The 115,038-nt window shown below is 58.3% G+C and carries 102 protein-coding genes (2 of these 102 only partly in view); 58 read left to right on the top strand and 44 right to left on the bottom strand.

The features are described 5' to 3' along the window. From SLH47_RS12150 to SLH47_RS12140, 3 genes are all read right to left on the bottom strand, one after another. On the bottom strand, positions 1-13 hold the beginning of the coding sequence (locus SLH47_RS12150) for a polysaccharide biosynthesis/export family protein (RefSeq protein WP_320239783.1). Its footprint begins 566 nt before the window's first position; only the first 13 of its 579 coding nucleotides appear in the window; it begins with the start codon at positions 11-13; its stop codon lies off the left edge, out of view. A 125-nt stretch (positions 14-138) separates the two neighbouring features. Further along, a complete protein-coding gene (locus SLH47_RS12145) occupies positions 139-2,526 on the bottom strand; it encodes a tetratricopeptide repeat protein (RefSeq protein ID WP_320239782.1) in 2,388 nt (795 codons plus the stop codon). 83 nt (positions 2,527-2,609) lie between these two features. Beyond that, positions 2,610-3,287 (bottom strand): sugar transferase, encoded by a 678-nt coding sequence (locus SLH47_RS12140; RefSeq protein ID WP_320239781.1) that lies wholly within the window; start codon positions 3,285-3,287, stop codon positions 2,610-2,612. Positions 3,288-3,694: 407 nt separating this feature from the next. On the opposite strand from SLH47_RS12140, the gene SLH47_RS12135 reads away from it, so the two are divergent. The 3 genes from SLH47_RS12135 (at position 3,695) to SLH47_RS12125 (ending at position 7,037) form a co-directional block, all read left to right on the top strand. Beyond that, complete coding sequence (locus SLH47_RS12135; protein WP_320239780.1) at positions 3,695-4,579, top strand: ExeA family protein; 885 nt, start codon at positions 3,695-3,697, stop codon at positions 4,577-4,579. Between the two features lie 7 nt (positions 4,580-4,586). After that, a complete protein-coding gene (locus SLH47_RS12130) occupies positions 4,587-6,146 on the top strand; it encodes a lipopolysaccharide biosynthesis protein (RefSeq protein ID WP_320239779.1) in 1,560 nt (519 codons plus the stop codon). 216 nt (positions 6,147-6,362) lie between these two features. Then, positions 6,363-7,037, top strand: a complete 675-nt coding sequence (locus tag SLH47_RS12125) for a CpsD/CapB family tyrosine-protein kinase (protein ID WP_320239777.1) — start codon at positions 6,363-6,365, stop codon at positions 7,035-7,037. A gap of 69 nt (positions 7,038-7,106) precedes the next feature. On the opposite strand, the gene SLH47_RS12120 is transcribed toward SLH47_RS12125, so the two are convergent. The 4 genes from SLH47_RS12120 to xrtD all read right to left on the bottom strand — a co-directional run bounded on the left by SLH47_RS12120 (position 7,107) and on the right by xrtD (position 11,833). Then, positions 7,107-7,748, bottom strand: coding sequence for a VPLPA-CTERM sorting domain-containing protein (locus SLH47_RS12120; RefSeq protein WP_320239776.1), 642 nt, complete (start codon positions 7,746-7,748; stop codon positions 7,107-7,109). A gap of 261 nt (positions 7,749-8,009) precedes the next feature. Then, entirely contained in the window at positions 8,010-8,942 is a 933-nt protein-coding gene (locus SLH47_RS12115; protein ID WP_320239775.1) for a sulfotransferase, read from the bottom strand. Between the two features lie 57 nt (positions 8,943-8,999). Then, positions 9,000-10,232 carry a glycosyltransferase gene (locus SLH47_RS12110; RefSeq protein WP_320239774.1) on the bottom strand — a complete coding sequence of 411 codons (1,233 nt, stop codon included), beginning with the start codon at positions 10,230-10,232 and terminating at the stop codon, positions 9,000-9,002. Next, positions 10,229-11,833 carry a VPLPA-CTERM-specific exosortase XrtD gene (gene xrtD, locus SLH47_RS12105; RefSeq protein WP_320239773.1) on the bottom strand — a complete coding sequence of 535 codons (1,605 nt, stop codon included), beginning with the start codon at positions 11,831-11,833 and terminating at the stop codon, positions 10,229-10,231. The genes SLH47_RS12110 and xrtD overlap by 4 nt, the downstream gene beginning before the upstream one ends. Before the next feature lie 213 nt (positions 11,834-12,046). On the opposite strand from xrtD, the gene SLH47_RS12100 reads away from it, so the two are divergent. Then, positions 12,047-13,171 (top strand): acyltransferase, encoded by a 1,125-nt coding sequence (locus SLH47_RS12100; RefSeq protein ID WP_320239772.1) that lies wholly within the window; start codon positions 12,047-12,049, stop codon positions 13,169-13,171. Here the strand turns inward: SLH47_RS12100 and SLH47_RS12095 are convergent. Continuing rightward, positions 13,161-14,711, bottom strand: coding sequence for a hypothetical protein (locus tag SLH47_RS12095; RefSeq protein ID WP_320239771.1), 1,551 nt, complete (start codon positions 14,709-14,711; stop codon positions 13,161-13,163). The two genes, SLH47_RS12100 and SLH47_RS12095, sit on opposite strands and share 11 nt — an antisense overlap. 293 nt (positions 14,712-15,004) lie before the next feature. On the opposite strand from SLH47_RS12095, the gene SLH47_RS12090 reads away from it, so the two are divergent. The 8 genes from SLH47_RS12090 to SLH47_RS12055 all read left to right on the top strand — a co-directional run bounded on the left by SLH47_RS12090 (position 15,005) and on the right by SLH47_RS12055 (position 21,620). Beyond that, positions 15,005-15,985: a glycosyltransferase gene (locus SLH47_RS12090; protein ID WP_320239769.1), complete on the top strand. Its 981-nt coding sequence runs from the start codon at positions 15,005-15,007 to the stop codon at positions 15,983-15,985. Further along, positions 15,982-17,346: an oligosaccharide flippase family protein gene (locus SLH47_RS12085; protein ID WP_320239768.1), complete on the top strand. Its 1,365-nt coding sequence runs from the start codon at positions 15,982-15,984 to the stop codon at positions 17,344-17,346. The genes SLH47_RS12090 and SLH47_RS12085 overlap by 4 nt, the downstream gene beginning before the upstream one ends. Positions 17,347-17,467: 121 nt before the next feature. Then, positions 17,468-18,094 (top strand): hypothetical protein, encoded by a 627-nt coding sequence (locus SLH47_RS12080; protein WP_320239766.1) that lies wholly within the window; start codon positions 17,468-17,470, stop codon positions 18,092-18,094. Then, entirely contained in the window at positions 18,091-18,723 is a 633-nt protein-coding gene (locus SLH47_RS12075; RefSeq protein WP_320239765.1) for an HAD family phosphatase, read from the top strand. Before SLH47_RS12080 ends, SLH47_RS12075 begins: the two co-directional genes overlap by 4 nt. Further along, positions 18,720-19,466, top strand: coding sequence for a glycosyltransferase family 2 protein (locus tag SLH47_RS12070; RefSeq protein WP_320239764.1), 747 nt, complete (start codon positions 18,720-18,722; stop codon positions 19,464-19,466). The genes SLH47_RS12075 and SLH47_RS12070 overlap by 4 nt, the downstream gene beginning before the upstream one ends. Then, a complete protein-coding gene (locus SLH47_RS12065) occupies positions 19,463-19,783 on the top strand; it encodes a hypothetical protein (protein WP_320239763.1) in 321 nt (106 codons plus the stop codon). The genes SLH47_RS12070 and SLH47_RS12065 overlap by 4 nt, the downstream gene beginning before the upstream one ends. Continuing rightward, complete coding sequence (locus SLH47_RS12060) at positions 19,777-20,541, top strand: glycosyltransferase family 2 protein (protein ID WP_320239762.1); 765 nt, start codon at positions 19,777-19,779, stop codon at positions 20,539-20,541. The genes SLH47_RS12065 and SLH47_RS12060 overlap by 7 nt, the downstream gene beginning before the upstream one ends. Beyond that, entirely contained in the window at positions 20,538-21,620 is a 1,083-nt protein-coding gene (locus tag SLH47_RS12055) for a WavE lipopolysaccharide synthesis family protein (protein ID WP_320239761.1), read from the top strand. Before SLH47_RS12060 ends, SLH47_RS12055 begins: the two co-directional genes overlap by 4 nt. Before the next feature lie 3 nt (positions 21,621-21,623). Here the strand turns inward: SLH47_RS12055 and SLH47_RS12050 are convergent, their stop codons facing one another. Then, positions 21,624-22,472, bottom strand: coding sequence for a hypothetical protein (locus tag SLH47_RS12050; protein WP_320239760.1), 849 nt, complete (start codon positions 22,470-22,472; stop codon positions 21,624-21,626). A gap of 225 nt (positions 22,473-22,697) precedes the next feature. On the opposite strand from SLH47_RS12050, the gene SLH47_RS12045 reads away from it, so the two are divergent. The 6 genes from SLH47_RS12045 (at position 22,698) to SLH47_RS12020 (ending at position 28,153) form a co-directional block, all read left to right on the top strand. Beyond that, on the top strand, positions 22,698-23,534 hold the full coding sequence (locus SLH47_RS12045; protein ID WP_320239758.1) for a 2OG-Fe(II) oxygenase: 837 nt from the start codon (positions 22,698-22,700) through the stop codon (positions 23,532-23,534). Between the two features lie 93 nt (positions 23,535-23,627). Next, complete coding sequence (gene rfbC / locus SLH47_RS12040) at positions 23,628-24,197, top strand: dTDP-4-dehydrorhamnose 3,5-epimerase (RefSeq protein ID WP_320239757.1); 570 nt, start codon at positions 23,628-23,630, stop codon at positions 24,195-24,197. Continuing rightward, entirely contained in the window at positions 24,194-25,231 is a 1,038-nt protein-coding gene (gene rfbB, locus SLH47_RS12035; protein WP_320239756.1) for a dTDP-glucose 4,6-dehydratase, read from the top strand. The genes rfbC and rfbB overlap by 4 nt, the downstream gene beginning before the upstream one ends. Beyond that, positions 25,228-26,091, top strand: coding sequence for a dTDP-4-dehydrorhamnose reductase (gene rfbD / locus SLH47_RS12030; RefSeq protein ID WP_320239755.1), 864 nt, complete (start codon positions 25,228-25,230; stop codon positions 26,089-26,091). The genes rfbB and rfbD overlap by 4 nt, the downstream gene beginning before the upstream one ends. After that, positions 26,088-26,957, top strand: a complete 870-nt coding sequence (gene rfbA, locus SLH47_RS12025) for a glucose-1-phosphate thymidylyltransferase RfbA (protein ID WP_320239754.1) — start codon at positions 26,088-26,090, stop codon at positions 26,955-26,957. Before rfbD ends, rfbA begins: the two co-directional genes overlap by 4 nt. Before the next feature lie 17 nt (positions 26,958-26,974). After that, positions 26,975-28,153, top strand: a complete 1,179-nt coding sequence (locus tag SLH47_RS12020) for a glycosyltransferase family 4 protein (RefSeq protein ID WP_320239753.1) — start codon at positions 26,975-26,977, stop codon at positions 28,151-28,153. 27 nt (positions 28,154-28,180) lie between these two features. Here SLH47_RS12020 and SLH47_RS12015 read toward each other — a convergent pair whose 3' ends face one another. Next, entirely contained in the window at positions 28,181-28,462 is a 282-nt protein-coding gene (locus SLH47_RS12015; RefSeq protein WP_320239752.1) for a DUF1330 domain-containing protein, read from the bottom strand. Between the two features lie 96 nt (positions 28,463-28,558). On the opposite strand from SLH47_RS12015, the gene SLH47_RS12010 reads away from it, so the two are divergent. Then, a complete protein-coding gene (locus tag SLH47_RS12010) occupies positions 28,559-29,431 on the top strand; it encodes a LysR family transcriptional regulator (protein WP_320239751.1) in 873 nt (290 codons plus the stop codon). Positions 29,432-29,481: 50 nt separating this feature from the next. Here the strand turns inward: SLH47_RS12010 and SLH47_RS12005 are convergent, their stop codons facing one another. The 5 genes from SLH47_RS12005 to SLH47_RS11985 are packed head-to-tail and all read right to left on the bottom strand — an operon-like array spanning position 29,482 to position 43,065. Then, on the bottom strand, positions 29,482-30,417 hold the full coding sequence (locus SLH47_RS12005; RefSeq protein ID WP_320239750.1) for a hypothetical protein: 936 nt from the start codon (positions 30,415-30,417) through the stop codon (positions 29,482-29,484). Beyond that, positions 30,410-31,039, bottom strand: coding sequence for a 4'-phosphopantetheinyl transferase family protein (locus tag SLH47_RS12000; RefSeq protein ID WP_320239749.1), 630 nt, complete (start codon positions 31,037-31,039; stop codon positions 30,410-30,412). Before SLH47_RS12000 ends, SLH47_RS12005 begins: the two co-directional genes overlap by 8 nt. After that, positions 31,039-35,628, bottom strand: coding sequence for a MupA/Atu3671 family FMN-dependent luciferase-like monooxygenase (locus tag SLH47_RS11995; RefSeq protein WP_320239748.1), 4,590 nt, complete (start codon positions 35,626-35,628; stop codon positions 31,039-31,041). Before SLH47_RS11995 ends, SLH47_RS12000 begins: the two co-directional genes overlap by 1 nt. A 3-nt stretch (positions 35,629-35,631) precedes the next feature. Next, the gene (locus SLH47_RS11990; RefSeq protein ID WP_320239747.1) at positions 35,632-36,621 is read right to left on the bottom strand and encodes a glycosyltransferase family 2 protein; all 990 of its coding nucleotides are present in this window, start codon (positions 36,619-36,621) and stop codon (positions 35,632-35,634) included. Continuing rightward, the gene (locus SLH47_RS11985; RefSeq protein WP_320239746.1) at positions 36,622-43,065 is read right to left on the bottom strand and encodes a type I polyketide synthase; all 6,444 of its coding nucleotides are present in this window, start codon (positions 43,063-43,065) and stop codon (positions 36,622-36,624) included. Positions 43,066-43,349: 284 nt separating this feature from the next. Here SLH47_RS11985 and SLH47_RS11980 point away from each other — a divergent pair, with 284 nt between their 5' ends. Then, a complete protein-coding gene (locus SLH47_RS11980; protein ID WP_320239745.1) occupies positions 43,350-44,150 on the top strand; it encodes a YdcF family protein in 801 nt (266 codons plus the stop codon). Here SLH47_RS11980 and SLH47_RS11975 read toward each other — a convergent pair. The 3 genes from SLH47_RS11975 to SLH47_RS11965 are packed head-to-tail and all read right to left on the bottom strand — an operon-like array spanning position 44,140 to position 47,512. After that, entirely contained in the window at positions 44,140-45,345 is a 1,206-nt protein-coding gene (locus SLH47_RS11975) for a glycosyltransferase family 4 protein (RefSeq protein ID WP_320239744.1), read from the bottom strand. The two genes, SLH47_RS11980 and SLH47_RS11975, sit on opposite strands and share 11 nt — an antisense overlap. Further along, on the bottom strand, positions 45,342-46,403 hold the full coding sequence (locus SLH47_RS11970) for a glycosyltransferase family 61 protein (RefSeq protein ID WP_320239743.1): 1,062 nt from the start codon (positions 46,401-46,403) through the stop codon (positions 45,342-45,344). The genes SLH47_RS11975 and SLH47_RS11970 overlap by 4 nt, the downstream gene beginning before the upstream one ends. After that, complete coding sequence (locus SLH47_RS11965; RefSeq protein WP_320239742.1) at positions 46,400-47,512, bottom strand: DegT/DnrJ/EryC1/StrS family aminotransferase; 1,113 nt, start codon at positions 47,510-47,512, stop codon at positions 46,400-46,402. Before SLH47_RS11965 ends, SLH47_RS11970 begins: the two co-directional genes overlap by 4 nt. Before the next feature lie 384 nt (positions 47,513-47,896). On the opposite strand from SLH47_RS11965, the gene SLH47_RS11960 reads away from it, so the two are divergent. Then, positions 47,897-48,742, top strand: a complete 846-nt coding sequence (locus tag SLH47_RS11960; RefSeq protein ID WP_320239741.1) for a glycosyltransferase family 2 protein — start codon at positions 47,897-47,899, stop codon at positions 48,740-48,742. On the opposite strand, the gene SLH47_RS11955 is transcribed toward SLH47_RS11960, so the two are convergent. Further along, positions 48,739-49,179 (bottom strand): NUDIX hydrolase, encoded by a 441-nt coding sequence (locus tag SLH47_RS11955; protein ID WP_320239740.1) that lies wholly within the window; start codon positions 49,177-49,179, stop codon positions 48,739-48,741. The two genes, SLH47_RS11960 and SLH47_RS11955, sit on opposite strands and share 4 nt — an antisense overlap. A 77-nt stretch (positions 49,180-49,256) precedes the next feature. Here SLH47_RS11955 and SLH47_RS11950 point away from each other — a divergent pair, with 77 nt between their 5' ends. From SLH47_RS11950 to SLH47_RS11915, 8 genes are all read left to right on the top strand, one after another. Further along, positions 49,257-50,249: an Hsp33 family molecular chaperone HslO gene (locus SLH47_RS11950; protein ID WP_320239739.1), complete on the top strand. Its 993-nt coding sequence runs from the start codon at positions 49,257-49,259 to the stop codon at positions 50,247-50,249. Beyond that, positions 50,242-50,826 carry a CoA pyrophosphatase gene (locus tag SLH47_RS11945; protein WP_320239738.1) on the top strand — a complete coding sequence of 195 codons (585 nt, stop codon included), beginning with the start codon at positions 50,242-50,244 and terminating at the stop codon, positions 50,824-50,826. The genes SLH47_RS11950 and SLH47_RS11945 overlap by 8 nt, the downstream gene beginning before the upstream one ends. Continuing rightward, complete coding sequence (locus tag SLH47_RS11940) at positions 50,823-51,953, top strand: CCA tRNA nucleotidyltransferase (RefSeq protein ID WP_320239737.1); 1,131 nt, start codon at positions 50,823-50,825, stop codon at positions 51,951-51,953. Before SLH47_RS11945 ends, SLH47_RS11940 begins: the two co-directional genes overlap by 4 nt. Further along, positions 51,946-52,527 (top strand): LysE family translocator, encoded by a 582-nt coding sequence (locus SLH47_RS11935; protein WP_320239736.1) that lies wholly within the window; start codon positions 51,946-51,948, stop codon positions 52,525-52,527. The genes SLH47_RS11940 and SLH47_RS11935 overlap by 8 nt, the downstream gene beginning before the upstream one ends. Before the next feature lie 45 nt (positions 52,528-52,572). Next, positions 52,573-54,417: an ABC transporter ATP-binding protein gene (locus SLH47_RS11930; protein WP_320239734.1), complete on the top strand. Its 1,845-nt coding sequence runs from the start codon at positions 52,573-52,575 to the stop codon at positions 54,415-54,417. Next, entirely contained in the window at positions 54,414-56,246 is a 1,833-nt protein-coding gene (locus SLH47_RS11925; protein ID WP_320239733.1) for an ABC transporter ATP-binding protein, read from the top strand. The genes SLH47_RS11930 and SLH47_RS11925 overlap by 4 nt, the downstream gene beginning before the upstream one ends. Then, positions 56,247-57,446 carry a class I SAM-dependent RNA methyltransferase gene (locus SLH47_RS11920; RefSeq protein ID WP_320239732.1) on the top strand — a complete coding sequence of 400 codons (1,200 nt, stop codon included), beginning with the start codon at positions 56,247-56,249 and terminating at the stop codon, positions 57,444-57,446. A gap of 87 nt (positions 57,447-57,533) precedes the next feature. Continuing rightward, on the top strand, positions 57,534-58,022 hold the full coding sequence (locus tag SLH47_RS11915; RefSeq protein ID WP_320239731.1) for a L,D-transpeptidase family protein: 489 nt from the start codon (positions 57,534-57,536) through the stop codon (positions 58,020-58,022). Here SLH47_RS11915 and SLH47_RS11910 read toward each other — a convergent pair. Beyond that, the gene (locus tag SLH47_RS11910) at positions 58,019-58,570 is read right to left on the bottom strand and encodes a CAP domain-containing protein (protein ID WP_320239730.1); all 552 of its coding nucleotides are present in this window, start codon (positions 58,568-58,570) and stop codon (positions 58,019-58,021) included. The two genes, SLH47_RS11915 and SLH47_RS11910, sit on opposite strands and share 4 nt — an antisense overlap. A 175-nt stretch (positions 58,571-58,745) precedes the next feature. On the opposite strand from SLH47_RS11910, the gene SLH47_RS11905 reads away from it, so the two are divergent. After that, positions 58,746-59,327: a L,D-transpeptidase gene (locus tag SLH47_RS11905; protein WP_320239729.1), complete on the top strand. Its 582-nt coding sequence runs from the start codon at positions 58,746-58,748 to the stop codon at positions 59,325-59,327. 59 nt (positions 59,328-59,386) lie between these two features. Here SLH47_RS11905 and SLH47_RS11900 read toward each other — a convergent pair whose 3' ends face one another. From SLH47_RS11900 to SLH47_RS11885, 4 genes are all read right to left on the bottom strand, one after another. Then, the gene (locus SLH47_RS11900) at positions 59,387-60,700 is read right to left on the bottom strand and encodes a serine/threonine protein kinase (RefSeq protein WP_320239728.1); all 1,314 of its coding nucleotides are present in this window, start codon (positions 60,698-60,700) and stop codon (positions 59,387-59,389) included. A gap of 306 nt (positions 60,701-61,006) precedes the next feature. Then, positions 61,007-62,725: a hypothetical protein gene (locus SLH47_RS11895; RefSeq protein ID WP_320239727.1), complete on the bottom strand. Its 1,719-nt coding sequence runs from the start codon at positions 62,723-62,725 to the stop codon at positions 61,007-61,009. 110 nt (positions 62,726-62,835) lie between these two features. After that, positions 62,836-63,921 (bottom strand): ferrochelatase, encoded by a 1,086-nt coding sequence (hemH, locus tag SLH47_RS11890; protein ID WP_320239726.1) that lies wholly within the window; start codon positions 63,919-63,921, stop codon positions 62,836-62,838. Between the two features lie 53 nt (positions 63,922-63,974). Beyond that, a complete protein-coding gene (locus SLH47_RS11885) occupies positions 63,975-64,799 on the bottom strand; it encodes a methyltransferase domain-containing protein (RefSeq protein WP_413785638.1) in 825 nt (274 codons plus the stop codon). Positions 64,800-64,821: 22 nt separating this feature from the next. Between SLH47_RS11885 and SLH47_RS11880 the strand changes: the two genes are divergently transcribed. From SLH47_RS11880 to urtE, 9 genes are all read left to right on the top strand, one after another. Next, positions 64,822-65,544 carry a double zinc ribbon domain-containing protein gene (locus tag SLH47_RS11880; RefSeq protein WP_320239724.1) on the top strand — a complete coding sequence of 241 codons (723 nt, stop codon included), beginning with the start codon at positions 64,822-64,824 and terminating at the stop codon, positions 65,542-65,544. A 32-nt stretch (positions 65,545-65,576) separates the two neighbouring features. Further along, a complete protein-coding gene (gene grxC, locus SLH47_RS11875) occupies positions 65,577-65,834 on the top strand; it encodes a glutaredoxin 3 (protein WP_320239723.1) in 258 nt (85 codons plus the stop codon). After that, positions 65,831-66,661, top strand: a complete 831-nt coding sequence (locus SLH47_RS11870) for a carbon-nitrogen hydrolase family protein (protein WP_320239722.1) — start codon at positions 65,831-65,833, stop codon at positions 66,659-66,661. The genes grxC and SLH47_RS11870 overlap by 4 nt, the downstream gene beginning before the upstream one ends. Further along, positions 66,661-67,104 (top strand): MarR family winged helix-turn-helix transcriptional regulator, encoded by a 444-nt coding sequence (locus SLH47_RS11865; protein WP_320239721.1) that lies wholly within the window; start codon positions 66,661-66,663, stop codon positions 67,102-67,104. The genes SLH47_RS11870 and SLH47_RS11865 overlap by 1 nt, the downstream gene beginning before the upstream one ends. 356 nt (positions 67,105-67,460) lie before the next feature. After that, entirely contained in the window at positions 67,461-68,741 is a 1,281-nt protein-coding gene (gene urtA / locus SLH47_RS11860) for an urea ABC transporter substrate-binding protein (RefSeq protein WP_320239720.1), read from the top strand. Positions 68,742-68,809: 68 nt separating this feature from the next. Further along, positions 68,810-70,750, top strand: coding sequence for an urea ABC transporter permease subunit UrtB (gene urtB / locus SLH47_RS11855; RefSeq protein WP_320239719.1), 1,941 nt, complete (start codon positions 68,810-68,812; stop codon positions 70,748-70,750). Positions 70,751-70,839: 89 nt separating this feature from the next. Beyond that, positions 70,840-72,006: an urea ABC transporter permease subunit UrtC gene (gene urtC, locus SLH47_RS11850; protein ID WP_320239718.1), complete on the top strand. Its 1,167-nt coding sequence runs from the start codon at positions 70,840-70,842 to the stop codon at positions 72,004-72,006. Next, positions 72,003-72,752 carry an urea ABC transporter ATP-binding protein UrtD gene (gene urtD, locus SLH47_RS11845; RefSeq protein ID WP_320239717.1) on the top strand — a complete coding sequence of 250 codons (750 nt, stop codon included), beginning with the start codon at positions 72,003-72,005 and terminating at the stop codon, positions 72,750-72,752. Before urtC ends, urtD begins: the two co-directional genes overlap by 4 nt. Further along, positions 72,745-73,440, top strand: a complete 696-nt coding sequence (gene urtE, locus SLH47_RS11840; RefSeq protein WP_320239944.1) for an urea ABC transporter ATP-binding subunit UrtE — start codon at positions 72,745-72,747, stop codon at positions 73,438-73,440. The genes urtD and urtE overlap by 8 nt, the downstream gene beginning before the upstream one ends. A gap of 46 nt (positions 73,441-73,486) precedes the next feature. On the opposite strand, the gene SLH47_RS11835 is transcribed toward urtE, so the two are convergent. Next, complete coding sequence (locus SLH47_RS11835) at positions 73,487-73,882, bottom strand: RidA family protein (protein WP_320239716.1); 396 nt, start codon at positions 73,880-73,882, stop codon at positions 73,487-73,489. 88 nt (positions 73,883-73,970) lie between these two features. Between SLH47_RS11835 and SLH47_RS11830 the strand changes: the two genes are divergently transcribed. After that, on the top strand, positions 73,971-74,690 hold the full coding sequence (locus tag SLH47_RS11830; RefSeq protein WP_320239715.1) for a helix-turn-helix transcriptional regulator: 720 nt from the start codon (positions 73,971-73,973) through the stop codon (positions 74,688-74,690). Between the two features lie 76 nt (positions 74,691-74,766). Here SLH47_RS11830 and SLH47_RS11825 read toward each other — a convergent pair whose 3' ends face one another. From SLH47_RS11825 to ubiG, 3 genes are all read right to left on the bottom strand, one after another. After that, a complete protein-coding gene (locus SLH47_RS11825) occupies positions 74,767-75,747 on the bottom strand; it encodes an NAD-dependent epimerase/dehydratase family protein (RefSeq protein WP_320239714.1) in 981 nt (326 codons plus the stop codon). After that, the gene (locus tag SLH47_RS11820; RefSeq protein WP_320239713.1) at positions 75,744-76,775 is read right to left on the bottom strand and encodes a glycosyl transferase family 90; all 1,032 of its coding nucleotides are present in this window, start codon (positions 76,773-76,775) and stop codon (positions 75,744-75,746) included. Before SLH47_RS11820 ends, SLH47_RS11825 begins: the two co-directional genes overlap by 4 nt. A gap of 89 nt (positions 76,776-76,864) precedes the next feature. Next, positions 76,865-77,605 carry a bifunctional 2-polyprenyl-6-hydroxyphenol methylase/3-demethylubiquinol 3-O-methyltransferase UbiG gene (gene ubiG / locus SLH47_RS11815; protein ID WP_320239712.1) on the bottom strand — a complete coding sequence of 247 codons (741 nt, stop codon included), beginning with the start codon at positions 77,603-77,605 and terminating at the stop codon, positions 76,865-76,867. Between the two features lie 63 nt (positions 77,606-77,668). On the opposite strand from ubiG, the gene pip reads away from it, so the two are divergent. From pip to infB, 9 genes are all read left to right on the top strand, one after another. Then, complete coding sequence (gene pip / locus SLH47_RS11810) at positions 77,669-78,664, top strand: prolyl aminopeptidase (RefSeq protein ID WP_320239711.1); 996 nt, start codon at positions 77,669-77,671, stop codon at positions 78,662-78,664. Between the two features lie 57 nt (positions 78,665-78,721). Further along, positions 78,722-79,714 carry an ABC transporter permease gene (locus tag SLH47_RS11805; protein WP_320239710.1) on the top strand — a complete coding sequence of 331 codons (993 nt, stop codon included), beginning with the start codon at positions 78,722-78,724 and terminating at the stop codon, positions 79,712-79,714. Next, the gene (locus SLH47_RS11800; protein WP_320239709.1) at positions 79,711-80,907 is read left to right on the top strand and encodes an ABC transporter permease; all 1,197 of its coding nucleotides are present in this window, start codon (positions 79,711-79,713) and stop codon (positions 80,905-80,907) included. The genes SLH47_RS11805 and SLH47_RS11800 overlap by 4 nt, the downstream gene beginning before the upstream one ends. After that, complete coding sequence (locus SLH47_RS11795) at positions 80,904-82,553, top strand: ABC transporter ATP-binding protein (protein WP_320239708.1); 1,650 nt, start codon at positions 80,904-80,906, stop codon at positions 82,551-82,553. The genes SLH47_RS11800 and SLH47_RS11795 overlap by 4 nt, the downstream gene beginning before the upstream one ends. Before the next feature lie 74 nt (positions 82,554-82,627). After that, the gene (locus SLH47_RS11790) at positions 82,628-84,178 is read left to right on the top strand and encodes an ABC transporter substrate-binding protein (RefSeq protein ID WP_320239707.1); all 1,551 of its coding nucleotides are present in this window, start codon (positions 82,628-82,630) and stop codon (positions 84,176-84,178) included. A gap of 511 nt (positions 84,179-84,689) precedes the next feature. Beyond that, a complete protein-coding gene (gene rimP, locus SLH47_RS11785) occupies positions 84,690-85,265 on the top strand; it encodes a ribosome maturation factor RimP (protein ID WP_320239943.1) in 576 nt (191 codons plus the stop codon). Beyond that, a complete protein-coding gene (gene nusA, locus SLH47_RS11780; protein WP_320239706.1) occupies positions 85,265-86,887 on the top strand; it encodes a transcription termination factor NusA in 1,623 nt (540 codons plus the stop codon). The genes rimP and nusA overlap by 1 nt, the downstream gene beginning before the upstream one ends. 25 nt (positions 86,888-86,912) lie before the next feature. Then, positions 86,913-87,545 carry an RNA-binding protein gene (locus tag SLH47_RS11775; protein WP_320239705.1) on the top strand — a complete coding sequence of 211 codons (633 nt, stop codon included), beginning with the start codon at positions 86,913-86,915 and terminating at the stop codon, positions 87,543-87,545. Further along, positions 87,542-90,025 carry a translation initiation factor IF-2 gene (gene infB, locus SLH47_RS11770; protein ID WP_320239704.1) on the top strand — a complete coding sequence of 828 codons (2,484 nt, stop codon included), beginning with the start codon at positions 87,542-87,544 and terminating at the stop codon, positions 90,023-90,025. Before SLH47_RS11775 ends, infB begins: the two co-directional genes overlap by 4 nt. Before the next feature lie 139 nt (positions 90,026-90,164). On the opposite strand, the gene SLH47_RS11765 is transcribed toward infB, so the two are convergent. The 4 genes from SLH47_RS11765 to SLH47_RS11750 all read right to left on the bottom strand — a co-directional run bounded on the left by SLH47_RS11765 (position 90,165) and on the right by SLH47_RS11750 (position 93,206). Continuing rightward, positions 90,165-90,650: a GNAT family N-acetyltransferase gene (locus SLH47_RS11765; RefSeq protein ID WP_320239703.1), complete on the bottom strand. Its 486-nt coding sequence runs from the start codon at positions 90,648-90,650 to the stop codon at positions 90,165-90,167. Between the two features lie 97 nt (positions 90,651-90,747). Then, positions 90,748-91,146 (bottom strand): 8-oxo-dGTP diphosphatase MutT, encoded by a 399-nt coding sequence (gene mutT, locus SLH47_RS11760; protein ID WP_320239702.1) that lies wholly within the window; start codon positions 91,144-91,146, stop codon positions 90,748-90,750. Further along, positions 91,143-92,357: a bifunctional glutamate N-acetyltransferase/amino-acid acetyltransferase ArgJ gene (gene argJ, locus SLH47_RS11755; protein ID WP_320239701.1), complete on the bottom strand. Its 1,215-nt coding sequence runs from the start codon at positions 92,355-92,357 to the stop codon at positions 91,143-91,145. The genes mutT and argJ overlap by 4 nt, the downstream gene beginning before the upstream one ends. Before the next feature lie 6 nt (positions 92,358-92,363). Then, entirely contained in the window at positions 92,364-93,206 is an 843-nt protein-coding gene (locus SLH47_RS11750) for a peptidylprolyl isomerase (protein ID WP_320239700.1), read from the bottom strand. Between the two features lie 196 nt (positions 93,207-93,402). Here SLH47_RS11750 and secA point away from each other — a divergent pair, with 196 nt between their 5' ends. After that, a complete protein-coding gene (gene secA / locus SLH47_RS11745; protein WP_320239699.1) occupies positions 93,403-96,111 on the top strand; it encodes a preprotein translocase subunit SecA in 2,709 nt (902 codons plus the stop codon). 133 nt (positions 96,112-96,244) lie between these two features. Beyond that, positions 96,245-97,204: a hypothetical protein gene (locus SLH47_RS11740; protein ID WP_320239698.1), complete on the top strand. Its 960-nt coding sequence runs from the start codon at positions 96,245-96,247 to the stop codon at positions 97,202-97,204. A 38-nt stretch (positions 97,205-97,242) separates the two neighbouring features. Here the strand turns inward: SLH47_RS11740 and radC are convergent, their stop codons facing one another. The 4 genes from radC to SLH47_RS11720 all read right to left on the bottom strand — a co-directional run bounded on the left by radC (position 97,243) and on the right by SLH47_RS11720 (position 102,273). Further along, entirely contained in the window at positions 97,243-98,004 is a 762-nt protein-coding gene (gene radC, locus SLH47_RS11735; protein WP_320239697.1) for a RadC family protein, read from the bottom strand. 35 nt (positions 98,005-98,039) lie between these two features. After that, positions 98,040-99,179 (bottom strand): molecular chaperone DnaJ, encoded by a 1,140-nt coding sequence (gene dnaJ, locus SLH47_RS11730; protein WP_320239696.1) that lies wholly within the window; start codon positions 99,177-99,179, stop codon positions 98,040-98,042. Between the two features lie 76 nt (positions 99,180-99,255). Continuing rightward, on the bottom strand, positions 99,256-101,166 hold the full coding sequence (dnaK, locus tag SLH47_RS11725; RefSeq protein ID WP_320239695.1) for a molecular chaperone DnaK: 1,911 nt from the start codon (positions 101,164-101,166) through the stop codon (positions 99,256-99,258). 204 nt (positions 101,167-101,370) lie between these two features. Beyond that, positions 101,371-102,273 carry an ABC transporter permease gene (locus SLH47_RS11720; RefSeq protein WP_320239694.1) on the bottom strand — a complete coding sequence of 301 codons (903 nt, stop codon included), beginning with the start codon at positions 102,271-102,273 and terminating at the stop codon, positions 101,371-101,373. Between the two features lie 43 nt (positions 102,274-102,316). On the opposite strand from SLH47_RS11720, the gene cysQ reads away from it, so the two are divergent. The 7 genes from cysQ (at position 102,317) to SLH47_RS11685 (ending at position 110,152) form a co-directional block, all read left to right on the top strand. Beyond that, positions 102,317-103,114: a 3'(2'),5'-bisphosphate nucleotidase CysQ gene (gene cysQ / locus SLH47_RS11715; RefSeq protein ID WP_320239942.1), complete on the top strand. Its 798-nt coding sequence runs from the start codon at positions 102,317-102,319 to the stop codon at positions 103,112-103,114. After that, positions 103,114-103,914, top strand: a complete 801-nt coding sequence (gene kdsB, locus SLH47_RS11710) for a 3-deoxy-manno-octulosonate cytidylyltransferase (protein ID WP_320239693.1) — start codon at positions 103,114-103,116, stop codon at positions 103,912-103,914. The genes cysQ and kdsB overlap by 1 nt, the downstream gene beginning before the upstream one ends. Positions 103,915-104,036: 122 nt before the next feature. Beyond that, a complete protein-coding gene (locus tag SLH47_RS11705; protein ID WP_320239692.1) occupies positions 104,037-104,930 on the top strand; it encodes a UTP--glucose-1-phosphate uridylyltransferase in 894 nt (297 codons plus the stop codon). Between the two features lie 8 nt (positions 104,931-104,938). Continuing rightward, positions 104,939-105,976 carry a glycosyltransferase family 2 protein gene (locus SLH47_RS11700; RefSeq protein ID WP_320239691.1) on the top strand — a complete coding sequence of 346 codons (1,038 nt, stop codon included), beginning with the start codon at positions 104,939-104,941 and terminating at the stop codon, positions 105,974-105,976. Between the two features lie 86 nt (positions 105,977-106,062). After that, positions 106,063-107,022 carry a glycosyltransferase family 2 protein gene (locus SLH47_RS11695; protein ID WP_320239690.1) on the top strand — a complete coding sequence of 320 codons (960 nt, stop codon included), beginning with the start codon at positions 106,063-106,065 and terminating at the stop codon, positions 107,020-107,022. After that, positions 107,019-108,722: a beta-1,6-N-acetylglucosaminyltransferase gene (locus tag SLH47_RS11690; protein WP_320239689.1), complete on the top strand. Its 1,704-nt coding sequence runs from the start codon at positions 107,019-107,021 to the stop codon at positions 108,720-108,722. Before SLH47_RS11695 ends, SLH47_RS11690 begins: the two co-directional genes overlap by 4 nt. Then, entirely contained in the window at positions 108,719-110,152 is a 1,434-nt protein-coding gene (locus SLH47_RS11685) for a sulfotransferase family 2 domain-containing protein (protein WP_320239688.1), read from the top strand. Before SLH47_RS11690 ends, SLH47_RS11685 begins: the two co-directional genes overlap by 4 nt. Positions 110,153-110,158: 6 nt before the next feature. Here the strand turns inward: SLH47_RS11685 and SLH47_RS11680 are convergent, their stop codons facing one another. The 8 genes from SLH47_RS11680 to SLH47_RS11645 form a co-directional block, all read right to left on the bottom strand. Beyond that, positions 110,159-110,623, bottom strand: a complete 465-nt coding sequence (locus SLH47_RS11680; protein ID WP_320239941.1) for a PTS sugar transporter subunit IIA — start codon at positions 110,621-110,623, stop codon at positions 110,159-110,161. A gap of 29 nt (positions 110,624-110,652) precedes the next feature. Next, entirely contained in the window at positions 110,653-111,237 is a 585-nt protein-coding gene (hpf, locus tag SLH47_RS11675) for a ribosome hibernation-promoting factor, HPF/YfiA family (protein WP_320239687.1), read from the bottom strand. Between the two features lie 233 nt (positions 111,238-111,470). Continuing rightward, on the bottom strand, positions 111,471-112,232 hold the full coding sequence (gene lptB / locus SLH47_RS11670; protein WP_320239686.1) for an LPS export ABC transporter ATP-binding protein: 762 nt from the start codon (positions 112,230-112,232) through the stop codon (positions 111,471-111,473). Beyond that, positions 112,232-112,717, bottom strand: coding sequence for an LptA/OstA family protein (locus SLH47_RS11665; RefSeq protein WP_320239685.1), 486 nt, complete (start codon positions 112,715-112,717; stop codon positions 112,232-112,234). Before SLH47_RS11665 ends, lptB begins: the two co-directional genes overlap by 1 nt. A 30-nt stretch (positions 112,718-112,747) precedes the next feature. Further along, positions 112,748-113,347 (bottom strand): hypothetical protein, encoded by a 600-nt coding sequence (locus SLH47_RS11660; protein WP_320239684.1) that lies wholly within the window; start codon positions 113,345-113,347, stop codon positions 112,748-112,750. A 2-nt stretch (positions 113,348-113,349) separates the two neighbouring features. Continuing rightward, entirely contained in the window at positions 113,350-114,318 is a 969-nt protein-coding gene (locus tag SLH47_RS11655) for a KpsF/GutQ family sugar-phosphate isomerase (protein WP_320239683.1), read from the bottom strand. After that, a complete protein-coding gene (locus SLH47_RS11650) occupies positions 114,318-114,929 on the bottom strand; it encodes a ribonuclease D (RefSeq protein WP_320239682.1) in 612 nt (203 codons plus the stop codon). Before SLH47_RS11650 ends, SLH47_RS11655 begins: the two co-directional genes overlap by 1 nt. Before the next feature lie 57 nt (positions 114,930-114,986). After that, positions 114,987-115,038, bottom strand: partial view of a bifunctional diguanylate cyclase/phosphodiesterase gene (locus SLH47_RS11645; RefSeq protein WP_320239681.1) — the final stretch only. 2,000 nt of this gene lie beyond the right edge of the window; only the last 52 of its 2,052 coding nucleotides appear in the window; the start codon falls outside the window, past its right edge; it ends in the stop codon at positions 114,987-114,989.

Here is a 115,038-nt window from a genome sequence, read left to right as displayed (position 1 = left end):
CAAAACGGGTCATAGCACAGCCTCTTTCCATTAGTTTACATGGGATCTGCGCCCCACTTAGGCCCAGACTTACCCGGATTTCGGGTTTCACCAAACGAAAAACGCAACAAAAACTGTATGTTGTTGCGAAGTGGCACCTTATTGACTCAATTCTTGCAGCTTCGCCCGCGCCTCATCGAACTGCGGCAAGGTGCTGGAACCGGCAAGAACGAGCGCGTTGTGGAGTTGCGCAATCGCCTTTTCCTGTTCGCCAAGCGCGGCATAAGTCATGCCAAGATGGTATTGGACCAGCGGGTCATCAGGCAGTCCTTCTGCCGCGGGTTTCAGATAGGTCAGCGCCTCGTCAAACTGGTTTTGGCGGTAGGCGATCCAGCCGTAAGTGTCCTGAAAAGGTGGCAAATCCAGCTCTCGCAACCGCTTGGCAATCGTCGCGGCGCGGGCAATGCTTTCGTCATCGTTTCTATGCGTTGCGATCAGCGAGGCGAGATTGTTGGCAATCGTCACAGCGCTTGAGTTCACAGAGTACATTTCTTCGTATAGGGCGATGGCCCCGTCGATATTGCCTTGCGCCTCAAGTTCGCCCGCGCGGATCCAGCGTAGATTAAGCGAGTTTGGTTGCGCCACCAGCGCCTCATCAATCAAGGCGCTCGCAGTTTCGGCCTGATCCGTCGCGATCAAAAGGTTGTAAAGCCGCAAAACCGGCGCCTCGGCAGTCGGGGTCGCTGCAATCATGTCGCGGAAAAGGACCTCTGCCCGATCAAAGGCGCCAGCCATGGCATGAAGGCTGGCATCCAGCATCAGGAGCGTGCGGTCATCGGGGTAATCAGCAAGTGCCTGGTCCAGATAAGCCCGCGCACTGTCCACATTTCCAGAGCGCAGGTGAATCTGCACCACCTGGGTAATCGCCGTGATGTCGGCGTTCCCCTGATCAATCTCACCCTGCAGAAACGCCAAACTGTCATCGACACGGTTTTGTCCCAGCAAAAGGGCCGCTTGCAGGGATGTTGCTGCCTCTTGCGCGGACTGGGATTCAATGCTGCGCAAGGTGTTGACGATGCTCTGCGCCTCGACCCACGCGCCCTTGCTGAGCAGGATGCGTGCAAGTGCGGCCATAACTGGGACGTTGCCCGGATTTGCGGCGCGGGCGTCGGTCAGGACATTGCGCGCTGCAACACTACGCCCCTCTCGCATAAGAAAATTGGCGTAGCGGAGTGCTGTGTCAGGTGCGGCACCACTGATGTCAAATGCCAGCGACAGGCGTTCACCGGCCAGCGCAAGGCTGCCTTCGCGCTCATGGGCGTCGGCCATGAGTGTCAGGATTTCAGCGTCGCGCGGTTGTTGACCAAGCGCCATGCGCAGATCAAGGATCGCCTGATCCGCGCGATCATCCTCAATGGCCCATGCGGCGCGCAGTTTCAGCGCATCGACGTTTGACTGGTCTTGGTCAAGGATCGTGTCGACCTGATTTCGGGCGCCATCAATGTCTTCCAGTGCAATCAGAAGACGGGCATAGGTGTTGCGGATGCGCCGGGTCTGGTCAGAGGCAGGGGCGGTTTCCAGAATATCGGCAAAGGTCGCAATCGCGTCGTCCTGAGCGCCCTCATCAAAGCGAATGACCGCGGCAAGCGAACGGTAGATATCTGCGTTCGGCGTGCCAGTATTGGCGGTGGCGAGACGATCCAGCTCTTCCTTCGCGGCGCCTGATCCCTTCGCGCCCTGGATCAATTGAACAACAGCGATATGACCTTCCGCGGGGCCGGTGACATCGCCCGCCAGTTCGCGCAGATAGATCTCTGCCCCGTCAAAATCCTCTTGCGACAAAAGCCAGCTGACCAGCGTATTGGTAAGGTCGTCATCCTCGGGGTAGAGCGTGACCATCCGCTCAAGCTGCTGACGAATGCCCGGCGTATCACCGACCTGCATCAGCAGACGGAGCCTTATCGTGTGATACGCGTAGCTTTCAGGGTCGATTTGCAGCGCCCGGTCGATTTCAGGCATTGCGTCAAGCGGTGTTTCGCTGCGCAGCAGATCGTCGATCACGACGCGGCGTGCGACCTCGTTGTTCTGATCAGCAGCCAGCAAGGCATATGCACGCTGGGCAGCGTTCTTTTGCGTTGCCGCATCATTGGCAAATGTCGCGTCGCGATAGGTCAGGGCGGTTTGCAGCGCTTGGGCGGTTGGATCGTCAGGTACCAACCTGAATGCCGCATCACCGTGGCGGCGGACCTCATCCCAATTGTTAATGTCGATTGCGGTGCGGGCCAGGATCAACCTGACATCCGGCGTGTCAGGATATTGTTCGATCAGGCGCAGATATTGCCCATAGGCCGCCCCGATCTCGCCTTGTGCCATGCGGATATCGGCCAGCTGACGCCGCGCATCCTGGTGAAAACCGTCATGTTGAAAGACGTTCAGGAACTCAATTGCCGCGCGATCAAGGTCGCCAGCTTCCAAAAGCGTCAGGCCAGACTGATAGAAGTCATCCGCCTTCTCTTCAGATGTCTTGCACGCGACTGTGCCGCACAAGGCGACACACAAAAACCCCAACCGAAGAAAGCGTCTGGTCGCAGGGGGCACCATATTCATACCGGTTAACACGGGTTACTTGCTTAGTAACCCGTGCCTTTCAAAACAACGCGGACGGTCGCCAACAAGATCTTGATATCATTTACAAATGACAGGTTGGCGACATATTCGGTGTCAAAGCGGGCACGATCAGCGAATGTGCTTTCGTTCCGCTTTGAGACTTGCCACGTGCCCGTTATGCCAGGGCGTTGCGTATAATATGCCCGGCCGGGATACATATCACGCTGTTCCGGCATCATTGGTCGTGGGCCAACAAGGCTCATCTCCCCGACAAGCACGTTCCATAGTTGCGGCAACTCATCAATAGAGCTTTTGCGCAAGGCATGGCCAATGCTTGTGATCCGTGGATCACGCTTCAGCTTTTGCGTCAGTTCCCATTCGGCGGCCGCATCCGGGTTATTTGCCAAATAATCCTTCAACATGGCGTCGGCATTGGCCACCATGCTGCGCAGCTTCCAGATCTGGTAAATCTGTCCCCCGCGCCCGACACGCTCTTGCCGATAAAACGGAGAGTGACCGTCAAGCGCGACCAAAATGGCCAGCATTCCAATCAATGGCAGCACGATTGGTGCGGCCAGGATCACGCATGCAATATCAAATATACGTTTCAACCCAAGTTCATATGGGCGTTCGTGAAGCAGCGACAGCACAAGTGCCCGCGACTTCTCCCTTTTGGGGACTTCTGAATAATTTGTGTTCATCAATCTCAACTCGTTTTCCAAAAACATGTGCCCAAAAATTACGACACAAAGCCAATCGATCAGCACCATCGCACTGTTTACTTCACCAGTTTTCAGCAATCCGACTCGTGGAGCAACTCACGGTCCCTACAACGGAGACTTTAACGGATCGTTAGCCACAAAAATAGCCCATTTTCGGCATAATGCTGAATTTATTGTCTAATTAAGTGTTTGATAATGAGCATTTTTCCCTATTGTTGCAACCCACGAACCAGTGTGTCGTTTTTTTGGCCTGACCTTAAGTCAGTTTTTCCTTACCACGGTGCCCTGACTGGCCTGAAAAGCGCTTATCAGATAGAAATCACGAGATATCGAATCGCGTCTGTGTCCCGTGTCACAGAGCGCTGCCGACTTTGGCTGGGAAACGCATGAATCACGCGATCAATATTTACCTTGATCACTTTGGCCTGCATGAACGCCCGTTCAGTTTGGTACCCGATCCGGACTTCATTTTCTGGTCGCCGGTCCATGAACGGGCCTATGCGATGTTTGAATACGGTATCGTCACGCGCGCGCCGATCACCCTGATCACGGGTGATGTTGGTGCAGGCAAGACCACGCTTTTGCATCATCTTTTGAAATCCATGGGCGAAGAGCTGACAATCGGGTTGATCTCAAACGCGCATGGCACTCGGGATGAACTTCTGCGTTGGGTTCTACAGGCCCTTGATCAACCCGTCCCGGCTGATGCGGATTATGTCCGTCTGTTTGGTCAGTTCGAGGAATATCTGATCGCCCAATATGGCGAAGGGCGCCGGGTGATTCTGATCTTTGACGAGGCGCAGAATCTCAGCCGCGAGTCGCTCGAAGAGTTACGGATGTTCACCAACATCAACTCGAACAAGGACGAGCTGTTGCAACTGGTCCTGGTTGGACAGCCGGAGCTGCGCGACAAGGTGCGCCATCCCGACTTCACCCAGTTTGCGCAGCGCGTCGCCTCAAGTTTTCACTTGCCCGCGTTGGATGCCTCAGCTGTGCGCGACTATATTGAGCACCGATTGGAGGTTGCCGGTGCGCAAGTGCCGATCTTTACGCCCGCCGCATGTGATATGGTTTTTGCCCAGACCCGCGGCGTGCCGCGATTGATCAATCAGCTTTGCGACTTGTCGCTGCTTTACGCCTACACAAGCGATGAACAAAAAGTAACGGCCACAACGGTTGAACAAGTGCTGGGCGACGGGGTATTTTTTGCTGGGGGCGTTGCGACTGACAAACCAGAGCAACCGGTTCTGCAGTCAGGCAGTACGAAGTGATTTGTAGATGATTGATTTCAGATTCTATCTTGCGGTGTTTTGGCGCCGCTTTCCGTACTTCTTTGTTCTGTTGTGCCTCGGCACGGCCGTTGGCCTTGCCGTCGCGTTGACGCAAGAGCGGATTTATGTCGCCGAAGCGCGGCTGGTGGTTGAATCCGAGCAGATCCCCGGTGATCTTGCCGCGTCAACCGTTCGCACAGATGCGACCGAGCAATTGCAGATCATTCGGCAGCGTATTCTGGCGCGGGACAATCTGCTAGAGATGGCCAACCGGTTAGGCGTTTATCGCGGCGTGTCCGCTCCAGAAGATCAGTTGACACCTGATGAACGCGTGATGGACATGCGGAACCGGATCAGGATTCAAACCAGCGGCACCGGGCGCGGCTCATCCGCATCCTTCGTCACCGTCAGCTTTGATGCGCCCGAACCGCAGATGGCGGCGGCTGTCACGAATGAGGTTGTGACGCTTATCCTGCAGGAAAACATCGAGATGCGGACGACGGTTTCCGGTCAGACGCTGGAGTTCTTTTCGCAGGAAACCGAACGACTGGAACAGGAACTGTCGCAGATGAGTGCCCGGATTCTGGAGTTTCAAGAGGCCAATCTGGAGGCCCTGCCCGACAGTCTGGAATTTCGCAGATCACAACAGGCGGCTGAACAGGAACGGCTGCTGGAACTCGAACGTGAGAAAAGCCAGTTGCGCGACAGGCGGGAACGTCTGGTCGAGCTTTTCGAACAGACGGGTGAGGTCGGGCTTGTCGGGACTGTCGCGCGCACGCCTGAAGAGGCTGAATTGCAGGAATTGCAAGACGAACTGACCCGCGCTTCGGCCGTTTTGTCATCGGACAACCCGCGGATCGCTGTGATACGAGCACAGATTTCGGCCCTTGAACAGATTGTGTCAGAACAACAGGCCGCCGGGGCGATCGGGCTGAACGCAGAAGGTACGCAATTGACGCCGTTTGAATTGCAGCTTGCCGATCTTGACGGTCAGATCGCGTTTATTGACGAACAAAAGACGGTGATTACGGCCAATCTCGAACGGCTTGCCGCCTCAATTGCTGCAACGCCCGGGAACGCGATCACCCTTGGTACGCTGGAGCGGAATTTCGATAACCTGCGCGCGCAATACGATCAGGCTGTGCGCAACCGCTCGGCCGCAGAAGTTGGTGACACAATCGAGGCATTGTCGAAAGGGCAACGTATCTCGGTAATTGAACAGGCCAGCGTGCCGACAAGCCCGACACACCCGAACCGGCGTCGGATTGTTGCGATGGGGATCGCCGCTGGTCTGGGCATGGGGCTTGGGTTGATCGCGCTGCTCGAATTGATCAACACGGCGGTCCGGCGTCCGATTGATATCGTGAACGGTTTGCAGATCACCCCGATCATGACGATGCCTTACATTCGGACAAGGGGCGAGATTTGGCGTAAACGGCTGATTATCTCTGCCGTTGTTGTCATGGTTCTGGTGGGTCTGCCAGCGGCGATCTGGTACATTGATGCTTACATTCGTCCGCTGCAGCCGATCCTTGATGAGATCATGAGCCGGGTTGGGCTGGTCTAAGAATGGCGGGATATTATGGATAAAATTCAAGCCGCAATTGCAAAAGCTCGCGCCGCCCGAGAGGGCCACGTTCCTGCGCCAACTGTCGCGGTCGCGCCAAAGACCACGCCGGTTGCCGGTCGGCCAATGTCAAAACGGTCGCAACTTATCCGCCCGGCCACAGATCGCGCGTCAATCTGGTTGCCCCTGCAGAATTTTGCACCGTCTCCCAAAAAGATGGCGCGTCAGCGCATCGTGACATTCAATAATTCCGCGACCAAGCCCGAAGGGGCGGCGGCGTTCGACATGTTGCGCACCAAAATTCTGCAGCAGATGCGTGCGCAAGGATGGAAACGGCTCGCCATCACGTCGCCGGGCAAGGATTGTGGCAAATCAACGGTTGCGCTGAACCTGGCCTTTTCGCTTTCGAAGCAGGCAGAGGTGCACACCATTGTTGGTGAAATGGACATGCGCCGCCCGACTTTGGCCAAGGCCTTGGGCTTGTCTGGGGGCGGTAGTTTTGCCGCCGTCCTTGAAGGCAAAGCCAACTTTGCCGACGTGGCGATGCGGGCGCGGCCAAACCTGGCTTTTGCCGTGAATTACGGGCAGGTGCGCAATCCATCAGAGCTTTTGCAAAGCTCAACGATTGAGCCTGCGCTGGATGAAATCGAAGCGCGTTACCAGCCGGATCTGACGATCTTTGACATGCCGCCCATGCTGCAGACCGATGATACGCTTGCTTTCATGGATGTGGTCGATTGCGTCTTGCTGGTGGCTGCTGCCGAAAGTACTTCATTGGCCGAGATCGATGTTTGCGAACGTGATCTGGCGGCACAGACCAATGTGATCGGCGTGCTTTTGAACAAGTGCCGCTACATGGACAATGAAACCGGTCAAATGGGATACGACTGATTTTCACCAAAAACAAATAAGGGGCCGATCAGCGATCAGCCCCGACGTCTAAAAATGTTTTGTGATGAATTAGGCGATGTTTGATTTCCGCCGCAGCACGAGCGCCCCGGCAAGAGCAGACAGCAACAGCAATCCGCCAGCAGGGATGGGTACCGCAGCGACGTCAATACGAATTGCCATATCGTCAAAGTCACGGTCGCCACGCGCGATGTCGTCGAAGAGCACATAGAACGAGTTCACGTCGATCTGGATGAAGCCCATCGCGAAGTTGGAAGAGCCTGGATAGGCAAGACCGTCATTGAAAAAGACGCCAATCGCGCGGAGCGGAGAGTAAGTGCCAAAGGCGAAATCCAGCAATCCGCTTGTTTCCTGCCGAACCGTGATCTGGTCGCCAGGTGTTGAAGCGGCACCTCCACGGTTAAAGAATGTCCCGCCACCGAAGATGGCAGAGAAGTTGCTGTTGCCCGCCTCGGCGCCCAGGAATGTGTATGTCACATCTGCAGGACCCGCGCTGGCATCCATGAACAAACCGTTGCCATAGGTCTTTTGATCGCCCGTGATGATATCAATCTCAGTGTTGAACGCAGGATTAATGTCGTTGCGCGTCACTTCGTGAGTCTGACCAGTGCCGATGAAGTTCAGTGTTGCCGCCGCTGCGTTCACCGAAGACAGCATCAAAATGGCAACCAAACCCACCAAAAATCGTTTCATATTTATGACCCCACGCGCCTCGGCTTCAGACAAATATTAACATCTGGTTAAAGCCAATGACATCAAATGGCCGCAATCTGAGGCGGTCTGCAAGCATAAAACGAGATTTTTTGCCTGAAAGTACAGTATTTGGCCTTACCTAGGGTCATGTTGTTGCGGGCTTTGATTCGAATGATGCGAATCAGAGGGATTGTTCACTTTGCGGAAACACCTCCTCAATTACGAATCAGGGAATCAGAGACTTCGCGACTCAGTTGATGGTCAGTCGGTACCGGTTAGGGTTGGATAACCCAGTGCGGCGAGGTCGATATCCAAGAGCTTGGAAAGTCGTGTGTTGGACGCGGCGAAGTGATCGCCAATGTATCCTGCTGCCTCCCGCTTGATCTTGTCCTCAAAGGACTGTCCCAGATTGGTGTATCGCGTGGCAAACTGATCGATGTTTCTCATCAGGCGGTTCCGGGCACGGACCCAAAGCGGGTAGTCTTTGTAGTCTTTCGGAAGGTCCGGTGGCATTGGGAACATCTTGTTAAAGAACCGCTCCACTTGCGCCGCACTACCGCTACGCTTGGCATTGACCGTCTCCGTCGCGAGCGAGGATGGGAGGGATGTGCCAAGCAGCGTGTTGAGCTTCGCGAAATAAGTCTCAGGATCGCGGCGCAGTAGTTCGTGTGGCAGCATCAAAATCCTGTCTGCGTCAAAGTACCTGCGCAACAGGTTGTACATCAGATCATATTCAAAGTGTTCTTTGCGAATGACGGGCCGGAAACCGACCTTGCTGTCGTTGTCTTCAAGCATGCTCAGAAGCGACCGGCTTCCACCTTGTCGGACAAACTGAAAATACTGCGAGACGATCATCGATTTCTGCTCACGCACACACACCAGAATGCGGGCATCGGGAAATGCTTCCTTGACCCGTTGGGCAACCGTTTCAGCATGATAGAAGGCATAGACAGGAATGCCGGACAGATCCTCTTGCGAAATCACTGGGATCTGATCTTCGAACTGCCCAAATACGGCGCGGACTTTCGCAGGGTCAAAGTGCTCTGGATGCTCAAGAACGAAGTGCTCAATCGCTTGTGCTGCATGCCGACCCCAGGGTCTGACAAACACGGCTTCGTCAGAGAAGACCCGTCTTTGCAGAAACGTTGACGCCGTCTTTTGGTAACCGATGTGAACGAGTGGTGCTTTGGGCATGTCAGCGACTTTCTTGAGATGCCAGATCTGGTGGTTCTTGTGCGCTTGTTTCGGGTGTCATCGCCGTTGCCCCAGATAGCGTTTGATCAGGTCCGAACGATGCGCAAAGACGCTTTCATCGTCGAAGGGCACGCCGTCCTTACGGGCGTTCTGAATGAGGTTCGCAAGATTACTGCGGTCTTGTGCAAGCTTGAACAGCACATCGCCCAGCGCATCAGTGTCACCAATCGGGACAAGATGACCGCCTTGGTTTTTGCCAATCAGATCAGCGGCGTAAGAGCCTTCATAGCCCACAATCGGGGTGGCCGCGATAAGGCTTTCAATCAGGCAACGTGGAGATTCAGGTGTCTTGTGACAGAAGAGGAAGACATGCGCCGCCTGCATTTGCGCGGCGACCTGAGCCGGATCATTGACGAAACCATGCAAGGTCACACGATCTGACAGCCCATCAGCTTGAAGCTGTTTTCTGAGGTCATCGAGTTGTGGGCCGTCGCCGAGCCAATGTGCTTCGAAATTAACCCCCTTTTGTGCCAGCTTCTGCAAGGCGGACGCCCAATCAAGTGGACCCTTCATCGCATTCGCGCGCCCGGCATAAACGATTTTCAGTGGGTCAGAAGCTGCGCTTTTCAGTTTGGCTTTAAAGGCCGTGTTAGAGATATGCGCATCACGCGAAACGTGGATATCATGCACGATCTGTGGGTTCCGGCAGTATCGCGCATAAGCGTCGAACGTCTGCTGGCCATGGAACAGCCCAACAGTCGCACGCTTGATCACCCATCGTTCAAGCATTGCCATGGGGCGGTGGATGACACGTTTCTTGATCCGGCTTTTGAACGGCCCGCTGCGCGCATCCGAGCGCGTGACTTGCGATTCCACCCGGTCCGTCCATACGCCATAAGGCCGCCCCATTTTGTGGGCTTGCAGACAGGCGACAGCGCCCCAATCGCCGATCAGGCCGCCAATGGCGAATGACAGATATTCAGCCTGAGCTATCTCGGCCCGGATGACATTACGGGTCGGGCGGTAGACCCTTGCAAACTTGGGCAGAACCCAGGCTGTCGGCAACGCCACGACCTTGACCCGCGCCATGTTCGGGCCGACCTCGTCTGCAGGTATCCAGCCTGTGGGTGCGGGGCCGTCGAGATGGGGCATCATGATCGTGACGCGATCAAAGTTTTCCGCCCACAGGCGCAATCCGTTTGCGGCCTGCGCCTCGATCATCCAGTTGTCGGGCGTGCCATAAAGCGGCACCGGCGCGTAAATCAGCAGCCGGCCCTTTTCCACATTCATACATCAAGTCCCGGTACGAAGCGGGGCAGAACCCGTGTTGTCTCGACGAACATGTCCTGCAGGCGGCGTTCGGCATTCGCCTCACTCTCACCCGACAGGATCGGCGTTGTCAGGCGCACCAATGCACCGTCAGAGCGGCCGAGCACCAGACTATCCCACAAAAGATACATCTTGGCAGCGAAATCCCATGCGGTGTGCCGCCCATGCTGTTCGAACCAGTAATAGACCAGCATGCGTGTTTGCCCCTTCTGGATGACCGCGCGGTTGAGGTTGTAGGGCGCGTCAAACCCGACCTGGGGCGCGATGTCGATCCGGTCGAGCTTGGCAATTTCCCAGCCTGCACCGGGCAGACAAATCTCCGGCGAATGGATGCCGCCACCCGTTTGATCGTAATACCAGGCCACGAACAGACCGACATCAGCGGCTTCCGTCGGCTCTGCAAACCAGACGGAGTGATAATCGTCGGCGCCTAGTGTCTGCTGAACTTCGGGTGACAACGCCTGTGGAATGCCAGCCTGCCACGTATCGAGCGATGTGGGGAACAATACGAAAGGTTCACGCGGCACGGTGACGCGTTCAGCCGGGCCACGTGCCTCCCACGCTGCGGCACCTGCACCAAGGATGATTGCAGACAGCACCAGCGCGCGTGAGGGTGCGACAAACCGCAACCGCGCCATCTGGCTGCCCCATCCGCTTGTGTCGAGGTCGAGCGCGTCGATCATCCCCATGCCGGAGCCGCCAAGCCGCAGCATCAGCCATGCCAAGAGGAACAGGAGGACGACGCAGATCATGAAAATGATCCAGCCTTCGAAGAAATGTGTGAACCCTTCGAGGTATTCCAAGCCGACATAGTTCACGAGCCAGCCAGCAAAGGCGATGCGGACGGAGTTCATGACAATCGTGATCGGCACCGCTGCCAGCAGCAGGATCGCCTTGTGCCAGACCGTTCCGCGAAACAGGACAGCAAAGACGTAAGAGAACGACATGATCGGGAAAAGGTAGCGTAGGCCTGAACAGGCCTCGGCCACGTGCAGCTTATACACTCCCAGATCGATGATGTTGCCCTCAAGGAAGACCGGCACATTGATGAGTTGCAGCATCCAAACGCCGAGTTCGGATGACACCATCTGCAGATAGGTCGAGACCTTGTAGTAAAGGACGCCGGGCAGTGGCAGCATGTAGACCAGATGCACAACCGGCGGCCAGAACTGCCGCCCATCGCGCCAGCCCCACAAGATCAGCAGGACCGCCCCGACCCACAGGATGATGGCATAGGCGACAATCTGGTCGATCTGGCTCAGCTTGCCGAGCAGGCCCAGAATGGCGGCAAAGATCAAAAGGGCGATACCCGGGCCCCGGTCGGTGACGGGGCCATGATCGACTGGCACCGTCTTCAACTGACGTAGAAACAGCAGCAGCGACAGGAGGGGAATCAGCGGCCCGTGGCTGTATTCCGGCAATTGCCATGCGGTGAAGAGCGTTTGCAGGCCTTCAAAAAAGAAGGCGAGCGCTGCCAGTGTCGCCAAAAACAGCCAGAAAACCCCTGCATGCAAGTAGCCTGAGGCAAACCAAGAGGCGTGGGGTTCAGGGCGAGCAGTCATCTAAATCACAATGCAAATTGGTTAACATCACGGCGCTGATAATCAATGTAGGCACAAAATATGGCCCAAGGTCTATACGATGATGACGGCGACTGACAGGTCAAACGCGGGAAAAACAGTGTGTGTTGGCGCCATACAACGGCGAGTTTGGCTTTGCCGTCGCATAAAACCGTGACATGGATAGGCGATATCAAAAGGTTCTGGATTTCAATCGTGATCAGTATTGCCATGCCAGCGGCCAATGCGCCGTCATTTTCAGACTATCAGGCCACCCGGCATTTCGGCTCTTTGAATGGCCTGCGGTTTTTGTGCATCGCGGCAGTGCTTTGGCATCACGGACCTGTCTGGACCAGCCTTGAAAACGCACCCCGGATCGCGACACGTGGCTTTGTCGGTGTTGATTTCTTCTTTGTTCTCAGTGGTTTTCTGATCACCACGTTGTTGATGCGCGAGGCGTCGGAACGCGGACGGTTCTCGCTGCGCGGCTTTTACTGGCGGCGTTTTTTGCGCATCATTCCCGTCTACTTTCTGGTCGTGACAGCGGTGGCAGCGTACTACATCGGTGTGAAGGGCGAGATCCAGTATCTGAGCCAGCTTCCCTTTTACTATCTGTTTCTGGCCAATTTCTTGACGTCTGACATCCCGCTTTTGTCACCCATGTGGTCACTTGCTGTGGAAGAGCAGTATTATCTGGTGTGGCCACTCTTGCTAATGATCTTGCCGCCCCGCTGGTTGATCCCGGTCCTTGGATTTTTGGTTTTGTTGAATGTGGTCGCGGTGATCGGGTGGCTGACGCCGTTGGGGATCACAGCATTTGAAGCTGGGCCTTTGCGCTTTGCGATGTTCAACACGACATTCGCGCCCATCCTCCTTGGCTCTGTCGTGGCGATACTTCTGCACCGGCCAGCAAGCTTTGCCGTTCTCGCGCGCTTTTTGTCATCTGCGCCTGCTTGTCTGCTATCGTTCGCTGCCATCCTGGGGCTTCTGCAATGGTTGCCCGCGGATTTGCGGGGTTGGCCCAATCTGGCGCTGCATATCGCGATGGCAATTGCCTTGGTCACGATTGTGATCCGCGAGGACAATCCCCTGCGCCCCGCCCTTGTCTTGCGGCCCATCGCGAGGGTCGGGGAAATCAGCTATGGCATCTATCTTTACCACCTGATCGGGCTGCATATTGCAAATGTGGGTCTGGGTGCAGCTGGCCTTGCGACACAAACCTGGGCAGTGCTGCTGGTCTATACCGGCATTTCCATCGTGATCGCCGATATCAGTTTCCGTACGTTCGAGCGGTTCTTCCTGAATATGAAGACCAAGGGTTGGGGCCGCGTCAGGCCGTAGGTCGACGTCTGGCCTGACGCGGGGATGCGACGGCCAGGTTGGTTCTGCGGCGTACACCAGGTCGTGGGTTCTCTGTGTGTTGAGTCTCGCTCTGATCACGCCGTTCGAACCGGCCCAGCAACGCACCTGCAACCATCCATGTCACTGGTGTCAAACCGGAATTCGGCATCAGATCGACGAGATTGGTCGCTAAAATCAAACACAAGCCTTGACTGGCAATCGCGTATCGAAGCTGTCCTTTGGCAAAGAAATACGCAAACGCGGGCAGCGTCAGAAGTCCGAATAGCGCGATGTAACCGACCCAACCCGACACACCGAACACAATCACCCAGATGCCATCGGCAACGGTGATATCTGCACCGGTGACGGGGTCATAAACGCGGCTACGCCCCCAGCCGCCCCACCCCAGAATTGGCTTTTGCGCGGCCCGTTCCAGCATGGCTTCCTCATTGTTGAGGCGAAATCGAAAGGAACCGGCGCGGTCTTCGCTGATGATCGAGGCAAGGTTGTAGACGCGTTCGACTGGCACCACACCGGCAGATCGCGCCATGGGATAAAGCAGGACGAGCAGCGCTGTGACAGCGGCAAGGAAGCGCCATTGGCTGGGCTTGGTCATCATCAGAAATGGCACAAAGATCATCGCGATCATGAACGCGCCAACCACCTTCGAGATCAACAGGATTGCCAGAAAGTAGATGCCGACAAAAAGCGGCAGCCCCTTGTCTTTTGGTGCTTCAGTTGCTGACTGTCCGGCTCGCCCAAGAGGTGGACGGTTGGAAGCGCGAATTTTGTAAAGCGTAAAGGCCGCGATCACGACCATCAGCATGAACACCCCGACCCGCAAACCGTGTTGGATGAACACCATGGGGCGAAAGCCCCCAAATCGGATCTGCTGGACAAAATCATGTGCGTGAAACCCATAGAACCAGCGGTGCAATTGCGGGCTGAGACGAACCTCAATGAGGATCAGCAAGGAGTAGACAAATCCGACCTTCACGAAGGTCCAGAGCATGGCCACATGCGCCTCATGCGTGCCCAGATGCCGCCGGGCGAGCAAGAAGGGCAAGAGCATCACGCCCGCGCTCAGCATCATCGAAAATGCATCATAAAGACGAATACCGGGAAGCACGCGTGGGCCGAACACAACCCAATCCGTGTTTGTCAGCATGACCCCGATCGGTGCGATAAACAGGGTCGCGATGCAGAGATTTGCGATCACGCTGGGCTGATGCCGTACTGCAACGGCAGCGGTGGCAACCGGGGCCTGACCGCGGCGCGTGTTCGCACCCCTGACGTCCATATTACGGCGCATCGGTGGTTTTGGGGTCAGCAGCAGCATGATGGCTGCCGTCAGGCTCGGGATGAGGTCTTTGTCCAACTCTGGCAAAAGCGGCAAATCAATGCCCGTCCGCTCTGGCAGAAACAGATATCCGCCCATGATCGACCAGATCAGCGCATTCGACACCGGCATCCGCCGAAACAGGACAATCACGACCAGCGGATAGGTAAAGAGGACGAAAGTGGCAAAAAGATTTGGCATATACGATCAGGTGCAAGGCGACCACGATGTCTGTTCGTGGACGGTTAGACCGCTTCTTACCATACTTGTGTGAAAAGCAAGGGGAAGCGAACGTTATCGTGATGCATTACTGCGACGTCTATTCATGCTCTGGCTGTCTGTAGGCTGTACAATGGTGTCAAACCACGCTTAGTGGACAGCAGATTTTGTTCTTGGTTGATGATATTGTTGAAACTGGATTTGAGCCAATCTGATTGCGTGGTGTTCCCGCGCTGCCTGTTGTTGACCGGCGAAAAACGTCCGAGGGCGCGTGCATGACACAGTCTTCGCCAACCATCCACGCCGTGGCTATTGGACGGAATGAGGGGCAGCGTCTGATCGCTTGTTTGGAGTCTTTGCAGGGTCAGACAGAGCGTATCGTTTACGTGGATAGCGGTTCAAACGATGGATCGGTGGCAGCGGCAAAAGATCGCGGTGTTGATGTCGTCGCGCTCAATATGGACAGCCCATTTACCGCGGCGCGCGCGCGCAATGCTGGTATTGCCGCTCTGGCGGAGGGCTCGCCACCAGATTTTGTACAATTCATCGATGGTGATTGCGTGCTTGACCCCGCTTGGCTGGATGCCGCATCGGCGTTTCTGCAAGAAAACCCGGATGTGGCCGTCGTCTGCGGGCGACGGCGCGAGCGGTTTCCTGAGAAGACCGTCTATAACCGCATGTGTGACGCTGAATGGGACACGCCGATTGGTGAGGCGAGCGCCTGTGGTGGTGATGCCCTGATGCGCTGGGATGCGTTGCAGGCCGTGGATGGCTACAACCCAGGCCTCATCGCAGGGGAAGAGCCAGAGATGTGTTTGCGGATGCGCAGGCTGGGCTGGAAGATCTGGCGGCTCGATGCAGAGATGACGCTGCATGACGCGGATATGAGCCGCTTTGGCCAGTTCTGGAAACGTGCCAGCCGGGCTGGGCATGCGGCGGCAGAGGGGCAGGCAATGCATGGGCGTGGTCCTGAAAAGCACGGTGTTGCCGCAACACGCCGCGCATTGCTTTGGGGTATCGCGATTCCGCTCGTCGTGATCTGCCTGATCGTGCTTGTTGGACCATTAGCGCTCTGGCTCTTGCTTGTCTATCCGCTGCAAGTGGTGCGTCTGGCATTGCGGGACGGCAACAGCCGCTTCGCCTGGGAGCAGGCCATTCTGCTGACCTTGGGCAAATTTGCGGAAAGTCAGGGAATTCTCACCTATTACTGGCGCCGATGGCGCGGCCATCAGGCACAATTGATCGAGTACAAATGACAAACGCATCATCCACCCAAGGCAGCGAAGGGCCATCACTGTCCCGCCGCGTGGCGAAGGCGGGCAGTTGGGGCATCATTCAGGTAATGGGCGGCAACATCCTGCGGCTGTGCAGCAACCTGATCATGACGCGCCTGCTTGTCCCTGAGGCTTTCGGTCTGATGGCCTTGATTGGCGTGCTGCTGGCAGGCTTCAACCTGTTTACCGATATCGGCATCAATCGGTCGGTGATGCGTGAAAAGGATGGCGATCAGCCACATTTTCTGCACGTTGCATGGGTTGTGAAGATCGGCCGGGGGGCCATGATTTCGGTCGCTGTTCTGATGCTGGCCGTTCTGGTCTGGTTTCTGGCCCCGATCTATGCACCGGAGGGTACGGTCTATGCGGACCCGAACCTTCCGTATCTGATGATCATGGCGGCATTTGTGCCGCTCATTCAGGGCTTTGAGGCAACCACAAAGGAACTCTGCCAGCGGCGCCTGCTCATGCAGTATCCGGCGATTTTTGATAACCTCAATCACGCACTGACGATTGTGTTCATGGTGATCTTTGCGTCGATCAGCCCGACAGTCTGGGCGCTGATGACCGGGATGCTGGTCGGTGCGGTTCTGAAGGTTGTATTTACCTCTGCATTCTATCCTGGGCCATCCATGGCCTTTGTCTGGGACAGAGAGGTTGCCGACCGTCTGTGGCACTACGGCAAGTGGCTGCTGGGATCGTCCGTTTTCACCTTCTTTGCGGTCAACGCGGAAAAGCTGATCCTTGGCGTGTTTCTCGACGCCGCCACGTTCGGCATCTTTGTAATTGCGATGTTCTGGATCGAGGCCGGTGTTATGCTGGTCGTGCGGCTGGGTGATGGTGTGGGTTTCCCCGTGATCAGTGAGGTTCTGCGCACCCGACCTCACGACGCGCCGCGCCTTTATCGCAAACTGCAGACCGGGATCGACGTTATTTGCCTCTGCGCGTTTCTGGTGTTGTTCTTTGGCGGCCAGCTTTTGATTGATACGCTCTATACCGAGACCTATCAGGTCGCCGGGCTGTATCTGACAGTTCTTTCGTTGCGCTTTCTGGCAGTCAGGTTCGATACGGTGAATGGTCTGATCATGAACCACGGCAATAGCCGCGCCATGATGGTGATCTCTGGTGCGCGCGCCACATGGATCTGCATCGCGCTACCGCTTGTGTTTCAGTACATAGGTTTCAACGCAGCGCTCGTTATCATCGCTCTCATCCCGCTGGTGACTGTACCTTATTCGCTGTGGCTGGTGCGGCCTTATCTGGGCATGAAGCAGATCAGTTTTGACATCCTGTGGCTGGTGCTGACCCTTATCATCGCCGGTGTTGTCTATACGTCACTCTAGGCATCGCTGACGAAACAATCATCCGGCCTGCAGCGCTTTGTGGCATGGATAAAGGCTTGATACAGAAGGTTAACGCGACTAGACCACTGGTGTATTTGTTATTGATATTTTTGGATCATCCATGATCATCATTTCACACCGCGGATATTGGAAAACGGCGGATGAAAAGAACACGGTCACGGCTTTCGACCGGTCGTTTTCGCTAGGCTACGGGACAGAGACGGATTTGCGCGACCTTGATGGCCGCCTTGTGGTGGCGCATGATCCACCCCTGGCTGGCGCGATGATGGCCGATGACATGTTCGCGCGGGTCGCTTCGTATGACCGTGATCTTCCCATGGCGCTGAACATCAAAGCGGACGGTTTGCAACCGATGGTCACGGCTCAGGTGGCGCATCACGGGCTTACGGGATGTTTTGTTTTCGACATGGCGGTGCCCGATGCCATAGGCTGGCTGAAAACGGATATCGCGGTGTTCACACGCCATTCTGACGTAGAAGAAGTGCCCGCGTTTTATGATGAGGCTGCTGGCGTCTGGCTTGATGCTTTTCGCAATGAATGGTGGGATATGGATGTGATTGGTGCGCATCTTGCGGCGGGCAAGAAGGTGGCTGTCGTGTCATCGGAGCTGCATGGGCGCGATCACCATGCGCTTTGGTCGATGATGAAATCCTCTGACCTATGCCAAAGTGATGACGTTATTCTTTGTACAGATATCCCCGAAACAGCGAGTGAGTTTTTCGGATGACGAAAATTGAAGCCGTTATTTTTGACATGGATGGCGTGCTGATCGATGCCAAGGACTGGCATTATCACGCGCTGAACCGGGCGCTGGAGCTCTTTGGTTACACGATCTCGCGTGCGGACCATCTATCGACCTTTGATGGTCTGCCGACCCGCAAAAAGCTGGAGATGCTGAGCGCCGAACGCGGCTTGCCGCGCGGCTTGCACGGGTTTCTGAATGATCTCAAACAGCAATACACGACCGATCAGGTACATACCGATTGCCACCCGGTCTTTGTGCACGAATACGCGCTTTCCAGCCTCAAGGCGCGTGGCTATAAGCTGGGGCTCGCGTCAAATTCGGTGCGCAACTCCATCGAGTTGATGATGGAGAAAAGTGCGCTCAAATCCTATTTCGACGTGATGCTGTCAAACGAGGATGTCAAAAAGCCCAAGCCCGACCCGGACATGTATCTGACAGCCACTCGGATGGTCGGTGTGCCGCCGGAAAAGACACTGGTGGTTGAGGACAACGTGAACGGTATCAAGGCAGCAGAGGGCGCGGGTTGTCACCTTTTGGTGGTTCAGAGCATTTACGACGTGCAGCTGGACCGCATCCTGGATGCGATCGCACGGGTGGAGGGCCAATCATGAATATCGTTATCCCAATGGCTGGCAAGGATGAGCGGTTCCAGCAATACGGCTTTCCCTTCCCCAAACCAGTGGTCGAGATCGATGGCCGCCCGCTGATCGAACACGCCTTTGATTGCCTGCGCATGACGCCGCAAGCCAATTTCACCTTTGTCATCCGCAAGGAAGACGACATGCGGTTCTATCTGCGCGATGTTCTGCGTCTGCTTGATCCGGAATGCGACATCATCCCGATTGACGGTGAAACGGCGGGTGCGGCCTGCACAGTGATGCTGGCTGTCGAGCAGATCGACAATGATGACGAACTGGTCATCGCCAACGGGGACCAGCTTCTCCATTTTGATCTGAATGCGGTGATTGAGGATTTCCGCGCGCGTGATCTTGATGCCGGTACGGTCGTTTTCGATAGTGTGCACCCCCGATGGTCATTTGTGAAAACGGATGACGATGGGATCGTGATTGAGGCCGCTGAAAAGCGCCCGATTAGTCGCAACGCGACGGCGGGTGTCTATTACTTCCGCAAGGGGTCGGACTTCGTGGCCGCCGCGAAGGCGATGATCATGAAAAAGGCCAGCGTGAATGGCGGCTACTTCGTTTGCCCAACCTTTAACGAATTGATCCTGAACCAGAAAAAGATCGGCATTCATCAGATCGAACGCGAGGATTATACATCGCTCGCAACGCCGCAGGCGGTTGAGGAATACGATCAAAAGCTGCTGGCCGAGAAACGCGGGGCTGCATCATGAAGACCTTTCGCCTTGATGACATGACCAGAGGCTGGTTCGTCGGTGATTTTGAGCCAGCCGTGCTAAAGACCGAAGCGGCCGAAGTGGGCGTCAAATCCTACGAGGCCGGCACGAAAGAGGCGAAGCATTATCACAAGGTGGCCCCTGAGGTGACGCTGATCATCAGTGGCGAGGCGCGGATGAATGACGTGCCGTACAGTCCGGGAGACATCATCCTGATCGAACCGGGCGAGGCGACTGACTTTGAGGCGGTAACGGACGTGACCACGGTCGTTGTGAAACTACCGAGTGTGGCGGGGGACAAGTATCTATGCTGAATATCGTGGTGCCCATGGCGGGGCGCGGCAGTCGCTTTGCCAAGGAAGGCTATACCCTGCCCAAGCCGCTGATCCCGGTTGAGGGCTATCCGATGATCCAGGTGGTCATCGAAAATCTACGGCCCGCGACCCCGCACCAGTTCCATTTCCTGATCCTGCGCGAGCATGATGAGACCTATGATCTGGCGGCAAAACTGAAGGGCTGGGCGCCCGGTTGCTCCATCATTTATGTGGACGAAGTGACCGAGGGCGCGGCCTGCACTGTGCTGTTAGCGCGCGAAGCGATTGACAACGACGACCCGCTGATGATCGCCAATTGTGACCAGTATATCGATGCGTCGATTGACGCATATCTGGCTGATATGGAGGGCGCGGACGGGCTGATCATGACCATGTGGGCCGATGACGACAAATGGTCGTTTATCCGCCGGGATGAGGCCGGTCGGGTCGTTGAAGTGGTCGAAAAGGTGGTTGTGTCGGATGAAGCAACGGTCGGCATCTACAACTTTGCGCGTGGTGCGGATTTCGTGCGCGGCGCCGATGCGATGATTGCGGCGGATGCGCGGGTGAATGGCGAATTCTACGTGGCCCCGGTCTACAGCACGCTGGCCGATGAAGGAGCTGACATCCGCTGTCATTCCATTGGGAAGGTGGGCGCGGGGATGCATGGGATCGGTGTGCCCGCCGACCTCAAGGCGTTTGAGGGCAGTGCTGTTGCCCAAAAAGCCGTCGCCAACTTGCCAAGCCTTGTTTCATGACCAAAGAGACTGCGAAGAAGGATTTGGTCACGCGGATTGGCAATAAGGTTGCGCAGCGGCTCCTTGATGGCTCTGTCCGGTGGCTGAACAAGCGCTCTGACACCTATTCAACCTATCGCCAGCGCCCGAAATTCGCGGCGCAACTGGGCACGCAGCGGGATCGCCCGCTGAATGTGGAAAAGATGGCGATCGTCATGCAGGGGCCGCTGCCTGTCCCAGACAACTTCGCCTATGAGACCATGGCGATCTATCGCCGCCACATGCCTGGTGTGCAGCTGATCCTGTCGACCTGGGCTGACACTCCGGAAGAGCATCTTGCCCCGATGCGCGATCTGGGCGTCGAAGTTGTGCCGTGTGAGAAGCCGGACGTCGCCGGGCTTTTCAACATCAACATGCAGCTTGTCAGCGCTGGCGCGGGCATCAAGAAGGCCGTAGAAGACGGTGCCACCTGGGTGATGAAAACCCGGGTCGATCAGCGCCTTTACAACCCCAATATCATGGCAGAGCTGGCTTCCATGGCGAAGAGCTTCCCTGTCATGGGTGGGTTCGATCAAAAGCACCGGATCTTCGGGATCGGCTACGGTTCGCTGAAATACGCACCCTATCACGTGACCGATCAGACCGTTTTCGGACATGCCGATGACATGCTGAAATACTGGACACCCCCTTTGCGCGAAAACGAACCACCCGCGCATTTTCCAAAGACGGCCAAGGAAATCTACACCCAAATCCCAATTGGCGAGGAATGCAGGCTGGCTGCGCCCGAAAGTTATATCGCCTCACAATTCCTTGCCCGGATCGGGCGTGAACTCGATTGGAGCGTACAGGATACCTGGGCCGCCTATCGCGACAGTTTCTGCTTTGTGGATTACCAGACAACCGACTTTTTCTGGCAAAAGACACAAACCTGGAGCCGCCTTGAGCTGATGCATGCCTATGACAAGGTCTGGACGCGGCACGAGGTGACCTTTGCCCATTGGATGTTGCTTTATTCAGGGACACTCGCGCCGGAAGCCGCGGCCCGGTACGAAGGCGCCCTTGATCAGCTGTTCATGAGCGCCATCGATATCGCGGATTGATGATCAGCTTGGCGTCGTCTGCTCTGACAGAATGCGCCACACCAAATCCTGCATGTACACCGCCTGTTCGGGTGTCACACTGCCGATATTCTGCAATCCACGCGGATCGCGGTCGTAGATGACAGCATAATGGGCCAGTGCGATAAAGTAGCCGCCCACCTCGTTCAGGTGGATCGTATCTTGAAACAGGTCGGAGATATCTGTGAACCCCGGTGCCCGTCCGGCAGCGATGTCATCATAGATCGCAGCCATCAACAGCGGGCCAGGGATCATTTTCATCGGCGGCGCGCCAGCCGGGCGGTTAGCATTCACGTAATCCTGAATCTCTTCCCAGCCCGCCATCTCACGCGGCAGCCGTTCACGGAAAGGGATATGTCCATCGGGGTCTTTGTAAGGGTTTCTGAAGTCAGGGCCGCTATTTGTGTTGACCCAGGTGGCGTAAAGCACCGTTTCTGCGCCCTCGCCCCCATTGCCATTTTCCCAGGCATGCGTGAACCAGTTCAATGCTTCACCGGTTGAGTTGTGCCAGCGCATCGTCCCGGATAGTGAGACACGCTCGGTCAACACAAGCATCTCGTAGCGGTCGATGTTGTAGCGCGCGTCGGTCTGAATGGAATCGTTCGAATGCTCCCAACGGAAATCCATACCGCTGCCCGGTATGGTGGATTTGTCGATAACCGCACCTCGTGCCCCCTCAGACGCCACGATCTGGCGGAGAGGTCCCAAGATCACATCAGTCAGGCTGTGGCCGGACTGGACCACGCGCAGGGTCAGCGGCCGCTCTTGCGCGGTCACCGATGTGGCCATATTCAGTGACGCAGCCAGCGCCGTAATCGCAAACAACTTTGTCAAATTGCTCAATCGCATCTTTATCCAACTCCCTTCAAATACCCTGAGTCTGGCATCAAACATGTCTTCATAGCTAGCCCGCTACAGCAAGATGTTACTCATTTGGCAGTCGTCAATTTTACTGCCCAGAAGTGCAACAATTGGCCGGATTTGGCTGGCCTCAACTTGACCCGAGCACCCATCTTAAATATCTTAACAGCCGATGAGTACGTTATTTAAGTGAATGATATGAAACCATTTTTTCCATTTGATCCCGATACATTAAGCATTGAGTCGAAGCGTGCCAAGGAACTTGGCGTGTCACTGGCTGCCGATTACCAATCCAAGAAACCTTATCACTACACCTCGGTTGACAACTTTCTGCCGGAAGAGGTGATTACGCGCGTCCGTGAAGAAGCACTGCAGATGGGCGACAAGCCCGCCGAGAATATGAGCGCGAACGAAAACCTCAAGACCTCGTTCAACCCTGACCGGATGCCAAAGTACTCCAAGGCGGTGTTTCACGCACTGAACTCGCGCCCCTTCATCCAGTTTCTGGAACAGATGTCTGGCATCAAGGGCCTGATCCCCGATCCTTACTATGGCGGCGGCGGGATTCACCGCACGAATACAACCGGTTATCTGGATATCCATGCCGACTTTAACCACCACCAGATCATGAATCTGGAGCGTCGGTTGAACGTACTCATCTACCTCAATCCTGATTGGAAAGAGGAATATGGCGGCTCGTTCGAAATCTGGACGGATGACATGAGCGAGAAGGTCGACTCTTTCGTGCCGATCATGAACCGGATGTGCTGTTTCTCGACGGGGGCCAATACGATGCATGGCAACCCCGAACCGGTAAACCACCCTGACGGCGAACCGCGTCTGTCCATCGCGCTTTATTACTACACCGCGACTTGGGAAGAAGGGCGCGTGGCACAATCGACCGTGTTCAAACAGCGCCCGGGGTCGAGCGATGCGCGCAGTCACGAGGCCACGTTGCGTGTCGTGCGTGAGTTTGTGCCGCCGATTGTGTATCGTAAGACGCGGAATTTGCTCGGGCGGTTGCGTCGGCGATAATGGCCCTATCGTGCGGGCTTGTATGGATTGTTCCTTTCAATAGCCCAAAGCGAGAGCCATGATTGACAACACTTACTGTGCTGGGATCTTGCCGTGATGATAGAGGAAACCGATCTGCCGGGGGTCGTTGAGATCACGCCGCGCCGTTTTTCCGACAGCCGCGGCCATTTCAGCGAGACCTATAATGCCGAGACGCTTGCGGCGTCCGGTATCAACACGACCTTTGTGCAGGATAATCAGTCCTTCAGCGCCGACAAGGGAACTGTGCGCGGGCTGCATTTTCAGGCACCGCCTGCCGCACAGGCCAAGCTGATCCGCGTGTTGCAAGGAGTGATCTTTGATGTCGCGGTGGATATCCGCGTCGGCTCTCCAACCTTTGGACAATGGGTTGGCGTGGAATTGTCGGATGAGAAGGGCAATCAATTGCTGATCCCCGCAGGGTTCCTGCATGGCTTCGTGACCCGGGCGGCAGATTGCGTTGTGGCCTACAAGTGCTCTGCGACTTATGCGCCCGCAACCGAAGGTGCGGTGCGGTTTGATGACCCTGATCTTGGGATCGACTGGGGCATAGCCAATGATGCGGCGGTTCTGTCGGACAAGGACGCGGTAGCGCCCGCGTTCAGCGACCTGCAATCGCCATTCCGGTACGAGCCTGCCTCATGAAGATCCTTGTCACAGGCGGGGCGGGTTTTATCGGGTCTGCGGTGGTGCGGCAGGCGGTCGCGCAAGGTCATGCGGTCGTGAACCTCGACAAGCTGACCTATGCGTCCTGCCTTGCCAATGTGGCGAGCGTGGCCGATGACCCCAACTACGCGTTCGAGCAGGCCGATATCTGTGATCGCGCGGCTCTTGATCGGATTTTCTCGGCACATCAACCCGATGCCGTCATGCATTTGGCCGCAGAGTCCCATGTGGATCGCTCAATCGACGGCCCCGGCGCGTTTATTGAGACGAATGTGACCGGCACCTACACTTTGCTGGAGGCCGCCCGCGCTTATTGGCAGGCGCGAGGCAAACCTGATCCTTTCCGGTTCCACCACATCTCAACCGATGAGGTTTATGGATCGCTTGGTGCTGTGGGTCAGTTCACCGAAGAGACCCCATACGACCCACGCAGCCCCTATTCTGCCTCAAAGGCGGCAAGCGATCATCTGGTCCGCGCCTGGGGTGAAACCTACGGCTTGCCTGTCGTACTGACCAATTGTTCGAACAATTACGGGCCTTACCACTTCCCCGAAAAACTGATCCCAGTCGTCATCCTGAACGCGCTGCACGGCAAACCGATTCCTGTTTACGGCAAGGGCGAGAATGTGCGCGATTGGCTTTATGTCGAGGACCATGCCGATGCGCTGCTGACCGTGCTCGCGAAGGGTCAGGTTGGGCGCAGCTACAATATCGGTGGCGAGAACGAGGCGCGAAACATTGATCTCGTCACCAAGATCTGTGCGCTTTTGGACGCGCGCCGCCCAACAAACGCGCCGCATGCGGACCTGATCACCTATGTCACCGACCGCCCCGGCCACGATCTGCGCTATGCGATTGACCCCAGCCGGATGCGGGATGGGCTGGGCTGGCGGCCATCGCTGACGCTGGATGAAGGTCTTGCCAAAACGGTGGATTGGTATCTGGCGAACGAAAGCTGGTGGCGTCCACTGCTCGACCGGGATGGCGTCGGGCAGCGCTTGGGCACGGCATGAAGGTTCTGGTTTTCGGCAAGACCGGCCAGGTGGCGCGGGCTTTGATTGCCGCTGGTTCGGAGCACGGCCTCACCATCGCCGCGCTGGGCCGCGACGAAGCTGACTTGAGCGACCCACAGGCCTGCGCTGACCGGATCGCCGCAAGCCACGCGGATGCTGTGATCAACGCCGCGGCCTGGACCGCTGTCGATGCGGCAGAGGAAGAGGAAGATGCGGCCTTTGTGATTAATGCCGAAGCGCCCGGAGCCATGGCTCGCGCCTGCGCGGCCAAGGACATCCCCTTCGTCCATATCTCAACCGATTATGTCTTTGACGGCAGCGAAGGTGCGGCATGGCTTCCCACAGACCCAACCCACCCTTTGGGCGCTTATGGGCGGACCAAGCTGACGGGCGAGCAGCAGGTTACCGTAGCAGGTGGTACATCCGTCATCCTGCGCACCGCCTGGGTGTTCGATGGAACCGGCAAGAACTTCGTCACGACCATGCTGCGCCTGTCTGAAACCCGCGACACGCTCACCATCGTGGCCGACCAGAACGGCGGACCGACCCCCGCCGCCGCGATTGCGGATGCCTGTTTGCGCATTGCCAAGGATCTGGCGGCCGGGTATGGCAAAACCGGAATCTACCATTTCAGCGGCGCGCCTGACACGACTTGGGCCGACTTCGCGCGAGCCGTCTTCGCCACAGCAGGCCGCGACGTGACGGTGCAAGACATCGCAACCGCAGACTATCCGACCCCCGCCAAACGCCCCGCAAATTCGCGGCTGGATTGCACGTCGCTTGAGACCGATTACGGGATCAGACGCCCCGATTGGCAGGCGGCCCTGACCGAAATACTGGCCGAGAGGAGCACATCATGAGCACTCGCAAGGGTCTGATACTTGCCGGTGGCACCGGATCGCGCCTGTGGCCGATCACGCAAGGCCTCTCCAAGCAGTTGATGCCGATCTATGACAAGCCGATGATCTATTATCCGCTGTCGGTCTTGATGCTGACGGATATCCGCGAGATTGCGATCATAACCACCCCGCAGGATCAGGCGCAGTTTCAGCAGCTTTTGGGCGACGGGTCCCAATGGGGTGTTGAGATCACATGGCTTCTGCAGCCCAGCCCCGATGGTCTGGCGCAGGCCTATCTAATTGCAGAGGATTTTTTGGCTGGTGGTCCATCCGCGATGGTGTTGGGCGACAACATCTTTTTCGGCCACGGCCTGCCGGAACTGCTGACAAGTGCCGATAAGCAAGCCTCCGGCGGCACGGTCTTTGGCTACCGTGTGGCCGACCCGGAACGCTATGGTGTTGTCGGTATGGATGATGCGGGCCGTGTGACGCAAATCATCGAAAAACCGGACGTGCCTCCGTCAAACTACGCGGTCACCGGGCTCTACTTTCTCGACGGTACCGCCCCGGCCCGCGCGCGCGATATCAAGCCCAGCGCGCGGGGCGAGCTTGAGATTGTCACGCTTCTGGAAAGCTACCTCGCCGAAGGCACGCTGAATGTGGAGACAATGGGCCGAGGCTATGCCTGGCTTGACACCGGCACCCATGGCAGCCTGCTGGATGCGAGCAACTTTGTGCGGACGCTGCAAAGCCGGCAAGGTCTGCAGACCGGTTGCCCGGAAGAGATTGCCTATAACGCGGGCTGGATCGACGGCGCCGAGCTTGAGGCGCTCGCCAACCGCTATGCCAAGACCGAATACGGCGCGTATCTGCGAGGTCTGCTTTAGTGGCGCTCGCCTATCTGATGAATACCTACCCGATCACGTCGACCACCTTCGTAAGGCGCGAGATTCATGCGCATGAGGCGGCGGGCATGCCGGTTAGGCGCTTTGCGATCCGCAACTGGGGTGAGGACCTTGTCGACCCCCGCGACCGCGACGAGATTGGCAAGACGACCTATATCTTGCAACAAGGTGCCGCGGCGCTGATCGGGCGCACGCTGAAAGAGGCAGTGACCAACCCTCTCGGCTTTGCGCGGGCCTTTGGCACGATGGTTCATCTTGCGACGCGGCGTGGCAGCACGGGATTGAAGAACGCTGCCTACCTGATCGAGGCCGTGTTTTTCAAACAAGCCGCCCGTGCAGCGGGTATTCACCACGTCCATGCGCATTTTTCGACAAACTCCACAGCCGTAGCCCTGCTCGCCCGGCGCATGGGTGGGCCGAGCTACAGTTTCACCGCCCATGGCCCCGATGAGTTTGACGATCCGGCGGCGAATGGCCTGCCGGTGAAGGTCGAAAATGCGGCGTTTGTGGCTGCGATCACCGATTACGCGCGGGGCGTCATTCTAGAGGCGACCGGCGGTGCGGGTGCCAACAAGGTCCATGTGGTCCGCTGCGGCATTGATCTGGATGAGTTCAGTGTCACCCCGCCACCGGACAACAAACGCATCGTCTGCGTCGGGCGTCTGTGCGCCGCCAAGGCGCAGGTCCTGTTGGTGGAAGCGGTCGCACCCTTGGTCGCCGATCATCCCGAACTGGAGCTGGTCTTTATTGGCGACGGTGAAGATCGGGCGGGGATCGAGGCACGTATCGCCGAACTGGGCTTGCAGGATCACGTCTCACTCCCCGGTTGGGGCACCGGAGAAGAGGTCCGCGCCGCGATCAAGGGCGCGCGCATCTTTGCCCTGCCCAGCTTTGCCGAGGGCTTGCCCATCGTCCTGATGGAAAGCCTCGCCATGGGCCGGGCGGTGGTCACGACGCAAATCACGGGCATCCCTGAACTGGTGGACGACAAGGTCGGTTGGATCGTCCCGCCCGGTGACGTCCCCGCTTTGCGCGCCGCAATTGCGCAGGCGCTAGCCTCTGATACCGCCACCCTCGCAGCACTCGGCGAAACCGGCGCGAAGCGTGTTAGCGAGGCGCACGACCAGTCCCGCAACGCCGCATTACTTCGGACGTATTTTCCCGGCGAGAATGGCTGACCTTTCGCGCCGATTTCACGTGTAATGCTAACCCAATAGGAGAATATCCGATCTACCAGCGCTCCGTCGCAAGGCATGCACATCCGCGAGTTCAGGATCGTTCGACCAAGCCAAAGCCGCCTCTCTGTCCGGAAAACTCAAGATCGCGGCAGCGTCGGGTGCATCAGGGGAGCCGTCGAGCGCGTTGAATTCCCTTGCTGCTGCAACAACACGGCCCCCGTGCTTGGCCAGCGCGCTGTCTGCCACTTCACGGTACTGGGTCAAGGCGTCGGGCTTGTTAACGGTCAGTCTTGCATAGGCATAAATCATTGCCTTCTCCTTTGATTTCTCGCTCTTGAAACATAGCTACCAACGTAACATGCGGAAACGCGTGCATATGCAGGTCATACATGCGAAAACGCCTGTATGAATATCGCTTGGGATGACCTCAGAACGGTGATGCTCGTGGTGCGTCACACCACATTGGCGGGGGCTGCTGATGAGCTGGATGTGAACTACACAACTGTGTCCCGGCGCATCAGGCGTGCGGAGAAGTCGCTTGGTGTGATGTTGTTTGAACGTTTGGCTGACGGGTACAGGCCCACCGACGCAGCACAGGTTGTGGCCTCCCACGCCAAGGAAATGGAGGCTGCGGAACTCGGGCTACGCCGACATATTCTCGGACAGGACACTCATTTGAGCGGCGCCCTGACCCTCACAGCGCCGCAGCTGCTTATCTCCAGTTTCCTCGCACCGGTTCTGGATGAGTTTGACCGGACCCACCCACAGATTGAACTCCGCGTTCTTGCAACGAACGACATTCTGGACCTGACCCGGCTTGAGGCTGATCTTGCCATTCGCATCAGCCCGACTCCGGGCGACAGCTTGAAGGGTCTGAGATTGCTCAGACAGGAAAGTGCCAGCTTTGCCAATCCAGAGCTGATCGAACGGATCAAAGCTGATCCGACCGCGCTGATCGACTGGATTGTCTATGATGGGTATCCCAATGTGCCAAAAGATGTCAGCGCCGACTTCCCGAACCATCGGGTGCGGTTTCGGTTTGACGACATGGTTGCGATGATCGGGGCAGCGCAGGCTGGGCTGGGAGTCGTGCGTATGCCCATGTTTCTTGGTCGCGCGACGGATGGTCTGGAACTGACGCCCGTCTTGCCGCCACAGCCATACCCCGACATATGGGTGGTTGGGCATCCGGATGTTTGGCCGTCAGGCAAACTGCAAGCCTTCCGGAAAATTCTGATCAGCCACTGCAAGAAAAAGAGTGGCAATTTTGTTTCTTGAGGCCACGATCCCTCGAAGCCCACGACATACAAAGGTCCGATGGCGACCCTCTAACTGCTAGGCACTGGTATGCCCGACATGGGCGAGGATGTGACAACATCCCAGACAACCTGCTGCATCGCTGCAGCGGCCTCTGCGCCGACATCATCTGCCGGTGTTCCGTCAGCGCGGCTCAAACTATGTGGCAACCCGACCGGAGAGCGTTGGTAGAGCACGGCGTAATGGGTAAGGGCCATCAGATAAGCGCCGTAGTCGTTGTAGTGGATTTTATCGATGAACAGATCATCATGCGTGCTTAGCGGGCCGATAGGGCCGTTTTGTTCCAGATGGCGGGAAAACGCGGCCATGACCTGCCCACCGGGGATCACGTAGATGGGTTGTGGATTGTCGACACGCGCAAGCGCGGGCCGCATCACACCATCTTCCCAATAAAGCGCCCTGTCGCGGTCAATGCGGTTCAGCCAGCCCTCTTCGTCGTCAAGTTGGTGCCACGTTTCATAGAGATAGACGGGCAGGTTGTTGGCGGCTGCTTTGCCCGCCCAGTTACCGAGATGAACGGGGCTGTCGAAATAGCGGATCGCGTCCTTGATTTCGACCATTTCGGTCAGAACCAGCGCGTCGTATTCGCCTGATTCCACGGCCTCATGCGCGTCCCGATAAGCGGGGTGGTTGTTTTCGGTCTCGAACCCGTTGATGGGCACGTCCGGGTCCCAATGCGACTTGAGCGTCGCACCCCAGCCAAGCTGGCTGGCATAGCCGTGCCCTTCACCCGCCAATTGCGCGAGCATCGCCGGCATATTGCGGCCAACAAGGCTGTGGCCAATGTGGAAAACCTGCCGCTGTCCGTTCGGTGCGGGCGCGGGGGAGGTGTAAAGGGCGTTGAAGCTTTCGGTATCCAAGGGGGCCGGGTCGCGCAGGTAAAGACCAAGAGCGCCAAGAATCACGAGGACGGGCGTAAGAACGAAAAGAACAACACGTTTAAACATGAGCGACAGATAAGATCATGCCCTCTCGGATCAAGATTGATCCGGTGCATTTGGGCAGGTTCGCAGGCAGTTCGGCGTGGAAATCCGTGCCATCGAAATGAAGGGTCACGGCCTTGAAACCGATGACTTCACGGGTAAGCGGGAACTGCGCTTTGTAGATCGCTTCTTTAGCGCTGAAAATCTGTTTTGCCGCCAGGTTCGGGTCAGGCTGGGTTGGTAGCCAGTTCCGCTCTTCCGCGGTGCAGATCATGGGGATCAGGTCAGGGTCGAGCGGCGTGGCGGGTTCGATATCAACGCCGATTGTGCGGTGTTGATTGGTATGCGCTACCGTTGCGATGCAGCAGGTGATGCAGTGGGAAATGGATCCGGTCAGACCTTGCGGCCATACCGGTTCGCGCTGCTCGCCTTGGGGAATGGCTGCTGGCGCTACACCCAGTGCGCTCATCGCCTCACGCGAAGCACGCCGTCCGGCGGCAAAGTCGCGCTGGCGCTTTTCGACAGCGCGGGCGACAGCGGGCGTCTCTTCGGGCAAAAGCCCCTCAGCCGGGTCGCGCGGGTCGGTGACGCCGACACCAAAACCGGGGCCCAGCATATCCTGCAAGGCCGCCCTAATCTCTTCCATCACCGGTTTCGGCGGCGTGCCGCGCGCATCTCACGCCGCCGTGCCATTGCATCTTCCAGCGAACCGCCTGCCATCGCCATTTCGGGCGTTTTGGGTGGCGTTGGTGCAGCGGGCGCGGGTTTTTCGGCTGCAGGAGCCGTCGCGGGTGCCCCAACCTTCGAGGCCACAATCTTGGAAAGCGCGCCAAGCGTGGGTGCGCGGAAGATGTCGGTGATCGACAGTTTCTGCACGCCCATGGTCGACCGGATTTCCCGATGTGCCTGCACTGCAAGCAACGAATGCCCGCCGAGATCAAAGAAACTGTCTTTCGGCGTGATTTGCGTGACGCCCAAGATCGAGGACCAGATTTCTGCGATCTTGTCGCTGATCTCGCCTTCAGACGACAGTTTGATCGGTGCGCTGGGCGCGCTTGGTTTCGGCGCTTCTGGCGTGGCGGCAGGTTTCGCCGCCTGACCCAGAACCGGCGCGGGCAGCGCCTTGCGGTCCACCTTCTTGTTCGGGGTGAGCGGGAAGGCATCCAGCGTCACGAAGTGGCGGGGCACCATGTAGTCCGGCAGGATTTTGAGCAAGTCGCTCCGCAATGCGCCCTCATCCACTTTGCCATCTGCCAGCAGGTAAGCGACGAGCAGGACAACACCCGGCGTATCCTCGCGCGCGGCGACGACCGATTGCTGCACGCCAGCCTGCTGGTCGATGACGCTTTCGATCTCGCCCAATTCCACGCGGTAGCCGCGCAGTTTGACCTGAAAATCGGCGCGCCCAAGGAAATCGAGCCGCCCGTCAGGCCGCCAACGCGCCAGATCGCCGGTGCGATACATCTTGCCGCGGCCCGGTGCGTCGCGATCGCCAGTGATGAACGGGTTTGGGATGAATCGTTCTGCCGTGAGTTCCTCGCGCTGGAAATATCCACGCGTGACACCGGCTCCCGCGATGTAGAGTTCCCCGGGTACGCCGATGGGACAAGGCTGCAGATCGTCGTCCAGCACATAGACCTGCGTATTGGCAATAGGTTTGCCGATGGGGACGGCTCCTTGGCCAGGTTCGGCGGTCTGGGTCGTGGACCAGATCGTTGTTTCGGTCGGCCCATACATGTTTTCCACATGCCCGCCGGTCAGATTGCGCAGTTCATCGGCAAGCGCGGCGGGCAATGCCTCACCCCCGACCATCATATGGTCAAGCTGGGCTAACGCCGCGCGCGCCTCGTCGTTCATGGTCAGCATCTGCGCCATGGCGGGCGTGCATTGCATATGGGTGACCTTGTGCCGGGCGATCTGCGCCGCGATGGAGTAATCATCGCTCGCCACGCCCTGATTGCTGGCGGCGACCACCTCGGCCAGAGGTTTTAGCCCCTCCAGCACATGTTCCACATCGATGCCGTAGTCGATAAGGCACGCAACCTCGGTCACGCCGATGGCTTTGACCTGTTTCACACGTTCAATGGCGTCTTTGATGGTGCCAAAGAGGCCGCTATCGTTGAAATACCGCTCAAACGCGAATTCGAGGATGCCGTCCATCTCGTCTTCATCCAGCGAACCGAGGTCGATCTGCATCGGGTTTTCGACGCCTTTGGGCTTCTTGAACGCCGGGAAGGCCCAGGCATATTGCTTGATCAGGCCAGCGGCGGCGCGCAGGTAATCCTTCATCGGTTCACGCGCGATTTCGCGGGCCTGGTCGCGGCTTTCGGCCAGAAAGCTGTGCAGCATCAGCGTCACGTGGAAATCGTCGGGGTTGTGCCCTGCGACGCGGAGCGCGTCGTGATAGATGGCGATCTTCTCGGCGACCTCATCGATGCTTTGACCCAGAAGATGGGTCAAGACGTTGCAACCATTGGTGCCTGCCTCTTTCCAAGTTTCCGGGTTGCCGGCGGTGGTGACCCAGACGTTCAGCTTTTTCGAAACCGGCCGGGGCTGCGTGACAACCTCGTGCATTTCGCCATTCTGACGGGGAAAGCCCACCGCCTCACCAGCCCAGAGCTTGCGCAGATCGCGGATCGCATCAAACATCGCGGGCTTGTTCTTGGGCGGCGTGTTTTCGGGTCGCAGGATGAAGTCATCGGGCTGCCAGCCGGAGGCGATGGCAAGCCCGGTGCGCCCGTTGGTCAGGTTGTCGATCACCGCCCATTCCTCGGCAATCCGCGCGGTGTGGTGCAGCGGGGCGACGCACGATCCCGCGCGCACGGCGAGGTTTTGGGTGACGGCGGCGACTGCTGCACCGGTGACGGACGGATTGGGATATGGGCCGCCGAAAGCGTGGAAGTGCCGTTCCGGTGTCCACACGGCGCAGAAGCCGTTTTGGTCGGCGAATTGCGCGCCTTCCAGCAGGGTGCGGTATTTGTCGCGGCCCACGCCATCGTCATTGCCCCAATAGAAAAGGCTGAAATCCATGCCGACACCGGGTGCGCTGGCTTCACCGGCGACGAGCGCACGGTTTTCGTCGCCTGAGATGACAACCTTAAAACCGCGTGCGAGGGTCCAGAAAAGCTCCAGCACCGAGATGTCGAAAGACAGCGACGTGACCGCCATCCAGACACCGGGCGGGTTATGGGCGATACGGTCATCCATGCCGGTGAAGAAGTTCGCGACGTTGCGGTGTTCGACCATCACGCCTTTGGGCCTTCCGGTCGAACCGGAGGTGTAGATCATATAGGCCAGATGCGCGCCGGCGACTTCGCTTGTGGGGTTGTCGGTGTTGCCAGCGGCGGCGAGCTTATCGACCTCGACGGTCTCTGCGCTTGCCTCTGGCAGGTCCTCTGCGAGCGTGCTGTCGGTAACGATCACTTTCGTGCCGCTGTCTTCGATGTAAAGCGCCGTGCGGTCGGCGGGATAGGCCGGGTCCATCGGCAGGTAGGCGCCGCCCGCCTTCATGATGGCCAGTGCGCTGATCAGCAAGGCCGAGGATCGCCGCAGATGCAGACCGACGATGACATCGGGGCCTACACCCTTATCCTGCAGGATGTGCGCCAGCGCATTGGCGCGGGCGTTGAGTTCGGCATAGGTCAAGCTTTCGCCTTCAAAGGCCAGTGCTTCAGCATCGGGGGTCTGGGCGACTTGCGCCTCAAAGGCCTGATGGATGCACAGTTCAGCGGGAAAGTCGGTCTCTGTCGCGTTCCAATCGTGGAGCACCTGCCGGCGTTCGGTATCGGGCAGGACAGTCGGTTCTTCTCCTTTGGCGATTTGGGCTGCCATGTGATCCAGCCGCGCCGCCATCAGCTTCGCGGCATCTTCACTGATCTTGCCGGTGTCAGCCGTCAGTGTCTTACCAGCGACGGTCAGCGCGGTGCCTGCTATATGCCCGGTATCCGAAAGGCCCAAAGCGGGCATCGCAACGCTGCCGGGGATGCGCGCGAGAAGATCGGCGGCAAAGGGGCCGCACGCCCTAGCGTCGGCCAGATCGTCGCCGGATCGGACAGGGACCCAATCGTTCAAATAGCCGGGATGGTCATGTACCACACCCACGGCGAGCGTGACCGGATCATCCGAGAGCGCGTCGCCCAATTGGCCCAAGGCCATCGCAAGGCGCTGCGCGTCCCCGCTCAGCGGCAGGCTGATCACTTCACCCTGCGCCGCTCCCATATCGATCAGGGGGATGGTGGCCGGGGTAATGGCGGAGAGCATTTTGCGCCATTTGCCTTCCTGCTTCAGCGTGGGTTTGAGGGCCGCCGTCAGTGCTTCGGCCTCTGTCGGAGAGAGCGCAGGTAGGTTGTCACCGGCCTTCGCGACATCCATGGCTGACACGGGCTGACCCGTGGCGGCGCGCAGGTCGCTCAGCGTCACCGGCGCGGTTGCGGTGGCAATGGTGATACTGTCATCTGTCACTGCGATCACCGTGCCCGCAGCTGCATCCGAGGTGGATTTCTCGGCAACAGCCTTGCTGATAAGGAACACGCCCTTGGCGGTTGCGATTTTGGGGCACAGCAGCGGGTTCCAGTAGTCGCCATGGTCCAGCGCGCGCACCAGGGTCGTGATCTTGCGCGCGGTCTGGGTGAAATCAATACGCCCAGCGCCTGCGGGCCGGTCGTTCTTGGCAAAATAGCTGCGTTGCGACAGGTCCTGTTCCGTCACGAAAGGTGCGTCGCTTGCCAGCTTCTCCAGAACCGTCGGGAAACTGTCGATGGCTGCAGCATAGCATTTGGTGTTAAGCGTTAGGACCGTTTCATCGGGGGCCACGTCAAAGAAACTCTGCGCGAGCAGCCCGCCTTCATCCACCCCGCCTGCAATCATATGCCAGCTGATCCCGTACTCCGCCTCCCCGGCGAGAAGCGCCCAGACAGGCGCGTTGAGCCCTGCGTAGCGGGGCAGCGGGCCGTCATGGAAATTCGCCGCGCCGCGTTTTGGCAAGGTCAGAACGGCGTTAGGGATCATGTCGAGATTGGCGATGGAGAGAAGCCAGTCGAAGTCCAGGCCACCCAGTTCCGCTGCCAAATCAGCATCTGACGACAAGACCCGCAAATCATGCCCTTTGGCCCAGTCGGCGATGTCGGGGTTGCGCGTGACCACTGCGGCAATGCTGTGGCCTGCATCACGCAGCATCTCGCTGCACTGAATAGCGAGGGATTCGTTTCCGATAATGACGGCGCTGAAAGACGACATGAACTATTCTCCGATTTGCGGGCTGGGCTGCAGGTGCCGGTTCCGCTGAAATGTAAAAAATGCGCCCGCGTCGTGGCGGGCCAATGTGCGCAGGAAATGTGGGGCGCGCGCATTGTCCTTGCCGGTCAGCTTGCCACGTAAAAGATGCAGGCTGCCACCGATCAAATGCAGGATCGTGGCGCATGCGGCATAGGCGCGCCCGTGGTTCTTGGTGAAGTAATGCCAGCGCGAATTGAACCAGTAATCCGGCACGCGCTTCCATTCCTTCATGCCGGTCGAGACCGAGCCGAGATGCGTGACCACGCTTTCTGCCACAAACATCACGCGGTGCCCCGCCTTTTGTGCGCGACGGCAGAGGTCGGTTTCCTCGAAATAGAGAAAGAAGGTTTCGTCAAAAAGACCGATCTCATCCAGCACGTCCTGCCGCATCATCACACTGGCGCCTGCCAACCAATCGACCGGGGTGGTCTCGATCAGTTCAACCGGGACGCGGTAGGACTTCAGCAGTTTGGAGACGGGGCCGAAATGGATCGACCCTTCAAACTCGCTCCAGATCGATGGAAAGCGAAAGGTTGTGGTGTGCTGGATTTCATCCTCGCCTTCGATGAAGCTGCCGGCGAAACCGGTGTCAGGCGTCGTGTTCAGATGGTCATAGAGCACCCCGATCGCGTCAGGTTTTGGGAAGGCGTCGGAATTCAGGATATAGACGTAGTCCGGCTTGCTCCCGTCCGACAGGCCAGCCCGGATACCGACATTGTTGCCCGCGCCATAACCACCATTGCGCCCGGACTGGATGACACGCGTGCGGTCCCAGCCGTTTTCGCGCACACGGGCCTCCATCGTCTCGAAAGAGCCATCCTGGCTGTCGTTATCCACGATGATGATCTCACCCGGCAAATCCTCCATCGCGACCCGCGCAGCCTCAGCGGCCTTGAGCGTCATCTGCGCCGTCTTGTAGTTCAGCACGATGGTCAGGATTGTCGGGTCGGCCATTTATTCTGCTGCCTGCTTGTAGGCTGGTGTCATGGGTTGGTCGCCCGACCGTTCCAGATAGCGCCGGATGCGGGCGGCGAGGACGCGGACGTTGGGTTCCAGCACCATGCTGTCGTGATCGCCGGGGACCTCGAAGACCTCGATATTCGGAACGAACTTGGTCCAGTCGTTATCGGGGTAGAGATAGACACGCTCATGGCTGATCAGCCGATCACCCACAGTCCATTTCGCAACCAGCGGCGGGCGGAAAAGGGCGAGCGTGCCGTCCCAGGATTTGACCTGATAGGCGCCGACACTTTCAAGGAACGCATCCTGAATGGCGAGGTTGTGGAATTGCTGACCTTGGTCGGCGGTCTCCTCGCGCCCGCGCCGCTTCTCAATTTCCCATGCGATGCGAGACTGCGCCCATTCGACCACGTATTTCGGCCCCTTGGCCGCGATGTCCTGCAGCTTGATCCGGATCTTGTCGCCGCGTTCGATATCCGGGCGGACCGGGAGTGGCGTGTCGAGCATGACGAGCGCTGCCACCTCTTCACCTTCGGCGCGCAGTTGATGCGCAATCTCGTAGGCGGTGATCCCGCCACCGGAGAAGCCGCCCAAGTGATATGGTCCGTGCGGCTGCACTTGGCGCATCTCGGCGATGTAGTCCTTAGCGGCCGCCTCAATCGTGCGGTGGGGTTCTTCGTCGCCCAGAAGGCCACGTGCCTGCAGGCCGTAAAAGGGCCGGTCGCTGCCGATGAGATGCGCAAGATGGCGCAGGTTCAGGACATTGCCGAACATACCCGCGACGAGGAAGAAGGGCGGTTTGCGCCCACCATCGCCCTGATGCATAGGCACCAGATGGGTGAAACGGCGGGTGGGTGCCTTTGGGGTGGCGCTCATCGCCGATGGCGCGTCGCTTTCCGCAGCACCGCCGCGTTCCGCGATGAGCGCGGAAATCTTGCGGATCGTCGGGGCCTCGAACAACACCGAGATCGGGAAATCGACCTGGAAGGCTTTGCGAATCTGCGCGAAGAGCCGCACTGCGATCAGGGAGTGGCCGCCGAGATCGAAAAAACTGTCCTCTGCCCCGATCTGATCGACGCCCAGAAGGTCTTGCCAGAACCCGGCCAGACGTTCCTCAGTCGGCCCTTCGGGTTCGACAAAGTCGCTGTCGAGTTGGGGGCGTGAGAATTTCTGGCCGTCCTCGGCATCATCGTCGTCCTGTTGCCCCGCCTGTGCAATCAGGCCGTCGAGATCGAGCGACGACAGGATGATCTGCTGATGTGGGCTGATGAGCGCGCGCAGGAACAGCTCCGCCCCTTCCTCGGCACGGATTCCTTGGGAAAGGTTGTGGCGCAAACGCTCTTCAGCCGGAGAGAGCGGGCGGGCAGTCTCGTCTTCGTCCCGCGTCGCTGTCGCTTCTTGGGCCGCGAAATCGACCACATCGGTCATCTGCCGGATGGAGAAGCCTTTGATGTCGACGCAAACCGTCCCATTGGGCGCGGCCAGCGTGATGTCAAAACTCGCGATTTCCGCATCGGCGTTGTTGTCACCCGCATTACGGACCCAGCTGACCACCTCGGTCGGCAGCGGCGCATAAACCTTGACCGACCGATACGACACTGGCACCCATAGGTTCTGCGCTTGATAGCCCGCAATCAGCTTCATCGCCCAGCCTGTGGCAAGGTCCATCATGCCAGGATGCAGGATGTAGCCCGCATCCGCGTCGTAAGCGGCAATTTCGGGCAACTTCAGAGTCGCCAGCCCCTCGCCCTGCCCGAATGCGGTGGATTGCAATACGCGCCAGCGGGGACCGAATTTCAGATGCGCCTCTTGCGGGGAGGCGATCCAGCCCAATTCGCCCGCCTCAATCGGCGCGCTGCAGCGTTTGGCGATGGCGCCGATATCCAGCGGATCAGGTGCTGCAAGCGGTAGGATTTGCAGGCTGGCTTGCGCGTTTTGGGCAAAGGCCCCGTCTGTCCCGCTCTCTACCGTGAACTCGTAACCCGCATCGCTGCGCGGTAGCGTCACGCGGACATCGATCTGAGCGTCGTCAGGCACCGCGAGGGGCCGGAGGAAGTACAGATCGCGGATTTCGAACGCGGCGGTTTCCCCCATGTCGTTCAGCGCCTCGGCGGCCATTTCCAGATAGCCGGTACCGGGGACAAGGGCGTCGCCCGCTTTGGTGCGGTGTTCGTCGAGGAACCAGCGGTCGGTCACGCCATAGGTCGCTGTAAACGTCCGGTGCCCCGCCCGGTCAAACGTCGCGCGGTCGAGCATGGGCGCGCTGGTGTCAGTGAACGGGGCCGGTTCAGCCTCGCCCATCCGCATCTGCATGGCGTCGGCGGCCATGCCTACATCAGCCCAGATGCCCCAGTTGATCGCGCGGACCGTCGTTTTGTCGCCGTTGCGCGATTTGGCATAGGCATTCAGGTATTCGTTGGCGGCCACGTAATCGACCTGCCCGATGGGGGCGGTTGCGGTGGAGCTGGAGGAGAACAGAACAAGCCAGTCCAGATCGCCATCGGGGAAGACCTTATCCAGCACTTGCGTGCCGTGGATTTTGGGGGCGAAGACGTCTTCAATACTGGTCACATCCTTGGCCATGATCGGGGCGTCATCGATATGGCCTGCGGCATGGATCACGCCGTTCACAGGGCCGAACGCGGCCTCAACTTGCGCGCGGGCGTCGCGGATATCTTCGACATTGCTCACGTCAGCGGCGATGGGCAGGACTTGCCCGCCTAGCTCTTCGAGCGACTGGACCGCCTTGATCCGGCGGGCAAGCGGAGCATTGGGAGCAGTGTTTTTCAGCGTGGTTTCCCATGCCTCGCGCGGCGGCAGAGCGCCGCGTGATAGGAGCGCGATCCGGGCATTGCACTGCTTGATCAGCGCTTCGGCGAGGGTCAGGCCGATGCCGCCAAAGCCGCCGGTGATCATGTAGACGCCGTTTTCTTTCAGCACCGGCAGCTTGCCGTCATCGGGCAAGTGGGCAAGCGCGGCTTGCTTGTATGTCAGCTCAAAGCGCTTCCCGTTCCGGATCAGCGCGGTGCTGTTGCCGGGATCGGCCAAAGCTTCTTCCAGAATGTTGTCCACCAGCTTGTCAAGATCGCCTTGGGCAAACCGTTTCTTACGGCCGACACGCGCGGGCAGGGTCAGATCAAGCGTGCTGACCGACAGGTTTGGATATTCGCGCGGGATGACGCGAGCCGGACCGGCGAGCGTTTCCTTTTCGGGATGGGCGAGCGCCTCATCCTTATGCTGCATCGCGTCTGTGGAAAGCGCACAGATATGGATGTCGTCACCCAGATCCTCTCCGCCGATGGCTTGGGCCAGGAAGAACAGGCTGTAGAACCCCTGTTCCTGCACCCGGTGGAAAAAGCTGGAACCGGGGCGGAAGCTTTCATCCGCCGTGATCATCCAGCCATGCAGGATGCGGGTTGGGATCAGATCGCGCGTGTTGAGGTCCGAGATCAACAGATCATAGCTCTCACGCCCGCGTTCGGGGGCGATGAAATAGCCGCCTTCACTATCCCGCGCGAAGGTATCGCCGGGGCGCACGGTGATCACGTCGTGGCCTGCATCGCGTAGGCGCTGGGCCGCCTTTGCCGCGAGGCCTGCATCGTCAACGAAGACCAGCCAGGTCTGCTTTTCCGCCTCGGACAAATCGCCCGTCACATCCACATCGCAGGCCGCATAGCGCGGCAGCCAGGCTGGGCGGTAACCCCACTCGTCGGGCGTGTCGCTGCGCGTCAGCCAGTCGTTGGTTTCGTCTGCAGTGACAGTGCCCGGTTCGATGAAATAGGCGGCATGCTGGAACGCATAGGTTGGCAGCGGCACCTTCACCCGCCGCGCATCACCCCAGATCTGGCCCCAATCGAAGGTCCCGCCCGTCGCCCAGATACGGCCCAGCATCGCCATGAAGAACGCATCATCGGCGATGTCATCCTTGGGGTGGCGCAAGCTGCTGACGACCTGATTGGCGGTGACCGTACCGTGCTGGCCCGCGAGAGACGACATCGCGCGGCCCGGCCCCACCTCGATAAACACACGCTCAGGCTTTTCGGCCAGCGTCGTCAGGCAATCGGCGAAATGTACCGTACCGCGCAGATGGCCGACCCAGTAGTCGGGGTCGCGGGCCTGATCATCGGTGATCAGTTTGCCGGTGCGGTTTGATGTGAAGGGGATCTGTGGGGTGTGCAGGTCAATTGACCGCAGATAATCGCCAAATTCCTGCAGGATTGGCTCAAGCATCCGCGAATGCGCGGCAATGTCGATCTGGATGCGCTGGCAGTCGATATCCTTCGACTTCAGTTGGCTTTCGAGCGCGTCGAGCGCGGCTTGCGGGCCGGTCGCGACGCTCAAGGACGGCGCATTGTCCGCCCCAAGGTCGAGGTCATCGCCCAGAAGCGGCTTCAACTGATCGGCAGGCAGGGCGACCGAAAGCATGCCGCCAGCGGGAACTGTGTCGAACAGCTTGCCGCGCAGATGCACCAGACCAATGCAATCCTCAAACGACATCACGCCTGCGACGCAAGCCGCAGTGTTTTCGCCCATGGAATGACCCGTTAGGGCGGCGGGTTGCACACCCCAACTCATCCACAATTGCGCTAGCGCATATTCCACGATCATGATCAGTGGCAGCTGCATCGATGGCTGGGTCAGCTTTGCGTCTGCTTCAGCCTCCTCGCCCGGTTCGGGCAGCCAAAGGGCGCGAATGTCGTAATCGAGCTTCGGCTGCAGGATCTCGAGGCCCTTATCCATCCATTCGGCAAAGACGGGTTCGGTCTCGTAAAGGTCCCGCGCCATGCCAGCATATTGCGCGCCACCGCCGGGGAACATGAAGACGTAGTCTGGGTCCTCGCCCACGACGTTATGGGTGAAGGCGCGGCGCGGGTCGTTCTTTTCCAGCTGCGCGGCGGCGTCTTCGTGGGTTTCAGCGACAATCACGCGGCGACGTTCAAAACCGCGCCGTCCCTTGTGCAGGGTCCAGGCCACATCTGCCAGGTTCTGGTCGGGGTTATCGCGCAGATGCTGTGCTAGGGCCGCGCAATTCGCATCCAGCGCGGCCTTGTTGCGGCCTGACACGGTAAGGATCTGGAATGGCCAGTCGGATTCCTCGGATGCAGGCAGTTCCGGCGCCTCTTGGAGCACGACATGGGCATTGGTGCCACCCACGCCCAGCGAGTTCACGCCCGCGCGGCGCGGTCCCTTATGGCTAACCCACTCGGTCAGCGTGTCGTTTACGCGGAAAGGCGACGTCTCGAAATCAATGGCTGGGTTCGGCTTCTCATAGCCCAATGAGGCCGGGATTTGTTTGTGATGCAGGGCGAGCGATGTCTTGATCAGGCTCGCTACACCCGCGGCGGTGTCGAGGTGGCCGATATTGGTTTTGACTGAGCCGATGCGGCAGAACCCAACCTCTTCCGTCGTTTCGTTGAAGGCCTGCGTGAGGGCCGCGACCTCAATCGGGTCGCCCAGATACGTGCCCGTGCCGTGGCATTCGATGTAGTCAATCGTGTCTGCTGGCGTTTCGGCGATCATATGCGCTTCGGCGATCGCCTCGGCTTGGCCGTCGACAGATGGGGCAAGGTAACCGGCCTTGGCCGCCCCGTCGTTATTGATGGCAGAGCCTTTGATGACGGCCCAGATATGGTCGCCATCGGCAATCGCGTCTTTCAGGCGACGAAGCACGACGACGCCCGCGCCGGACCCGAACACGGTGCCTTGGGCGCGGTGATCAAAGGCGTGGCAATGCCCGTCTGGCGACAGAACCTCGCCCTCTTTGTAGATGTAGCCGCGATCTTGGGACAGTTCGATGGTGACGCCACCGGCCAAAGCGGTGTCGCATTCGCCCGACAACAATGCTTGCGTCGCGTAGTGCGTGGCAACCAGCGATGTTGAACAGGCGGTCTGCACGTTTACACTGGGCCCTTTGAGGTCAAGGATATGGCTCAGCCGCGTTGACAGGAAATCCTTGTCATTGCCGGTATGGCGCAACAGGAACATGCCGACATTGTCGACCAGTTTCGGGTTCGAGCAGATGTTGAAATAGAAGTAGCTGCCCATACCGCAGCCTGCAAAGACGCCAATCGGGCCATCCGCGTTCTCCGGCATATGACCCGCGTTTTCGAGCGCTTCCCACGACACCTCCAAGAACCTGCGATGCTGAGGGTCCATGATCGCGGCTTCTTTGGCAGAGAGGCCGAAGAATTCGGTGTCGAAGTTCTGGTAACCCTGAAGCGGTGCTGCGGCGGGCACATAATCGGGGCGGTTCAGACGATGCGGCGCCTCGCCAGCCGCCAAAAGCTCCTCGGCGCTGTAGTGGCGGATCGACTCGATGCCGTTCTTGAGGTTGTCCCAATAGGTCTGAACCGTGTCAGAGCCGGGCAAATGTGCGGCCATTCCGACGATGGCAATGTCAGTCTCAGCCGCGTCAAAACTGGATACATCGATACTCATGACACCAACCAGGTCACGTAGGGTAATGTTCTTGATAAAGGGGTTAACACTGGCAAACCTATGGCAATTTATGATCAGTATAAAGGCTTTACGTCGTTAAAAAGAAACCTGGGCAAATCATGACTTGACGGGACAAATGGATTCCCGTCGAACTACTAGCATGTGTCGTGCGGGCCTGTGACCCCTAATGATGCAGTCGCAGCATTTGGCCTTTTGCGCTGTGTCTTTTGCCACAAAGTGCTGCTTGCGCGCGCAAATATTTTGATTTGGATGCGTTTTTTATCATGCTGCGAAGTGTCATCGATTTTGTGACGACCCCCTCAACCCTGTTCCTTTTGCTGATTCTGCTGGCGCTCATCGCGTTGCTTTTGCACTGGCGGCGGACGGCGATCACGTCCCTCACTTTGGGGCTGACCGGCTTTGTCACTTTTGGTTTCACGAGCCTTAGCGAGGTCATGATCGCGCCGCTTGTGACCCGCTTTCCGCCTGTTGACCTTGAGGTGGCGGAACCTCCCCATGGTTTGATTGTGCTGGGTGCGGGGCTGAATGAGGTGCATGCCAGGCACAATGGCGCCTTGTTGGAGCTTGAAGACGGTGGTGAGGCAGTGCCCACGGCCGCTTTGCTGGCCCAACGATATCCGGAGGCGCGGATTATCCTTAGCGGCGGCAGCGGCACCAATTTCCCACCGGAACCCTTGCGTGGCGTGGATGGGATGCGGCGGGTACTGATGGAATTTGGCGTGGCCGCGGACCGGATCATCATTGATCCAAATGCAGCCACCACAGCGGCGCGGGCGCGCAACACGTTGGACCTGATCGGAGAGGATACTGATCAGATCTGGTGGGCGGTTACGCCCGCGCACCGGATGCCGCGGCTGATCGGGTCTTATCGCGCTTTGGGGTTCGAACCTATTCCCTACCCCGTTGATTTCAAATGGATCCCGCCATTCGATCCGAGCTATTTCTACGACTTCAGCAATGGACTGCGGCTTACCGATGCCGGGGCGCATGAATGGCGGGGGCTGCTTTTCTATTATCTGACCGGCAGGACCGAGACGCTTTTTCCCGGTCCCATCACTCCTTAAGCGCGGCGGGCAGGCGGCTAATCTCGATCAAGTGCTTTGTGCGACGCACCATGGTTGCCTCGAAAGCATGTTTGGCGGCAAAGCTGCGGGCGTTTTTCGCTGCATCCGCCAGCTCAACCCTGTTTTTGGCAAGCCCTGTGACAGTATCTGCGAGGGTCGCGATATCGTGCATCGGCGTGGCCCACCCGGCCTCAGATATCTCGATGATGCCTTTCAGCGCCTCGTTATCGTAGCCCACAATCGGCACACCGCAGGCCATGACCTCGGGATAGGTGCTGGATGGATCACCTTGGGGATGGCAACAGACAAAGAGGTCCGCCTGCTCTTTCAGGGTCGGCACCCATTCGGTTTCGAAATCAACGACACCGCGCAAATGCACAACTTCGGACAGGCCCATGTCGTTGATTTGCTTGGCAATATTGTCGCGCAGGGGTCCGTCACCATAGATGTCGAGTATGAAGTTCACGCCGCGCTTGCGCAGCGCAGCGGCAAAGGGCGCGAGGTCGATGACACCCTTCATGGGCACCAGACGCCCGCCGAAGATAAGGCGCAAGGGCCTGTCGGATTTCAGGTCGGCAGTCTTCCTCGCCAGTTCGGTTTCGGAAATGACAGCATCCTGTGGAACCCGGTTGTCAAAGAACAAAAGCGTATTCGCGATGGCATCCTTGTAGGCGTTATAGGTTGGCGTACCGCTGCATTGCAGCCCGGCCGCCAGTTTCAGCGCCTCTCTACGCTTTCGCTCAGCGTTTAGGGTCCAGAGCTTGCGCCGGAACCGCAGGATCGGGTTGCGGGTCTCGGACCGGATGATCTGCAGCTCGGTCTGCAAAGAGTATTCGCTGACAAATGCGATGGGCACGTCAAGCTTCTGGCAAAGCTCTGCTGTGGGCAACTCATAAGGCGACAGAAAGCCCGAAACGAGGGCTGCGTTCTTGATCCGCGCGGCAAGCGCTTCAGGTTCGGTGGGCCGCATCTCCAGCGTTGTTTCCGCTTCACCCGGTAACACCTCAACCTGATCCATATCGGTTGTTGGTGTATCGGTGAGCGCGATCAGGCTTGTCACAGGACCGGGCCATGTTTTGGCATAGGCGGCGGCACCGTTGAGGTACTTCTGCGTCAGGACGAGACCCCCACGCGGGCCGCGCGTGGCCTTGAGCACGGGCAGAATGATCAGCTCATTTTGGGCAGAGGCTTTCATGGCATCACACGGTCCAGGAACTGTTGGAAACTGTCCAGATCGATGTGAAAGCCACCATCGGACGCATCGCCCACGAAAAAGCTGAACTGGATACCCACACGGTCAGTGAACTCCTTAAACGCCATGGCAAAACGGTCGGGCGGCTGCAAAACCAGCAAAGTGCCGGTGCGTGCCATGCTGTATGCCACATGCGAGATGTGACTGCCCTCAACACTGATCACAATCGGGGCATCCAGTGTCTGCTGCGCGATCTCTTCCGCCGTCAGGCTTGCCGGTTCCACAATGTCGAACCCACGCGTGCGCAACAAGTCTTCGAGTTCGGTCTCGTTGGAGAGAATGCGGGCCTCACCTGTTTGGCCACGTTTGAGGTAGATGCCCGCGGGTGCATCGGCGTCACGCGGCTTCAGATGATCCCGCAGGCGCTGATGCAAGGTTTCGTATCGCGCCCCCCGGCCCGCGTTTTGGCCAAAGTCATCGTAGAAGGTTAGTCGACGTACATGTGCATGTTCAACAACTGGCGGCGCGGGCAGATCAAACAGCGCGCGATATCCGGCTTCATGACTATACGCCCTTGTTGGCATTGCGATCGCGTGGGTGTCCTGATCCGTTAATAGCTCTAGTGGCAAACTGTCCTTCAAAAAAGGGCCAAAAAATCGACTGCCGGAGAAGCAAGAGACGAGCGCAGCGCTATCAATCTCCTGACGCCGGGCCTCAAATGACTGCCACAGTTTTTCGTCGCCGTAACTGGGATCATAATGGGTGACCCCTTTGTAGATGAAGGGGCCGAAGATCATCACGTCCTCTACCACATGTGCAAGCGTTGCGGCATGCGTGGTTTGACCAGCTTCGATAAGCGCGGTTTCAACGGGCCAGCTGCGCCAAGGTGAGAGGCCAGTGATCTTGTCGAGCGCATCGTCGGGATAGATGGCGGGTGGGACGGTTGCCGTTTCTGCCGGGGCGAGTGTGATGGTCTGTTGTGCGAGGTCGCGCAAATGGCCGGGGCGCTGGCCAAGCAGCCTGCGGCCAAGCCGCTCCACCATCGGCCAGTTCAGCGTCATTGTCCCTTGACCAGATCAATGATCCTGTCCTGTGTGGCTGGATCGAGGTCAGCAAAAAGCGGCAGGCAAAGGACCTGATCCGCCACCGCGTGCGCGACCGGCAGACCCTCGGGCGCGGCTGAGGGGAGCGTGTTATAAGGGTCAAGATCCGAGATGAGCGGGTAGAAATAGCGGCGCGCAAAGATGTTTTCTGCCTCAAGCCGCGCCAGAAGCGTGTCGCGGTCCATCTGATAACCGGCGCGTAGCAGGATCGGGAAGGCGTAGTGGTTATGCCCCTCCAAACCTGTAGGGCTGACGCAGTACAGGTCAGGCACGTCTTTCAGCGCATCATGATAGCGTTGCGCAACCTTCGCGCGCTCGGCCAGGACAGCATCGATCCCGCAAAGCTGCGCGAGGCCCACAGCCGCGCTGAGTTCGTGCATCTTCGCATTTGTTCCAATCGCCTCAACCGTCTGTGCATCAGCGAAACCGAAATTGGCCAGCCGGTCGATGGCACATTTCGTTTCGTGGTTGGGTACGATGACGGCACCACCTTCGAAGGTGTTAAAGACCTTTGTGGCGTGAAAGCTGAGCACCGACATGTCACCATGGCGCAGGATCGATTGGCCATCGCGACTTACACCAAAGGCATGTGCCGCGTCATAGATCAGCTTCAGTCCATGGCGGTTCGCCACATCTGCGAGGCCATCCACATCGCAGGGAATCCCAAAAGTATGGACCGGCAGGATCGCCCGGGTCTGCGGCGTGATCATCTTTTCGACCTGTGCAGGGTCGAGGTTTAGCGTCACAGGATCAATATCCGCAAAAACCGGTTCAGCCCCGGCAATGCGGATCGCATGGGCGGTGGCGACAAAGGAAAACGGCGTGGTGATCACCTCGCCGGAAGTGATGCCAGCCTGCTGCATCGCGAGAACCGTGCCGAGCGTCGCATTCGCGACAAGTGCTACATGATCCACCCCTAAATGATCCGCCAAAGCGCTCTCAAATCTTCGGAGCAATGGACCGAAATTGGTGAGCATGCGGGTATCCCAGATCTCCTCCAGCAGGGGCAGAACATCGGCAAGCGGTGGGATTGATGGGCGTGTCACGTAGACAGGGGCGCGCGTCATTGGTCGCTCCCCGCAGACGAAAAATCATGCTCTTGTTTTGGCAATGCAACAAACAAACCAGAAACCATAAAACGATGAAGTATTCGGCATGCTGACACATGGCAATTAAGGCTGTCCATACCTTTCCGTTGCGTCAGGTCATCATGTCTGATCTTTGTCTGTATTCGTGCAAGTTATGGTTGCGTTGCGTCATGACGCCTTGAAAATAAGGTGTAATCTGTGCGTTTTGACACGCTTCGCTTCGGCGGAAATGTGCGCAAATCCTTGCACTGTTTTCCCTCAGATGAATCACTCAGGCGTAGCGCATTCTGTTTCTGTCATTCTTGCATGACGGCGCCGGGGGCGGCATATGCAAAAGGAAGGTCGCGATAAAGGATCAAACCGGTGTTGAGTGTCATTATTCCGAGTAATAACGAGGAAAGCTGCATTCAGACTTGTCTTGACGCGATTGTCGCGCAAACTGACCTGCCGGATGGCCATGACATGCAGGTCATTGTCGCGGCCAATGGCTGTACAGACCAGACGGTGAGTCTCGCCCAAGCGAAGGAAGTCGCGCTGAAAGAGGCGGGTTTTGACTTACTGGTGCTGGATATTCCCGTTGGCAACAAGATGAACGCGTTGAATGAAGGTGACGCGGTCGCGCGTCACGCCGCGCGCGTGTATTTGGATGCAGATATCGTGATTAGCCCGCGTGTCCTGACAGAACTCTCGGACCTGCTCTCTGCCGAAAAGCCTGTCTATGCCAGCGGCGCGGTCCGCGTTCCACGGTCCAAAAGCCTCATCAGCCGCGCTTATGCCAAGGTCTGGACCAGCCTGCCCTTTGTGCGCGACGGGGTGCCGGGGATCGGGCTTTATGCCGTGAATGGGTCGGGTCGTGCGCGTTGGGCCGAATTTCCGAAAATCTACGGCGATGACCGCTTTGTCCGGCTGCAATTCAAGCCGCATGAACGGCTAAAGACCAAAGCGACTTATGACTGGCCCCTGCCAGAAGGTTTCGCAAACCTCGTCCATGTCCGCCACCGTTGGCGCGAGGGGAATGTGGAACTGGCCGAGGCGTTTCCGGAACTGGAAGACAATGACAGCGAGTTCAACAAGAGCTTTAGCAATATGCTGCGGCTTTTGAAGACACCGTTTTCGTCCGCGGTCTTCGTGACAGTCTATCTGGTCAGCAATGCAAGGGCGCGCCGCAGCAAGGCAAGGGGAGGTTTTGTCTGGCGACGCGGGCGCTAACGCCCCATGAGCTGCCGGATAAACGACGCATCGCCCATGTTGTAAACCATGCCCGCCGCATCCTCGGCATCCAGCCAAAGGGGGATATGGTCCGCCTCCGTCGGTGGCCCCAAAGGCCGAACCGGATGGGCGAGATAGATGTGGCACAGCTTGTCGGCGTGAATCCCGTATTCCGGCATATAGGTGAACCGCCGAAACGCCCCGATCCGGCGCGGGTGGCTGATGCGCCAGCCGGTTTCTTCGAACACCTCGCGATGCAAGGCACGGATCGGGCTTTCCCCCGGATCAACGCCGCCACCCGGTAGCTGGATCTCATCATGCGGCGCGCCCTGATAGGTCAAAAGCAGCTTCCCGTCTCGCGGCAGAACCGCGTAGACACCGGGCCGTTGGACATATCGCTGCCCGTTTCGCGGCGCATCGCCATACCGTCTGATCATAGCTCACCCTCTTGGAGGCCGCCTTGCCCCGCCTATATAGGCGCGGTATGCCAACTCCTGACATGTAAGGAAAGCCTATGAGCCTCGGCCAGCAAATCGCCTGGGACGATACCGTCCTGCCGTTTCAACTTGACGCATCCGACATTCGCGGTCGGGTGGCGCGTCTTGATGGTGTGCTGGAACAGGTGCTGTCGCAGCACGACTACCCGCCGCTGATCGAAGGGCTGGTGGCCGAGATGGCGTTGCTGACCGCACTCATCGGGCAGACGGTCAAGTTGCGCTGGAAACTGTCGTTGCAGGTGCGCGGATCGGGTGCGGTGCGTCTGATTGCAACCGACTATTACGGCCCCAGCGAAGACGGCCAGCCTGCGCGCATCCGTGCCTATGCGTCATATGATGCTGAAAAGCTCGATGAGGCCGCTGATCCGTTTAGCCAGATCGGTCAGGGTTACTTCGCCATTCTGATCGACCAAGGTCAGGGCATGACGCCCTATCAGGGGATCACGCCGATTGCGGGCGGGTCGTTGTCGGCCTGCGCGCAGACCTATTTCGCGCAGTCCGAGCAATTGCCGACACGGTTCCAGCTGACCTACGGTCAGTCGCAATTGCCCGGCCAGGACACTCATTGGCGTGCGGGCGGTGTGATGCTGCAGCATATGCCCAAAGCCTCGCCTTATGTCAGCGGTGAAGGTGGATCGGGTCAGGACGGGTTGCTGGAAGCGGCTGATATCCTGAACGACGATGAAAGTGAGAACTGGGTGCGGGTGAATACGCTCCTCGACACGGTCGAAGAAATCGAACTCATCGGCCCCGCCGTGGCGCCGACGGACCTGCTCGTGCGGCTGTTTCATGAGGAGGCGCCGCGTGTCTTTGACGCCCAGCCAGTGAAGTTCGGCTGTTCCTGTTCGGCGGATAAAGTGCGGCAGAGCCTGTCGATCTATTCGGCGAAGGACATCGCCACGATGACCACCGAAGAGGGCACCGTGACCGCAGATTGCCAGTTCTGCGGTGCGCATTACGCGTTTGACCCTGACACGCTGGGGTTTGAGGCCAAGGACGCCAGTGCCTGATCTTGAAAAACGTCTGTGCGACGCATTGTCCAAAACTGGGGATGCGTCCTCGGACTTTGACCTTAATCAGGATGTGAAAGTCCCCGATTGGGATCTGACGTCTGCGGGTGTTCTTGTGGCTGTGCGGGCAGAACGCGAGACGGTTATCCTGACCAAACGTTCGGCTCGGTTGAAGCATCATCCGGGCCAGATCGCCTTTCCCGGCGGCAAGCAGGACCCTGATGATGCGACCGTCACTGATGCCGCCTTGCGCGAGGCAGAGGAGGAGATCGGACTGCACCGCGACCGCCCACGGGTGCTGGGCACGCTGCCGCCGCATCAGACGGTAACAGGCTATCAGGTCACGCCGGTGCTTGCACTGCTGGAGGGCGCTTTCGACCCGATCCCGGAAGCTGGCGAAGTCAGCGAAGTGTTCGAAATCCCGCTCGCTCATCTGGCACAACCCGCGATGTTCCGCGTCGAAGGGCGGCGCTGGCAAGGGCGCAAGCGGCACTATTATACCGTGCCTTACGGCCCTTATTATGTCTGGGGGGCGACCGCCCGCATCTTGCGCGCGCTTGCGGATCGGTTGTCATGACCCGGATCACCGCAGACTGGATTACGCAGGACGCATCGCAAAGGATATGCCGCCTGCTGACGGATGCAGGGCATCAGGCGTGGTTCGTGGGTGGTTGTGTTCGCAATGCGCTGCTGGGTGAACCGGTCGCCGATCTGGACTTGTCGACAGATGCATTGCCGGTTGAGGTGACCGCATTGGCCAAAAAGGCCAAGCTGAAGGTGATCCCCACAGGCATCGACCACGGCACGGTCACCGTTCTGATGGATCACATCCCGTTTGAGATCACGACATTTCGCCGGGATGTCGCCACTGACGGCAGGCGCGCAACGGTCGCTTTCGCAGACAATATGAAAGACGACGCGCGGCGGCGCGATTTCACGATGAACGCGCTTTATGCAGGGCCGGACGGCATGGTTGCCGACCCGCTCGGCGGTCTTCCAGACCTACTCGCGCGGCGCGTGCGGTTTATCGAGGACGCGGATCAGCGGATTAAAGAGGACTACCTGCGCATCCTGCGGTTCTTTCGGTTTCATGCGTGGTATGGCCATAACGGTCCAGACCCCGATGGCCTCGCCGCATGTGCGGCCAATATCGACGGGTTGCGCCAGTTGTCGGTTGAGCGAGTGACGAGCGAAATGCTGAAATTGCTCGCAGCACCTCATCCGGCGCCTGCAATGGCTTCGATGGCGGCAACAGGGGCGCTTGTTCAGATACTGCCCGGCGCCGATGTCACCACACTTGCAGTGCTCGTGCATGTCGAGGAACAGGCGGGGCTGTCACCGGACCCAATGCGCCGCCTTGCGATCCTGGGCGGTGCGCCGGAAACGGATTTGCGTCTGTCAAAAGACCAAGGGCGATATCTCGAACAGATCCGGGCGGAGATGTCGCCTGCTGAAGCCGCTTATCGCTTTGGCATTGATAGTGGGATAGACCGTCTGGCCATCAACGCAGCTTCACTGGGGCATGAGATCAAAGCCAAAGATGCGAAATCGGTGCGGCAAGCTGCCGCGCAGACTTTCCCCCTGACCGCCGCCGATCTTATGCCCGCGCTTAAGGGTCCCGCCCTGGGCAAGGCACTGAAGGCGGCAGAGGCGCGCTGGATCGCGTCGGGTTTTACATTGACCAAGGCCGATCTGCTTGACTGAATTCCTGCCCCTGATCGGTTTTGTGTTCTTCGGGCTGTTCTCGCCGGGGCCGAACGTGATCCTGCTGACCACATCGGGCGCGCGGTTTGGCTTCAAACGAACGCTCCCGCACATTCTGGGCGTGGCCGTTGGTGTGGGGATCACGGCAGGTGTGACCGGCTTCGGGATCGGCGCGCTTTTGCAGGCGCAACCCACGCTGACGCTGGTGCTCAAGATTGCTGCTGCGGCCTGGATCCTCTGGATGGCTTTCAACCTATGGCGGGCCGATCCGGCCACGTCGAAAGAGCGGGACAGGCCCTTCACATTCGTCGAGGCGGTGCTCTTTCAATGGGTTAATCCCAAGGTCTGGGCGGTGGCGCTGAGTGCTATGGCCTATGTGCCCGCACTCCCACCTTCGGGTCAGGCCGTTACTCTCGGAGCCACGTTTTCAGGCCTCAATCTGGGCGTCTGTCTGTTTTGGACCACAGCAGGCGCATTACTGTCTTATCTGCTGACAAATCCCCGCGCCTGGCGTGTCTTCATGCGCGTCATGGCGCTCGCCTTGGGCGTGTTTTCCCTTCTGGTTTTCCTTTAGGTCAATCCCTGTTATGTGAGCCTTATAACCCGATAAGGCAGACCAATGTTTCGATTCTTCGAAGGCCTGGTCGATCCCTATACCGCGTATCAGGAGACCGACACGCCGCCCAAGCGGCTCTACCCGTTTCTGCGGAATTACGCAGAGCCGTTCAAAGGTGTTTTGATTGTCACCGCACTGGGCTCCATGGTCATTGCGGCGGTAGAGATCTGGCTGTTGGGTTATGTCGGGCGGCTGGTTGATACACTCTCAAGCGGACCGCCAGCCGAAGTCTGGGCGCGGCACGGGTTGGAGTTTATCCTCGTCGCACTCTTCATCCTGACCCTGCGCCCGATCCTGCATATCGCGCAGGTCATGCTGCTGCACCAGACGATCCTGCCGAACTTTACCACGCTCGTGCGCTGGCGGGCGCACCGGCACGTGCTGCGCCAGTCGGTCGGCTGGTTTGAGGATGATTTCGCAGGCCGCATCGCCAACCGGATCATGCAGACGCCCTCCTCTGCCGGTGAGGTTATGTTCCAGCTTTTCGATGCTCTGACATTCGCTGCGGCCTATGTCGTGGCCGCCGCAGTGCTGCTCGGGCAGGCCGATCCGCGGCTGATCATCCCGCTTCTGTTGTGGCTGATCCCTTATCTTTTGCTGCTCCGCTGGGTGGTCAAGCGCATCGGCCCAGCGTCAGAGGCCGCATCGGATGCGCGCAGCAAGGTCACCGGGCGGATCGTGGACAGCTATACCAACATCCATTCGGTCAAGATGTTCGCCCATCACGACCGCGAAATCGCCTATGCCAAGGACGCGATGGAGACGAGCCGCAAGACATTCCAGGCCGAGATGCGGCTTTACACGATTATGGATGTCGGCCTGATGGTGCTGAACGGCCTGTTGATCGTGGGCGTTGTTGGCTGGTCAATGTGGCTTTGGGGCCTTGGCACCGCGACGGTCGGTGTTGTGGCTGTGGCCACCACACTGGCGCTGCGCCTCAATGCGATGTCCGGTTGGATCATGTGGGCCACCAGCAATTTCTTCCGCGAACTCGGCGTCGTGTCCGAGGGCATGCAGACGATTGCGCAACCAATCAAACTACTCGACCAGACATCGAATGCACTGCGGGTCGAAACTGGCGAGATCCAGGTCAGGGGCCTTTCACACCATTATGGGAAGGAGGCTGGCGGCCTCGACAATATCAACCTGACAATTCGACCTGGCGAAAAGGTCGGGCTGGTTGGGCAATCTGGCGCGGGGAAATCGACGCTCGTGAAGCTTTTGCTGCGGTTTTATGATGCCGAGAAGGGCAGCATCACAATCGATGGCCAAAGCATCGCGGATGTGAGCCAGGACAGCCTGCGCCGCAATATCGGGATGGTGCAGCAGGACAGCGCGCTCTTGCACCGGTCCGTGCGTGACAACATCATCTACGGCAAACCGGAGGCGAGCGAGGATGACATGATCGCAGCGGCAAAAAAGGCCGAGGCGCATGAGTTCATCCTCGGCCTTGAGGACAGCGAAAAGAACAAAGGATATAGCGCCAAGGTGGGTGAACGCGGCGTGAAACTCTCTGGCGGCCAACGCCAGCGGATCGCGCTTGCGCGGGTGATGTTGAAAGACGCGCCGATCCTGTTGTTGGACGAAGCAACGAGCGCCCTAGATAGTGAGGTCGAAGCGGCAATCCAGCGGACGCTTTATGGCATGATGGCGGGCAAGACCGTGATCGCCATTGCCCACCGGCTGTCCACGATTGCGCAAATGGATCGGATTATCGTCATGGATCAGGGGCGCATTGTGGAAGAAGGCACGCATCAGGCGCTGTTGGCGGCCAATGGCCAATATGCGCGGTTCTGGGCGCGGCAATCGGGTGGTTTTCTGGGCCAGGACCTTGGTGCAGCCGAATGAAGCCCGAAACCTGGATCGATCCCTTCGCGCGGGCAGACGGTGCCCCGCCGAAAACGCTGATGGCGTTTTTGAAGTGGTGCATGTCTGGCAGTTTAAAGGTCACCGGTGGGGCTGCGCTGGTGTCAGCTTTTGCCGGGACATTGGAGGTTTTGACCGCGCTGATGCTGGGGTTGGTGATCGACGCAGCCTTGGTTTCATCACCTGACAGCTACTTTTCCGACAATGTTATGTTGCTGGTGGGCGTGACCGCCTTCTTTGTCATCCTACGGCCCATTGTGCTGGGTATCTCTGGCATGATGCAGGCCGTTGTGGTCGGCCCGGCGCTCAGCAACCTGATCCTGTCGCGGCTGCATCGACACACGCTCGGGCAGGCGGTCACGTTTTTTGACAATGACTTTGCCGGTCGGATTTCGCAGAAACAGATGCAAGCGGCGCGCGCAGCGACAGACCTAATGGTGGATATGATCCACACGGTTGCCTTTGCGCTGGCCTCGGTCGTGGGGTCGATCATTCTGCTCTTGACGATTGATATGCGCAGCGGCGCGCTCCTGTCGCTGTGGGTTATCGCATATATCGGTATGATCCGGTATTTCATGCCGCTGATCCGCAAACGGTCCAAGGCGCGCGCAGCCTCCCGCGCAATGGTGACAGGTCAAGTCGTAGACACGATCACCAACATCAAGACGGTCAAGCTTTTCGCCCATGACGATCACGAGGATCGGGCAGCCATCGACGCAATGGTCAACTATTGGGGTACGGCGGTCCACTATGGATGGCTGTCGGCATCCTTCCGGTTCTGGCTGATGGCGCTGGGTGGCTTGCTGCCGATCTTGCTGGTTGGGGCCACGCTTTATTTCTGGACCACGGGCAGCGCCACACCGGGAGAGGTCGTTGCTGCCGGTGCGATATCACTTCGGCTGGCGCAGATGACCGGGTGGGTCAGTTTCACGCTGATGGGCATGTATTCCAACGTAGGTGAGCTTGAGGATGCGATGAACACCCTCAGCCCGCCCCATGGTCTTGTGGATGCGGAAGGCGCCAAGCCGCTGGTTGCCGATCAGGGCGCCATCGCCCTGCGGAATGTCAGCTTCAGCTATGGCGGCGGACCTGGCGGGCTTTATGATGTGACGCTTGATGTGAAACCGGGTGAAAAGCTGGGGCTGGTTGGGGCGTCAGGCGCGGGCAAGTCCACGTTGGTCGCACTGCTCTTGCGGCTTTATGACACCGAAGAAGGTGCTGTCGAGGTGGACGGCCAGGACGTCCGCGCCGTTACGCAGGAAAGCCTGCGCCGCCAGATTTCCATGGTCACGCAGGAAACGGCGATGTTTAACCGCTCGGCGTTTGACAACATCCGCTACGGCAATCCGGACGCCGATCAGGCCGCGATTGAGGCCGCGGCCCAGCAGGCCGAGGCGCATGAATTCATTGCAGGTCTGAAAGATCACAACGGGCGCACCGGTTATGACGCGCATCTAGGCGAACGCGGCGTGAAACTCTCCGGTGGGCAGCGACAGCGGATCGCGATTGCGCGTGCTATCCTGAAGGATGCGCCGATCCTCGTGCTGGACGAGGCGACCAGTGCGCTTGATTCCGAGGTCGAGGCCTCCATCCAGCAAGCACTGGAACAGGTCATGCAAGGCAAGACGGTGATCGCTATCGCCCACCGCCTTTCGACACTTGCTCGGATGGACCGGATCGTCGTGCTTGACGCCGGCCGGATTGTTGAGGAAGGCACGCATGACGATCTGCTGGCCAAAGGCGGGCTTTATGCGCGCTACTGGAACCGGCAATCGGGTGGGTTCATCAATGTCAAGGCCGCGGCGGAGTAAATGCTGACCATCGAAGGCGTCACCCACGCGGGGCTTGGCCGGGCCACAGATGGGCGATTGGTCCCGCGAGCCTTGCCGGGCGAGGTTGTCGAACTCGCTGCAGATGGCGCGGTCCGCATCATCACATCCTCTTCTGACCGGGTCGCCGCCCCTTGCCGGCATTTCAAATCCTGCGGCGGTTGCGCGATGCAACATGCCAGCGATACCTTTGTCGCGAACTGGAAACAAGAGATCGTGCAAAAGGCCCTACAGGCGCGCGGGATCGACGTGGCCTTTCGCCCTATGGCCACCTCACCTGCCCAGTCCCGCAGACGCGCGAAATTCTCCGGGCGGCGCACGAAAAAAGGCGCGCTTGTGGGCTTTCACGCCAAGGCGTCCGATACAGTCATCGCTGTGCCGGATTGCCAGCTTGTCACCCCCGCCCTGACCCGCACCTTGCCCGCGCTTGAGGCGCTGACGCTTCTGGCCGCCTCGCGCAAGGGCGAGATTGACCTTACCGTGACTGAAACCGCCGTCGGGGCGGATGTGCTCGTGACCACCGACAAGGACTTGGCCCGGCAATTGCGGATCGAACTTGCCGCACTCGCCAACCAATTCGGGCTGTCACGCCTTGTGTGGAACGACGAACCGGTGGTTACGCTGAACCCGCCTGCGCAGGATTTCGGCGGAACAGCAGTCACCCCGCCACCCGGAGCCTTCCTGCAAGCCACGCAGCACGGGCAGGATGCCCTGTGGCACGCGGTCGATGAGATCACGACAGATGCCCGCCGGATCATCGACCTTTTCGCAGGCTGCGGCACCTTCTCTCTGCCGCTGGCCAAAAGGGCCGAGGTCCACGCGGTGGAAGGCGAAGCGTCGATGCTGGCCGCACTCGACCGTGGCTGGCGTGAAGGCCATGAATTGCACAAAGTGACCACAGAAAGCCGCGACCTTTTCCGCCGCCCGCTGGAGCCGGACGAGTTTCAGCACTTTGATGCAGCGGTCATCGACCCGCCGCGTGCGGGTGCAAGCGCCCAGATCGCGACCCTCGCAGCTTCGGATCTTAAGACAATCGCAATGGTCTCCTGCAACCCTGTCACCTTCGCGCGGGATGCCGCGACGCTGATCGACGCTGGCTTCGAAATGTCCTGGCTGCAGGTCGTCGATCAGTTCCGCTGGTCTCCGCATGTGGAAATCGTGGCACCTTTCACAAGGAAATGAGCTTTTCAGGCTTTCTTTTCCTCCCTTTAGCCACAATTTACTGTCATAATGAAAAAAACGGCGCAGACCGGGACAGTAGGCAGTGTAATGATTTCAAGACGATCGATGATGGTTGGGGCCGCTTTGGGCCTGGCCGGATGTGGTGCGGCGGTACAGCAATATACCGGGCCACAAGTGACACGCATTCAGGTGTTTAAGGGGCAGCGAACGATGCAGCTTCTGCATCAGAACGCGCTTCTGAAGCAGTATAACTTTGATCTGGGCTTCGCACCTGTAGGCCATAAGGTTCACGAAGGTGACGGGCGCACACCGGAAGGTGCCTATCGCATTGATCGGCGCAATCCGAACAGCCGTTTCCATCTGTCGCTAGGCATCTCATACCCCAATGCCAGCGACGTGGCCTATGCGCGGTCCAAGGGGCTTGATCCGGGCGGCGATATCTTCATTCACGGCACGCCAGAGGCCTGGCTGGGTACCCCGGACTGGACCTGGGGCTGCATTGCGGTGAAAAACCACGAGATGGATGAGATCTACGCAATGGTCGAGAACGACACGAAAATCTTCATCTACGCCTAAGAGATTGTGCTGGGGATGGGCTGCGTGACGGCCGGATCGCTGCCCATGTTCAACGTCCACCAAAGCTTGCCCGCCGGTTCCTGAAACCAGGCAAAGCCCATGAAGCGCGCGTCCGGGTCAACGATGACAGCGCGGGTGTCGGGCTGGTTCATCCAGGCGGCGAGCGTTTGCAGTTCGGTCTCATAGGATTCCGAGATATTCTCACCCAAAAGCCGTCCGGGGAAACCGGCGCGGCGGGCACGATCGAGCGGACTGGACGCGTCAGATCCAAACAGCCAGGGCCGGTTCTGCACCGACATATCGCGCGAATGAGTCGCTGCGGCAGCGTTCAGACGTGCGTCAAGCTGAACAGGCGGAACCCCTGCCCGGGCGCGCACGGCATTCACGCTGTCGAGCATGCGAAATTGGACGGCGGCCTCGTCTTGCGGGCGAATGCGATAGACAGAGGGCAACGGCAGGCCGTCAGGCCCAAGCGGACGGCTGGGTGCGCCACCGCAGGCGGCCAGACTCGTCAGAGCCGCTCCCATCAGAAACTTGCGTCGATCCATGCCTTCATTCGCCTCATTTCGCGTTTGTCGTTCCTTATCCACATTGCACTGACACTTCAAACACACATGTTTGCGCCCATCGGCCCGTATGACATTTCTTTGAATTGCGGTGACATACCAGACACATTAATTTTCAGCCTTGAAAGATTTTCTGACTCAAAAATCGGAGCATGCCATGAAGAATGCACTGTCGCGCCGCGGTTTTCTGGCCGGGTCTGCCGCGATGATCGGGACAGGTGCCACCGCCCAGACGGCGGGCACAACCGAAATGGAAAGCGATATCTCGCAAGGGGTCCAGCGCAATATTTCGAGCTTTCGCTCGCTCGACTGGCGGCCCTACTTTGACAACTTGGACAATGGCGCGATCCTCGTCGATATCCAGTCGCGTGCACTACACTACTGGTCTGAAGATGAGTCGGTCTACAAGCTTTATCCCACCAGTGTGCCACTGACCGAAGACCTGACCCGCACGGGCCGCACGGCCATTACCCGCAAGGTCGAAGGGCCAAGCTGGGCACCGACCCCGGCAATGAAGCTGCGCAACCCCGAATGGCCTGACTTTATTGGCCCCGGCCCGGATAATCCGCTGGGCACACATGCCTTGCACCTGACCTGGCGCTATTACCGTATCCACGGCACCCATGATACGCGCAAGATTGGCCGCCGGTCGTCGAATGGCTGCATCGGTCTTTATAATGAGCAGATTGCGGAACTTTACAACTTCTCGCAGGTCGGCACACAGGTGCTGCTTATCTGAGCGTTTGGCAGAAGCCGAATACGAAAAAGGGCGCCGTATGGCGCCCTTCTTTTTTGAGCTTAGTTCATACCGCGCCGAAAAATCCTGTCCGAGATAAAGGATCGGATGCGCGAACGCTGCTGGATGGGTTCCGGCACGATGACAGGCATCGGTTTCGGCGCACGCGGCTTGCTGGGTGTGGTCGCTTGCGGCTCGACGCTTTTGGGTCGTTCGCGCACAGCCTTTTTCTTTTCAATCTTCGAGGTTTCGGCGTTGAATTCGTCGACCCATTTCGGCGCAGTCACACGCGGCTCACTCGTCACCGGAGCCGCGGATTGCTTCTTTGCTTCGCGCGGTTGCGAATTGCGGACAAATTCGTTCGTTTCGCTCACCAAACGGGTCAGTGTTTTTTCCAGCTTGTCGTTCTTGGGCTGCTGGATCGGCTTTGATAGCGTGAGCGGCTTTTCGGTCGTGATCATCGCTGACCATTCGCGCGCAGTCTGCAAACGGTCCTTCGGCAGGATGCGCATCGCTTTGTCGATCGCGGCGAGGAATTCAGGCTCATATTCATCAAAACGACCTGCCAGCGGCACGCAAGGATCCGGGTTGTTTCCGGCGAATTCGGCCATCCGCGTCTGACTATTGGGCGGTGCGGACCCTGTGATCAGGTGATAGAAGGTGGCGCCCAGCGCGTAGAGGTCACTGCAAGCCGATTGCTTGCCGCCGGCGAAATAGAATTCCTGTGGCGAGTAGCCGTCTTTTACCACCAACACGGCAGAAAGCGCACGCGTCTCACGACTGGCCTCTTCTCGGGCAGCGCCAAAATCGATCAGAACGGGGCTACCCCATTTGTCGAGCAAGATGTTGTCGGGTGCGATATCGCGGTGCAGCAGGTCATTCTGGTGCACCAGATCAACCGCGTCGAGGATCTTGATCAGTGTTGCTTTGACCTGTTCAGGCGTCAGCGCCTGGGAATTGTCCTTGATGATGTCCAGCAAATCGCGGCCGTCGATCCGGTCGAGCACAAGATAGGCCGTCTCGTTATCTTCGAAAATGCGATGCACGCCCACAATGTTGGGGTGACGCATTTTGGCGATGCTGCGTGCCTCGCGCATGAACATCTCGACAATGGCGCGATACTTTTCGTGGTTGGAATGTGACCGGACGAAAACGCTTTTGCCGTTGCGGCGGCAGAACACTTCGGGGAAGCATTCCTTGATCACGACGCTCCGCTCAAGGTAGTTGTCCTGGGCAAGATAGGTGATGCCGAAGCCGCCGTTGCTGAGCGGTCGGATGATGGTAAACTGATCGCCAAGCAAGGTCGTGCCGTTCGGAAGCGCTTCGCTTTGCTCCGACGGAGTGTCCGTACCTTTCTGCTTTGTCGCGGTCGCCATGTTTCACCAAACTCCGCCCAAAAAATGCGGTCCATACACAAAAACAAGCGAGTAAAATTTCGTTCTGAAATATGGTTTGTTTGCGACCTACTTTGGAAAAGTTGTGGGTTTTTAGATTAACGCAATGCAACGATTCCTATTTTATATTTGAAATCAATGTCTTATTCAGGGCCGATTCAGTGCGCTCTTTGCGGGTCGCGTGCACTGATTTGCAACTTTAGGGCGGTTCTTTCATGGCTGTTTCAGTGGGCCGCCAAAGTGATTCTGGCGTGGGGTTGCTGTGAAATCACGTGGAAATTTTTCACCTCAGGGCGACGACAGACGATTAAGCTCTATCGGATCATCGCTGAAAAAGATGTTGGCGCCGGGGCGGATTCTGAGCGTATTGCCGTCACAAGTGTAACGCGCCGCTAGGGGCTCTTCGTCCGTGACGGTTTCGTCGGTCGAGATTTCCTGCCCTTCAGGGCCGGAGCCACCCACGCTGCCTGTGATTGTCGCCTCCCAGATATTGCGCTCGGTACAGAGGGTCATGCGGCGGCCATTCGTGCCCCAGCGCCCGCGATCTTCGTTAACGCGAATATCCATCGTGATCTCAAAATCATTCGCGCCATCATTGCCTCGGCCCGACATGGTCATGGGGCGATTGCTGGAAAACGTGCCATCCGCCGCGAATGTGTAGGTTTCCGTGTGGATATCGACCTGATCAATCGACCCGCCGCCCATGGTCGCAAAGCCTCGCATCATGGTCATGAAAGGAGAGCTGCGAAAATCCTCGGCGGCGTCGACCACTTCCCAATGGCCGACCACGCATTGATCCACGCCGCCCAGCACCGCGCCACAAGCGAGCGAACAGGTTTCTTCCTGGAATTGTACGCCATATTGATAATCATCATCTGTGTCGGAAAAGCCAATGACAACAAAGGTGTGCGTGTCCTGACAAGGGACCTCAACCTCAAACCCGTCCGCCATATTGCGCCAACCGCGCGTCGGATTGCCACTTTCATCAAGCCGGGTCCAATAGGCGATGGTGCCGGGTTGTCCGGTGATGGCCCAGACACCCGAACTCAGCGTCACATGATGCCGCATCATCTGCGCCCGACCACGCGGCACCAGCACATCGGCATTATCCGTTTCAGGCGGGATGACAGCGGCCTCGACCGGGGCATTCCGTGTCGGGGCCACCCGCCGCCAGTCGCGGGTGAAGATGTTGCGTTCCGTGTAAGTGATCGCGAATTCCACCCATTGTGCCGGGGTCAGTGCATCAATGACGCCTTCGACGGTTTCCGAGATGTCCGGCAGACCTTGCAGATAGGGGATAATGGCATCGACCCCCCGACTTTGTGCGAGCCAGACGAATAGCACCCAGGCCTCGTCTTCCAGCTCATTGAACGGAATGCGCGCGACGTTGTCTTCAAACCGGTCGACAAAGCTGTGCGGCACACTGGAGTAGACCTGATGTTCAAACCATGTGGCAGAGCCTTCAATGGCCCAATCAGGGCTTGCGAAGAATAGGTTCGTCGCCATCGCCGCCTGAATGCAATGGAAAAACTCATGCGCGACTGTGGGGCCGATTTCGGCGGCCCAATTTGCCGCCGACCATGATGTTTCCAGCAAAACGACATGGCAGACATCACCGCGCGAAAAGGTTTCGCCGTACGCGCCAGAGCCATCGGTGCGCGGCCCTGCGACGATGAACTCAACCGCGCGCCCGGGATCGACCGGCCCCGCCGCCAAGAGTGACGTTGCGCGGTCCGTTTCCACCAACGCGGTGACGACAGCATCCAGAAAGCCCGGTGGCACAGTCGCGTCTGTCGCTGTGGTCAGGCGCGCGGGGACATTCGTTGTCGGCAGCGTCCCTTCCCAATGGGCATTGCAATCGCCGAGTCCCAAAGACAATTCGTCAGGGTATCCGTCGCGCGCGAAACCGGCCAAAGATGGAGAGCATTGCTCGGTCTGTGCCCAAAGGGGCGAATTGAGGCAAAGAAACGTAAAAACGGCAAAGGCGGAAATAGATTTGCGCATCATGACCTCGGCAATCGTTGGGCCTGATGAACAACAGAAAGCTGCGCCATCGGGCGAACAATTCTTATCAGGCCACTCTACCCCCGATGCGAACGCAATCAACGCCGCGATGCTTAGTCCAGCCAACCTTTCAGGTTGCGTTCGATTACGCCCGACAGCGCGTCGATATGGGCCGGGTCATCGTTGAGGCAGGGGATGTAGGTGAAGTGATCGCCGCCAGCCTCTTCAAAGCTTTCCTTGATCTCTTCGTTGATCTCTTCAAGCGTTTCGATGCAATCGGCGGAGAAGGCTGGCGCGCAGACGGCGATGTTCTTCACGCCTTCTTCCTCGGCCAGGCGCGCGACCTCTTCCACCGTATAGGGCTTCAGCCATTCCTCCGGCCCGAAACGCGACTGGAACGTTGTCACGATCTGGGTGTCGTCCCAGCCCAAGCGCTCTTTCAAGAGCCGCGTGGTTTTCTGGCATTGGCAATGATAGGGATCACCTTCGCGTAAATACCGCTCTGGCACACCGTGATAAGAGCAGACGAGCTTTTCCGGCTTGGTTTCAGCCGCCGCATAAGCGCGTTCGATGGACTGCGCGAGCGCCTCGATATAGGCGGGTTCGGCGAAGTAGGGTTCCACGACGCGGGCGACGGGCTGCCACTTTTCTTCCATCAGAGCGCGAAAGAATTGGTCATTGGCGGTGGCTGAGGTGGCGCCGGCGTAATGGGGGTAGAGGGGGAAGAACAGGATTTTGGTGCAGCCTGCCTCAACCATTTCGCGGACCTTGGATTTGGTTGAGGGGTTGCCGTAGCGCATGCAGAAATCGACGCGCACATCGTCGCCATAACGGGCGACCATCTGCTTTCTGATGGCGGCGGTCTGCTGCTTCGTGATCGTCATCAGCGGGCTTTCATCCGCCTCTTCATTCCAGATGGATTTATATGCGGCACCTGATGAAAAGGGGCGTTTTGACAGGATCACAAGCTGCAAAAGCGGCTGCCAGATCCATGCGGAATAGTCGATGACGCGCTTGTCGGACAGAAACTCGTTCAGATAACGCCGCATCGACCAATAGTCAGTCGCATCCGGCGTCCCGAGATTGGCCAAAAGGATGCCGACGCGGGCCGGTTTGACGGGCGGGTGATCCGCCTTGGCATGCACCGGGCATGTTGCTGGGCGCTCTTCGGCCTGGCTTTGTGCGTCAAACATTTTCATTGCCCTCTTAGGTAGCGCGCTTGGCGTGTCATTTAAATGGGATACGCGCGGGATCAATCATTGGACCTATTTAAGGGCGTCTCAATCGTTCCCAATGCGTCGGCCAGTCGCGTCTGCGCGCTGCCGGGGCGCAGGGGTTGCTGTTGTGTGTCCGACGGGGCCCAGCCGGTGAGCGTAATGATCTCAAACGTCGCATCGACGCGGTTATCGGCGTTGCGAAAGTGCGCGGCGTAGATTTGTGAGGCTTTGATCAATATCGCGCGGCGTGTGGTGTGCTTGATCCGCTGGGTCAAAGCGTTGTTTTCGCCCATCTTGCGCAGGTCATGCATCAGGTGAAACGCGTTGGCGTAGCTGACATTCAGCGCATCGCTGTCGGCGACGGGCATCGCAAAGCCTGCCCGTTGCAACAGTCCACCAAGGTCGCGGATTTCGCCCATCGGCGCGATCCGGGGGGAGAGGCCGCCGGTAACCTCGGCTTCGGCCTCCGCTAGTGATGTACGCAATTCGTGCAGGGTCTGGCCGCCAAGGAACGTACACAGCAGCAGGCCGTCGGGTTTCAGCGCGTGGCGCGACTGGACAAGCTGGCCCACCGGGTCATTGGCCCAGTGCAGACACATGGCGTGGAGGACCAGATCATGCGCCTGCGGCTGCAGGTCCAGCATCTCATCATCTGCGACAATCGTGGCATCGGGAAACCGCGCGTGCCAGAAATCAGGAAAACCCGTGGCAATGGCGATGGATTTAAAGGTTCTGTTAACCTCGTTCAGTCTTTCCTGAAGTGCGTCAGCCGCATGTTCCTGCAGGAACAGCGCGTCAGGTTCGGCGCGGCTGCGATTACGCAGAAGCGCTGCGCGGTCAGTGATTTGCGGCATATTCATGCGCGTCATTTAGGGTGGTTTCATGCGGTTGCAAAGCGTCATTCGGGCCATTTACCCCGCACAATGCGTCGCTTGCGATGAGCCCACCGAGGCAGAGTTTGGGCTATGCGGTTCGTGCTGGCGCGAGACGAAGTTTATCGGCGGATTGGTCTGCGACACTTGCGGCGTGCCCTTGCCGGGTGAGGATACAGGCGAGAGCGTGCAATGCGATGACTGCATGACCATCGCGCGACCCTGGGACAGGGGCCGGGCGGCGCTGATCTATACCGGCATCGGGCGGTGTCTCGTATTGCGCATGAAACATGGCGACCGCACCGACCTTGCCCGACCTGCGGCCATGTGGATGACCCGCGCGGCGCGACCGCTTTTGCGGGATGATACGGTGCTGGTGCCGGTACCGTTGCATTGGGCACGGCTGGCGCGCCGCCGCTACAATCAGGCAGCGCTGCTGGCCCATATGCTGGGGCGCGTGCTTGAACGGCCGGTCTGTGCGGATGCGTTGCTGCGGCCCAAAAAGACCAAGCCGCTTGAGGGGCACAGCAGGGATGCCCGATTTGAGACGCTGTCCGGCGCCATCATTCCGAACCCCAAGCGGCAGGGCCAGATCGCGGGCAAATCGGTTCTTTTGGTCGACGACGTGATGACATCCGGGGCAACGCTTGCCGCCTCTGCCGAGGCTGCCCGCGCTGCCGGTGCCGCAAACGTGTCGATTGTTACACTGGCAAGAGTGGTTAAAGACGCCTAGATCAAGGGAAAATCCAGTGCGGGACCACGAATATGGCGAATGTTGAAATCTACACCAAACCCACTTGCGGCTTTTGCTTCATGGCAAAACGCCTGCTGCAATCGAAAGATGTGAGCTTTGCCGAGGTCAATATCTCGGCCCAGCCGGAGCGCCGTGCCGAGATGATCCAGCGTGCAAATGGCGGCAGCACCGTGCCACAGATCTTTATCGGTGGCACCCATGTGGGCGGCTGCGATGATCTGATGGCGCTTGAGCGTGCGGGCAAGCTGGATGCGATGCTGGCTGCATGAAGGCGGCACTGCTTCAACTGAATGTCAGCGATGATCCGGCGTCAAATCTGCCCCGGACGGTGGATATGATTGCCGAGGCGGCGGGCAAAGGGGCGGGCTTTGTTCTGACGCCAGAGGTGACCAATTGTGTGTCGCAGCAGCGCAAACATCAGGCGCGTGTACTCCAGCAAGAGGCCGATGATCCGACCCTGCATGCGCTCCGCGAGGCGGCGATCCGACATGGCATCTGGCTCTCGATCGGGTCGCTCGCCCTGAAAACGGATGATCCCGATGGCCGTTTTGCGAACCGGTCGTTCCTGATTGATCCTGCCGGGCAGATCGTGGCCCGCTATGACAAGATCCACATGTTTGATGTGACCGTGTCGGATACGGAAACCTACCGGGAGTCAGCGGGGTATCGCCCCGGCACACATGCGGTTGTGGCCGACACGCCTTTTGCGAAGATCGGGCTGAGCATCTGTTATGATATTCGCTTTGCCTACCTCTACCGCGCGTTGGCGCAGGCCGGCGCTGAGGTGCTTTTGGTACCATCCGCATTCTCGCCCGTAACCGGTGCGGCACATTGGGAGCCGCTGTTGCGCGCCCGCGCAATCGAGACCGGGTCTTATGTGCTGGCCGCCGCGCAGACCGGGACGCATGCGGCGCAATCAGGCAAAGCACGCACGACTTATGGGCATTCCATGGCGATCTCGCCCTGGGGTGAGGTTTTGCTGGACATGGGCACCGACCCCGGCATGGGTTTGGTTGATCTTTCCCTTGCGGAAGTGGCACAAAGCCGAAAACGTATCGCGGCCCTGAGCCACGATCGCCCATTTGAAGGCCCTTGATGTCCGACGCCTCTGACAGTCTTGCTGTTTCGCTTTTCAGCGAAATCCTGATGGTGGATCAGTTGGCCCGCGCCAATGTCGCGCGGGTGCTGCCCAAGGGCATGGAATTGTCGCACTTCTCCGTGCTGAACCATCTGGCGCATGCGGGTGTCGAACGGTCACCTGCGCAGTTGGCCAAGACCTTTCATCTGACACGCGGCGCGATGACGAATACGCTGCACAAGCTCGAATGGGCCGGCTGGGTCCATATTCGCCCCGATTGGGAGGACGCGCGGCGCAAGATGGTGGCGATCAGCCCGTCCGGCCAGGCAGCCCGCGACGCAGCCCTCGCCGCGATTGCACCGGTCATTGCCGAGGTGGTCCAGAAGGTCGGCAATGACAAAATCCGCGCGGCTTTGCCTGTCTTGCGCGAAATGCGGTTGAAGCTCAGCGTGGTGGAATGAGGTTTCGCCGCTCTGCTTGACGGGCGACACGCTGATCTCGCCCCATACTTGAGTTCTTCTCGTGGAACCGTCGTGCGATTAAAGCATGAGCATTTCGTCATCATTCGCCCAATAATTCAGCGGAACGCTGGGGCCATTTCTCGAACTGCTTAAATCTCTGGCCAATTTTAGGCGTTTCACGTCACTTGCAGTTGCTCACCAAAAGGCGAGCCGCGCGGATGGCATCCCGGCAGATCGCTACACCCGCGCGACGACAACATCACTGCTGCGGTTCCTGCCTTCGGGGATTGGCTTTTCGTTGAAAAGGGGCCTGGCGCCTTTTTGAAATCCGCAGCGACAATGGGGACCTTAAGTCTATGACGATTAAAACTTCTGCTCTTGCTTTGACCGCCCTTCTGGGCACAACGGCCATGGCTGCCGCCGAATGCGCTGACCCGATCAAGGTTGGTGTGCTGCATTCGCTGTCGGGCACGATGGCGATCTCTGAGACCACACTGAAAGACACGATGCTGCTTTTGATCGAAGAGCAAAACGCCGCTGGCGGCCTGCTCGATTGCGAGATCGAGGCGGTCGTGGTTGACCCGGCCTCTGACTGGCCGCTTTTTGCCGAGAAAGCACGCGAATTGCTGACCGTGCACGAGGTGGACGTGATCTTTGGCAATTGGACATCCGTGTCGCGTAAGTCGGTTTTGCCCGTGATCGAAGAGCTGAACGGCCTTCTGTTCTATCCGGTGCAGTATGAAGGCGAAGAGAGCTCCAAGAACGTGTTCTACACGGGTGCTGCACCCAACCAGCAGGCGATCCCGGCCACGGACTATTTCCTTGAGGAACTGGGCGTTGAGAAATTCGCGCTTCTGGGGACTGACTACGTCTATCCGCGCACCACGAACAACATTCTTGAGGCTTACCTGCAGGATAACGGCATCCCTGCCGAAGACATCTTTGTGAACTACACCCCCTTCGGCCATTCTGACTGGGCAACGATTGTGGCTGATGTGGTCGCGCTGGGCGCGGATGGTAAGCAGGTTGGTGTGATCTCGACCATCAATGGTGACGCCAATATCGGTTTCTACAAGGAACTCGCCGCTGCCGGTATCTCAGCCGATGATATCCCTGTTGTCGCCTTCTCAGTGGGTGAGGAAGAGCTGTCTGGCCTCGATACATCCGACCTCGTCGGTCACCTCGCCGCATGGAACTATTTCCAATCCGCTGAATCGGAGGCCAACGAGGCTTGGGTCGCAGCGTGGAAAGCCAAGATGGGCGAAGACCGCGTGACCAATGATCCGATGGAGGCGCATTACATCGGCTTCAATATGTGGGTGAATGCGGTGGCCGAGGCGGGCACGACGGATGTCGATGCCGTGCGTGAAGCAATGTATGGTCAAGAATTCCCGAACCTGACGGGCGGTACCGCCGTGATGCTGCCAAACCATCACCTGGCCAAGCCGGTTCTGATCGGCGAAATCACTGCCGACGGTCAGTTCGACATCATCAGCCAGACCGCGGAAGTGCCCGGCGATGCCTGGACCGACTACCTGCCTGAATCGGCTATCCTGAAATCCGATTGGGAAACGCTCGGCTGCGGGATGTACAACACCGAGACCGAGACCTGCGTGCAGCTGACCTCGAACTACTAAACGAAAACCGGTGCGGGGCGCGTTGCGTGCCGCACCGAAACGCCTGACAGACCGGCACAAGAGAACCCATGTTCCGACGGATTTTTCTGGCCCTTGCGCTGTGGCTGACGCTGCCTGTGATGGTTCAGGCGCAAAGCGTGCAGGACATCCTGCAAACCCACGCAGAAGAGGTGCTGAAACCTGGTCGCCGGTCCGTCGGTGTGGTGCTGGACGATCTGGTTGCCAGTGGTTTGCCGCAAGTGGTCCCGTTTCTGGAGGCCTGGCGCGACCGCGAGATTGTGCAGCGTGACAGCGATGGTCTGTTCTTTCGTGTGATCGCCGAGGGCGATATGGTCACAATCGCCGACCTTGATACCGGTGCCGAAGAGCAAGCCGCCGAAGACGACCTGACCGAATCCCGCCCTAATGGCGGCGTGCGTCGCGCGATTGGCGATGCGCTAGTGCAATTCCAACTCTCTGACCCGGATATCGCCAAACGGCAGGCCGCCGTGGACGCCATTGCCCGCAGCATGGATGCGAGCCAGCTTGAGCCGCTGAGAGCCTCCATCGAAGGTGAGCCGGATGCGGGTCTGAAGGCGGTCAAAACCCGTTTGGCAGGCATGCTTGCAGCGCTGTTTGCGGATACAAGTGAGGAACGTGTTGCGGCGATTGACGCGCTCTCGTCTGACCTCTCCGTCGATGTCCGTGCTGTGCTCAACCGGATCCTTGCGACGGAAGATGCTGTTGCCGAAACGCTCCCCGACGACGGAAATGTGGCCCAAGTGCTGGTGGTTGGCGATGACCTGACGCAGGCCGAGGCCTATGCACGGCTTGTCGCTGCTGACCTTGCCCCGCCCTTGGTCTCAAACGACGATATCCGCGATGCTCTGATCGCGAATATCGCGGGTGGCGAAGTGGGCGGTGTACCGATCCACGCGCTCGATACCGATGCGGCCCGTGGACTGGCCTATGATGCACTGGCGCGGGATGGTCTGGTGCCGGAACGGGTGAAACCACAGGCGCAAATCGACGCTGTCGCCGCCCATGTCTTTTTCACATCCTACACCGAACCTGATGCGGCCGTGACCGATGCTGCCCGCGCGGCACTTGATGCGATTGAAACGCGTGTCGGCCTGAGCCAGGCCGCCGATCTGGGCCTCGATGCCCTCTCGCTCGCCTCGATCTATTTTCTCGCCGCCATTGGGCTGGCCATCACTTTCGGCGTCATGGGCGTCATCAACATGGCCCATGGCGAGTTCATCATGATGGGCGCCTATACCGGCTTTGTCGTGCAGCAATTCGTGCCCGATTATACCATCTCCATCATCATCGCGCTGCCATTGGCCTTTGCCATCACCTTTGGCGCGGGTGTCGCGATGGAGCGGTTGGTGATCCGCTACCTCTATCACCGTCCGCTGGAAACCTTGCTTGCCACCTTCGGCATCTCCATCGCCCTGCAGCAATTGGCCAAGAATATCTTCGGCACACAGGCCCGCCCGTTGACCTCGCCTGAATGGCTGGACGGTGCGCTGGTCATCAACGATGTCATCGCGATCAGCTATATCCGCATCGCGATCTTCGTGATGGCGCTGATGTTTCTCGCGCTGATCCTCTTCGTTCTCAAACGCACCCGGTTGGGGCTGGAAGTGCGCGCCGTCACCCAGAACCCCGGCATGGCCGCTTCGATGGGCATTAATCCGGATCGGATCAACATGCTGACCTTCGGCCTTGGCTCCGGCATCGCGGGCATCGCCGGTGTGGCGATTGGCCTTTATGCCAAGGTCACATCCGAGATGGGGGCCGATTACATCGTTCAATCCTTCATGACGGTCGTCGTTGGCGGTGTCGGCAATGTCTGGGGCACGCTGGCAGGCGCGTCGCTGATCGGGTTCCTGCAGAAGGGGATCGAGTGGATGAACCCTTCCAACACGCTTGCCGCGCAAACCTATATGATCCTCTTCATCATTCTCTTCATCCAATTTCGGCCCAAAGGAATCGTCGCCCTCAAAGGTCGGGCGGCAGCGGACTGACCCCATGCATCTTCTCATGTTCACAAATACCTCGGGGAGGTCTGGAGGGGCAACGCCCCTCCAGCGGGGCGACGCCGAAGGTGGCGCAAATGCATAGAAGTTTTCTCGCCCAAAACCCATCCGTCCTGTGGTTCATCGCGCTCCTCGCGCTCTTCACCATTGCGGTGACCATCCTGTCGGAAGCCACAGGCATCGGCCTGATCTCAACCTCCTTCGTCAAAACGCTCGGCAAAACGCTGTGCCTCTGCCTTGTGGCTATCGCGATGGATGTCGTCTGGGGTTATTGCGGCATCCTCAGCCTTGGACATTTCGCCTTCTTTGGCATCGGCGGCTATGCGATTGGCATGTGGCTGATGTATGCGCGCACCGAGATTATCGTGCTGGAAAGCCTTGCTGCGCAGGCAATCCCGCCCACGCCTCAAGAGATATCGGATGCGATTGGCAACCAGATTTTCGGCGTCGTCGGCAGTTCCGAATTCCCGGCGATCTGGGCCTTTGCCGATAGCCTGTTCCTGCAGCTTCTTTTCGTCGTGCTGGTGCCGGGACTGCTTGCGCTGGTCTTCGGCTGGCTCGCCTTCCGCAGCCGGGTCACGGGCGTCTACCTTTCGATCCTGACCCAGGCGATGACCCTGGCATTGGCGCTATACCTTTTCCAGAACGACAGCGGCCTTCGCGGCAATAACGGCCTGTCGGGCCTCCAGAACATCCCTGGCTACGAGGACGTCTCGCAGGCCACGATATCAATCATCTTCTTTATTGCCTCCGCCATCGCCCTTGGCGCGGGCTATATCTTCTTTGCTTGGATCATCTCCGGCAAGATGGGCAGCGTCATCAAAGGTATCCGCGATAACGAGGCGCGGGTGCGGTTTCTGGGCTATCATGTGGAGAGCTACAAGCTCTTCGTTTTCACCACCACAGCCGTGGTCGCCGGGATCGCCGGCGCCCTTTACTACCCACAAGCGGGCATCATCAATCCGGGCGAAATCGCCCCCATCGCGTCGATCTACCTCGCCGTCTGGGTCGCCATCGGCGGGCGCGGGCGGCTTTATGGTGCGGTGATCGGGGCGGCCTTTGTCTCGCTCCTCTCCAGTTGGTTCACCGGGGGTGGCGCGCCCGATATCAACCTTGGTTTCTACACGATCCAATGGACGGATTGGTGGCTGGTGTTGCTGGGCGTTTCCTTCGTCGCCGTCACGCTCTTCTTTCCCAAAGGCATTGGCGGCCTTTTTGATTACCTCGTCAGGAAGCCGTCATGAGCATGCTGTTGGAGGTTTCCGGCGTCTCGGTGTCGTTTGACGGGTTTCGCGCGATCAACAACCTGTCGATCAACTTCGCCCCGACCGAGTTGCGCGCGATTATCGGGCCCAACGGTGCGGGCAAGACGACGTTCATGGATATCGTCACCGGCAAGACGAAGCCCGATGAGGGGACAGTCATCTGGGGGGATCGCAACATCTCACTCCTCGGTATGTCGGAAAGCCAGATCGCGATGGAGGGGATCGGGCGCAAGTTCCAGAAGCCCACGGTGTTTGAGGCGCAGACTGTGCGCCAGAACCTTGCCATGGCGCTGAAAAACCCGCGTGGGCCATTTACTGTGTTGATGCACAAGAAAACCAACCGAAACGCTGAACGGATTGAGGCTGTGGCTGACCAGATTGGCCTTGCGGACAGCCTGACCCGTGTGGCGGGTGAGCTGAGCCACGGGCAAAAGCAATGGTTGGAGATTGGAATGTTGCTGGCGCAGGAACCGCGTTTGATGCTCGTCGATGAACCAGCGGCTGGCATGACCCCCGAAGAGCGTGAAAAGACCACCGATATCCTGAAACAGGCGGCCAAGACCCGCGCGGTTGTGGTGGTGGAGCACGATATGGAATTTGTCCGTCGCCTCGATTGCAAGGTGACCGTGCTGCATGAGGGCGCGGTGCTGGCCGAGGGCAGTCTGGACCATGTGACGTCAAACCAGACCGTGATCGATGTCTATCTGGGGCGCGGCCATGCTTGAGGCCCGGCATATCGATCTGAAATACGGGCAAAGCCAGATCCTGTTTGATGTGTCGCTCACGGCTGCCGTCGGGCAGATCACCGCGGTGATGGGTAACAATGGGGTCGGCAAGACAAGCCTTTTGAAGGCGATATCGGGCCGGCACCCCTTGGCGGCAGGCGAGGTGCATGTAGGCGGGTCGCCGGTCGCGCTGTCGTCAGCCTATCACGCCGCGCGTGCGGGCATCGCCTATGTACCGCAGGGCCGGGAAGTCTTTCCGATGATGAGCGTGCTGGAAAACCTCAAAACCGGCTTTGCCTGCCTACCGAAGACCGATCACCGCATCCCGGACTACGTCTTTGACCTCTTCCCGGTGCTGCGCGACATGCAATCGCGGCGCGGCGGCGACCTGTCAGGCGGCCAGCAACAGCAACTGGCCATCGCCCGCGCACTAATCACGCGGCCGAAGGTGCTGCTGCTTGATGAGCCGACTGAGGGGATTCAGCCCAACGTGATCCAACAGATCGGCGACGCGCTGAAAACCCTGCGTGATCAAGGTCAAATGGCGATTGTGCTGGTCGAACAGAACGCTGATTTCGCTTACCGGATCGCGGATACATTCACCGTGATGGAGCAGGGCCGCGTGAAGCGAACGGCGGGCAAAGCCGACTACAACAAGGACGCATTGATGGCCGATCTGGCGCTCTAGCTTGGTGCGGCCATCGACGCCTTGTTCCGATGGCCGCTTTTTTCTCTCAGGCTGCTGCTGTGGCTTCGATTTCGAACAGAAGACCTGGCGCGGCAAGACGCGTGACCCCCAAAAGCGTCATTGGGGGCGCAACCTGATGCGGGCCAAATCGCATTCCCATCAGATCGAAGTTTTTGAGCGCCTCGTCTACGTCGGTGGCATAGACACCGAGCTTGATAACATTGCTCAGATCCAATTGCGCTTCCTTTAGGACGGCCTCCAGATTGTCGAGCGCGAGGCTGATCTGTGCACGCATATCACCTGGATGTTGCGGGTTGCCCTCACCATCAACGGCGGTTTGTCCCGCGCAGATGATCTGACGCGTCGCGCCGTCAAGCACCTCGGCCTGATTGTAACCCAGCTTGATCGACCAGTCCCAGGGGTTCACTGCTGTCCGCTCCATGTCGCAATCTCCTCAATTTGTGGTTGCTGGAATCGGTGTAGATCAAAATAGTGCCAAATCTTGGCGCTATTTGTGCTAGGGTCGCGATATGAACATAAGACTGAGACATGACGCCATCGTGCGCTCCCTCCGCCGAAATGGCACATCGACCATCGATGCTCTTGCTGACGAAGTTGGTGCATCGCGTCGAACGGTATTGCGCGACATCAGCGCGCTGCGTGACGAAGGCTATGTCATTCATTCGGATGTTGGTCGCGGCGGTGGGCTGCAACTTGACCCGCAATCGATGCAAACAACGGCCAAACTCTCTGTGCCAGAGGTCTTTGCGCTTCTTATTAGCGTTGCTGCCATGCGGGCAGCGGGGAACCTGCCGTTCTCGGAGCTGGCAGATACAGGATTGGCCAAGATCGAAAAGGCGCTGCCCGCGGATAAGGTCAAAGACCTGCGCGCCTTCCTTGACTGCCTGCATATAGGCCAGTTGTCGCCATTGCAGGACCTGTCAGATATGGGAAAGATGGACGCCAATCTGCTTCCTGCATTTGAAAAGGCCTTTCTCGGGCGTCAGTTGATATGCTTTGACTATCGCGACGCAAAAGGGCGCCAGACGAGGCGTGAGGTAGAGCCGCAGGCCATGCTGATCCTGCCACCATTGTGGTACCTTGTCGGCTGGGATCCGACGCGGATGGATTTTCGGCATTTCCGGATGGACCGGATCAGCAGCCCCGCGGCTGTCGCAGATACAAGCTTTCGCCGTCGGCATGTGCCGTTCGAAGACGATGTCTGTCCCTACAGCGCGTTGCAGAAATGATGGGCAGTGAAGCCATACTTATCCTGCATGTTGGGCCCCTCTGGCCGAGTGCCGCGCATGCAAAGCATGACCGACTTCACGGTAAGACGACGCGCTCCACCTCGGTGGGTTGCCGAACATCTTCGGCCATCCGCGTCAAACCCTCTGCGAAAGAGACTATTGGCGACCAGCCCAATAGTCGTTTGGCCTTACCAATGTCAGGGCAGCGGCGGGTCGGGTCGTCAACGGGGCGGGGTTCGAAAACGATCTTACTGCGGCTCCCGAAATGCGCGTTCACGGTTTCGGCGATTTGCAGGATCGTCATCTCGACCGGATTGCCAACGTTGATGACCTCTCCTTTTGCGGCATCCATAAGACCCATCCGCATCAGCGCATCGACCGTATCGCTGACGTAGCACAAGCTACGGGTCTGACTGCCGTCGCCATAAATGGTCAACGGTTGCCCGGCCTTGGCCTGAGACATGAAGTTGGGGATGGCGCGCCCATCACCGGCGGTCATGCCCGTCCCGTATGTGTTGAAGATGCGCGCGATCCGAATGTCGGATTGCCCGGTGCGCCACGCATCCATCAGCAGCGTTTCCGCGGCCCGCTTGCTTTCATCATAGCAGGCACGCGGGCCCACTGGATTGACATTGCCCCAATCGGTTTCGACCTGAGGATGGTGTAGCGGATCGCCGTAGACCTCGCTCGTTGAGGCCTGAACAAACGAGGCCCCGCAATTCTGTGCGTGGTCCAGCAAGTGGAACGCGCCGAGCACGTTGCTCTTCCACGTGCCAATCGGGTCCGCCTGATAATGCCTTGGTGACGCGGGACTGGCGAGATTGAAGATGACATCTGTCGGGGGGAGCACGTGGTTTTCACTGATGTCATCGGTTTGTGTCGTCAGATGGCTCACAAAGCGGGCGCAGAGCGCCTTCATCGACGCCTCTTCGCCAGTGGCGTAATTGTCAACGACATGCACCGTTGCGCCGGCCTCAAGCAGCGTGGTCACTAAGTGCCGTCCGATAAACCCGGCACCTCCAGCGACCAGAACCGATTTGCCCGACCAGTTTTTCATCGCCTCGCCTCGCGCGCTTCAATCGCTTCGGCGGCAACGCGGGTTTCGCTTTCGAATGTGAGCGCGCGCGCCACGGCTTGCCCGTTTGCAGCGATCTCGCGCGCTTTGTCGGGGTTGGTCTTGACCCAATCGATCTGTGTGGCCAAGTCGCCTAGGTCTGTACGGATGGGCACGTAATGCTCCCACGGGATGAGCTTGTGGTAATACCATTGGTAGTAGCCCATGGGGCTGCCCACCTTCAGCACGCAGCAACCGAGCTTCAACCGCTGCATGAAGTTGTTCCATGCATTGGTGAACCCGTCGATATCGACGGCATATTTCATCCCGCTCCAATCATGGGTGGGGATGAAATCGGCGACATAGCCTGCGTCTTCGATCAGCCGACCATAATCGTGGTCGGGACAGGCCACGAAACGAAAGTCGATGTCCAATTCGCGGCTTTTCATGGCCATGCGCAGGCGTTGATTGACGGCCGGATTGTCGATCAGCTCTGGTTCGAGCGAAAAGACCCCGGTGCCATTGGGGCGCCCGCGCCAGATGATCTCATCACTCCGGTCATCCCAATCAAGCGCTTGCTCAGCCGCGAAGGCATCTGTTTCGGCATAACCCCGATCACGAAAGAAATAGACGTCTGGCAAGGGCGTATGTCTGTCAGAGCTCACACTGAACTTGTAATCTGCCCCGGTGGGAAGATTGCCGTCTGACGCGTTCACGACAATCTGCTTGATGTCGGAGGATGTTTGATTGAACCAGTAAGAGTAGCAAGCTATTTTGTTTATTACTTCAACAAGATAGCCCCATCGGTGACTTTCGTTAACCAGTGCGACGATATGATCTGCTCGTTTCCTGACCAGGACAACATCGGTTGGTGCAGGCGGTTCTGCGGACGGTTCAATCGTCACTTTGGGCGGTGTGACGCCCGCCTTGGAGAACTGTAGATAGGTTTCGTTCAGAATACGTTTGCGCCGCCTCAGCTTTCTTCTATGCGCGTTCAGCCGTTTTTTTGCATCCGCAATTGGATTGAGCACTAGGAAGGTCCATTCGTGGGCTCTGCGGCAATATCGGCATTGCCTGCAGGTATCAGGTTCCCTAGGGGTAGCCGTGTCGGCTGGTGGGCTCAAGCTGGTTTTGTTGCTGCTGTCACGTAGTTAACCGACAAATCACTGTCCGAGATAGACCAGGAAAAGCTGGGAAGACTGAACACAAAACCTTGTCGATCAACCGGGGTTAGCCCGGCTTTTTCCAACATGGCTTCAAGTTCATCGGGCGCGATAAACTTGCGCCAGTCATGGGTTCCTTTCGGCAGCCAGCGCATCACATGCTCAGCGCCCACAATTGCCATTGCAAAGCTTTTGGCGGTGCGGTTGATGGTTGAACAAATGTGGATACCGCGGGGGTTCAAGAGGTTTTGACACGCTGTCAGGAAGGCCTGTGGGTCAGCCACATGTTCGATCACCTCCATGTTCAGCACCACGTCGAACGTTTCACCGGCTTCTGCCAGCGCTTCGGCTGTTGTGTGCCTGTAGTCGACATCCAGCTTGGATTGCGCCGCATGAATTCTGGCCACCTCGATATTTCCTTCGGCCGCGTCAGCACCGACAATCGTCGCACCAAGCCGTGCCATCGGTTCGCACAAGAGTCCGCCGCCGCAACCGATGTCGAGGATGCGTAGATTTTCGAACGGCCGGGGCTTCGTCAGATCGCGCCCAAACTCAGCGGCAATCTGGCTGGTGATGTAGTCGAGCCGCACTGGGTTCATCGTGTGCAGCGGTTTGAACTTCCCGTTGAGGTCCCACCATTCGGCCGCCATTGCCTCAAACTTGGCAATTTCGGATGTATCGACGGTCGTGGATGACATTTATTGGCCCCGATCTGTGCAGCAATCATGGTTTCTGCTTTCAAGACAGGATATAACCCGCGCATGGATAAAGTCGTAGGACAAAAGCGCATCAATGCGCATCTTTACCAGCCCATTGATCCCTTTGATCAGTGGATGCTGGATGTGGGCGATGGCCATCGCATTTATGTCGAGCAATGCGGCAACCCTGATGGTGTCCCGGTTGTAGTGCTGCATGGCGGTCCGGGCGGTGGCTGCAGCCCGGCGATGCGCCGATACTTTGACCCCGATATGTTTCGCATCGTGCTCTTTGACCAACGCGGCTGCGGACGGTCACGGCCCCATGCGAGCGTCGAGGCGAACACGACCTGGCATCTTGTCTCGGACATCGAACAGATCCGCGAAACACTGGGTATCGACCGGTGGATCATTTTTGGCGGGTCATGGGGTGCGACGCTGGCGCTGATCTACGCGCAAACGCATCCTGATCGTGCTGCGGCACTCACACTGCGCGGCGTGTTCCTGATGACAAAGCCAGAGCTTGATTGGTTCTATGGCGGCGGTGCGGGCAAGTTCTGGCCCGAGCTTTGGGCGCGCTTTGTCGATCTGATCCCTGCTGATGAGCAGTACGATCTGATTGCTGCCTATCACCGGCGGCTGTTTTCGGGGGATATCCCGATAGAGACACGCTACGCCCGTGCCTGGGCATCCTGGGAAAATGCACTTGCCTCTATCGACAGTGACGGCGTGACTGGCGAAAGCCCCGCTGACTATGCCCGGGCCTTTGCCCGGCTTGAAAACCACTATTTCCATCATCAGGGCTTTTTGGATGAGGGGCAGCAAATCCTGCACCCCGACCGGATGACCCGCATTGCCAACGTTCCGGGCGTTATTGTTCAGGGCCGTTACGACATGATTTGCCCGCCGATTTCGGCGCATAACCTGTCCAAGAAATGGCCACGATCCCGGCTGACGCTGATCGGTCGTGCCGGTCACGCGTTGTCGGAACCGGGGATCAGTGCCGAACTTGTGCGCACGATGGATATGATGGGTGCGCAAAGGGCCAAGCTGGGCCTTTAGGGTTTACAGGTGAAAATCTACCGTTAAAGTTCACGGCACTAACGGGGAAACGTCAACTTGGGCAATGTCCTAACGATTATTTTCCAGCGCATCGCGTTGGGCGCGCTGACTTTGCTAATCGTCTCGGTTGTCATCTTTGTGGCGGTTAACTTGCTTCCCGGCAATTTTGCACAAGCGATTTTGGGTCAGGGTGCGACACCTGAAGCAGTCGCCGCCATTGAACGTGATCTGGGCCTCGATCAGCCGATGGTTGTCCGATATTTCGATTGGCTGGGTGGCATATTGCGTGGCGATTTCGGGTCAAGTTTTGCGCAGGCGAATTTCGCAAATTTCAGTGGGACGACGTCGGGTGCGACAACGGTGGCGGAACAGATTGCGCCCCGCTTTGCGAACACCATGTTTCTGGCCCTTGTCACGGCGGCCATCGCAGTGCCGTTCTCGATCTTTCTTGGCATTCTGGCAGCACTTTATCGCAACACGGTCTTTGATCGCGCGACGAACATCTTCACGCTATCGTCGATCTCGAGTCCCGAATTCTTTCTGGCTTACATTCTCATCCTGTTTCTTGCGGTGCTGAACCCGATCCTGCCATCGCTGTCGAATATCTTTGAGGGGATGGCATTCAGTGACCGACTGATCGCATCGATGTTGCCGGCCTTGACCCTGACCCTTGTGGTGACGGCGCATATGATGCGGATGACGCGGGCGGCGATCATAAACCTGCTCGCGTCGCCTTATATTGAGATGGCACGGCTGAAAGGCCTGTCACCCATGCGGGTGATCGTCAAACATGCCTTCCCAAATGCTCTGGCGCCGATCATCAATGTGATTGCCCTGAACCTCGCCTATCTGATCACGGGTGTGGTCGTGGTAGAAGTTGTGTTCGTCTATCCCGGCATCGGGCAGCTTTTCGTGGATAGCGTCAAGATCCGCGACATACCTGTTGTGCAAGCCTGCTGCCTGATCTTTGCGACGGCCTTTATCCTGCTCAATCTCACAGCCGACATCATGTCGATCTTGTCGAACCCGCGTCTGAGGCATCCGAAATGATCTGGTTTGCCGCAACCCTTGTCGGGATGGCCGTGCTGGCATGGGGTTTTCGGTTTGCAGGTCAAACGGTCACCGGCAATGCGCCCGCATTCCGGGACATGTCTTTTGGCGTGGCTTATGGCTACATTCTGGGTGTTGCCGTCCTCGCTTGGCTGATCTGGGCCTATGTCCAAGGGCGCAGTCCCGATCCACAGGTCGCCAACAAGTTCTTCTTTCTTCGCGTGGCAATTGAAGGGTTCATCCTTTTTGCGATTGCTGCATGGCTTTTCCGCCTGCTTGGTCGCAACGTAGGGACAGCAGGCAGCAAGAAGATGTTTCGATCTATGCCGCTGACGGCCTCCTTTGGCGTGCTGGTTATCTTGATCTACGCAGTGCTTGCGATCTTTGCCGGCGCCATTGCGCCTTACGGGCAAGAGCAGATCATTCCCGGCGTGGCTGCCAATATCGTGCCCGGCGGCGATCCTGCCATGGGTGGCAATCCCGATTTCCCGCTGGGCACCGACCAGATTGGGCGCGATATTCTGAGCCGCCTGATCTATGGTGCGCAAAACACCGTTGGCATCGCCTTTGCCACGACGGTTCTGGCGTTCCTTTTGGGTGGCACATTTGGTTTTCTGGCGGCAACGCTGGGCGGCTGGCTGGATCAAGTTCTGTCGCGGATGGTCGATGTGCTGATGGCGATCCCGTCGCTGATCTTCGCACTGCTTTTGATGACGATCGCAAGCGTCTGGGCGCCCGAACTGGGCATTCCCCTGACCGTTTTCATGGTCGTCATCATTGCAGTCATCGACAGCACACGTGTCTACCGCTTGTCGCGTGCAGTGGGGCAAAACATCGTGGTGATGGATTATATCGAGGCGGCGAAGTTGCGCGGTGAGGGGCTGGGATACCTGATGTTCAAGGAAATCCTGCCGAATGCGACGGCACCGCTCCTCGCCGAATTTGGCCTGCGCTTCTGCTTCGTGTTCCTGACGATTGCCGCTTTGTCATTCCTCGGCGTGGGCATTCAGCCGCCCTTGGCCGATTGGGGCACGATGGTGCGTGATCTGGGTGGATTCGTGAATTTCGCGGCCTTTGCACCATTGGCGGCAACCGCTCCATTGCTGGCGGCAGGGGCGATTGCCCTGCTGACGGTGGCGGTGAACTTCGTGGTGGACTGGATGCTCTACCGCTCATCGGGGTTGAAGGAATGAGCGACGCACCTCTTGTCAAAATCCGGGACATCAAGCTGGAAGGGCGCAGCGATGAGACCTGGATGCCGATTATCAATGGTGTTGATTTGACGCTCGCACGCGGTGAGGTTTTGGGGCTCATCGGCGAATCCGGTGCGGGAAAGTCGACATTGGGCCTTGCCGCCATGGGTTATACCCGCGACGGCGTGCGGATCAGTGGCGGTAGTGTGGAGTTTGATGGCATTGACCTGCTGACGGCCTCTGCCGCCACCAAACGCGCCTTGTTGGGCAAACGGATCGCCTATGTGGCGCAATCTGCGGCGGCGAGCTTCAACCCTGCGCACAAGCTGATTGACCAGCATGTCGAGGGCCCGGTGCAGCATGGCGTGATGCAGCGCAGCGAAAGCGCTGAGGATGGGATAGAGCTTTATCGCAAACTCCGCCTACCAAACCCTGACGAGATCGGGTTCCGCTATCCGCACCAGGTCTCGGGCGGGCAATTGCAGCGCTGCATGACCGCGATGGCGATGTCGTGCCGCCCGGACCTGATCATCTTTGATGAACCGACAACGGCATTGGACGTGACCACACAGATCGAGGTTCTGGCCTCGATCAGGGATATTGTGGAGCAGTTTGACACGGCCGCGATCTATATCACGCATGATCTGGCGGTCGTCGCGCAGATGGCGGACCGCATCAAAGTCTTGCTGAAAGGCGATGAGGTCGAAACCGCCGATACCCGCACCATGCTGGCGGCCCCCACACAAGAGTACACCAAGTCGCTGTGGGCCGTGCGCAGTTTTGAACGCCCTCGCAAACCGGCGGTTCAGACCGGTGCTGTGCCGGTTGTCAGCGTCCAGAATGTTGATGCGGCCTACGGCAAGATACCCGTGCTGCACGATGTCAGTTTTGACTTGCATGCGGGCCGCACCGTTGCCGTTGTGGGCGAAAGCGGATCGGGCAAATCGACCACGGCCCGTTGCATCACGGGGCTTTTGCCGCCCAAATCCGGGCAGATCCTGCTGGATGGCGATGTGCTGCCGCCCGATTATCGCAAACGGACCAAGGATCAGCTGCGCCAGGTGCAGATGATCTATCAGATGGCCGACACAGCGCTGAACCCGCGCATGTCGATTGGCCAGATCATCGCCCGGCCTGTTCAGTTTTACCTGGGTCTGACCGGGGCCGCACGGCGCAAGAAGGTCGACGCGCTTCTTGATCAGATCGAACTGGAGCCGTCGAAATACTACCACCGACTGCCATCAGAACTCTCTGGTGGCCAAAAGCAGCGCATTGGGATCGCGCGTGCCCTTGCGGCTGAGCCGAAATTCATCATCTGTGATGAGGTCACCTCGGCCCTGGATCAGCTTGTCGCCGAAGGCATCCTGCGTCTTCTGGCCCGTCTACAGGATGAGCTGTCGCTGACCTATATGTTTATTACGCACGATCTGGCCACGGTCAAAGCCATCGCGGACGAGGTTGTGGTGATGAAGGATGGCCGCGTTGTGGAACAGGGCGAAAAGGCCGAGATGTTCACGCCGCCCCATCATGCCTACACCGATCTGCTTTTGTCATCGGTGCCGGAAATGGACCCAGATTGGCTGACCAATCTGCTGGCGGAACGCGGAGTTGATAACATCGGCGATGCGGCAACTGATAAGATGTAACCAGAATCACCAGACTTGGTGAAAGTTAAGCGGGTGTTGGGACACCCCGCAAAACCAACAGGGAGAACGACAAGATGAATGGAATTAGTAGACGCGGTCTGTTGAAGACGGGTGCTGCTGCTGGCGTACTGAGCCTTTCAGGCATGAAGCTGCGCGCCCAGACACGCGGGGGCAAACTGACAGCCGGTCTGGGTGGCGCGAACACATCCGACAGTTGGGATGGGCGCACCCATTCTGACCTTTTCATGATCGCCTCGGCTCACGGCACGGTTTTTGACTGCCTGACCGAAGTCGCTGCTGATGGATCGCTCAAAGGTGAATTGGCCGAAAGCTGGGAGGCCTCTGCCGATGCCAAAACCTGGACATTCAACCTGCGTCAGGGCGTGACGTTCCACAACGGGAAGTCGTTCGGCGCTGATGACGTCATTGAATCGCTGCAGATGCACGTGGCCGAAGGCGCAAAGTCGGCAGCACAGCCAATTGTCGCGTCAATTAGCGAAATGAAGAAGATCACCGACTTCCAGGTGCAGTTCACATTGGCCTCGGGGAACGCGGACTTCCCTTACCTGATGTCCGACTATCACCTGTTGATCTTCCCTGCGGGCCAGATCGACGAGGCGATCGCAAACGGGATTGGCACCGGTCTTTACCAAGTCCAATCCTTCGACCCCGGCGTGCGCATGGTCGCGACCCGCTACCCCGATCACTACAAGGGTGACGAAGCTGGTTTCTTTGATGAGGTCGAATACATCGCCATCAATGACAACACTGCTCGGATGAACGCGCTGATGACCGGTCAGGTTGATACGATCAACCGGATCGACTTCAAAACTGAGGCGTTGCTGAGAGCGAACCCGCAACTCCGCATTCAGGAAGTCACCGGTAACCAGCATTATACATTCGCGATGCTGACAGATACTGCGCCGTTCAACGATGTGAATGTCCGCCGTGCGCTGAAATACGGTATCAACCGCCAGGAAATGGTGGACAAAATCCTGCTTGGCCACGGGATGGTCGGGAACGATACCCCTATCGGACCTGCCAACCAGTTCTTCCATGCGGAAATGGAGCAGCTGGAATACGACCCAGATCAGGCAAAGTTCTATCTGCAGCAAGCGGGCCTCGATAGCCTGAACATCGACATCAGCGCGTCCAGCGCTGCGTTTGAGGGTGCTGTGGATGCCGCGCAATTGTTCCAGGCGTCGGCTGCGGCTGGGGGCATCAACCTGAATGTGGTGCAAGAACCCGCTGATGGCTATTGGTCCAATGTCTGGCTGAACAAGCCGTTCTCGGCCGTGTACTGGTCAGGCCGCGCGACCGAGGATTGGATGTTCTCAACTGCCTATGAGGCTGGCGTTCCATGGAACGATAGCCAATGGGACAGCAACGACTCTGCCCGCTTCCAAGAGCTGCTGCTGACCGCGCGCGCCGAACTCGACACCGACAAGCGGCGCGAGCAGTATTTCGAGATGCAGCAAATCCTGCGTGATGATGGCGGCGTTCTGGTGCCGATGTTTGCGAACTATGTCCAGGCCGTGAACAATCGTATTGCTTCACCGGAAACTGTTGGAAACCTCTGGCAGATGGACAACGCCCGCATGGCTGAGCGGTGGTCAGTCGCCTAAGCGAGCGACAGTAAGAAAACGCGCGAAACCCCGCCAGATCGGCGGGGTTTTTCGTGAAAAATGATGATCTTAACCACTTCTTAACCAACTGTTCAACGCAGGTTCACGTGGTGTCAATTAGGTTCAAATTGTTAGTGAGTGTTGTTGTAGACGTAGTTTCGAATACGAACTGGATTACAACGCTTTGACGCCCCGAAAGAGGGTTGTTGATCCGGGCTATTTTGTTTGGCTCTCGACGATCATCCTTTCGCGGTGATGTGACTTCGTATCGTCGGGCGCCACTGGCCGGACGACAAGTTCTGGCTGGGCCGAACCTTGTTCCCACGCGCCTCGACGATACGAGTTCCCATACGCTTCGTGCCAAATGCGAACGCGCATTGCCTTCCCTCTTGCAGACTCGCAGACGGTTCCGTATATGAGCGATGAAAGCGGCGCCTCGGCTTCCACCCCCAAGGCTCCACCGGGAAAGATCAACGGGCCGCGCGCCCGTTTTTTTGTGCTTATGAAAGATATGAACGATCTGATCGCCAAAGCGGCCATCGACCGCCGCATCGCCGAGATTGTGACCCCTGTCGTCGAGGACATGGGGTTCGAAGTTGTGCGCGTGCGGATGATGAGCGGGAAGGACACCGTGGTGCAGATCATGGTGCAGCGCCCCGATGGCCAGATTGAAGTGGATGAATGCGGGCAAATCTCGACAGCACTCAGCGCTGTTCTGGACGTCGAAGACCCCATTCTGGATGAATACAATCTGGAGGTCTCCAGCCCCGGCATCGACCGCCCGCTGACCCGGCTGAAGGATTTCGATCTTTGGCAGGGTTTTGAAGCGAAAGTGGAAACCGAACAGCTGATCGACGGGCGCCGCCGGTTCAAAGGACAGCTTGCCGGTACGGAAGGCGATGAGATTCTGATCACCATTTCCGAAGGCACAATTGGCCTGAAATTTGACTGGCTGTCGGATGCGAAACTTGTCCTGACCGATGAGCTGATCCGCGACGTTCTGCGCGGTCGCAAGGATGCGGGTCAGATCGACGAAACCCAGTTTGATGAGATAGAAACAATTATAGAAGGTGAGGAGAACACCTAATGGCGTATACGTCAGCCAACCAGTTGGAGCTGTTGCAAACGGCCGAGGCCGTGGCCCGCGAAAAGAATATCGAACCGGGCCTCGTGGTGGAGGCGATGGAGGAGTCGCTCGCCCGTGCCGCCAAATCGCGTTACGGCGCAGAGATGGACATCCGTGTGTCCATCGACCGCAAAACCGGCCGCGCGACCTTTACCCGTGTGCGCACCGTCGTCGAAGACGAAGAGCTTGAGAATTATCAGGCGGAGTTCACGGTCGAACAGGCCAAGCAGTATATGGAAAACCCAGAAGTCGGGCAGCAGTTCATTGAAGAAGTGCCGCCTGTCGAACTGGGCCGGATTGCCGCGCAATCGGCCAAGCAGGTCATCCTGCAAAAGGTCCGCGAAGCCGAGCGTGACAAGCAATACGAAGAATTCAAGGATCGCGCCGGGACGATCATCAATGCACTCGTCAAGCGCGAGGAGTATGGCAACGTCATCGTCGATGTGGGCGCGGGCGAGGCTGTGCTGCGCCGCAATGAAAAGATCGGGCGCGAGGCATATCGCCCCAATGATCGCATCCGCTGCTACATCAAGGATGTGCGCCGCGAACAGCGCGGGCCGCAGATCTTCCTGTCCCGCACCGCGCCGGAATTCATGGCGGAGCTTTTCAAGATGGAAGTGCCAGAGATTTACGAAGGCATCATTGAGATCAAGGCCGTGGCCCGTGACCCCGGCAGCCGCGCGAAGATCGCCGTCATCTCTTATGATGGTTCTATCGACCCGGTTGGCGCCTGTGTGGGCATGCGCGGCAGCCGTGTGCAGGCGGTTGTGAACGAGTTGCAAGGAGAAAAGATCGACATCATTCCATGGAATGAAGACATGCCGACCTTCCTTGTGAACGCGTTGCAACCTGCCGAGGTCAGCAAGGTGGTTCTGGACGAGGAAGCGGGCAAGATCGAAGTGGTTGTGCCGGAAGAGCAATTGTCGCTTGCCATTGGTCGTCGCGGCCAGAACGTGCGTCTGGCCAGCCAGCTGACTGGGCTCGACATCGATATCATGACCGAGGAAGAGGAATCCAAGCGTCGTCAGGCCGAGTTTGAGCTGCGCACAAAACTCTTCATGGAGACCCTTGATCTGGACGAGTTCTTTGCCCAATTACTGGTATCTGAAGGGTTCACGAACCTCGAAGAAGTGGCCTATGTCGAAATCGACGAACTTCTGGTGATCGAAGGCGTGGATGAGGATACGGCGGCTGAATTGCAGGCCCGTGCCCGTGACTATCTGGAAGAGCAGGCGAAAAAGGCGATGGAAGCGGCCCGTGCTTTGGGCGTTGAAGACAGCCTTGCCAATTTCGAAGGGCTGACGCCGCAGATGCTGGAAGCGCTGGGCAAGGATGGCGTGAAGACGCTGGAAGACTTTGCGACTTGCGCTGACTGGGAACTGGCCGGTGGATGGACCACCGTCGATGGCGAACGTGTGAAGGACGATGGTGTTCTGGAGCCGTTCGATGTGTCGCTGGAAGAGGCGCAGGACCTGATCATGACAGCCCGTGTGATGCTGGGCTGGGTTGACCCGGCGGATCTGGAGGCTGCAGCGGCAGAAGCCGAAGCTGCCGAAGCCGAGACCGAGGAGGCGGAGGCCTGATTTCAGGCCTCTGACAGGGCGACAGATGGCGCGGGGCGGCCATAACAAAGAACGCGGCGAGCCTGCGCGCAAGTGCATCGTCACGGGTGAGGTCCAGCCAAAGGCTGGGCTGATCCGGTTTGTTGTGGGCCCAGACAATCAGGTCGTGCCTGATGTGTTGGGCAAATTGCCGGGTCGCGGCATGTATGTGACGGCGGACCGGGCGGTTCTGGATCAGGCCACAAAAGGTCAGTTCGCGCGATCAGCCAAACAGGCCGTGACCGTGCCGGATAATCTGGCCGATCTGGTCGAAGGACAGTTGGCGCGCCGCGTCGTGGACCTGATCGCGCTCGCCCGAAAGGCCGGTTTGGCCGTGTGCGGGTTCGAGAAGGTCAAGGGCTGGCTCGCTGGCGGCGAACAGGTCCGTGTTCTGGTGCAGGCCTCTGACGGGTCAGAGCGCGGGAAGACAAAGCTTTGGACGCCCGAAGGGGCGCGATATTTCGGCTGCCTGACGTCAACCGAATTGGGTTTGGCATTTGGGCGGCAAACTGTGATACATGGCGCGCTTGCCACTGGTGGACTCAGCAATCGTGTTGTAGAGGAAGCCACAAAGCTGCGCGGTTTACGCGAAAGTGACGGGGGCGATGGGGCCTCCGGGAAGGATAAAGAAGCTAGATGAGCGATAACGACGGCAAAAAAACTCTGGGTCTGGGTGGTTCACGTCCAAGCAACGTGAAGCAAAGCTTCAGCCACGGGCGGACCAAGAACGTCGTGGTGGAAACCAAGCGCAAGCGCGTTGTGGTGCCCAAGCCGGGTGCGGCGAAACCCGCGGCCGGCGGGCGTGCGGCGCCTGTAGGTGGGGACCCGTCAAAGCGGCCTGCAGGTATCTCGGATGCCGAGCTGGAACGCCGCATGAAGGCGCTCGCCATGGCGAAGGCGCGCGAGGCCGAAGAGGCCGCAAAACGCGCGGCTGAGGAAAAAGCGCGCGAGGAAGAGCGTGCGGCGCGCCGGGCCGAGATAGAGGCGAAGGAAGCCGAAGATCGTGCCCGCGAGGAGCGCGCCAAGGCCAAGGCCGAAGAAGAAGAACGCAAGAAGGCAGAAGCCGCGCGCAAAAAGGCTGCGGCTGATGCGCCCCCTGCCGCTGCGGCTGTGCCGGGTGAGACCGCTGTTGACCGCCCGACCCGCGCCAAGGTGGATCGCGAGCGCGAGACCAAGACGGATCGTGGCAACAAGGCCAAGCCGGGCCGCTCTGACGATGGCCGCCGCTCTGGCAAGCTGACGCTGAATGACGCGCTGTCCGGTCGTGACGGTGGCCGTCAGAGGTCCATGGCCGCGATGAAGCGTAAGCAGGACAAAGCGCGCGCGAAGGCAATGGGCGTCTCTGCAGAGCGTGAAAAGGTCTATCGCGAGGTGGCCCTGCCTGAGGCGATCACCGTTTCCGAGCTTGCCAACCGCATGACCGAGCGTGTCGCCGATGTGGTGAAGGCGCTGATGACCAACGGCATCATGGCGACCCAGAACCAGACGATTGACGCTGACACGGCGGAACTGATCATCGAAGAGTTCGGCCACACCGTCGTCCGTGTTTCGGATGCAGATGTTGAAGACGTCATTCAGGCGGTTGAAGACAAGCCTGAAGACCTCAAGCCGCGGCCGCCAATCATCACGATCATGGGTCACGTCGATCACGGGAAAACCTCTCTGCTGGATGCGATCCGCAATGCGAAGGTGGTGGCGAGCGAGGCAGGCGGGATCACGCAGCATATCGGCGCCTATCAGGTGAAAACCGACAGCGGCGCGGTGCTTTCATTCCTCGACACGCCGGGTCACGCTGCGTTTACCTCCATGCGCTCTCGCGGGGCGCAGGTGACGGATATTGTGGTGCTTGTGGTGGCTGCAGATGACGCAGTCATGCCGCAGACGATTGAGGCGATCAACCACGCCAAAGCGGCGGAAGTGCCGATGATCGTGGCAATCAACAAGATCGATAAACCCGAAGCGAACCCCGACAAGGTCCGCACCGATCTGTTGCAGCACGAGGTCATCGTCGAAAAGATGTCCGGCGACGTGCAGGATGTTGAAGTCTCGGCCATCACCGGCCAGGGCCTTGATGATCTGCTTGAGGCGATTGCGCTGCAGGCCGAAATCCTGGAACTGAAGGCCAATCCTGATCGTGCCGCCGAAGGTGCTGTGATCGAGGCGCAGTTGGACGTGGGCCGTGGGCCTGTTGCCACCGTGCTTGTTCAGACAGGGACATTGCGTCAGGGCGACATCTTTGTGGTGGGTGAGCAGCACGGGAAGGTCCGCGCGCTGATCAATGACAAGGGCGAGCGCGTGAAAGAGGCTGGCCCGTCTGTTCCTGTTGAGGTGCTGGGTCTGAACGGCACGCCCGAAGCGGGCGACGTGCTCAACGTGGTCGAGACCGACGCGCAAGCACGTGAAATCGCGGAGTATCGCGAAAAAGCGGCGAAGGAAAAACGCGCTGCTGCCGGTGCTGCGACCACGCTGGAACAGCTGATGGCGAATGCTAAGGCGGACGAGAATGTCAGTGAGTTGCCCATCCTCGTGAAAGCCGACGTGCAGGGCTCTGCCGAGGCCATCGTGCAGGCGATGGAGAAGATCGGCAACGAAGAAGTGCGCGTGCGCGTGCTGCATTCGGGCGTCGGTGCGATTACCGAGACGGATATTGGCCTTGCCGAAGCCTCCAGCGCGCCGGTCTTTGGCTTTAACGTGCGTGCTAATGCCTCTGCCCGGAACACGGCGAACCAGAAGGGTGTCGAGATCCGGTATTATTCGGTGATCTACGACCTTGTGGATGACGTGAAGAAAGCGGCGTCTGGCCTGCTGTCTGCCGAGATCAAGGAAAACTTCATCGGTTATGCCGAGATCAAAGAGGTCTTCAAGGTCTCCAATGTCGGCAAGGTTGCGGGTTGTATCGTCACCGAAGGTGTCGCCCGCCGCTCCGCCGGTGTGCGTCTGTTGCGTGACAACGTGGTGATCCACGAAGGGACGTTGAAAACGCTCAAACGCTTCAAGGACGAGGTGCCCGAGGTGCAGTCCGGTCAGGAATGCGGTATGGCGTTTGAGAACTACGACGATATCCGCCCCGAAGACGTGATCGAAATCTTCGAACGTGAAGAGGTTGAGCGCGAGCTTTGATCAAAATGCCAGAAAGGGCGGCCAATGGGCCGCCTTTATTTTTTGGCAGGATAGTTTGAGCATCCGCTATCACGGACGGAGCGGCCATTGACCGATGCTGCTCGGATGTCGGCTTTCGCATTGAAAGCTAAATCAAAGCTCAAAGCCGCATGCTCATTTCATGCCACACCGTCCCACCGTGGTCTGAATTAGACGGTCTCAGGTATTCATAACCGAGCTTCTCATAGAGCCACACGTGATGTTCTCTGCACATCAAGTAGATCATTTCTTTGTCCATCTCGCGCATTCGGCCAATGAACTCATCCATCAGCGCCCGAGAGTGACCGCGCCCTTGCGCGGCAGGGTCGACGACCACGGACATGATGACAACATTCGGTGCACCGGGATCATGGCCGACGAGTTCCTTGAATTCCTCGTCTGACATTTCGACTTCATAAGCACATCCGCAATTGATAAAGCCGACGATCTTGCCTTGTTCCTCAAGAATGAGGAAACCATCGGGATAGACCTCGATCCTTTTGGATATCTTGTTGAGAGTTGCTGCTTCGTCGCCTTCATAGGCAGAAGTTTCGATCTCAAAGCATCGCAGTGCGTCAGATTGTCGGGCATTTCGGAACTTGCTCATGCAAGTGACTCTATGCGCGTTGTGTCAAGTTGCATATCCGCCATTGGTTGGGCCCGCAGCATTTAGCACTTAGGGCTCTTAGCAGACATACAAGAATCTACAACCAATCCCTAAGTATCGGGATCAGTGGGATGTCCGCCGCTGGCATCGGATAGTTGCGCAGTTGGTTGGGTTTCACCCATTTCAGGGTCTGCCCTTCCCGCGATTGCGGCGTGCCCTCCCATTTACGACAGGCGAAGAGCGGCATCAGCAGGTGGAAATCGTCGTAAGAGTGGCTGGCGAATGTGAGCGGGGCGAGGCAGGAGGCCCAGGTGTCGATGCCCAGTTCCTCTTGCAATTCGCGGATCAGCGCGGCCTCTGGGGTCTCTCCCGCCTCGACCTTGCCACCGGGGAATTCCCATAGGCCCGCCATGGATTTGCCTTCGGGGCGTTGCGCGAGCAAGACCCGTCCATCGGGGTCAATCAGCGCGACGGCGGAGACAAGCACCGTCTTCATGATCGGTAATCCGCGTTGATGCTGATATAGCCGTGGGTCAGATCGCAGGTCCAAACGGTGCTTGTCCCGGTGCCCAGCCCCAGATCTACGCCGATCTCAAGTTCCGCGTTCTTCATGTAAGCGCTCGCGGCCTCTTCCGAATAATCCGGCGCGCGCCAGCCGTTTTCGGCAACCGTGATGTCCCCAATCCGGATGCTCAGCCTGTCGTGGTCCGCCGCTGCCCCCGATTTCCCGACCGCCATGACAATGCGGCCCCAATTGGCATCCTCACCCGCAATGGCCGTTTTGACGAGCGGGGAGTTGGCGATGGCCATGGCCACCTGATGTGCGTCTGTGTCATGCTCGGCGCCCGTGACCTCGACCGTGACAAACTTCGTGGCCCCCTCGCCGTCGCGGACGACCTGATGTGCGAGGTCCAGCATAACCCGATGCAGGGCGGCGCTGAACGCCGCGTTGCCGGTGACATCCACGCCTGACCGGCCCGTTGCTGCGACAAGCAAAGTGTCTGAGGTGGACGTATCGCTATCCACCGTGATGCAATTGAAGGTCTTGGCGTTATGCGAGGCCACCATGCCCTGCAGTTCAGCCTGGCCGATCTGCGCATCGGTGAAGATGTAGACCAACATCGTCGCCATATCCGGCGCGATCATGCCAGAGCCCTTGGCGATGCCTGCGATGGTCACGGTCTCGCCGTCGATCTCGACCGTCGCGCTCGCACCCTTGGGGAACGTGTCGGTCGTCATGATCGCACGGGCGGCCTCTGCAATGGCACCCGCAGATTGGCGATCAGAGAGATCCTGCAGATTTGCGGTGATCCGGTCGTGCGGCAGCGGTTCGCCAATCACGCCGGTGGACGCAGTGAAAACGCGCGCGGCGGGCACGCGCGTGACCGCCGCAACGGCATCAACAACCGCGGCGGTGGCATTGGTGCCGTTCTTGCCGGTAAAGGCGTTGGCATTTCCGGAATTCACAAGGATCGCGGCGGCGGCGGATGGGTCACCGCCCAGCTTGGCCTGACAATCCAGCACAGGTGCGGACCGTGTGGCCGAACGTGTGAACACGCCCGCCACAGCAGTGCCCGGCGCCAACATGGCGAGCATAACGTCGTCGCGGCCCGTGTATTTGACGCCCGCTGCAACAGTCGCAAACGTCACGCCCGCGATCTCTGGAAGGTCCGGAAACCGATCAGGCGCCAGTGGTGACATGGCCATGCTGGCTCAGTCCAGAAGGTCGATACTGTCGATCAGGTTTGGATCGAACGCGCCAGCCTCGGGCTTGACCACCTCCTGCGCGGCGGCGAGCTCTTCCAGACGTGCGGTCACCGCGACCTCTTGCAACTCAGCGGTTAACTGGCGACGGGTCTGATCGAGAGTGGGCTGCGGTTGCACGCGCTTCTCTACGAGCGTTGCCACATGCCATCCGAACTGCGTTTCAAACGGCTCGGAGACACCGCCAACTTCAAGCGACGTGATGGCCTCTTCGAACTCCGGCACCATCGCACCTTCGCCAAACCAGCCTAGATCACCCCCGTTCGGGCCCGTTGGGCCGGTCGAGACATCGCGGGCGACATCGGCGAATGCCTGACCTTCATCAATACGCGCTTTGGCGGCGGCGGCCTCTTCCTCGGTCTCCACCAAAAGATGCGAGGCACGAAATTCCGGCACTTCCTCGGCATCGGCGAAGCGTTCATCATAGAGCGCCTGGATGTCTTCTTCGGTCACGGATGTCTCGGCGATTTCGGTGATCACGCTATTGGCGACCAGGGCGCGCCGTTCATTCAGCAGTGTATAGTCGATCCGGGGCGAGACGCTTGATGCGGAATCAGCAAGAAGCTGTTGCTGGATCAATTGGTCCACCAGACCATCGAACAGAACCTCATTCGGGAATTGCGCATATTGCGGCGGCAGGTTGGTGCGCGCGATGATGACTTCACCCAACGTTATCTCGGTCTCACCCACCGTGGCGACAACCGTATCGGCGGTCACATCCTGCGCAAAAGTGCTTGTCGCGGCCAGCAAAATGGCCGCTGCAGCACCCAGACCTGTAACTTGTTTCAGCATTAAACGATCCCTTGATTGGCCACGCTTGTGCGCGGCGTTGACACGGTAGAAACGGCCCCTTACATCCCATGAATGCCTTGAGGAGGCCGAAGCGCTATGTATTTCTGGCCCTTTCTATGTGGCCTGTGACAGGCCTACAAGCGACCTCCTCTCAAATAGATGTCAGACAGGTGCGTGACGCACCGCCGGAGAGAATATGCTGGGTATCGGAACGATCGCCAAAAAGGTTTTTGGCAGCGCGAATGACCGTAAGGTCAAAGCCGTCCGTCCACTGGTTGCACAGATCAATGCGCTAGAGCCCGAGTTCGAGGCGCTGTCTGACGAGGATATCAAACAAAAGACCGAAGACCTCGCAACGCGCGCCATGAAAGGTGAGAGCCTTGACGCACTTTTGCCCGAAGCCTTTGCCAATTGCCGCGAGGCAGCAAAGCGCGCGCTGGGCCTGCGCGCCTTTGACACACAGTTGATGGGTGGGATTTTCCTGCATCAGGGCAATATCTCGGAAATGAAGACGGGTGAGGGAAAAACGCTCGTCGCCACCTTCCCGGCCTATCTGAACGCGCTGACGGGCAAGGGTGTGCATATCGTGACGGTGAACGATTATCTCGCCCGCCGCGACGCGGAATGGATGGGCAATGTCTACAGCGCGCTTGGCATGACCACCGGCGTTGTGGTTCCACAGCAGCCTGATGCCGAAAAGATGGAAGCCTACGCTTGCGACGTGACTTATGCGACGAACAACGAGCTTGGCTTTGACTATCTGCGCGACAATATGAAATCCGAGTTGAGCCAGATGTATCAGCGCGACCACAACTTCGCGATTGTCGATGAGGTGGATTCGATCCTGATTGACGAGGCGCGCACGCCGCTCATCATCTCTGGACCCGCGCAGGACCGCAGCGAGATGTACGCCAAGATCGACAAGATCGTGCCCGATATCTCTGAAGAGCATTTCGAACTCGACGAAAAAACGCGGCAGGTCACCTTCACTGATGAGGGGAACGACTATCTGGAACAAAAGCTGACCGAGGCGGAACTGCTGCCCGAAGGTCAGACGCTTTACGACCCTGAAAGCACGACGCTGGTTCACCACGTCAATCAGGCGCTGCGTGCACACAAGCTCTATACGCGCGACAAAGACTACATCGTGCGTGACGATGAAATCGTTCTGATCGACGAATTCACGGGCCGCATGATGATTGGCCGTCGCCTGTCAGACGGTTTGCACCAGGCCGTTGAGGCGAAAGAAGGTGTGTCGATCAAGCCCGAAAACGTAACGCTCGCATCTGTCACGTTCCAGAACTATTTCCGTCTTTATGACAAGCTGGGTGGGATGACCGGGACGGCCGCGACCGAGGCAGATGAGTTTCAAGAGATCTACGGACTTGGCGTGGTAGAGGTTCCAACGAACCGCCCCATCGCCCGGATCGATGAGGATGATCAGGTTTACCGAACGTCCAAGGAAAAGTACGACGGCATTGTCGAAGAGATCAAAGAGGCGCATGCGACGGGCCAGCCGATCCTAGTCGGCACGACCTCTATTGAGAAGTCCGAATACCTCGCGGGCCTGCTCAAATCCGAGGGAATCACATTCAACGTGCTGAACGCGCGGCAGCATGAACAAGAGGCGCAGATCATCGCGGATGCAGGCAAGCTGAACGCTGTGACGATTGCGACCAACATGGCTGGCCGCGGGACCGACATCAAGCTGGGCGGCAATGTCGAGTTCAAGGTGCTTGAGGCCATTGCCAGTGATCCCGATGGCGATCATGCGGCGATCCGCGCGCGCATCGAAGCAGAGCATGAGAGCGATGAGCAAGCGGTCAAGGATGCCGGGGGGCTCTTCGTGCTGGCCACGGAACGTCATGAAAGCCGCCGCATCGACAACCAGTTGCGTGGCCGTTCAGGCCGCCAGGGTGATCCGGGGCGGTCGTCCTTCTTCCTGTCGCTCGAAGATGATCTGATGCGCATCTTCGGGTCCGAACGGCTCGACAAGGTGCTGTCGGGTCTGGGCATGCAAGAGGGCGAGGCGATCGTGCATCCATGGGTGAACAAATCGCTCGAACGCGCGCAGGCCAAGGTTGAAGGCCGCAACTTTGACATCCGCAAGCAGCTCCTTAAATTCGACGATGTGATGAACGACCAGCGGAAGGTCATCTTCTCGCAGCGGCGCGACATCATGGAGGCGCAGGACCTGTCTGATATCGTCAAGGATATGCGGGATCAGGTGATCGATGACTTGGTCGATCAATACATGCCGCCAAAAAGTTATGCGGATCAATGGGATACCGAGGCGTTGCAAGCGGATGTTCGGGAGATCCTGGGCCTTGACGTACCCGTTGTGGATTGGGCTGCGGAAGAGGGCGTCGATGACGACGATATCCGGGAGCGTCTCGAAGAAGCCGCCGACAAGTTCATGGCGGAAAAGGCCGAGGCTTTCGGTGATCAGACCATGCGCAGCGTCGAAAAGCAGCTTTTGCTGCAGACAATTGACGCTAAATGGCGCGAGCATCTCCTGACGCTTGAACACCTGCGCTCTGTCGTTGGGTTCCGTGGATATGCCCAGCGCGACCCGCTCAACGAATACAAGACCGAAGGTTTCCTTCTGTTTGAGCGGCTGCTGGACAGCTTGCGATCCGATGTAACGAAAAAGCTGTCGCAGATCCGGCCCATGTCGAAAGAAGAGCAGGAACAGATGATCGCCCAGATCCGCCAGCAGCAAGCGGCAGCCGCTGCAGCGGCCGCTGCCGCAGCGGTTCCTGGTTCTTCGACCGTCAAAGCTGGGCCAGCCATTGAAGGGTTTGACGAAAACAACCCTGATACATGGGGCAAGCCGGGGCGTAACGATCCGTGCCCTTGCGGGTCCGGCAAGAAGTTCAAGCATTGCCATGGGCGTCTTGCCTGATTGATGACATCATTCAAACACGCTAAGGTCATCGGGTTGTCCTTCTGACGTCACCGTTCTTTTCCAGTCTTCAGTGATCGGGCGGACAACGGAGCTGGGGATGTCGCGTTTGAGTACCATTAAAACGGCTACAATGACGTTATCTGTCGCGCTTGGGGTCGGCTTTGTGATGCAGGCTGGCCAGGAGCAGAGCGCGACCGCTGCCGAACCTGTTGAACGGCAAGACCTCAAATCAGTCCGCGTCATGACATTGCCGAAGAATAGCGCGGGCGAGGCCGTTTTCGGCGTGCCCGATGTCGTCACGACACCGCTTGATCATCGGGCCAACCGGCAAACCGTCCTGCCCGTCGACGCTGTCTATGCCGAGTTTGCTGTGCCCGAAATGGGGACCATTCTTGCAACGCCCATCCAGGGATGTACCGCGACGCTCAGGGCGGCGCCGGAAGAGGCGGCGATGGTGTCGCTTTACCTCATGGCGCCGTGCCACCAGGATACCGATTTCATGCTGCGGCATGAAGCCTTGGCCTTTACAGCGCGTACCGATGATGAAGGCGTGGCGTCTTTGGTGGTGCCGGCGCTTGCCGTTGAGGCAACATTTGCCGCCCTTTTCGAAAATGTTGAACATGCCCGCGTGTCGGTCAATGTGCCCGACGTGCGCATCTACGACCGGGCCATTCTGCAATGGGACGGACAGTACAATCTGCAGCTTCACGCGCTGGAAGACGGCGCATCAATCGGTGATGCCGGGCATGTCTGGTCAGCTTCCGTCCATGACGCGGAGGATGCCGTTGCTGGCGAGCAGGGTTTTGTCCTGCGCCTTGGCACAATGGAAGCAGACACACCGCGCCTAGCCGAGGTTTACACCTATCCAGCAGGCCATGATCGGTCGACATCGCAGACGATCCTTCAGTTGAGCGTTGCTGTAACCGAAGAGAATTGCGGCCGAGAGGTCGATACGAAGACGATCCAGACCTCCATGGGTGGCCCGTTACAGACACGTCAGATCAGTGCGGGTCTGCCAAGCTGCGATGCCGTTGATCAGGTCGTCGTGCTTGAGGATCAGTTCAGGGACTTCGCACTCGCCTGGCGTTAGCGGCCTGAGGGTCCCGCCTCAGATGATCCATTGGCGTCTTAGGTCTCGAACAAACCTTGCGCACGAAAGCTGAGTTCACAGGATTTCCCGATGATCAGATGATCATGCACCGTGATCCCCAGCGCCTTAGCAGCTGAAGTAATCTGCCGCGTCATCTGAATGTCGGCCCCTGACGGTGTCGGATCACCAGACGGATGGTTGTGAACAAGGATGAGCGAGGCGGCATTCAACTCAAGCGCGCGCTTGACCACCTCTCGCGGATATACGGGGACGTGATCCACTGTGCCTTGCGCCTGTTCTTCATCTGCAATGACCGCGTTCTTAGTGTCCAGAAACAGAATGCGAAACTGTTCGGTCATGCGGTGCGCCATGGTCGTGTGGCAGTAATCGAGCAACGCGTCCCAACTGGACACAACATGCCGTTGCATCACCTTTGCCCGGGCGAGCCTGTGGGCCGCCGCCTCTACAATTTTGAGCTCAACAGCCACAGCATCGCCAACCCCGTCGACTTGCCGCAATTGGGTGATCGGCGCTGAGAGAACGCGATTGAAATCCCCGAATTGATCGATCAAGCGGCGCGCCAGTGGCTTGACGTCTTGCCGTGGGATCGCACGAAAAAGGACGAGTTCAAGCAGTTCATAATCGGGAACAGCAGATGCACCGCCGTTGAGAAACCGCTCGCGCAAGCGTTTGCGGTGATCACGGATGTAAGATGGGGGTTTGCCGCTTGGCAGTGCTGCGACCTCGACCACTTCATCAAGATCAGCAAACAGGTTTCTTGTTTCGGCAAACTGAGACATGGGCTCAGCTTGCCGTCACTTTGGTTACTTTGCCGTTAACTCTTCATCGAGTCCCAAAAGCTTTTCACAGACGCGAAAAAGCTTGAGCCTTGCGGGTTGTTGTCCTCGCTCAGCTTGTCAAATTCGCGCAGAATTTCACGTTGCCGTGCTGTCAATTTCACCGGCGTTTCGACTGCCAGTTCAATGAACATGTCGCCCAACTGACCGCCGCGCAAAGCTGGCATGCCTTTGCCGCGCAGGCGCATCTGTCGCCCGGATTGCGAACCTTCGGGCACTTTCACCCGGCTGCGCCCACCATCGATAGTGGGGACTTCGATCTCGCCACCCAGCGCGGCCGTGGCGATGGAGACCGGCACACGACAGAACAGATTGGTGTTCTCACGTTCGAAAAGCGCGTGATCGTTGACCTCAATAAAGATGTAAAGATCACCGGTTGGCCCGCCGCGCATGCCTGCCTCACCCTCACCAGCCAGGCGAATACGCGTACCGGTTTCAACGCCCGCGGGGATGTTGACCGACAGCGATTTCTCTTTCTCGACACGCCCAGCGCCATTACAGACACGGCAAGGGTCTTTGATGATCTGGCCCAGCCCGTTACAGGTCGGGCAGGTCCGTTCGACGGTGAAGAACCCTTGCTGCGCACGCACCTTGCCCATGCCGTTACAGGTGGGGCACGTCTGCGGCTCTGACCCGCCTTCGGCACCAGTACCGTTACATGCGGAACAGCCAACGGCCGTCGGCACCGTGATCGTCTTTTGCAGACCGGCAAATGCGTCTTCGAGATTGATGCGCAGGTTATAGCGCAGATCATTACCACGTTGCGCGCCGCTGCGGCGTCCGCCACCGCGCCCGCCGCCCATGAAATCGCCGAAAAGGTCATCAAAGACGTCCGAGAACGCGCTCGCAAAGTCGCCTTGCTGGCCGCTACGCCCACCACCGCCCATGCCGTTTTCAAATGCAGCATGACCAAAGCGGTCATAGGCCGCCTTTTTATCAGCGTCTTTCAGGACCTCGTAAGCCTCGTTCGCTTCTTTGAACTGGGCCTCGGCGTCTGGGTTGTCGGCATTGCGGTCCGGGTGCAGCTCTTTCGCCTTCTGGCGATAGGCTTTCTTGATCGCTGCGGCGTCAGCACCTTTGGCAACACCCAAAACTTCGTAATAGTCACGTTTAGCCATGATACTTTTCCCCCTTGGGAAAGGAAAAGACCGACCCTTCAGCCGGGCCGGTCCAATTCCTTAACGGCGTGCCGCCTTAATTGTCACGCTTGTCGTCGCCCAGGTCTTCGAAATCGGCATCAAGGATGTCGTCATCCGCAGCGCTGGCTTCGGGCTCGGCTTCGCCTTCTTCCTCTTGCTGCGCCTTGTAGATGGCTTCACCCAGCTTCATCGCGGCTTCTGTCACGTTCTGGATGCCCGACTTGATCTTTTCAGCCTTCGCATCGTCGGCTTCCAGATCATCCTTCAGCGCGGCAATGGCCAGTTCGATGGCTTCGATCGTCGTCGGGTCGACCTTGTCGGAATGCTCTTCCATCGACTTTTCGGTCGAGTGGATCAGGCTTTCCGCCTGATTCTTGGCATCGACCAGCTCACGACGTTCCTTGTCGGCCTCGGCATTTGCCTCGGCGTCCTTAACCATCGCTTCGATATCCTCATCCGACAGACCGCCAGAGGCCTGGATGGTGATCTTTTGCTCTTTGCCGGTGCCTTTGTCTTTCGCGCCGACCTCAACGATACCGTTGGCATCGATGTCGAAAGTCACCTCAATCTGCGGCATGCCACGTGGGGCTGGCGGGATGTCTTCGAGGTTGAATTGACCCAGCATCTTGTTGTCGGCTGCCATCTCGCGCTCACCCTGGAATACGCGCAAGGTCACGGCGTTCTGGTTGTCTTCGGCGGTCGAGAAGACCTGAGACTTCTTCGTCGGGATCGTCGTGTTGCGGTCGATCAGGCGGGTGAAGACACCGCCCAGCGTTTCGATGCCGAGCGACAGCGGTGTGACGTCCAAAAGAACAACGTCTTTCACGTCACCCTGCAAAACACCGGCCTGGATGGCAGCGCCCATGGCGACCACTTCGTCAGGGTTCACGCCCTGGTGGGCTTCCTTGCCAAAGAATTTGGCAACTTCTTCCTTCACCTTCGGCATGCGGGTCATACCGCCGACCAGGACCACCTCATCAATGTCGCTGACCGAGAGGCCCGCATCCTTGATGGCATCCTTACATGGCTTGATCGATTGCTTGATCAGGTCAGAGACAAGGCTTTCCAGCTTCGCGCGGGTCAGTTTCATGACCATGTGCAGCGGCTGGCCGTTTGATCCCATCGAGATAAACGGCTGGTTGATTTCGGTGCTGGAAGACGACGACAGTTCGATCTTGGCTTTTTCGGCTGCCTCTTTCAGACGCTGCAGCGCCATCTTGTCTTGCGTCAGATCGACCGAGTTCTCTTTCTTGAACTCATCAGCCAGGTAATTGACGATGCGCATGTCAAAGTCTTCACCACCCAGGAACGTGTCACCGTTGGTGGACTTCACTTCGAAGAGGCCGTCGTCGATTTCGAGGATCGTGACGTCGAACGTACCGCCGCCAAGGTCATAAACGGCGATGGTCTTGCTGTCTTTCTTGTCGAGGCCATAGGCCAGTGCGGCAGCCGTTGGCTCGTTGATGATCCGCAGCACTTCGAGGCCAGCAATCTTGCCAGCGTCTTTTGTCGCCTGACGTTGCGCGTCGTTGAAATAGGCAGGCACGGTGATCACGGCTTGCGTGACGTCTTCGCCAAGATAAGTCTCGGCGGTTTCCTTCATCTTACCCAGGATGAAGGCGGAAATCTGGGACGGGGAGTATTTCTCACCCTTGCTTTCAACCCATGCATCGCCATTGCCGCCATCGACAACTGCGAAAGGCATGTTCTTTTTGTCTTTCGACAGATCCTTGTCGTCAAACCGGCGCCCGATCAGGCGCTTGACGGCAAAAATGGTGTTTTCGGGGTTGGTGACGGCCTGACGTTTGGCCGGTTGGCCGACGAGGCGCTCGTCATCTGTAAATGCGACAATCGAAGGTGTTGTGCGTGCACCCTCAGAGTTTTCGATCACGCGCGGCTCAGAGCCGTCCATGATCGCGATACAAGAGTTGGTCGTTCCAAGGTCGATGCCAATCACTTTAGCCATTTTTCAAATCCCTCTACTTCAGGCGGTTTGAGAGGCGCGAACCCATTGCGGCACCCGCGCCAGTAAGTTGATTACGTCCGGGTCACATGCCCCGAAACTTGATCTTTGGGTATATAGGGTCGGGCTCTGGGGGCTGCAAGCGTCCGAAGCCCTGTAAAACAAAGAAATGCAGCATGCCCAAACGGCATTGCGCCTTAACCTTTGCTAACGCCCCGCCGTCCAACTGAGTGAGACGCTGCGGCGTGTAAAGAATTCGCCCAACATACCAATCATCAGTACAGCCAGCGAGAAATAGATCGGGTACATGATCGACGTGACAAAGGGGTTGTAGTGCAGAAAGACAAAGCCGCGTATTTGGTCAATAATGTGAAAGAGCGGATTCCAGTCAAACAAGGCGACCATGCTGGCGGGCAGGGTGTTTACCACAAACATCTTGCCGGATGCGATCATGTTGACACGCACATAGAAGGTGCGAAGCAGCTGGCCCAAGTCCGGGATCCACGGGATGACTGCCAGAAATACGGTGCCAACGGCGATGCCCGAAAACCACGCGACCAACAACATGCCCATTGCGCCGATTGGCTGATCAATCGTAATGGGCGTGAATACGATGTGGTAGACAAGCAAGATGGTCCCCAAAGCCAGGATCTGGGTGTAAAGGGCCGAAAACGCAGCTGAGACGATGGCGATCAGCGTGTTCATTGGTGCGTGTTTCATCATTGCGGCCGTCGGCCCCTCGGCCCCAGCGACTGCAGTTACTGCCCGTATATGCGTCATGTAGACAAATATGCCCGTCATGATGAAAAGCAGGAAGTCGCCCCGAATAGGCGAGCTGCGCAAGCCCAACACCAGAAAAATGACAAAGAAGGCCAAAACCATCACAATACTGCGCAGGACATCCAGTGCGATGCCGACAACCGCGTTGCGGTGTCCCTGCCGGATTTTCCGCACGATCGTGTGGTACATGACGTCGATCATGCTCCAGAAGCTCTGGCTTGGTGTTGTCAGCGTCTTTGGTTCAAACATCTGCTGGTTGGGGTCCCGTCTGGCCTTGCCCGATATGGTGGTTTCTGCCACACGATCCTTGCTGATCCATTGATGGGGCACCATAAGGGCGGCATTGCGTCAATTCAACAATGGGGACAATGGGATGGATTATGAGCGGCTCATCCCTCTTATGCGGCTTCTGGCGCTGGAGGCGGGCGATGCGATCATGGACATCTACAATGCCGATGATCTGCAAGTGCGCAGCAAAAGCGACGACAGCCCCGTTACCGCAGCCGATGAAGCGGCCGATGCGATTATCAGCGCCGGGTTGCGCGATGCATTCCCAGACGTCCCGCTTGTGACCGAAGAACAGGCGGCGTCTCATGGGCAGGACGTGCAGACCTTCCTCATCGTTGATCCGTTGGACGGGACGAAGGAGTTCATCAAGCGCCGGGGAGAGTTTACGGTCAACATCGCTTATGTTGAGAACGGTGTGCCGATCCGCGGGGTGGTTTATGCGCCCGCGATAGGGCGGATGTTCTTTACAGGTGCTGATGGTGCCACAGTCGAGGAGACGGGTGCCCTCGATAAAGCGGTCATTGGTCCGACACAGCCTTTACGCGTCTCTGATCCCGACAACGATGCTCTATTGATTGTCGCTTCGAAATCGCATCGCGATCAGGCGACCGAGGATTACATTGCGAAATACAAGATCGCGGACATGAAAAGTGCCGGTTCGTCGCTGAAATTCTGCCTCCTCGCCGCAGGTGAGGCCGACTTCTACCCGCGGCTGGGCCGCACGATGGAGTGGGATACGGCTGCTGGCCACGCCGTTTTGGCTGGTGCGGGCGGATCGGTTCTGCGTTTCGATGATCATACACCACTGAGCTATGGCAAACCGGGCTTTGAAAACCCGTTCTTCCTTGCCCTCGCTCCCGGTGTCGCACTGGAAAAAGCCTGATGTCAGTGCTGATCGTCATCCCTGCGCGCTACGCGTCCACCCGGTATCCGGGCAAGCCACTGGTTGCGCTGCAGGGTGCGACGGGGCAGCGCAAAAGTCTTGTGCAGCGGTCATGGGAGGCGGCGATGCAGGTGCAGGGTGCCGACCGCGTGGTCGTTGCGACCGATGATGATCGCATTGCGGATGCGGCAACGGCATTTGGCGCGGAGGTCGTGATGACCGCGACCACCTGCCAGAACGGGACTGAACGCTGCGCGGAGGCTGTGGCGAATTTGGCGGCAGAGGCCGAGATTGTCGTCAATCTTCAAGGTGACGCGCCGCTCACTCCCGCCTGGTTTGTCGAAGACCTCGTCTCGGGATTGCGCGCCGCGCCGCAATCCGGGGTCGCGACACCGGTCCTGCGCACCGATGGAGCGACGCTCAACGCATTGCGCGCCGACAGGCAGGCGGGACGCGTTGGCGGCACGACGGCCGTGTTTGGGGCCGATCACAATGCGCTCTACTTCTCGAAAGAGGTGATTCCCTTTACCGGCGGATCGTATGCCGACGGCGAAGATACACCTGTCTTTCACCATGTCGGTGTTTATGCCTACAGACCCGACGCCCTTGCCGCCTATGCCGGGTGGCCGATGGGGGCTCTGGAACGCCTTGAAGGGCTGGAACAACTGCGATTTCTCGAACGCGGCATTCCAGTTTTGTGCGTCGAAGTTGAGGCACGAGGGCGGCAGTTCTGGGAGCTCAACAACCCCGAAGATGTGCCGAGAATCGAGGCGATGATGGTGCAGATTGGGCTGACCTGACAAGCATTTGGCGGAATTACGACCAAATTTCTGAAATCCATTCAGATTCATATGCTTTTTGACTTAATATGGTCGCGTTAACTCGCTACATCGCGTGGCATTATCCTAGGAAAGGCATTGCAATGCATAAAAGAGTTACCAAAGCGATTTTTCCCGTCGCGGGCCTTGGCACGCGGTTCCTGCCAGCGACGAAGTCGGTCCCGAAAGAGATCATGACCCTGGTTGACCGACCACTTATCCAATACGCGATTGACGAGGCGCGTGCCGCCGGGATCGAGGACTTCATCTTTGTGACCTCTCGCGGCAAATCCGCCCTGGAAGACTATTTTGACCACGCTCCGGATCTCGAAGCATCACTCAAAGCCTCTGGCAAGACCGAGTTGCTGGAGATACTTCAAAACACCAACATGGATAGCGGCACGATCGCCTATCTGCGACAGCACAAACCCCTTGGTCTGGGCCATGCGGTGTCATGTGCCCGCAAGCTGATCGGCAACGAGCCCTTTGCCGTCATTTTGCCGGACGATCTGATCGCTGCTGAAAAGCCCTGTCTGCAGCAGATGGTCGAGGCTTATGAAGAAACCGGCGGCGCAATGGTTGCCGCTATGGAAGTGCCACCGGAAAAGATCTCGGCCTATGGTGTGCTGGATGTCGAAAGCCAGGACGGTGCCGTGATGAAGGTCAAAGGCATGGTGGAAAAACCAGCCAAGGATGCGGCACCGTCAAACCTGGCCGTGATCGGGCGCTACATCCTGAACCCCAACGTCCTCTGCAACTTTGACCATCTGGGCCGCGGTGCCGGTGGTGAATACCAACTGACAGACGCCATCGCGCACGAGATTGTCGCAGGCCGTGGCGTCTATGGCTATCGCTTCGACGGCCAGCGTTTTGATTGCGGGTCAAAGGCCGGGTTCTTGCAGGCGACCGTTGCCTTTGCACTGGCCCGCGACGATCTGCGGGATGAGTTGTCAGATTACCTCGCCGGGCTGCACGCGACACGGCAGGCCGCGCAGTAATACCCGATATGACGACTTTCCATCGCGGTCCGGTGGCGGAGGCGACCTTTGCCTACCGGATGCGATGGAAAAGGCGCCGGTTTCTGTTCCGGATCTGGCGCAAACGCCATCAGATCAGCAATGTTGTGGACCGAACCGCCACGATTGCGCCTGATGACGTCCTTTGCTTTTCGACAATGCGCAACGAGATGCTGCGCTTGCCGTACTTTTTGCAGCATTACCGTGCGCTGGGCGTGCAGCATTTCCTGATCGTCGATAATGGCAGCGATGATGGGAGCGCAGCCTATCTGGCCGAACAACCCGACGTGTCGCTTTGGACCACCGCGCACAGCTACCGTCTGTCCCGCTTTGGCATGGACTGGCTGGGTTGGTTGCAATGGCAATACGGGCATGGACATTGGTGCCTGACGGTGGATGCGGATGAACTGTTGGTTTATCCGCACTGCGCGGAGCGTGATCTTTCTGCGCTGACAGCGTGGCTTGAAGGTGAGGGCGCAGCTTCCTTTGGCGCATTGATGCTGGACCTCTACCCTAAGGGGCCGCTCGGCGCGGGCGCTTATGGGCCAGGTGACGATCCAACCAAACAGCTCGACTGGTTTGACGCGGACAATTATCGCCACCAGCAACACCCCGTTTACGACAACCTTTGGATCCAGGGTGGGGTGAGAGAGCGTGTCTTTTTCGCGGATGAGCCGACAAGGGCGCCTACGCTCAGCAAGACGCCCCTGGTTCGCTGGCATTGGCGGCGCGTCTATGTCAGCTCAACCCATCAGATGCTACCGCGCCGCCTGAACCATGTCTTTGACAAAGATGGTGACACAAAAACAACGGGTGTACTGCTCCATACCAAGTTTCTGCCCAACATTGCCGAGAAGTCCGCCGAAGAGCTTACCCGCCGTCAACACTTTGAGAATAGTGATCTTTATCAAGATTATCACCGGCAATTGACCGAAGGCCCGGACCTATGGTCGCCCGCGTCGCAACGATACGAGGGCACCGAACAGTTGACTGCGTTAGGACTGATGTCCAAAGGGCTTTGGGTCTGATATGCCGGGGTGCAAGTAACGGGAATTGGCCGCTTTTGGGAATTGCGACGTCATATCGGCTGCGGTGGCAGCGTAAGCGCTGGAAGATGCGCGCGCGGCTGAAGGCGCGTGAACTGACACCGGTGCGTGATCGGACGGCGCAGATCCGACCCGATGACATACTGCTGTTCTGCACGTTGCGCAACGAAGATGTCCGCCTGCCGTATTTCCTCAGCTACTATCGCGATCTTGGCATCAACCACTTCCTGTTTGTGGATAATAACAGCGACGATGGTGGGGACGCATATCTGGCCGAGCAAGAGGATGTCTCGCTCTGGACGACCAAGGCAGGTTATGGCGATGCGCGCTATGGCGTTGACTGGCTGACGTATCTGCAAGGCAAATTTGCCCATGGGCACTGGGCGCTGACCGTCGATGTGGATGAGTTTTTCGTCTACCCGTTCTGCGACACACGGCCCATCCGCGCGCTGACCGATTGGCTGGATGCCTGCGCGGTGCGATCGTTCGGGGCGATGCTACTTGATATGTATCCCAAGGGGCCGGTGAGCGATGCGGCTTACGCGCGTGGCCAGGACCCGCTGGAGGTCGCGAACTGGTTTGATCCCGGCAACTACGTGATGAGCCGCAACAAGCTTTTGCGGAATCTCTGGATTCAGGGGGGACCAAGGGCGCGGATGTTCTTTGCCGAGAAGCCAAAGAAAGCACCGGCGCTCAACAAGATCCCGCTGGTGAAATGGCGCAAACCTTATGCCTATGTCAGCTCGACCCATATGATGCTGCCGCGGGGGCTGAACCTTGTCTACGATCAAGGTGGCGGCGAAAAGACCTCTGGCATCCTGCTGCACGCCAAGTTCCTGAACACCTTCCACGAACGCGCCCCGCAAGAGGCGGAACGTGCGCAACACTACAAGAAGGGCCAGGAGTACCAATCCTACGTGGCCCGCCACGGCGCCGATCCAACCTTTTGGTCGCAGTGGAGCGAGCAATACATCAACTGGCGCCAGCTTGAGGCGCTGGGCCTTATGTCCAAGGGAAACTGGGCGTGAGTGTTGGCGTCATCATGTTGGTTCACACGGCCTTTGACCGGGCCGAGCAAATGGTCCGCCATTGGGTCGATGGCGGCTGTCCTGTTGTAGTGCATGTTGACTCGAAGGTGGATCAGCAGAGCTATGACAGTTTCGCTCAAGCGCTGGGCGTGATGGACAATGTGCTGCTTTGCAAACGGCATCGTTGCGAATGGGGTGGGTGGGGCCTTGTCGCGGCGTCGCAGGCGGCGGCCACCTTGATGCTGGATAGTTTTCCCGATGTCCGCCACGTCTATCTGGCCTCAGGTGCTTGCCTGCCTTTGCGTCCGGTGACCGAACTTTGCGCGTATCTGGAAGCGCATCCTGATACTGATTTCATCGAAAGTGCGACGACGGCCGATGTGCCCTGGCCGGTGGGTGGCCTTGACCGTGAAAGGTTCACATTGCTGTTTCCGTTTTCCTGGAAGAAACAGCGCTGGCTTTTCGACAAATTTGTGAGGCTGCAGCAGTTGGTGCGTTTCCGCCGCAAGCTGCCAGAAGGTGTTGTGCCTCATATGGGGTCGCAATGGTGGTGCCTCACGCGCCAGACACTACGCGCGATTCTGGATGACCCGCAGCGCGGCGTCTTCGACCGCTTCTTCAGGCATGTCTGGATCCCCGATGAAAGCTATTACCAGACGCTGGTTCGCCGTCATGCAACCAGGATCGAAAGCCGCTCTCTCACCCTGTCCAAGTTCGATTTTCAGGGCAAACCGCATATCTTCTACGATGATCATGCACCGTTGCTTATGCGGTCGGGCTGCTTTGTCGCGCGTAAGGCCTGGCCTTATGCAGAAGGGCTTTATCGAGCGTTTCCGCGCAAGGCGACAGATCTGCCTACCCTGCAGGAGCCCGATACGGCACGGATCGACCGTATTTTTGCAAGTGCCGTGGACCGGCGGTTGCGCGGGCGGCATGGCCTTTACATGCAAAGCCGTTTCCCCAACCGCGACCATGAAAACGGTTTGGCGGCGGCTCCCTATTCGGTGTTTCAGGGCTTCGACGACATTGTCCCTGATTTTGCGCAATGGCTCGCCAAACGCACGGGGGCCGAAGTGCACGGGCATCTCTTCGCCAAGGATAGGGCGCAGTTTGCCAGTGGTGCCCCACTGGACCGGGGTGGTTTGTCCGACAGCGCGCGACTGCGTGATTACAACGGGCGTATGTTCCTGACCAACCTGATCTGGAACGGGCGCGAAACTCATCAATGCTTTCAATTTGGGCCCGCTGATACCCAAGATATCCGCTGGATGTTGGCCAAAGACACACAAGCGCGGATCTGGGTTGTCTCGGGTGCTTGGGCCGTGCCTTTGTTCTTGTCGGGTCGCTCGGCGGGCGAAGTGCGGGCAGAGGCGGCGCGCCTGCAACGGATCGAGCACAAGTTTCTGAACGCCCTTCGCGCGCCACATGCCCGTGCGCGCATCCAGATCATGACCCTCGCCGAATTCGTCGAGGCACCTACCGAAGTCCTGCAATCCATCATTGACGAGATTGCCGGCCATCGCGGGAGCGCTGTGACAGCCCTGCCGCAGATGGCGGATTTGCAGGGGCTGGCCGGCTTTCTGCAAGACCTGAAGAACCAGGGTATGCATCCCTTCCTCACCGGTCAGTTTAGCGCACAGCAGGCCCCGACCGCTGACCGCAGCGCCATACCCAAACCCTATGTTGTCGGGCGTCAATGACGAAGTTCACGTCTTTCATCGTTCTGGCCGAGATGCGGACCGGGTCCAACTTTCTTGAGGCGAACCTGAACGATCTGGATGGCGTTCACTGTTTCGGAGAGCTGTTTAACCCCGCCTTCATCGGTTACCCGAAGACGCAAGACATCCTGGGCATCTCACTTCAGGCGCGGGAGGACGATCCGCTTGCCATGCTTGATCGGATTAAGGCGCAGGACGGCCTTTGCGGGTTTCGCTACTTTCATGACCATGATCCCCGTGTGTTGGACCGCTGCCTGAACGACCCGCATTGCGCCAAGATCATCCTGACACGCAATCCGCTCGACAGTTTTGTCAGCTGGAAGCTCGCGCAAGCCACTGGCCAGTGGAAGCTGACCAACGCGACCCATGCAAAATCGACGCAAATCGCGTTCGATACCGCCGCGTTTGAGGCGCATATGCGCAAGCTTCAGGATTTCCAGATCAAGGTCCTCAACACGCTGCAGCGTGCGGGGCAAACGGCCTTCTACATGGGCTATGACGATCTGCGCGACGTTGAAATCCTTAATGGTCTGGCGGCCTATCTGGGTGTTGCTGCGCGCCTGTCAAACCTCAACAGGAAGCTCAAGAAACAGAACCCGGAACCGTTGGAGGCGCGTGTTGCCAATTACGATGAAATGCGGGTGGATTTGCAGGCTTTGGACCGGTTTGATCTCGACAGCACACCGCACTTTGAACCGCGCCGGGGCCCGGCCATCCCGACATATGTTGCCGCCGCCAAGAGCGGGCTGATCCACATGCCGCTCCGCTCCGGCCCCGAAGACGCAATCGCGCATTGGTTGGCCGGGATCGACGGCGTCGCTTTGTCAGAACTGAAGACCGGATTCACACAGAAAACCCTGCGGCAATGGCAGCAAGACCACATGCCACACCGCGCTTTTGCGGTCCTGCGTCACCCAGTCGCGCGCGCCCACGCGGCGTTTTGCGACCGCATCCTGCTGGATGGGCCGGGCAGTTTCGGACAAATCCGCGCCAGTTTGCGCAAGGTCCACCGGTTGCCGATCCCGGCGCAGGCGCCGGATCTCACGAAAACAAGCAACTACGATGTTGCTACCCATCGGGCCGCATTTCTCGCGTTTCTTCAATTCTTGCGGAACAACCTGTCTGCGCAAACCAGCATTCGGGTTGATCCGTCCTGGGCTGGACAATTCACGTTACTGCAAGGCTTTGCACAATTCATGATGCCCGATGCGATCTTGCGCGAAGAGCGTTTGCAGGATGATCTGCCGGCCCTGGCAAACCAGATCGGCATCGCGGCGGATGAGGTACTGCCCGACATGGCCCATCCCCACGAAGCCTGGCTGACGGCCATCTATGACGCTCATATCGAAGAGGCCGCGCGGGCTGCTTATACGCGCGACTATGCGGTGTTCGGATTCGAAAACTGGGGATAGTGGCCCCTAGGCCGCCTGAGATGATTGCTGTTCGGTCAGGATTGTGTGCAGCGTCGCCGGGTCGCTGTTGGCGCGCAGCTTGGAGCAGACAGAGGCATCGCGCAACGTTCTTGAGACAAGCGCCAAGGCTTTGAGGTGGTCCACGCCCGCGCTTTCCGGTGCAATCAACGCAAACACCAGGTCGACCGGTTGACGGTCGACTGCTTCAAAATTCAGCGGTTTCTCTAGCCGAAGAAAGATGCCCTTAACGGCATCTGCGCCAGCGATCCTTGCGTGAGGAAGGGCTACGCCATGCCCGACGCCGGTTGGGCCCAACCCTTCGCGTTCAATAAGCGCTTCGATCACGGCAGTTGCGTTCAGCCCATAGCTGGTCTCAGCCAATTCGCCCAGATCGTGAAAAAGCCGCTTCTTGCTGGTGCATGATGAAATTGTCTTGACTGCAGATTGCTGCAAAATCTCACCAAGTTGCATAAGATCGTCTCTCACCAAATCTGGGCGGTTCAACCCGCATCACGTGGGTCGATCCAGCCAATGTTACCATCGTCGCGTCGATAGACGACGTTAATTCCGTTGTTTTTCTCGTTTCGGAACACAAGCACCGGTGCACTTGCGATTTCCATTTGCATTACTGCTTCACCGACAGACAAAGACTGTATCTTGGTCTCCGTTTCCGCCACGATCATGGCGTTCACGGCATCTTCGGTTTCTGCTGAAGCCTCTTCTGAGTCGTCCTTTGGCTGCAGGATATATGACCCGGCATCTGAAAGTTCAACAGGTTGTGAGCGACCTGCATGGTGATCTTTCAGGCGTCGTTTGTAGCGGCGCAGCTGTTTGTCCATCTTCTCACCGCTGCTATCGAAAGCTGCATAAATCTCATGCGCTTTGCCCGTTGCCTGCGCGGTCAGTCCGGTTGAAAGATGAACGATAGATTCGCAGACATATTCATGCCCCGACTTCGAGAAAACCACATGTGCATCCGTTGGGCGCCCGGCATATTTGCTGAGGATTTCGGCAAGCTCGGTCTGCACATGCGTCTGCAATGCTGCTCCGATGTCGATCTGTTTACCGCTGATTTGATACCGCATCGCTTCTCCCGTAAATGCTATTCTGACATGGTCGCGAAGCCTCCCCCCGGGGGCAATCTTGTCGCTCTCATGTCATTGGAAAACGATAACGCCCGTCTTTTCTTTGCTGAGCCGGTCGGCGCATCGACCAGATGCACGCGATCGTGCCTAAAGAGATCGAGTCAGTCATCGCACCCATTTGGCGCCGAAATGATGCAGGTTGTCAATAATGCTATGAGGCGGGTGCCTGCGGCCTAATTCACGCGGAAGTTGTTGCCGAGATAGACCCGGCGCACATTCTCGTCCTGAATCACTTCCTCGGTTGTGCCGTTCATCAACACCTTGCCATCATGCAGAATATAGGCGCGGTCGACGATCTGCAGCGTCTCTTGCACATTGTGATCGGTGATCAGCACGCCAATCCCACGATTCTTCAGATCTGCAACCAAATGACGGATTTCGCCAACGGCGATTGGATCAACGCCTGCGAATGGTTCATCCAGAAGCACGTATTTGGGCCCGGCCGCAAGGCAGCGTGCGATTTCCACGCGGCGCCGTTCACCACCTGACAACGCCAAGGCCGAGGCGCGGCGCAAATGCTCAATCGAAAACTCTGACAGCAACGCTTCCAGCCGCTCTCTTCTGCGGTGCCGATCAGATTCAGCAATCTCAAGAATAGACATGATATTGTCTTCAACGGTCATGCCGCGAAAGATCGACATTTCCTGCGGCAGATAGCCGATGCCAAGCTGGGCGCGACGATACATCGGAAGCGTCGTCACGTCGCGCCCATCGATGATGACCTTGCCACCTTCCGCTGTGATCAGCCCTGCGATGGCGTAAAAGCACGTTGTCTTGCCCGACCCGTTGGGACCCAGCAATGCAACAACCTCGCCCCTGCCGAGATCGATGCTCACATCGCGAATGACCGGACGTTTGCGATAACTCTTACGCAAGCTGACAATGTGAAGCCCAACATCGCCGTCGCGCACGCTGAGATTGGGCGGCGTTTCCATCAATTCTGACCTTGTTGCAGCACGGTGCGTACCCGGCCATCCATGGTGGCTGTCCCATCGGTGAGATTGATGATCATCGTTTCAGCCGAAATCGCGCTTGCCCCTTGAGTCAACAGAACATCGCCGTTGAGCGTCAACAGCCCGGTTTCGACATTGTAATCGGCGTCTTGTGCTTCGGCCGCCTCGCTGGCCGTCACAAATGTGACGCCATCACTGGCGATCAGACGCGCGATGGCGCTGCTTTCGGCGACATAAATCACCTCAACCATGCCTGCCGACAGGCGCAGATCGCCTTGGCCGATCACGACATTCCCGCTGAAGACGGCAGAACCTGTATCCTGATCCACTGCCAGGCTGTCGGCGGTCACCTCGATGGCTGCCGATGTGTCCACCTCGACCCCGCCCAGATCGATACTGGTCTGTGCAAGCGCTGTGCCTGCACAAAGGCAGATTGATGCAATCAGAGGTAGAATAATTCTTAGCACGGGAAAAGGTGCCCTTTGACGTTTTGGCAGTTACTCTTGCGGTTCGTATAGCAGCCTTACACCATCGGTGAACAGCATCTGCTGCCCAGTATTCTCGGCGGAGACCTGAAATGTCACCTGCCCGGCAGTCAGTTCCCCAAATGGGGCATGGATTTCAAGCAATCCGTCCGATGTCACGAGACCGGAATCGAGTTCAGCGATCAGCCCGTTCGTCTCCATCTGGAACCCCGAAGACGTCTCGAGCCGCGCTAGACCCAGAAACCGTGCCAGGCGGCTGCGCCCGTCCAACTCCCCTTCCGTTGCTGTCACGGTCAAATGGCTTCCGCCAGGGTTGTCGATCCGCATTTGCAGGTCATCGATGTTGACGGTATCTGGTTGCGTTGCATCGGGCCGGGCAGAGCGTGCATGGATCGACAGGATCGCGCCGTCATCAGTGACACCCGAAAACCTCGGTGCTGAAAGCCGCTGTTCCCTCGCGATGGCCTCAACTTCGGAAAAGGTGATTTCGGTAGGCTCGTTTTGCCCCCGCGCGAACAGAAACAGCGTGGCGAGGAGTGCAAGCGCACAAAGCGGCAGCAGGATTTTGGCCCAACCGACCATTGCAGAATACAGATTGTCGTTGCCGCGCATGTTTAGACAATACCAGCACGCAGGCAGTCATGAATATGCAAAATACCGGCAACATTGCCTGCGGCGTCGGGATCCACCGCGAATAGAGTTGTGATTTCCCGACTATTCATCAAAGCCAGAGCCTCTTCAGCCAGGGCTTTGGGCGCAATGGTCTGGGGTTGCGGTGTCATCACGTCGCCCGCGTGATGGGTCAATAATCCGTCCATATGCCGTCGCAAATCACCATCAGTGATAATGCCGACAAGGCTGTTCTTGCTGTCGAGCACACCAACAACGCCGAATCCCTTCTTGCTGATGGTCAGCAAAACATCACTCATCGGGGTATCAACCTGGGCCAGAGGCACAGTGTCGCCCACATGCATGAGGTCAGCCACTTTGGAAAGCTGGGCGCCCAACTTGCCGCCCGGGTGGAAGTCACGAAAGTTCTCTGGGGTGAAATCGCGATGTTTCATGAGCGCGATCGCCAACGCATCGCCCAGCGCCAGCGTCATCGTCGTTGACGTGGTCGGAACGATCCCGGTACCGCAGGCCTCGCCCAGATTGGGTAAAACAATGGCAATATCCGCGCGTTGCAGCAATGTGCTGCCCGGCCTGCTCGCCACGCCGATCATCGGGATGTTAAAGCGGCGGGTATAGGCCACGAGATCTGCCAATTCGGGCGTTTCACCAGAATTCGACAATACGAGTACCACGTCGCCACGTGTCATCATGCCAAGGTCGCCGTGGCTTGCCTCAGCGGGGTGGACAAAATGCGCTGGCGTCCCGGTGCTAGCAAAGGTGGCCGCGATCTTGCGTGCGATATGCCCAGACTTGCCCATGCCGGACACGATTACGCGGCCCTTGGCGTTTAGTAAAAGCGTCACCGCTGCGTCAAAAGAAGTGTCAAGCTGCGCAGCGAGGGTTTCGAGCGCTGCCGCCTCGGCCTTGATCACCTGCTGCGCGGTGTCCAGAAGATGCGAAGGTTTTGTCATCAATGCGCGAAGATGTCTGTCTCGGGCCAACCAGCAAGATCAAGCTTGGCGCGGGTTGGCAGAAAATCGAAACAGGATTGCGCCAGTTCCTTCCGCTCCTCGCGTGCCAACAATGCGTCGAAGGCTGCTTTAAGTTGATGCAAGTAGAGTACGTCTGACGCCGCATAATCGAGCTGTGCGTCGGTCAGCGTCTCTGCCCCCCAGTCGCTTTGCTGTTGATGTTTCGAGATATCGACGCCCAACATGTCCTGCAAAAGCGTTTTCAGGCCATGGCGGTCAGTAAATGTACGCACCAGCTTCGATGCGATCTTGGTGCAGTAGACCGGCGCGGTCAAAACGCCCAAGGTCTTGTAGAGCGCGGCAATATCAAAACGTCCGAAATGGAAGAGTTTCAGGACGTCCGGGTTTTCCAGCATCGCGCAAAGATTGGGCGACGCGACGTGATCAGGATGGATTTGGACCAGGTGGCAATCGCCATCACCTCCCGACATCTGGATCAGGCAGAGCCGGTCGCGATGCGGGTTTAGTCCCATCGTTTCGCAATCGATCGCCACAATCGGACCAAGGTCCAAACCGTCTGGGAGATCGTTTCTGTAAAGGTGATTTGCCATCTGACGCGGCTCACTTTGCTGCTGTTGTTCTGCAAATACGTGGTGTGACCCTAATGCTCAAGCCCGCTTCACGGCCACCTGACCAGCTTGACCGGCGCGCAAAGCACGA

This window comes from Cognatiyoonia sp. IB215182 (genome assembly GCF_033963905.1).
Lineage (GTDB): Bacteria > Pseudomonadota > Alphaproteobacteria > Rhodobacterales > Rhodobacteraceae > Yoonia.
This window is presented reverse-complemented; position numbering and strand designations above follow the sequence as displayed.

What these genes read in the sequence shown, in the direction of transcription:
- SLH47_RS12140 (WP_320239781.1), bottom strand. Translation starts at nt 3,287, where the DNA reads ATGAACACAAATTATTCAGAAGTCCCCAAAAGGGAGAAGTCGCGGGCA.
- SLH47_RS12135 (WP_320239780.1), top strand. Translation starts at nt 3,695, where the DNA reads ATGAATCACGCGATCAATATTTACCTTGATCACTTTGGCCTGCATGAA.
- SLH47_RS12130 (WP_320239779.1), top strand. Translation starts at nt 4,587, where the DNA reads ATGATTGATTTCAGATTCTATCTTGCGGTGTTTTGGCGCCGCTTTCCG.
- SLH47_RS12125 (WP_320239777.1), top strand. Translation starts at nt 6,363, where the DNA reads ATGGCGCGTCAGCGCATCGTGACATTCAATAATTCCGCGACCAAGCCC.
- SLH47_RS12120 (WP_320239776.1), bottom strand. Translation starts at nt 7,748, where the DNA reads ATGAAACGATTTTTGGTGGGTTTGGTTGCCATTTTGATGCTGTCTTCG.
- SLH47_RS12115 (WP_320239775.1), bottom strand. Translation starts at nt 8,942, where the DNA reads ATGCCCAAAGCACCACTCGTTCACATCGGTTACCAAAAGACGGCGTCA.
- SLH47_RS12110 (WP_320239774.1), bottom strand. Translation starts at nt 10,232, where the DNA reads ATGAATGTGGAAAAGGGCCGGCTGCTGATTTACGCGCCGGTGCCGCTT.
- xrtD (WP_320239773.1), bottom strand. Translation starts at nt 11,833, where the DNA reads ATGACTGCTCGCCCTGAACCCCACGCCTCTTGGTTTGCCTCAGGCTAC.
- SLH47_RS12095 (WP_320239771.1), bottom strand. Translation starts at nt 14,711, where the DNA reads ATGCCAAATCTTTTTGCCACTTTCGTCCTCTTTACCTATCCGCTGGTC.
- SLH47_RS12090 (WP_320239769.1), top strand. Translation starts at nt 15,005, where the DNA reads ATGACACAGTCTTCGCCAACCATCCACGCCGTGGCTATTGGACGGAAT.
- SLH47_RS12085 (WP_320239768.1), top strand. Translation starts at nt 15,982, where the DNA reads ATGACAAACGCATCATCCACCCAAGGCAGCGAAGGGCCATCACTGTCC.
- SLH47_RS12080 (WP_320239766.1), top strand. Translation starts at nt 17,468, where the DNA reads ATGATCATCATTTCACACCGCGGATATTGGAAAACGGCGGATGAAAAG.
- SLH47_RS12075 (WP_320239765.1), top strand. Translation starts at nt 18,091, where the DNA reads ATGACGAAAATTGAAGCCGTTATTTTTGACATGGATGGCGTGCTGATC.
- SLH47_RS12070 (WP_320239764.1), top strand. Translation starts at nt 18,720, where the DNA reads ATGAATATCGTTATCCCAATGGCTGGCAAGGATGAGCGGTTCCAGCAA.
- SLH47_RS12065 (WP_320239763.1), top strand. Translation starts at nt 19,463, where the DNA reads ATGAAGACCTTTCGCCTTGATGACATGACCAGAGGCTGGTTCGTCGGT.
- SLH47_RS12060 (WP_320239762.1), top strand. Translation starts at nt 19,777, where the DNA reads ATGCTGAATATCGTGGTGCCCATGGCGGGGCGCGGCAGTCGCTTTGCC.
- SLH47_RS12055 (WP_320239761.1), top strand. Translation starts at nt 20,538, where the DNA reads ATGACCAAAGAGACTGCGAAGAAGGATTTGGTCACGCGGATTGGCAAT.
- SLH47_RS12045 (WP_320239758.1), top strand. Translation starts at nt 22,698, where the DNA reads ATGAAACCATTTTTTCCATTTGATCCCGATACATTAAGCATTGAGTCG.
- rfbB (WP_320239756.1), top strand. Translation starts at nt 24,194, where the DNA reads ATGAAGATCCTTGTCACAGGCGGGGCGGGTTTTATCGGGTCTGCGGTG.
- rfbD (WP_320239755.1), top strand. Translation starts at nt 25,228, where the DNA reads ATGAAGGTTCTGGTTTTCGGCAAGACCGGCCAGGTGGCGCGGGCTTTG.
- rfbA (WP_320239754.1), top strand. Translation starts at nt 26,088, where the DNA reads ATGAGCACTCGCAAGGGTCTGATACTTGCCGGTGGCACCGGATCGCGC.
- SLH47_RS12020 (WP_320239753.1), top strand. Translation starts at nt 26,975, where the DNA reads ATGAATACCTACCCGATCACGTCGACCACCTTCGTAAGGCGCGAGATT.
- SLH47_RS12015 (WP_320239752.1), bottom strand. Translation starts at nt 28,462, where the DNA reads ATGATTTATGCCTATGCAAGACTGACCGTTAACAAGCCCGACGCCTTG.
- SLH47_RS12010 (WP_320239751.1), top strand. Translation starts at nt 28,559, where the DNA reads ATGAATATCGCTTGGGATGACCTCAGAACGGTGATGCTCGTGGTGCGT.
- SLH47_RS12005 (WP_320239750.1), bottom strand. Translation starts at nt 30,417, where the DNA reads ATGTTTAAACGTGTTGTTCTTTTCGTTCTTACGCCCGTCCTCGTGATT.
- SLH47_RS12000 (WP_320239749.1), bottom strand. Translation starts at nt 31,039, where the DNA reads ATGGAAGAGATTAGGGCGGCCTTGCAGGATATGCTGGGCCCCGGTTTT.
- SLH47_RS11995 (WP_320239748.1), bottom strand. Translation starts at nt 35,628, where the DNA reads ATGTCGTCTTTCAGCGCCGTCATTATCGGAAACGAATCCCTCGCTATT.
- SLH47_RS11990 (WP_320239747.1), bottom strand. Translation starts at nt 36,621, where the DNA reads ATGGCCGACCCGACAATCCTGACCATCGTGCTGAACTACAAGACGGCG.
- SLH47_RS11985 (WP_320239746.1), bottom strand. Translation starts at nt 43,065, where the DNA reads ATGAGTATCGATGTATCCAGTTTTGACGCGGCTGAGACTGACATTGCC.
- SLH47_RS11980 (WP_320239745.1), top strand. Translation starts at nt 43,350, where the DNA reads ATGCTGCGAAGTGTCATCGATTTTGTGACGACCCCCTCAACCCTGTTC.
- SLH47_RS11975 (WP_320239744.1), bottom strand. Translation starts at nt 45,345, where the DNA reads ATGAAAGCCTCTGCCCAAAATGAGCTGATCATTCTGCCCGTGCTCAAG.
- SLH47_RS11970 (WP_320239743.1), bottom strand. Translation starts at nt 46,403, where the DNA reads ATGACGCTGAACTGGCCGATGGTGGAGCGGCTTGGCCGCAGGCTGCTT.
- SLH47_RS11965 (WP_320239742.1), bottom strand. Translation starts at nt 47,512, where the DNA reads ATGACGCGCGCCCCTGTCTACGTGACACGCCCATCAATCCCACCGCTT.
- SLH47_RS11955 (WP_320239740.1), bottom strand. Translation starts at nt 49,179, where the DNA reads ATGATCAGACGGTATGGCGATGCGCCGCGAAACGGGCAGCGATATGTC.
- SLH47_RS11950 (WP_320239739.1), top strand. Translation starts at nt 49,257, where the DNA reads ATGAGCCTCGGCCAGCAAATCGCCTGGGACGATACCGTCCTGCCGTTT.
- SLH47_RS11940 (WP_320239737.1), top strand. Translation starts at nt 50,823, where the DNA reads ATGACCCGGATCACCGCAGACTGGATTACGCAGGACGCATCGCAAAGG.
- SLH47_RS11930 (WP_320239734.1), top strand. Translation starts at nt 52,573, where the DNA reads ATGTTTCGATTCTTCGAAGGCCTGGTCGATCCCTATACCGCGTATCAG.
- SLH47_RS11925 (WP_320239733.1), top strand. Translation starts at nt 54,414, where the DNA reads ATGAAGCCCGAAACCTGGATCGATCCCTTCGCGCGGGCAGACGGTGCC.
- SLH47_RS11920 (WP_320239732.1), top strand. Translation starts at nt 56,247, where the DNA reads ATGCTGACCATCGAAGGCGTCACCCACGCGGGGCTTGGCCGGGCCACA.
- SLH47_RS11915 (WP_320239731.1), top strand. Translation starts at nt 57,534, where the DNA reads ATGATTTCAAGACGATCGATGATGGTTGGGGCCGCTTTGGGCCTGGCC.
- SLH47_RS11910 (WP_320239730.1), bottom strand. Translation starts at nt 58,570, where the DNA reads ATGGATCGACGCAAGTTTCTGATGGGAGCGGCTCTGACGAGTCTGGCC.
- SLH47_RS11905 (WP_320239729.1), top strand. Translation starts at nt 58,746, where the DNA reads ATGAAGAATGCACTGTCGCGCCGCGGTTTTCTGGCCGGGTCTGCCGCG.
- SLH47_RS11900 (WP_320239728.1), bottom strand. Translation starts at nt 60,700, where the DNA reads ATGGCGACCGCGACAAAGCAGAAAGGTACGGACACTCCGTCGGAGCAA.
- SLH47_RS11895 (WP_320239727.1), bottom strand. Translation starts at nt 62,725, where the DNA reads ATGATGCGCAAATCTATTTCCGCCTTTGCCGTTTTTACGTTTCTTTGC.
- hemH (WP_320239726.1), bottom strand. Translation starts at nt 63,921, where the DNA reads ATGAAAATGTTTGACGCACAAAGCCAGGCCGAAGAGCGCCCAGCAACA.
- SLH47_RS11885 (WP_413785638.1), bottom strand. Translation starts at nt 64,799, where the DNA reads ATGAATATGCCGCAAATCACTGACCGCGCAGCGCTTCTGCGTAATCGC.
- SLH47_RS11880 (WP_320239724.1), top strand. Translation starts at nt 64,822, where the DNA reads ATGCGGTTGCAAAGCGTCATTCGGGCCATTTACCCCGCACAATGCGTC.
- grxC (WP_320239723.1), top strand. Translation starts at nt 65,577, where the DNA reads ATGGCGAATGTTGAAATCTACACCAAACCCACTTGCGGCTTTTGCTTC.
- SLH47_RS11870 (WP_320239722.1), top strand. Translation starts at nt 65,831, where the DNA reads ATGAAGGCGGCACTGCTTCAACTGAATGTCAGCGATGATCCGGCGTCA.
- SLH47_RS11865 (WP_320239721.1), top strand. Translation starts at nt 66,661, where the DNA reads ATGTCCGACGCCTCTGACAGTCTTGCTGTTTCGCTTTTCAGCGAAATC.
- urtA (WP_320239720.1), top strand. Translation starts at nt 67,461, where the DNA reads ATGACGATTAAAACTTCTGCTCTTGCTTTGACCGCCCTTCTGGGCACA.
- urtB (WP_320239719.1), top strand. Translation starts at nt 68,810, where the DNA reads ATGTTCCGACGGATTTTTCTGGCCCTTGCGCTGTGGCTGACGCTGCCT.
- urtC (WP_320239718.1), top strand. Translation starts at nt 70,840, where the DNA reads ATGCATAGAAGTTTTCTCGCCCAAAACCCATCCGTCCTGTGGTTCATC.
- urtD (WP_320239717.1), top strand. Translation starts at nt 72,003, where the DNA reads ATGAGCATGCTGTTGGAGGTTTCCGGCGTCTCGGTGTCGTTTGACGGG.
- urtE (WP_320239944.1), top strand. Translation starts at nt 72,745, where the DNA reads ATGCTTGAGGCCCGGCATATCGATCTGAAATACGGGCAAAGCCAGATC.
- SLH47_RS11835 (WP_320239716.1), bottom strand. Translation starts at nt 73,882, where the DNA reads ATGGAGCGGACAGCAGTGAACCCCTGGGACTGGTCGATCAAGCTGGGT.
- SLH47_RS11830 (WP_320239715.1), top strand. Translation starts at nt 73,971, where the DNA reads ATGAACATAAGACTGAGACATGACGCCATCGTGCGCTCCCTCCGCCGA.
- SLH47_RS11825 (WP_320239714.1), bottom strand. Translation starts at nt 75,747, where the DNA reads ATGAAAAACTGGTCGGGCAAATCGGTTCTGGTCGCTGGAGGTGCCGGG.
- ubiG (WP_320239712.1), bottom strand. Translation starts at nt 77,605, where the DNA reads ATGTCATCCACGACCGTCGATACATCCGAAATTGCCAAGTTTGAGGCA.
- pip (WP_320239711.1), top strand. Translation starts at nt 77,669, where the DNA reads ATGGATAAAGTCGTAGGACAAAAGCGCATCAATGCGCATCTTTACCAG.
- SLH47_RS11800 (WP_320239709.1), top strand. Translation starts at nt 79,711, where the DNA reads ATGATCTGGTTTGCCGCAACCCTTGTCGGGATGGCCGTGCTGGCATGG.
- SLH47_RS11795 (WP_320239708.1), top strand. Translation starts at nt 80,904, where the DNA reads ATGAGCGACGCACCTCTTGTCAAAATCCGGGACATCAAGCTGGAAGGG.
- SLH47_RS11790 (WP_320239707.1), top strand. Translation starts at nt 82,628, where the DNA reads ATGAATGGAATTAGTAGACGCGGTCTGTTGAAGACGGGTGCTGCTGCT.
- rimP (WP_320239943.1), top strand. Translation starts at nt 84,690, where the DNA reads ATGAACGATCTGATCGCCAAAGCGGCCATCGACCGCCGCATCGCCGAG.
- nusA (WP_320239706.1), top strand. Translation starts at nt 85,265, where the DNA reads ATGGCGTATACGTCAGCCAACCAGTTGGAGCTGTTGCAAACGGCCGAG.
- SLH47_RS11775 (WP_320239705.1), top strand. Translation starts at nt 86,913, where the DNA reads ATGGCGCGGGGCGGCCATAACAAAGAACGCGGCGAGCCTGCGCGCAAG.
- infB (WP_320239704.1), top strand. Translation starts at nt 87,542, where the DNA reads ATGAGCGATAACGACGGCAAAAAAACTCTGGGTCTGGGTGGTTCACGT.
- SLH47_RS11765 (WP_320239703.1), bottom strand. Translation starts at nt 90,650, where the DNA reads ATGAGCAAGTTCCGAAATGCCCGACAATCTGACGCACTGCGATGCTTT.
- mutT (WP_320239702.1), bottom strand. Translation starts at nt 91,146, where the DNA reads ATGAAGACGGTGCTTGTCTCCGCCGTCGCGCTGATTGACCCCGATGGA.
- argJ (WP_320239701.1), bottom strand. Translation starts at nt 92,357, where the DNA reads ATGGCCATGTCACCACTGGCGCCTGATCGGTTTCCGGACCTTCCAGAG.
- SLH47_RS11750 (WP_320239700.1), bottom strand. Translation starts at nt 93,206, where the DNA reads ATGCTGAAACAAGTTACAGGTCTGGGTGCTGCAGCGGCCATTTTGCTG.
- secA (WP_320239699.1), top strand. Translation starts at nt 93,403, where the DNA reads ATGCTGGGTATCGGAACGATCGCCAAAAAGGTTTTTGGCAGCGCGAAT.
- SLH47_RS11740 (WP_320239698.1), top strand. Translation starts at nt 96,245, where the DNA reads ATGACGTTATCTGTCGCGCTTGGGGTCGGCTTTGTGATGCAGGCTGGC.
- radC (WP_320239697.1), bottom strand. Translation starts at nt 98,004, where the DNA reads ATGTCTCAGTTTGCCGAAACAAGAAACCTGTTTGCTGATCTTGATGAA.
- dnaJ (WP_320239696.1), bottom strand. Translation starts at nt 99,179, where the DNA reads ATGGCTAAACGTGACTATTACGAAGTTTTGGGTGTTGCCAAAGGTGCT.
- dnaK (WP_320239695.1), bottom strand. Translation starts at nt 101,166, where the DNA reads ATGGCTAAAGTGATTGGCATCGACCTTGGAACGACCAACTCTTGTATC.
- cysQ (WP_320239942.1), top strand. Translation starts at nt 102,317, where the DNA reads ATGGATTATGAGCGGCTCATCCCTCTTATGCGGCTTCTGGCGCTGGAG.
- kdsB (WP_320239693.1), top strand. Translation starts at nt 103,114, where the DNA reads ATGTCAGTGCTGATCGTCATCCCTGCGCGCTACGCGTCCACCCGGTAT.
- SLH47_RS11705 (WP_320239692.1), top strand. Translation starts at nt 104,037, where the DNA reads ATGCATAAAAGAGTTACCAAAGCGATTTTTCCCGTCGCGGGCCTTGGC.
- SLH47_RS11700 (WP_320239691.1), top strand. Translation starts at nt 104,939, where the DNA reads ATGACGACTTTCCATCGCGGTCCGGTGGCGGAGGCGACCTTTGCCTAC.
- SLH47_RS11695 (WP_320239690.1), top strand. Translation starts at nt 106,063, where the DNA reads ATGCGCGCGCGGCTGAAGGCGCGTGAACTGACACCGGTGCGTGATCGG.
- SLH47_RS11685 (WP_320239688.1), top strand. Translation starts at nt 108,719, where the DNA reads ATGACGAAGTTCACGTCTTTCATCGTTCTGGCCGAGATGCGGACCGGG.
- SLH47_RS11680 (WP_320239941.1), bottom strand. Translation starts at nt 110,623, where the DNA reads ATGCAACTTGGTGAGATTTTGCAGCAATCTGCAGTCAAGACAATTTCA.
- hpf (WP_320239687.1), bottom strand. Translation starts at nt 111,237, where the DNA reads ATGCGGTATCAAATCAGCGGTAAACAGATCGACATCGGAGCAGCATTG.
- lptB (WP_320239686.1), bottom strand. Translation starts at nt 112,232, where the DNA reads ATGGAAACGCCGCCCAATCTCAGCGTGCGCGACGGCGATGTTGGGCTT.
- SLH47_RS11660 (WP_320239684.1), bottom strand. Translation starts at nt 113,347, where the DNA reads ATGCGCGGCAACGACAATCTGTATTCTGCAATGGTCGGTTGGGCCAAA.
- SLH47_RS11655 (WP_320239683.1), bottom strand. Translation starts at nt 114,318, where the DNA reads ATGACAAAACCTTCGCATCTTCTGGACACCGCGCAGCAGGTGATCAAG.
- SLH47_RS11650 (WP_320239682.1), bottom strand. Translation starts at nt 114,929, where the DNA reads ATGGCAAATCACCTTTACAGAAACGATCTCCCAGACGGTTTGGACCTT.